The sequence below is a fragment of the Caulobacter vibrioides genome, from assembly GCF_002858865.1.
Taxonomy (GTDB): Bacteria; Pseudomonadota; Alphaproteobacteria; order Caulobacterales; family Caulobacteraceae; genus Caulobacter; species Caulobacter vibrioides.
In genome coordinates, this window is record NZ_PJRR01000004.1 from 115,344 (window position 1) to 225,805 (window position 110,462).

Genomic DNA, 110,462 nt, shown 5'->3' on the forward strand with positions numbered 1-110,462 from the left:
CTTTCAGCAGGTTGATCGACAGCGGACGGCCGTTCAGCAGGAACACCACGGTCGGTTTGCCCAGATCGAAGATCGCCTTGGCCAGATCGTTCTGCTGGCCCATCAGGTCCAGGCTGTCACGGTCGCCCAGGTGATGGTCGGCCCAGGCCTCGCGGCTGGTCTGCTCGTTGTCGCCCAGCACCATGACCACGATATCGGCCTTCTTGGCGACCTCGACGGCTTCCGCGATGAGTTTCGCGTTGACGGCCGGGTCGGTGAAGTTGACCGCGTCCTGGGCCCAGATGCGCTGCTCGGTGATCCGCACGGCCTCGGCGTAGTCGAGCGCGAAGCCCTGGGCCTTGGCCTCGGCGGTCAGGCCCTCGTGGATCGAGACCACGTGACGCGGGATGTCCGAATAGCCGCCGATCGGCGTGTCCTTGGCGTGGGTGCCCAGGAGCGCCATGCGCTTGAACTTCTTGCCGTCCAGGGGCAGCAGGCCCTTGTCGTTCTTCAAGAGGACCACGGACTTGCGGGCGGCTTCGCGGGCCAGGGCGACGGCGTCCGGCGTGGCGGTCTTGGCGTCGGCGGTCTTCTCGTCGCAGTAGGGGTTCTCGAAGAGACCGGCCTGGAACTTCATCTCCAGCACCCGGGCGACGGCGGCGTCGATCTCGAACTGCGGGATGCGGCCGGCCTTCACCAGTTCGGGCAGCAGGGCGTAGGCCTCGCCGTCGGGCAGCTCGACATCGACGCCGGCGCGCATGGCCATAACGGCCGTCTCGCCCAGGTCGCTGGTCAGCTTATGACGGGTGATCAGCTCCTTGATGGCGAAGTAGTCGCTCTGGATCGAGCCCTTGTAGCCCCACTCCTCGCGCAGGATCTTGGTCAGCAGCCAGCGGTTGGCGTGCGAGGGGACACCGTCGATCTCGTTGTACGACGGCATGACCGCCCGCACCGGCAGCTCGGTCACCGCGCGCTCGAACGGCGGGAAGAAGTTCTCGCGCAGGGTGCGCTCGGCGATCTGGGCCGGGCCGACATTGGTGCCGTTCTCGGGCTGGCCGTGGCCGGTCATGTGCTTGAGGGTGACGAACACCTTGTCCTTGGCCAGCGGCAGGGTCGTCCCCTGGAAGCCGCGGATGGAGGCCAGACCGATCTCGGCGCACAGGTGCGGGTCTTCGCCGTAGGTCTCCTCGATGCGGCCCCAGCGCGGATCGCGGGCCACGTCGACCACGGGGGCCAGCGCCAGGTTCGAGCCGCGGGCCCGCATTTCGCGGGCGGCGACCGCGAAGATCTTTTCGGTCAGCTCGGTGTCGAAGGTCGAGGCCAGGGCGATCGACTGTGGGAAGCTGGTCGCGTCGCGGGCCACATAGCCGTGCAGGGCCTCGTCGTGCATCAGCAGCGGGATGCCCAGGCGGGTCTTCTCCATCGCCCACTTCTGGGCGGCGTTGGTGTAGCGCGCGGTTTCGGCGGCGTTACGGTTGATCGCGCCATCGTCGGCGCCGGCGGCCGCGCCGATCACCGTCACCGGCTTGGCGCCCTTGCGGTCGGACGGACGCGAGATCTGGCCCAGGCCGTGCGGGAAGCTCTTGCTGGCCTGCTCGGCCGAGAAGTCGCCTTCCGGCGTCTGGATCTTGTTCTTGGTCAGCCAGATGCCGACCAGCTGGGCGGCCTTCTCTTCCAGGGTCATGCGCGACAGCAGGTCCTGGATGCGCGCGTCGACCGGCTGGGTCGGATCCTTGTAGAGCGGCTTGCCGCCCGACGTCTTGGGGGCTTGGCCGGCGGCTTGCGCCAGGCTGGGCAGGGCTGCGGCGGACAGGGCCGCGAGACTCGCGCCGAACAGGCGGCGGGTGAGGGTGGTGTTCATCCGGTCGTTTCCCCGAGGCTGAGCTTGATGCTAACGGCTCTCAATCGCCGTTGTTGGAAGCCACTATGGGGGCAGTTGTCTGACCACTCAAGCCAGAAATGGTACCGGTCTCATTTCTTGTCGTGGAAGCGCCCCCTCCGTCACGGCGCCACGCGCCGCGCCACCTCCCCCGTTTCACGGTTGAGGAGGAAGCGGGATCCTCCTGCCCCGCTTGCGGGGGAGGTGGCGCGCGGCGCAGCCGCGTGACGGAGGGGGCGTCCCTGCGTCCTTCGAGGCGCGCTCAGGCGCGCGCACCTCAGGATGAGGGATTCAGTAGCGGGTTTCCTCATCCTGAGGTGTGAGCCGAAGGCGAGCCTCGAAGGACGCACCGAGGCGCAGCCCTCACCCCTGCCAGCGGTCGATCACGCCCTCCAGCACCGTCAGCGGCGCCGGACCGACCAGAAGCGCCGTGTCGTGGAAGCGCTTGATGTCGAACTTGCTTCCCAGGCGCTGCTTGGTGCGTTCGCGCAGGGCCGCCCAGACCGTGTGGCCGACCTTGTACGAGCAGGCCTGGCCGGGGTTGGCGCAGTAGCGTTCGACCTCGCGCGACACCCGCACCTCGGGGTCGCCGCCCGTTTCGATCATGTAGGCGATGGCCTTTTCGCGGCTCCAGCCCTTGGCGTGGATGCCGGTGTCGACCACGCAGCGCGAGGCACGGAACAGGCGGGCCTGGTACATGCCCAGGAGGCCCAGATCATCGCCGTCGTCATAGATGCCCATCTCCATGGCCACCTGCTCGGCGTACAGCGCCCAGCCCTCGGTATTGGCCGAGAAGCCCATGTTCTGGCGCAGCTTGGGCAGGTTGCTTTCGGCCACCAGGGCCAGTTGGAAGTGGTGCCCCGGCGCACCTTCGTGGTGCATCAGCGTGGCTAGCGACCAACGCGGGCGCTCGGCCGTGTCGCGCAGGTTGATATAGACCGCGCCCGGACGCGAGCCGTCCAGGGCCGGGCGCTCGTAATAGGCGCCCGCCGAGCCCGCCTCGGTGTAGGCCGGCACGCGACGCACCACGACCGGGGTCTTGGGCATGACGCCGAACCACTGCGGCAAGAGCGGCTGAAGCTTGGCCATGCGCTCGGTGCAATAGGCCAGGAGCTCGGCGCGGCCCTCGTCGGTGTTGGCGAACACCTGGCCGGGCATAGTGTTCAGGCTGGCCATCCGCTGGCCCACCGTGCCCTGGGTCAGGCCGCGCTTCTTGAGGATCTCGTCCATCCGCGCCTGGATCTCGGCGCCTTCCTCCAGGCCTAGGCGATGGACCTCTTCGGGGGTCTTGTTGGTGGTCGTGTAGATCTTGAGCAGGGCGGCGTAGAAGGCGTCGCCGTCCTTGAGGCGGCCGATGCCGGCGTCGTGCACGGCCTTGGCGCGCATCGCCTGCAGGGCGGCGATCTGGCGGTCGAGGGCGGGGTGGATCTCGCCGGTCAGGATGGCGGCGGCCTGGGCGTCATAGTCGCCATAGGCCTTGGCGCGGCGGGCGGCCGAGGCGACCAGCACGTTCTTCTCGACCGGGAGGCTACGGAACTGCTGGAGCTGGGCGATGGCCTTGTCGACGATGAAGTCGGCCGGGATCACACCCTTGGCCGCGTCGGCGCCGGCGCGCTGCGTCTCCTGGTCCAGCACGGTGGCGAAGGCCTTCATGCGGGCCAGGTACGCATCGGCGTCGGCGGCCGAGGCGATCTTGTGCCGGCCGTCCAGGAAGCTTGGGGTCGAGATGTACGACCCGTAGAACTGGGTCAGGACGAAGGGGCGCGCGCCGTCGCCGAAGTCGAACCGCGAGGTTCCCTGGCGGGCCTCGTAGTTGAAGAGGGCGGTGTCGTAGTTGATCGCGTCGTCGCCGGAGAGCGCCTTGCGGTCGATCGTCTTCAGGCGGGCGATGCGCTCCGCTGGTTCGGCGCGGTCGCGCAGCCAGGCGGCGGTCGAGCGGTCCGAGAGCCGGCTCCGCGCATCGGCGTGCTTGCCGGTGTCGAGGCCAAGGCTTGTGGCCTGTTCAGGGCTTTGGCTCAGGTCCTCGTCAAAGAAGGCGTCGAACAGCGCATAGAGCTGCTCCTTCGGCGTCGCGGCCTGGGCGGCGGACGCGAGCCCGGCGGTCAGGGCGGTGGCGGCCGCTCCCATCAAGATCTGGCGACGGTCGGGCAGGGACATGGCGATCCTTAAAACTCAAGAAGCCGGGACGACCCGGCTCGTTGACCTATCGTTCCCTTGCGGTCCGTCCAGGGTCAAGGCGGCCGGGCCACGAAGCGCGGGTCAGTGGAACGGTGTCGCGTCGGGTCTCGCCGCGGGGCGCATGTCGTCCTCCATCCAGGCGGGCCAGACGCGGTCGATCCAGCCCGCCGCTTGATACTGCCGGCGCAGAATGCTCAGCCATTGGCGCAGCGGCTCGTTGGCCAGCGAAAGGCGGGCTGCAGGCCCCTCATCAGAGCGGAAGGTGAGGGCGACGCCGTCCGGACCGGACAGGATGTCCACCGAGTCGACGCGCCAGCTGGCGGCGGGCGTCGTGGCCTCGACGGCCGGTTGCGGCGAAAGCGACGCCTCGGCCGCCTGCTGGGCGAAGCCCTGCAGCAAGGCGTCGCCGGTCGAGTCCGGCTGCTCCAGACCGCCGGTCAGGCGCGGCACGAGCAGGTTGAGAAGGCGCTGGGTCAGCCACAGCACGATGGTCGCGCCATCGGCGGCTTCGCCACTGATACGCACGCGGTCCTCGACCGCGACATATTCGGTGGTCACGCGCTGGAGGTCGGGAATGTCCGTCATTGCGTCTCCGGCCAAGCCTGGACAGGCCTTGTAACCGCAGTCGATCGCACGCGACGTCCGGAAAGTAAAAAGGGCCCGCCTGGGAGGGGTGCGGGCCCTTTCAGAGTTAAGTCTTCAGAGGGATCAACTGGGCGTAAACTTGCCTGAAACGCCGCCGTCGCGCCCTTCCCCATATCGTCGCAGCGCGCGAACGCGTCGCAACATCGCGGCCGGTCCTACTTGCGCGGCGTCAGGACGTCGCCCAGGCGATCGGGGGCGCCGGCGATCCGCTCCAGGCGCGGATAGCGAAGCCCGCCGCGATAGTCGATCTTGACCATCCGGTAGCGCGAGCCGTCCTTGATCAGCAGCTCGACCAGCGGGTTTTCCGGCTTGGCGGCCGCCTTGACCGCCGCCTTCAGCTTGTCGCTGTCCAGTTGCTCGCCGTTGACCGCCACGACGGTCAGGCCCAGCGTCAGGCCGGCCTTGAACGCCGGGCCGCCCCACTGGACGTCGGAGATCACGCCGTCCGACCCGACGGACAGGCCCAGCGAATAGGGCAGGGCCGTGCCGCGCGAGCGAGTCTCGGCGGCCTTCATGAACTCGGTCGGGGTCTCGGTATAGACCAGCTTGTAGCCGCCGCGCTCCAGGCCATCGAGCGGCGCCTCTGGCTGGACCTCTTCGATGCGGGTCTTCAGGAACGTGGCCCAGTCATGGGCCACCACGCCGTTCAGGGCCGCCACCACGTCCTCGAACACATAGGTGCGCGGCACGTAGGAGCCGTTGTCGACGCCGAAGAAGGCCTTGGCGAAGTCGTCCAGCGACTTCTTGCCGCCGGTTTTCTCGCGGATCACCGTGTCGGCGTCGAGCCAGACCAGCATGCCTTCCGAATAGTAGTCCTCGCTGCGCTGCCAGGACTGCCACGACTGCGGGCGGCGGTTGGCGATGATCGGGTCGTTGGTGGTGTCCTGCACCGGACGCCAGTCGCGGCCGCGACGGTGGTCATAGGCTGCGGCCGTGGCGGCGATGGAGTCCATCGCCTGCTGCTTGGTCAGGAGGCCCGAGCGCGCGGCCAGCACATTGCCCCAGTACTGGGTCTGGCCCTCATAGACCCACATCAGGCTGTCGCGCATCGGCACGTTCAGGTTCGGCGTCCACAGGTCCGCGGCGCGGCGGAACTTGCCGTTCCACGAGTGGGCGAACTCGTGGCTCAGCAGGTCGCGGCCCACAAAGCTCTTGTCCCAATCGGTGAAGTACTTGGGCGTCACGCGGTTTTCGGAGCTGCGGTGGTGCTCCAGGCCGATGCCGCCCAGCTTGTCCGACAGGGCGACCAGGAAGTCGTAGTGGTCGTAGTGGTGCGAGCCGAACACCTTGTAGGCCTGCTGCACCAGATCCTTGTGGACCTGGATATGTTCGGGCTTGGCCTCCAGAAGGTCGGGGCTGTCGGCCACCAGGTTCAGGCGCACGGGGGCGGGGCCGGTCGGGTCCAGGTCGAACGACTTGAAGTACTTGCCTGCGAAGATCGGACTGTCGACCAGGGTCTCGACCGTGGTCGGCTTGAAGGTGGTGACCTGGCCCTCGACCTTGGCGGTCTCCAGGGCGGTGGCCAGCTTCCAGCCTTCCGGCAGCTTGACGCTGGCCTCAATCGGGATGCGGCGGGTGTAGTAGCCGGCCGGATAGAGGGCGAGTTGCAGCCACTGCAGGTTCAGCATTTCCGGCGTCACCTGGATGCGGCCGATGCGGCTCTCGACGGCGGTCAGGAACTGGTAGCTGACCTGGATTTCCGTGACATCAGCGGGGACATCGACGTGGAAGGCGTGGACGCTGATCACATCGCGCGTCCACGGAATGCGCTTGCCGTTCGCCGTCACCACCAGGCCCGCCAGCCTGTCGAGCTCGTTGCGCGGCGAGTGGCCGCCCGGCACCCACTGCGGATAGAGGAAGGTGAAGGCGCCGGCCTTGCTGACCGGAATGATCGTGGTGGCGGTCCAGATCTTGCGGTCGAGGTCGGTGGCGTCGACGGCCAGCTTCAGCGTGCCGGCGTAGGGGATGTCCTGCGGGGCCGGGATCGGCGCGGTCGGCGCGGCCGATTCCGGCATCGGCTGCGAGGGCGCCGGGCTCGGGACCTGGGCCAGGGCGGCCGTGGCGACCAGGGACAGGACGGAGACCGAGAAGAACAGCGCTTTCACGAAACACCCCAATGCGGCGCGCGGGCGTGCTCCCCGCGACGATAAGCCGGGATGTTTGTGGCGTTATCCGCGCCTTGTCGAGGGCGAGTTGGCCTCCGCATGCGGAATGTCGGGCGTTCGTTTCGGGGCTGAAACGAAGCGTCTTTGACGTAACTGAAATCCTCCCCCCAGCGGGGGAGGTGGCCCGGAGGGCCGGAGGGGGAAGAGGCAAGGTCGGCAGGACTTCCCCCTCCGTCGCCGCTCCGCGCCGACACCTCCCCCGCTGGGGGGAGGATTGAGGCTCGCCGGGCCCGGGATCGGTTAATCTGTGAGTAACCTGTGGGGGACTCGCGATATGGGCTGGAACGGCCGCCCACGTCCGGTTCTGGCGAGACGGCTCGCCAGATAAGGTGCCCGGTTCAAGTCCGCGAAGTTTCGCCCACCGCCATGCGTTTCGACGACCGCTTTCTCGAAGAACTGAAGTCCCGCCTTCGCCCGTCCGACGTCGTCGGCAAGACGGTGAAGCTGCGGCGGCAGGGGCGCGAGTATGCGGGGCTGTCGCCGTTCACCAAGGAAAAGAGCCCGTCGTTCTTCGTCAATGACGAGAAGGGCTTCTACCACTGCTTCTCCAGCGGCAAGCACGGCGACATCATCAGCTTCCTGCAGGAGACCGAGCGGCTGACCTTCGCCGAGGCCGTCGAGCGGCTGGCGGCCGAGGCGGGCATGAGCCTGCCCGAGGTCGACCCCCGTGCCGCCCGCGAGGAGCAGAAGCGCTCGTCGCTCGGCGACTGGATGGAGCTGGCGGCCGCCTGGTTCGAGAGCGAGCTGCGCCGCCCGGTCGGCCAGACGGCTCGCGCCTATCTGGAAAAGCGCGGCCTGCCCGAGAGCGAGTGGAGCCGCTTTCGCATCGGCTTTGCGCCCAATAACCGCACGGGCCTGAAGGACTATCTGATCGCCAAGGGCGCCAAGCCGGGCGATCTTGTGGACGCCGGCGTGCTGATCGCGCCCGAGGACGGCGGGGCGCCCTATGACCGGTTCCGCGACCGGATCATCTTCCCGATCGCCGACAGCCGGGGAAAGGTCGTCTCGTTCGGCGGCCGGGCGATGGATCCCGCCGCCCGCGCCAAGTATCTGAACGGCCCCGAGACCAGCCTCTTCCACAAGGGGCGGGTGCTGTATGGCCTGTTCGAGGCCCGCAAGATCCTGCACGCCGGCCAGAGCGGCGGTGAGCAGCCGCCGATGGTGGTGGTCGAGGGCTATATGGACGTCATCGCCTGTCAGCGCGCCGGCGTGCCGGCCGTGGCGGCCATGGGCACGGCCCTGACCGAGGAGCAGATGGAGGGGCTGTGGCGCCTGCATCCGACCCCGACCCTGTGCTTCGACGGCGACAAGGCCGGCAAGCGGGCCGCCGACCGCGCGATCGACCGCGCCCTGCCGCTCCTCAAGCCCGGCCGCTCGTTCCTGTTCTCCATGCCCGTGGGCGGCAAGGACCCGGACGATGTGCTGCGCGAGCAGGGGCCGGCGGCGCTGAAGGCCCAGATCTCTGACACCAAGCCCTTCGTCCAGGCCCTGTTCGAGCGTGAGAAAGAGGTCGAACCCTTCGACACGCCCGAGCAGCGCACCAACCTGAAGGTCCGTCTGCGCACCCTGGCGGCGACCATCGCCGACAAGGATCTGGCGCACGCCTACAAGGAAGAGCTGCTGGACCGGCTGGACGAGATGCGCGCCGCGCGCCGCGTCAAGGCCGACGCCAGCGACGCGGGCCGCGCCCTGTCGCGCCAGCGTTGGGACAACAGTCCGCGCCGGCCCTGGGGCAAGCCCCGCCTGGAGGGGGCCACCGCCGAAGGGCGTCAGGCCGCCGCCGCCCTGCACCAGGCCCCGCGCCCGTTCTCGGCCGCTCTGCTGATCGCCGCGATCCGCGACCCCAAGGTGGTCGACGACCGCATCGAGGTGCTGATGAACCAGGGCTTCGGCGACGAGCGCCTGGACGCCATCGCCCACGAGCTGGTCAACCTGCGGCTGGAGGCCGATCACGTCGAGACCGGCCTGCTCCGGGGGCGGCTGGCCTCGGCGGGCTATGACGAGGGCGTGCTGGCGGCCCTGGAGCGCGCGGCGGCGCACGTGAAGGCCCTCGATGTCGCCCAGAGCGCGGCCCAGAGCCCGCAAGAGGCGATCCGGGTGCTGTGGTCGCAGGCCTTTGACCTGTTGCTTAGGCTCACGGCTTTGGAGCGGGCCGTCGACGACGCCAAGACCGACCTCGCCGACGACAGCGACTTCCAGACCCTGCTGCGCCTCAAGACCGAGCGCGACGCGGTCAAGCGCCTGATCGAGAGCGGCGGCTGGACCGACCCGGCGCTGGTGTCCCAGGTGCTGCATTAGGCGCTTGGCCGCCTTCCGGGTTGCGTTTCAGTCCCCGGAGTTGTGAGCTGATCGTGTGTTCGCCGCGCTGAGTCCCCGAAAGGCCCGGCTCGCGTGATTCAAGAGCTACTGCGAGATCAGCGTGTCCGACCTCGAGAGACTGCAGCCCATTCTTGCGACGGCGCTCGACGCGGTCGTGGTCATGGACGTCGAGGGCGTCGTGGTCGACTGGACCTCGCGCGCCGAGGTTCTTCTGGGGTGGCGGCGGGAGGAGGTTCTCGGGCGCCGGCTCAGCGCCCTGATCCTGCCGTCGGACGCGGGCGAGGGGGGCGCCGAGGACGCCGCGCTGTTCTCGTCTTCCGGTCGCCCCTCGCTGTTCGACGTTCGCCGCGAATTGATGGCGCGTCGCCAAGACGGCGGCTCGATCGCGATCGAGCTGTCCATGGTCCGCTGGAGCGAGCCTGACGCGGCGCCTCTGGTCCTGGGCTTTATTCGCGACATCTCGCGCCGCTCCGAGGCGCTCAAGCGCCTGGTGGTCAGCGAGGCGCGCTTCCGCGCGGCGATCGACGCGGTTCAGGGCGTGCTTTGGACCAACAACGCCAGCGGCAAGATGGTCGGCGAGCAGCCCGCCTGGTCGGCCCTGACCGGTCAGACCCGGGAAGAGTACGAGGGCGTCGGCTGGACCAAGGTCGTGCATCCCGACGACGTCGAGCCGACGCTGAGCGCCTGGCTGGCGGCGGTCGCCGAGAAGCGGACCTTCGAGTTCGAGCACCGCGTGCGGCGGCATGACGGGGTCTGGCGCGATTGCCTCATTCGCGCCGTGCCGCTGATCGGCGACAACGGCGAGATCCGCGAGTGGGTCGGGGTTCACACCGACATCAGCGAGCAGAAGGCCGCCGCCGAGAAACTGCGCGAGAGCGAGGCGCTGTTCCGCACCCTGGCCGACGCCGCTCCCGCGCCGGTGTGGATGACCGAGCCCTGCGGCGGCATGGAGTTCGCCAACGCCGCGTTCGCCGAGCTGGCCAATGTCGATCGTGAGGCCCTGCTGGGCTACGGCTGGCTCAGCCTGCTGCATCCGGACGACATCGCCGGCCTTCTGGAGCGGCGCCAGGCCGCGCGGGCGGGCCCCGATCCCTACACCTTCGAGGCGCGGTTCAAGCGTCAGCCCGACGGCTGGCGCTGGATGCTGGCGCACGCCAAGCCGCGCATCGACGCGACCGGCGCGTTCCTCGGCTATGTCGGGATGGCCATGGATCTCAGCGAGATCAAGAACGCCCAGGCCCAGCAGAAACTGCTGATCAACGAGCTGAACCATCGGGTGAAGAACACCCTCGCGTCGATCCAGTCGATCGCCCGCCAGACCCTGCGCGCCGACGAGGTCTCGCCGCGCGCGCGTGACCAGTTCATCGACCGGCTGATGGCGATGTCGGCGGCGCACAACGTGCTGACCAACGAGCGGTGGTCGGGGGCGGTGATCGACGACATCCTGCGCGAGGCCCTGCGTCCCTTCTGCGACGACCGCGATCCCGAGCGCATCACCATCACAGGGCCGTCCGTGCGCGTTGAACCGGGCGCGGCCCTGGCGCTGGCGCTGGCGGCGCATGAACTGGGCACCAACGCGGCCAAGTACGGCGCTCTGTCCACGCCGCACGGACGGGTGACCGTGGCCTGGTCGCTGCGGGGCGAGAACCACGCGCTGGTCCACTGGCGTGAAAGCGGCGGTCCCGAGGTCCAGGCGCCGACCCGGCGTGGTTTCGGCGCGCGCCTGCTCGAACGCGGCTTGGCCACCGATCTCGGCGGCAAGCCGGAGTTGCTCTTTAAGCCGGAGGGCGTCGAGGCGCAGCTGCCGGTGCGCGTCGTCCGCGCCGATCCGAACGATCAGGGTCCGGAACAGGTCGTCTCGCCGCCATGATTATTTGAGCTCCTGCGTCGCGCCATCTTGACACCGGCGTCACCCAAAGCCACATGCCGACTCAAGGATTTGCCACGCAGCTGATTGACATCGCTCGGGCCGCCGGAGCGCGCGCCCTTATCGAAACAGGATGTCACCCTCGCCGCCGCCTCAGGTCCCCAGCGGTCGCTGACCCGTTCAGGGAAAAGCTCGCCGTGCTCATCGCCTGAACCTCCGCCGGTTTCCCGCGGAGCGCTTCTACATGGCGGACCAGAGCGCATGCGAGCCGTCTGACGGGAACGTGATCCTTGGGTAAGCGCTGATCAAGGCGCGGATCGGGCAGGCAAGCCGTTTCAACATGGATTTTCTCGACGCGGGCCTTGCGGGGGCGTCGCGTCGACTTCGGAGAGCTTGATGAGCAACAATTCCTCGGCCGAGACGGAAGCGCCCGAAACCACCGGCGGTGACGGCCCCCTGCTCGATCTGACCGACGCCGGCGTCAAGAAGTTCATCAAACAGGCGAAAGCCCGCGGCTACGTCACGATGGACGAGCTGAACAAGGTGCTGCCGTCCGAGGAAGTCAGCCCCGACGCCATCGAAGACACGCTGGCCATGCTCAGCGAGATGGGCGTCAACGTGGTTGAGGCCGAGGAAGACGCCGAGAACGCCGAGGGCGGCGAGGTCGCCACGCGCGACGAAAACACCACCGTCATCGCCAGCGACAAGCCGGCGGCCTATGACCGTACCGACGACCCGGTGCGGATGTATCTGCGCGAAATGGGCTCGGTGGAGCTTCTGTCGCGCGAAGGCGAAATCGCCATCGCCAAGCGCATCGAGGCCGGCCGCGACACGATGATCCGCGGCCTGTGCGAGTCGGCCCTGACCTTCGAAGCCATCATGGTGTGGCGCGAGGAACTGGGCACGGGCCGCATCCTGCTGCGCGAAGTCATCGACCTGGAAGGCACCTACGCCGCGATCAACGGCGTTGCCGCCCAGCCGGCCGCCGAGGACGACGAGGGTCCGGCCGAGCCGGTCGACGACGAGGCCGGCGAAGCCAAGGCCGAGGGCGCCGAAGGCGAGGACGAGGACGACTTCGACGACGGCGCGGGTCCGACCGTCAGCGCCATGGAAGGCGAGCTGCGCGAAGGCGTGATGGCCATTCTGGACGCCATCGCCAGCGAGTTCGAAGCCTTCCGCAAGCTGCAGGACAAGCTGGTCGGCAGCCGCCTGAAGGGCGAGGATCTCTCGGACGCCGACCGCAAGGCCTATGAAGGCCTGTCGGCGACGATCATCCAGCACCTGAAGACGCTGAAGCTGAACAACAACCGCATCGAGGCTCTGGTCGAGCAGCTCTATGCGATCAACAAGCGCCTGATCGGTCTGGAAGGCCGCCTGCTGCGCCTGGCCGACAGCTACGGCATCAGCCGGGGCGAGTTCCTCAAGGCCTATTTCGGCTCGGAGCTGAACCCGACCTGGTCCGAACAGGTCAAGGCGATGGGCGTGCGCTGGACCAAGTTCGTCGAGAACGACAGCCAGTCGGTCACCGACATCCGCAGCGAGATCGCCGCCCTGGCCACCGAAACCGGCGTGCCGATCGACGACTATCGCCGCATCGTCCAGACCGTTCAGAAGGGCGAGCGCGAGGCCCGTCAGGCCAAGAAGGAAATGGTCGAGGCCAACCTGCGCCTCGTGATCTCGATCGCCAAGAAGTACACCAACCGCGGCCTGCAGTTCCTGGACCTGATCCAGGAAGGCAATATCGGTCTGATGAAGGCCGTCGATAAGTTCGAATATCGCCGCGGTTACAAGTTCTCGACCTACGCCACCTGGTGGATCCGTCAGGCGATCACGCGCTCGATCGCCGACCAGGCCCGCACCATCCGCATCCCGGTGCACATGATCGAGACGATCAACAAGATCGTCCGCACCAGCCGCCAGATGCTGCACGAGATCGGCCGCGAGCCGACCCCGGAAGAACTGGCCGAAAAGCTGGCCATGCCGCTGGAAAAGGTCCGCAAGGTCCTCAAGATCGCCAAGGAGCCGATCAGCCTCGAAACCCCGATCGGCGACGAGGAAGACAGCCACCTGGGCGACTTCATCGAGGACAAGAACGCCATCCTACCGATCGACGCGGCCATCCAGAGCAACCTGCGCGAAACCACCACCCGCGTGCTGGCCTCGCTGACCCCGCGTGAAGAGCGCGTGCTGCGCATGCGCTTTGGCATCGGCATGAACACCGACCACACCCTGGAAGAAGTCGGCCAGCAGTTCTCGGTGACCCGCGAACGCATCCGTCAGATCGAGGCCAAAGCCCTGCGCAAGCTCAAGCACCCCTCGCGGTCGCGCAAGCTGCGCAGCTTCCTGGACTCGTAAGGGTCAGGCGACACAGACGAAGACGCCCCGGTCGAAAGGCCGGGGCGTTTTTGTTTGGGGGTTGCGACATTGGGAGGAGCGTGCGCCGTGCGCGCCGTCCTCGCCCTTCGACAAGCTCAGGGTGAGGACGATGATTGGCGCCGGCTGGTACAAAATCCTCATCCTGAGCTTGTCGAAGGACGAGGATTTCCACTCAGCCAGGAACCTCCCGTGTCATCCCGGCCGAAGCGAAGCGGAGAGCCGGGACCCAGGGGCGGCCCGCACGGCGTTTCGTCACCCCCTGGGTCCCGGATAGCCTCTGCGAGGCTTCCGGGATGACACGTGTGTCTATCTGCTCAGAGCGGTTGTTGAGGCGCCGCCCGTGCTGCGCCTAAGCCCCCGTCAGGGTCACATCCACCATGATCTCGCCCGAGATCGCCTCCAGCGCCGTCTGCACGGCCGAGGCGGAGAGAGCCACCGGCAGGCGCAGGCGGGCGTCCAGGTGGAACAGCGGCGCGCCGGAATAGGGCTCGACGCTGAGGCGGGTCTCGAAGGTCTCGATATTGGCATGCAGGCCGCTCAGCACGGCGGTGACCTGGGCCACGATGCCCGGGCGGTCCTGGCCGACCACGCTAAAGGCGACGGTCTCGCCCGCTGCGGGGGCGGCCTCCAGCGCCGGCGCGATCCGCACCTCCAGCCCCTGGGCGTCCACCTCGGCCACGGCGGCGCGCAGGGCGTCCACCGAGGCGGCGTCCAGCGCCACCAGCACCGAGCCGACATAGAGCCCGCCCAGTTGGCTGAGATGACTCTCCAGCCAGTTGCCGCCGGCCGACAGAACCGCCTTGGCCAGGGCCTCGGTGAGGCCGGGCCGGTCGCTGCCGACGACGCTGAGGATCAGGTTGGCCATGGAAGCTCCCTAAGAGGTTTTTCCGAGCCAGCCACGCGCCTTGGCCGGCGTCAATCCGGGGCGGACCCGTCCTCGGTCACGAGGCGCAGCAGACCCTGCAACGTCGGGGCCGCCTCGTCGCGTCGCCAGACAAGGCCCGTCTCCAGGATCGGGGGATCGACGAGGTCGACATAGCGAACCCCCGCGCGAGCCAGTTTCCGCAGCGAGGCGGGCGCCAGCGCCATGCCAAGGCCCGCCGAGACCAAGCTGATGATGGTCTGCATCTGGATGGCTTCCTGGACGATCCGGACGGGCTGGCCGCGCGCGGCCACATAGCCGGTGACAAGGTCGTGGAACGCCGGAGCCACGGTTCGGGGAAACAGCACCAGCGGAACGTCCGCCAGGGCGCCCAGGTCCAGCGGCCCTTCGGCGGCCCACGCCTCGGGCGTGACGGCCACCAGGGGCTCGGACACCAGCCGCCGATAGGCCAGGGCTGCGGGCAGGGACCGGTTCGGCGGCGGGATGATGATGCCCGCATGCCGCTCGCCGGCCAGCACCGCCGGCACCTGGACGTCGCTGGTGGCCTCGACCAGCTGGATCTCGACGCCCGGAAACGCCTCCGCGTAGCGCCGGACGAGGTCGGGCAGGACGCTGTAGTCGGCGGTGCTGACGAACGACAGCGACAAATAGCCGGTCTGGCCGTCGCGCAGCCGCCTTGCGGTGTCGGGCAGGGCGTCGACCGCCGCCAGCGCCTCACGCACATGCGGCAGCCACTGCCGGCCCAGCGCGGTCAGCTCGACATGCCGCTTGGTGCGGGCGAAGAGCGGCGCGCCCAGCGCCTTTTCCAGCGCCTGGATCGACTGGCTGAGCGGCGGCTGGGTGATGCCCAGGCGCTCGGCGGCCCGGCCGAAGTGCAGGGTCTCGGCCACGGTGGCGAAATGGCGGAACTGGCGGATGTCCATTGTTATAGGTTTAGCGACTTAATCGCCGCCGATTAATATATTTTTCGATCGATCCGACCTCGCGTAAAAGACCTTACGACCGACATTGGATTGACCCCATGCCTCCCTATCGCTCACGCACCACCACCCATGGCCGCAACATGGCCGGCGCCCGGGGCCTCTGGCGCGCCACCGGCATGAAGGACGAGGACTTCGGCAAGCCGATCATCGCCGTGGCCAACAGCTTCACCCAGTTCGTGCCGGGTCACGTGCACCTGAAGGACCTGGGCCAGCTGGTCGCCCGCGAGATCGAGGCGGCCGGGGGCGTGGCCAAGGAGTTCAACACCATCGCCGTCGACGACGGCATCGCCATGGGCCACGGCGGCATGCTGTACTCGCTGCCCAGCCGCGACCTGATCGCCGACAGCGTCGAGTACATGGTCAACGCCCACTGCGCCGACGCGATCGTCTGCATCTCCAACTGCGACAAGATCACCCCCGGCATGCTGATGGCCGCCATGCGCCTGAACATCCCGGTGGTCTTCGTCTCGGGCGGGCCGATGGAGGCCGGCAAGGTGACGGTGAAGGGCAAGATCCGGGCGCTGGACCTGGTGGACGCCATGGTCGTGGCCGCCGACGACAGCTATTCCGACGAAGAAGTGACCGCGATCGAGAAGGCCGCGTGCCCGACCTGCGGCTCATGCTCGGGCATGTTCACCGCCAACTCGATGAACTGCCTGACCGAAGCCCTGGGCCTGTCCTTGCCCGGCAACGGTTCGGTGCTGGCCACCCACGCCGACCGTGAGGCGCTGTTCAAGGAAGCCGGCCGTGTGGTCGTGGACCTCTGCCAGCGCTGGTACGAGCAGGAGGATCCGACCGCCCTGCCGCGCGGCATCGCCACCCGCGCCGCGTTCGAGAACGCCATGAGTCTCGACATCGCTATGGGCGGCTCGACCAACACCGTGCTGCACTTGCTGGCCGCCGCGCATGAGGGCGGCATCGACTTCAGCATGGCCGACATCGACCGTTTGTCGCGCCGCGTGCCGTGCCTCTCCAAGGTGGCCCCGGCCAAGAGCGACGTGCACATGGAGGACGTCCACCGCGCCGGCGGCGTCATGGCCATTCTGGGCGAGCTGGAGCGCGGCGGCCTGATCGACGCCAGCCAGCCGACCGTCCACGCTCCCACCATGGCCGAGGCCCTGGCCCGCTGGGACATCGGCCGCACCAACAGCCAGACCGCCCACGAGTTCTTCAAGGCCGCGCCGGGCGGCAAGCCGACCCAGGTCGCCTTCAGCCAGGCCGCCCGCTGGGAGGAGCTGGACCTGGATCGCGAAAACGGCGTCATCCGCTCGGTCGAGCACCCGTTCTCCAAGGACGGGGGCCTGGCGGTCCTGTTCGGCAATCTCGCGCCTGAGGGCTGCATCGTGAAGACGGCCGGGGTCGACGAGTCGATCCTGACCTTCCGGGGCTCGGCCCGCGTCTTTGAAAGCCAGGACTCGGCGGTCAGCGGCATCCTGGGCGGTCAGGTCAAGGCCGGCGAGGTGGTGGTCATCCGCTACGAAGGCCCCAAGGGCGGGCCGGGCATGCAGGAGATGCTGTACCCGACCACCTATCTGAAATCGAAGGGCCTGGGCGCGGCCTGCGCCCTGATCACCGACGGCCGCTTCTCGGGCGGCACCTCGGGCCTGTCGATCGGCCACGTCTCGCCCGAAGCCGGCGAGGGCGGCCTGATCGCCCTGGTGGAGACCGGCGACTCGATCCTGATCGACATCCCGACGCGCGGGATCACGCTGGAGGTCTCCGACGAGGTGCTGGCCGCCCGTCGTGAGGCGCAGCTGGCGCGCGGCAAGGACGCCTGGACGCCCAAGGATCGCCAGCGCGAGGTCAGCCCCGCCCTGCGCGCCTACGCCGCCATGACCACCAACGCCGCCCGCGGCGCGGTGCGCGACGTCAGCCAGATCGAGCGGGGGTAGGCGACACCCATAACCGTGTCATCCCGGATAGCCTCTGCGAGGCTTCCGGCCGGGATGACGACAGAAGATGAGTGGAGCCTAGAGCATTTTTCGAGCGAAGTGGTCCCGGTTCGCGTGAAGAAAAATGCGCCAAAACAAAAGACTAGAGCTCACGGCCTGGCGCAGTCAGGTCGTGAAACGCTCTAGCGTGAAAAAGGCCCCGGCGTTTCCGCCGGGGCCTTTCCATCTTCAGTCGCTAGATCCTAAGCCGCCAGATCCAGGCGGTCGGCGTTCATCACCTTGTTCCAGGCGCTGACGAAGTCGCAGACGAACTTCTCTTGCGAGTCCGCGCAGGCATAGACCTCGGCGAGGGCCCGCAGTTCGGCGTGGGAGCCGAAGATCAGGTCCGCGCGCGTCGCCGTCCAGCGCGGCTGGCTCGACTTGCGGTCATGGCCGGCGAAGGCGTTGGCCGCCGTCGGGCTCCAGGTCGTGTCCATGCTGAGCAGGTTGACGAAGAAGTCATTGCTCAGCACGCCGGGGCGGTTGGTGAACACCCCGTCCTTGGAGCCGCCGGCATTGGCGCCCAGCACGCGTAGGCCGCCGACCAGCACGGTCAGTTCCGGACCCGACAGGCCCAGGAGCTGGGCGCGGTCGACCAGGGCCTCTTCCGGAGCCATATAGTGCTTGCCCGGCCCGCGATAGTTGCGGAAGCCGTCCGAGCGGGGCTCCAGAGCGTCGAACGAGGCTGCGTCGGTCTGTTCGGCCGAGGCGTCCATGCGGCCCGGCGCGAACGGCACCGTGACGCTGGTGCCGGCGTCCTTGGCCGCCTTTTCGATGGCCGCCGCGCCGCCCAGCACGATCAGGTCGGCCAGCGAGACCTTCTTGCCGCCACCGGCCGAAGCGTTGAAGTCCTTCTGGACGCCCTCGAGGGCCGCCAGCACCTTGGCCAGGACCGGCGGGTTGTTGACCGCCCAGTCCTTCTGCGGCGCCAGACGGATCCGCGCGCCATTGGCGCCGCCGCGCTTGTCCGACTTGCGATAGGTCGAGGCCGAGGCCCAGGCGGTCGAGACGAGGTCCGACACCGACAGGCCGGTGGCCAGGATCTTGGCCTTCAGGGCCGCGATGTCCTTGTCGTCGGCCAGCGGGTGGTCGACGGCCGGGATCGGGTCCTGCCAGATCAGCTCTTCCTTCGGGACCAGCGGGCCGAGGTAACGGCCGATCGGGCCCATGTCGCGGTGGGTCAGCTTGAACCAGGCGCGGGCGAAGGCGTCGGCGAACTGGTCCGGGTTCTCGTAGAACCGGCGCGAGATCTTCTCGTAGGCCGGGTCAAAGCGCAGGGCCAGGTCCGACGTGAGCATGCGCGGAACGTGCTTCTTGTTCGGATCGAAGGCGTCCGGAATGTCGGCCGGGGCGTTCTTGGCCTGCCACTGCTTGGCGCCGGCGGGGCTTTGGGTCAGCTCCCACTCGTACTTGAACAGGTTGTCGAAGAAGTGGTTGCTCCAGCGCGTGGGCGTCTGGGTCCAGATCACTTCCGGGCCGCCGGTGATGGCGTCGGGGCCCTTGCCCGTGCCGTGCTTGCTCGCCCACCCGAAGCCTTGGGCCTCGATCGCGCCGCCTTCCGGCTCAACGCCCACGAGGGAGGCGTCGCCCGCGCCGTGGGCCTTGCCGAAGGTGTGGCCGCCGGCGATCAGGGCGACGGTCTCCTCGTCGTTCATCGCCATGCGGGCGAAGGTCTCGCGAATGTCGCGCGCCGAAGCCAGCGGGTCGGGGTTGCCGTTCGGGCCTTCGGGGTTGACGTAGATCAGGCCCATCTGGACCGCGCCCAGGGGCGAGTCCAGCTCACGCTCGCCGCTGTAGCGCTTGTCGTCCAGCCACGTGCTTTCGGGACCCCAGTACAGCTCTTCGGGCTCCCACTGGTCGGCGCGGCCGCCGGCGAAGCCGAAGGTCTTGAAGCCCATCGACTCCAGGGCGACGTTGCCGACCAGCACATAGAGGTCGGCCCACGACAGCTTGGCGCCGTACTTCTGCTTGATCGGCCACAGCAGGCGGCGGGCCTTGTCGAGATTGGTGTTGTCCGGCCAGCTGTTCAGGGGGGCGAAGCGCTGTTGCCCGCCGCCCGCGCCGCCGCGGCCGTCGGTGATGCGATAGGTGCCCGCGGCGTGCCAGGCCAGGCGAATGAACAGGCCGCCGTAGTGGCCGAAGTCAGCCGGCCACCACTCCTGGCTGTCGGTCATCAGGGCGTGCAGGTCGCTGACGACCGCGTCCAGGTCGAGGCTCTTGAACGCCTCGGCGTAATCGAACGCCTCGCCCATCGGATTGGAGCGCGGGGCGTGCTGGTTCAGGCCCTCCAGGCGCAGGCTCTGGGGCCACCAGTCCCGGTTGGCGGGACCACGACCGTGGCCCATGGGGCATTTGCCCGCGATATTGTCTTCGACCTTGGCGTCCATTGGCGTGTTCCTCCGCGCAGGTGTTTCCATCACCCCGACGCGCTTAGAAGCCGCTCTTTTTGGTCATTGGTAAAATTGATTGTTCTTATCGGATGGATAGAGGAAACCATTCTGTGGGCGGTGGAGGGCCGAGGGAGACGCCTCGCAATTGAAAAGCGTGTCATCCCGGAAGCCTCGCAGAGGCTATCCGGGACCCAGGGGGTGACGAAACGCCGTGTGGGCCGCCCCTGGGTCCCGGCTCTACGCGCTGCGCGCTCCGGCCGGGATGACACGAGGTGTGGATTCTGGAGTCGCGGCGTCACCCGTAATTCCGACACCGTAATTCCGGCGGCGAACCCAGGGAACCCCAGAGCGGTCCGGCCCCTCGCAGCTGCAGGCACCCGTCAAGTTCCAAAGGCTCTTGACGAGTTTGGGCTGAGATTCGACCGCGCGGCGCGCCAATGCGGAATGGTTCCGCAGGTCAGCACTGACCAGGAACTTGGCCTTGAAAAAAGTTCGCTAGAGCAAAACGTTGCTCGGCCTACGAAAATAGCGCCCGTTCACAGGTTGTTAATGCTTTTCTGGGGTGCAGGCATTGACGAGTCATTCACCAGCGTGGCCCCATATCAGGGCTGACGGGGCTCCTCAGCCACAAAATGTTGTGTGAGGCCCCGCCGGTAGCGAAACGCCCTCGCTTTGGAGGGCGCAGATTTGGGAGGTGCCGGCCGCCGCGATGAACTGAAATGAAGAGGGCTCGACCCTCTTTCGAGAGCCGAGCCCCTGAAGCCCGGCCGGAAGGCCAAACCTCTGTCTTCACACACCGAGTGTTGCACCCTTCCGGCCGCCCCTTCAACCCCGATGATAAGGGAACGGGCCGATGCGCATCCGCATCAACGTCCGCACCTATCGTCGCCGCCGATTTGGTCGGGAAGAGACGGTCCGCCGTCACACCCGCCGCTGGCCGCGTCGATAGGGCTGATCCGTCAAGGATCTAGAGGAACGCCGGCGAGCAATACCTCGTCGGCGTTCCCGGACCCCTTCCTAAGCATCGGCGCCTGGAACAGACAACCATGACAGAGACACCCCAATCGCGCTGGAAGACAGCGTGGTCATTCATGCTCAGCATCAAGCACCTCGCTGTGGAATCGCCTGATGTCCACAGCGCCCACTCACCTGCGATTTACCTGCTAGGCGGCTTCGTGCTCGAGCTCGGTTTCAAATCCTTCCTTTCAGGTCGCTCCGCCTCGTTCAAGTTCGATCACAAGCTCAAGGATCTGTACGGATCCTATCTCGAAGCTGGCGGTGAGGACGACCCAGGTTTGGCTGAGATGGTTGAAATGATGGCTGACCCGCACCAGCGCCACTTCTGGCGATACATGCCGGCCGAGGAACAGATGCTGGTCCCGACGCCCGGCGCGCTCGCCAATCACCTTGAGCCGTTTTTGATCAGCATCGCGAACCAAGTCTCAGGCGGGCCAGAGCTCTCAAAAGCGTGGCTTGATGCGGGCTAGCTGAAGCGTCGAAGAGCCCCGCCGGCGCGAGCCGGCGGGGCTTTCTGTTGGAGGACTCAAGTCCGCAAAGGGCGAGCACTTGGTACGATGATCGGCCCGGCCGGCGGCGGGCTAGTGTCGTGTTCGGTCACGACGCCAGAGCGCTCCCCACCGCCTAGCCCGACAGCACCTCGGCCAGGGCCTGGAACATCGGCTTGGGCTGGCCGGCGTCGTCGAGGGGCAAGGGGTGCTCCCAAGGGCGTTCCCCGTTCGCGCCGCGCAGCCAGGAGTCCCGGTCGCGCACGCCCCAGACCGTGAAGGCGAACCGCTGCGCGCGGGGCAGGTCCATATAGGCCTCCGCCAGCTCGCGGGCGAGGTCGGCCTGGCGGCTCAGCAGCTTCGGCAAGGGGGCGGCGCCCGGCTTGTCGCCGAAGGAGATGTCCAGTTCGGAGACATGGATCGGCAGGCCGAGGCTCGCCAGATCGCGCAGGGCGATCCGGCACATCCCCGGCGGGGTGAAGTCCAGACCCAGATGGCTCTGCGTCCCGATCCCGCCGATGGGCGCCCCGGCCTTCAAGAGCCGTTCGACCATCCGCAGGAAGGTCGCCCGCTTGGTCGGGTTGTTCTCGAGATTGTAGTCGTTGATGAACAGCACCGCGTCGGGGTCGGCCTCCTTGGCGTGGTGAAACGCCAGGATCATGTGCTCATCGACGCCCAGATTGTCGGTCCAGGCCGACCGTCGCAGATCGACGCCGTTGTCGTCGACCGCCTCATTGACGACGTCCCAGCTGGCCGCCAGCCCGCGATAGCGGCCCGCGACCGCCAGGATATAGTTGCGATAGGCGTCGGCGAACCGCTTGCCCTGGCCGTCCAGGGCGCGGAAGGCGGGCATCACCTGACTGTACCAGATCAGGGCGTGGCCATGCAGCCGCAGGCCGTGACGGCGGGCGAAGTCGGCGATGGCGTCGGGGCGGTCGAACCGGAAGCGCCCGTCGTCCTGGAGGATGTACTCCATCTTCATTTCCCACTCGGCCGTGATCTGGCTGTAGTGGCGGGTGAGCAGAGCGGCGAAGGCGGGATCGTCCAGCTGGTGGCGCTGCAGGCAGGCGCCGACCGGGGTCGAGGCGATCGACTTCAGGGGCGTGTCGACGATGGGTTGGCTCTGCACCTCACGCGCGCAGGCGCTCAGCGCCAGGGCGGAGGCGATCGCGCTGCGGCGGGTGAGCCGTGACACCTTACCGCCCGCCGACGGCGGCGCGGCGGATGCTGAGTTCGTCCATCTGGGCGGCTTCGAAGGCGTTCATCTTCTTGGCGGCCAGGATCTTGGCCTGCTCGGCGACGTGCTCGTATTTCTTGAGGTTCTCGAAGGCCTCGGACAGGGCGTCGCGGGCCCCGGCTTCTTCCTGCTGGCACTGCTCGATCTGGACCAGCATGTCGGCGCGGCGGCGCTTGTAGCCTTCGCGGTAGCCGATCATGTACCAGCCGGCCGAGGGGTCGCCCTCGGCGTTCTTGGCCTCGGCCTCGGCCTCGGCGTCCAGCAGGGTGACGCGCATCTCGGCGGCCATGCGCCGTTCGGTGATCTCGGCCAGACGCTTCTGCAGCGTCTCGACCTCGTGGTTGGAGATCCGGATCAGCGAGGCGGCCCACTTGGTCACGATCAGTACTCACTCTGCAGGATCTGGCCCAGCATCCCGAAAGAGTCATCGAGACTGGTTGCTTCTTCCTTATCCTGGCTGAGGAAAGCCTCGATCGCCGGGTTCAGGCGGATGGCGCGGTCGACCACGGGGTCGGCCCCGGCGCGATAGGCGCCGATGCGGATCAGTTCTTCCATGTTCGAATAGGCCGACATCACCTGGCGCGCGCCCTTGACGATGTCGCGCTCGTGGGGGTGCTGGCAGCCCGGCATGGTCCGGCTGATCGACTTCAGAACATTGATGGCCGGGAAGCGGCCGCGCTCGGCGATGGCCCGCTCCATGACGATGTGGCCGTCCAGGATACCGCGCGTGGCGTCGGCGATCGGCTCGTTATGGTCGTCACCGTCGACCAGCACCGTGAACAGGGCCGTGATCGGGGCGGCGGTGGTCCCGTCGGGCCGGATCGGGCCCGGTCCCGCGCGCTCCAGGAGCTTGGGCAGCTCGGTGAAGACGGTGGGGGTGTAGCCCTTGGTGGTCGGCGGCTCGCCGGCGGCCAGACCGATCTCGCGCTGGGCCATGGCGAAGCGGGTGACCGAGTCCATCAGGCACAGCACCTCTTGATCCTGGTCGCGCATGTACTCGCTGATCGCCAGGGTCATGTAGGCGGCCTGACGGCGGGTCAGGGCCGGTTCGTCCGAGGTGGCCACCACCACGACGGCGCGGCGCAGGCCTTCCTCGCCCAGGGTCTCCTCGACGAACTCGCGGACCTCGCGGCCCCGCTCGCCGATCAGGCCGACGACGACGGCGTCGCAGGTGGCTTCCTTGGCCAGCATCGACAGCAGCACCGACTTGCCGACGCCCGAGCCGGCGAAGATGCCCAGGCGCTGGCCCCGGCAGGTGGTGGTGAAGACGTTCATGGACCGCACGCCCAGATCCAGGCGCTCGCCCACCCGGCCCCGGGCGTGGGCCGGCGGCGGGGGCGTCTTCAGCGGATAGGGAACCTCGCCTTGCGGCAGCGGGCCCAGGCCGTCGATCGGCTCGCCGAAGGCGTTGATGATCCGGCCCAGCCACGCCTTGGTCGGGCGGACCACGGCGCCTTCGGGCACGATGCGGATCTCCGCGCCCGGACCCACGCCCTCGACGGGGCCGAAGGGCATGAGCAGGGCGCGGGTCTCGCGAAAGCCGACCACCTCGGCGGGCAGGGGTTTCTGACCGAAGCGTTCGATCTCGACCCGCGCGCCGACCGCCAGGCGGGTCAGGCCGCCGCGCACCTCGATCAGCAGCCCGTTCACCGCGGCCACCCGACCATAGATGGTCAGCGGATCGATACGTTCGACGGCGGCGATGAGGCTACGCAAGACGGCTCCCGAAACAGCAGGCGCCAGACTCGGCCAACGTGGTTAATCGGGAATGAACTCAGCGCTTCGGAGCCGCTTTGGTGGGTGCGACCAATTGGTGGCTGAAGAAGCGCACGACCTCGGTGTTGAACGTCTGGTGGAACGCCTTGCGGTCAAAGCCGGGCGCGCTGGCGCACAGCATCTGGGTCCCGCCGACCGGCGCGGTCTCGCAGGGGGTCAGAAAGTCGAAGTGCCGGGCGCCCTGCACGACGCGATAGTCGTGCGGACGCTTGAGGTTGCGGTGCACGAACTCGGCATAGGCGTCGCCGGGCAGGATCTCGTCATCGGCCGCCTTCCACAGCTGCACCGGCGCGGTGATCCCTTTCAGGCCGTCCTTGCCGAACGCAAAGCCCAGCGCCGGGGCGGCCGAAACCACGGCCTTGATGCGCGCATCGTGAACCCAGGGGGCGGTCAGCGCATCGGCGGGCAGGGGACGGCCGGCGGTCAGCTTGCAGGCGTAGTCGGTTGGATGGGCCTGGCAGTGGGCGGGAACGAGGCCCAGGTCCGGCTTGCCGCCGGCGGCCGCCAGCACCGTGAAGCCGCCCGACGAGAAGCCGAAGGCCCCGACCTTGGCCGGGTCCAGCTTGGCCTTCAGCGGCGAGGCCTCCAGCATCCAGCCGATCAGCGACGACAGGGCGGCCGGGCGGTCGGCCATGGCGGTGGCGCGGCTCTGGTCCTTGTAGTTGTCGCCGGGATGGGTGAGGGCGGCGACCACGAAGCCGGCTTCCGCCAGCGCCTGGGCGGTGTCGGCGTGACCGCCGAAGAAGCCGCCGTTGCCGTGCGACATGACGATCAGCGGCAGGGCCTCGCCGGCGACCGGCGCGCCGGCGGCGACCGTGTGGCCCCACGAGCCCAGCGGCATGAAGGCGGGCGTGGCCTTGGTCGGATACCAGATCCCGACCTCGACCGGCGGACCCTCGGCGCGAGGCTGGCGCAGCACCATGAAGCCGGCGTTGTCGGCGAGCGCGGGCGGGGCGAAAGCGGCGACGGCGAGGCTGGCGGCGGCGAAAAGAGCACGAAGCGACATGGCGGTCCGGGTGGTCCCTTTGAGATGAGCGATGAGGCTGCTTTGACGGCGCCTTCCGGCCGCCGCCAGCGCTCCTGCGCGAATGGGCGAATGGGTTCGCGGGCCGGCGAACGGGACTGAGCTTGCGATCGCCGCGAAAGAGTGTTCTCTAAATGTTCACGTTTTGGGTGATGCTTTCTATTGTATCTGATCGGATACAAAGCTATGATCGAGATCGTAGAAACTGTTGCGTTCAGGGCTTGGCGCGCCGGCTTGCGAGATCCGCAAGGGCGGCGGGCGATTTCCACTCGGCTGGCGCGTCTGGCTCAGGGGCTGTTTGGAGACTTTCGGACAGTCGGCGAGGGCGTTGGCGAACTGAGGATCCATGTCGGACCGGGCTATCGGCTCTATTTTGTCCGACGCGGCGATGTGTTGATCATTCTGCTGCACGGTGGCGACAAGGGTTCCCAAGCCAGGGACATCGAAAAAGCCAAGATGATCGCGAGAAGTCTTTGATCTCTGTGGAGATGGACGAGGAGCCCATGGTTGAACTGGTTCGCTTTGATCCTGTCGAAGAGATCGACAACGCCGAGGCGGTCGCCGTGTTTCTGGCCGACGCCTTCGATACGGGTGACGCCGACTATATCCAGCACATGCTGGGTCTGATCGCTCGCTCCAAGGGGATGGCCGAGGTCGCCGAGAAGGCCGGCTTGGGGCGCGAGAGCCTCTACAAGGCGCTGAAAGACGGCGCTTCGCCGCGTTTCGACACGATCTTGCGTGTGGTCCACGCCTTGGATCTGAAGTTGGCCCTGGTCAGCGCGGCCGAGGCCAATAGCGCCGAAGACGCGGACGACGAAGCCGCCGCCTGACCCTCTGGCGCCTGCGCCCAGCGACGCTCTATAGGACGCCCATGAGCGCAGACGCTTCCAAGCCGCCCCTGCTGGGCACGGCCCGCGAGTGGACGATCGACCTGTCGGTGGCGGTCGTGATCGGAATCCTGCTCGGCCTGATGGGACCCTTCGGCAGCTTCTTCAACGACGGGCCGGCGGTGCGCGTCGCCTACTGGGTCTGCAGTATCCTGTTTGGCACGGTGGTGTTCGGAACGCTCACACGCCTGGGGACCGCCGGGGCGCGGCGGCTGGGAACTCCGGACTGGGCGGTGCTTCCCCCCGTCATCCTGGTGGGGACGGTGCTTCTGGGCGCGCCTCTGCGCCTGTTCGCCATCGCCTTCTGGCCCGGCGTGGTCGAGGCGGTGCCGCTGACGGCGTGGTTTGGCCAGTGCCTGGCGATCTCGACGCCGCTGGTCGTGGGCGCCTACTTCCTGCGGGCGCGACAGGCCGGGCAGGCGTCCGCGCGCCCGGCGGTGATCCCATCCTTGGCGTCAACGCCGTCCGACGCGACGCCCAGCGCCGACACCAGCAACGTCCTCTATCTGCGGATGGAAGACCACTATGTCCGCATCCGCACCGAACAGGGCTCGCGTCTGGAGATGGGGCCGTTGGCCAGGGTCACTGCGATGCTGACCGGGATTGAGGGGCTGCAGACCCATCGCTCCTGGTGGGTGGCGCGGCGGGCGATTGCGGGCGTCGTGCGTGACGGTCGCAACCTGCGTCTGAGGCTGGTCGACGGCGAGACCGCCCCGGTCAGCCGCGCCTCGGTGGCCAAGCTGCGAGCGGCGGGCTGGCTGGCGGACGACGCGGAGTAAATTCCTCCGCGACCGGGTGTCGCGGCGGGGCGCGGCGCGCGGTGAAATCAGGTGTGAAAGGCTTGGAAAAATCTCGCGACAGAACGCCGCGATTTCGTCCGTGAGGCGAACCTGCCGCCAGGGTTCTTAACGCTGTAACGCCGTTCGAACCGCCTTCCAGGCCTCGATTTTCTCGATTTCTTGCGGCCAAATGGCACGCTGAAAACACCCGCCTGCGACGCCTGCGACCAATGTGTTCAGGGGCTCCGACGCGGCTTGCACCCGATTCGCAAATCAGATTAACCATTCCTCCGACGGGAAACATTCACCATTAACCAGTCTTAAATTAACTCTCCGGCAAAGTGGCCGAAGGGTTTCACCGGCGGACTCCCGCCAAAGACGTTCGAATACGCCAGTGTTGGCGTGGAGGGGCTCATGCGCGTACTGTTGATCGAGGATGACAGCGCGACTGCGCAGACCATCGAACTGATGCTGAAGTCTGAAGGCTTCAACGTCTATACGACGGATCTGGGTGAAGAAGGCGTCGATCTGGGCAAGATCTACGACTACGATCTTATCCTACTCGACCTCAATCTTCCGGACATGAGCGGCATCGATGTTCTGCGCACCCTGCGGGTCGCGAAGATCAACACGCCCATCATGATCCTGTCGGGCTCGTCGGAAATCGACACCAAGGTCAAGACCTTCGCCGGCGGCGCCGACGACTACATGACCAAGCCGTTCCACAAGGACGAAATGATCGCCCGCATCCACGCGGTGGTCCGTCGTTCGAAGGGTCACGCCCAGTCGGTCATCAAGACCGGCGACATCGTGGTCAACCTGGACGCCAAGACGGTGGAAGTGAACGGCAACCGCGTTCACCTGACCGGCAAGGAGTACCAGATGCTGGAGCTCCTCTCCCTGCGCAAGGGCACGACCCTGACCAAGGAAATGTTCCTGAACCACCTGTACGGCGGCATGGACGAGCCGGAACTGAAGATCATCGACGTCTTCATCTGCAAGCTGCGCAAGAAGCTGGCCGCTTCGGCGCACGGCAAGCACCACATTGAGACGGTCTGGGGCCGCGGCTATGTGCTGCGCGACCCGAACGAGCAGGTCAACGCCGCCTGAGTCGTTGGAATTCAGGCAGCGTATCTGTAGAACCCACCCAGAAACGCCCACCCAAAAGGTGGGCGTTTTCTATTTGAAACCATAAGGTTACGCTTCGCCTACCCGCGAACGGGAACCTTGGTCGTGACAAAAAGACAAAGGCGCGGAATAGTCCGTTCCGCCGAGCGCAAGGGCCGAGACGGTCCGGCGTAACGCTTGCTGGGGGGCTTCCCAGCCGTGTCATTTTGGCTTACGCGGCATCGACACCGACGGGGGACCGATGCAAGAATTCGATCCACGACGCAGCGCGACGCGCTGGGCGCCGCGGGTTTTCACAGCGGTCGCCGGTCTGGCCGCTCTGGGCCTGGGCTGGAAGCTGACTGCCGATGACGCCAGCGCCCCCCTCGCCAAGGCGCCGCTGGACCCCGCCGCTCTTGTCGCCTTGCAGCACATCGCCTTCGCCAGCGCCGAGGCTCAGCCCGGCTTTGAACGTCCCGAAAACATCGAGGTGAAGGTCCGCCCCGGCGAGACCCTGCAGGGCGCAGTGCTGCGCACCGGCGTCGCGCCCGAAGAGGCCCGCCAGGTCGTGGCGACGCTGCAAGGCGCCATCGACACCGTCAACATCAAGGCCGGCATGGCCTTCGAGGCCGCCGTCGCCCAGCGCCGCAGCCAGCGGGGGCCCGCGCGCCTGGTCGGTCTTTCGATGCGCACCAGCCCGTCCTCGACCCTGACCGTCTCGCGCACCTTCGACGGCGCCCTGCGCCTGCGCGAAATGGAAGAAGAGGTCCGCGACGAGCAGCAGGTGGCCTGCGGCGAGATGAACGGCTCGTTCTACGAGAGCGTGGCCAATGTCGGCGGCACCCCGGCGGTGATCAGCCAGGCGGCCAAACTGTTCTCGCACAAGATCGACTTCTCGCGCGACATCAAGGAAGGCGACCGCTTCTGCCTGATCTTCGACCGCAAGGTCACCGAGAGCGGCCGCACCATCGAGGCCGGCGACCTGGAATATGCCGAGGTCAAGGGCCAGAAGTTCTACGCCTTCGACCGCAAGGGTGAGAACGGCAACAGCCAGTTCTTCGACGAGACCGGCAAGAACATCAAAGGCTTCCTGCTGCGCACGCCGGTCGACGGCGCGCGGATCACCTCGAAGTTCGGCCTGCGCCGCCACCCGATCCTGGGCTACAACCGTGCTCACCAGGGCGTCGATTTCGGGGCCGGCACGGGCACACCGATCCTGGCCGCCGGCGATGGCGTCGTGCTGGAGGCGCGCCGCTGGGCCGGCTACGGCAATTGGCTGCGCATCCGCCATTCGGGCCAATGGGACACCGGCTATGCGCACATCTCGCGCTACGCCAAGGGCATCAAGCCGGGGACGCGGGTGCGTCAGGGCCAGGTCGTGGCCTATGTCGGCTCCACGGGCATGTCGTCGGGCCCGCACCTGCACTACGAGGTCTGGCTGAAGGGGCAGCGGGTCAATCCGATCGGCGCCAAGGTGCCGCAAGGCACCATCCTGGCGGGCGCGGAGCTGGCCTCGTTCCGCTCGCAAAAGGCCCGCATCGACCGGATGCTGGCTGAAGGCGGCGCGGCTGTCAGCAACGAGGACACCCCCAAGCTGGCCGCCGCCGACATCGAGAAGGCCAAGACCAGTCTGCGCTAGGGACTGGCTTAGTTGTGGGCGCGAAAACGCCGATATCGCAAAGCCCAAACAACGCGTCATCCCGGAAGCCTCGAAGAGGCTATCCGTCGGGAGGGCAAAAGAAGGGCTGTTACGGGTTCGGCTTTAATGGCGCCGCAGGAGGCGTCCTCGCCCTTCGACAAGCTCAGGGTGAGGACGACTGTCAGCGTCGGCGCGCACAAAATCCTCATCCTGAGCTTGTCGAAGGACGAGGATTTCCCTCCGCATGCGAGCCCGCCCTCAACGCGACTACAGCCAAAGAAAATGATCTCCGTTGATTGAGCACAGTCCCTAGGGTGGAGAAGCCAATAGCCGCCTGAACCACTCGACGCGGTAGCGTTTACAGAGCGATCAACCTGTGCGAGATTTCGAGCCTCAGAGGAGCAGGTGATGCGCGCTTTCGCCGAAGATCTCAGGGTCATTACGCACTTGGCGTGGGCGCTGCTTGTTGTCCTGGCGGTCCTGTTCTTCTTCACCCCGATCCTCGTGTTCGCCGGCGTCGCGTTGTTCGCAGTCTTGGGCGTCATGGGCGCCGCCGTCGCGCCTCTGTTGAAGCCACCCGCCTAAGGGCCTAGAACGCCGGCACAAAGATCATCCATCGCCGCTCCGCCTCGCGCAGGGCGGCGATGTCTTTTCCAGGCCGCGCCTTGCCCTCTTCCACCCACCTCTACAGCAACCGCCGCTTCGTCGTCGGCGTGGCTCTGTTCTGCTGCCTCTTATGGGGCAGCGCGTTTCCGGCGGTGAAGGCGGGCTATGCGCTGCTGCATGTGGCCAAGTCCGACACCGGCGCCCAGATGCTGTTCGCCGGCTGGCGGTTCTTCGCGGCGGGGCTGATCCTGCTGGTTCTGGCGGTGGCGAGCCGCAGGCCGATCGCCGTGCCCCGCGCCCAGATCGGACGCCTTATGGGTCTGGGCGTTTTCCAGACGACCTTGCAGTACGTGTTCTTCTATATCGGCCTGGCCCACGCCACGGGCGTGAAGTCGTCGATCATGAACGCCACCGGCGCGTTCTTCGGCGTGGTGCTGGCCCATTTCCTGTTCCCCAATGACAAGCTGACGCCGCGCAAGGTGATGGGCTGTCTGCTGGGTTTCGCCGGCGTGCTGGCGGTGAACCTGGGCGGGAAGGGGTTCGACTTTGAGTTCAGTCTGCTGGGCGAGGGCTTTGTGGTCGCCGCCGCCTTCGTGCTGGCCGCCGGCTCGATCTGGGGCCGGGCGATCTCCCAGACGATCGACCCGATGGTGATGACGGGCTGGCAGCTGGCCATCGGCGGCGGCGTGCTCTTGGCGATCGGCGCGGTGGCGGGCGGCCATCTGGAAGCGTTCGACGCCCGCTCGCTGGCGCTGCTGGCCTATATGGCCGGGCTGTCGGCGGCCGCCTTTGCGCTGTGGAGCCTGCTGCTCAAGCACAACCCCGTGGGCCTGCTGGCGGTGTTCAACTTCCTGATCCCGGTGTTCGGGGTGCTGCTGTCGGCGTTGTTCCTGCGCGAGCCGGTGCTGGCCTGGAAGAACGCCGCCGCCTTGGCGCTGGTATGCGGGGGGATCGTGCTGGTCACGGGACGGGCGCGAAGCCGCCAGGGCTAAGGTTCCCGTAGCGACAAACGCCGTGTCATCCCGGAAGCCTCGAAGAGGCTATCCGGGACCCAGGGGGTGACAAGACGCCGTGCGGACCGCCCCTGGGTCCCGGCTCTCCGCTACGCTACGGCCGGGATGACACAGGGATAGCTGTCGCTACTCCACGCCCGCCACAGCCAGCAGGGCCGCCAGGCCCACCTGCATGCCCTTCAGGCTCTCGTCCTTGGTGACGTCGATCCACTCATCGAGCGCATGCGCCCGGCCGCCGCGGAAGCCCGCGCCGATGGTCAGGGCGGGCACGCCAAGGCTCATGGGGATGTTGGAGTCGGTCGAGCTGGCCTGATAGGTCGGCTTGTAGCCCAGGGCCTTCACCGCGCCGGCCGTCAGGGCGACGATCTGAGTGCTGTGCGGCGTGGCGCCGGCCGGGCGCTCGCCGATCACCTTGGCCTGGTAGCTGACCGCGCCGTTCTTGGTGGAGCGGGCGGCGTTCTCGCCGGCCACGGCCTTGTCGAAGATGCCGATCAGCGTCTGGTCCAGCTTGGCCAGTTCGGCCGCGCTTTCCGAGCGCATGTCGAACTCCATGAACACGTCGTGTGGGATCGAGTTCACCGAGGTGCCGCCGCCCGTCACACTGGCCGAATAGGTGGTCTTGGGGGTCTTGGGCGGCTCGATCGCGTAGAGGTCGGTCACCGCCTTGGCCATCGCCGCCATCGGATTGACGATGCCGAACGCGCCATAGCTGTGGCCGCCGGGCCCCGTGAAGGTCACGCGATAGCGCTTGGAGCCGGTGCCCTGGTCGACGATCTGGTCGGGATCGCCGCCGTCCATCGAGAAGAAGGACGTGATCCGGCCCTTGTAGGGGCCCTTGTTGAACAGATAGCGCACGCCGCGCAGGTCGCCGGGGCCTTCCTCGCCGACATTGCCGACGAAGAGAATGTCGGCCTTGGTCTTGATCCCGGCCGCATCCATGGCCCGGACATAGGCCAAGAGGGTCGACAGCGCGCGGGTGTCGTCGCCGATGCCCGGCGCCATCAGCTTGGTCCCCTCACGGCGCACCTTCACGTCGGTGCCTTCGGGGAAGACGGTGTCCAGGTGCGCGGCGATGACCACGAACGGGCCCTTGCCCTTGGTGGCCGTGCCCGGACGCACGCCCATGACATTGCCCTCGGCGTCCATCTCGACATTGGTCAGGCCGTGGGCCTTCAGCATCTCCAGATACGCCTTGGCGCGCTGCTCTTCCTTGAAGGGCGGGGCGGGGATCTCGGTCAGGGTGATGATGTCGGCGACGGTGCGGTCGAAGTCGGCGTCCAGCTTGGCGACGGCCTTCTTGAAGCCGGGCGAGGCGACGATCTTGGCGACGGCCTTGTCGGCGTCAGCGGCCTTGGGCGCGGCCATGGCGGGCGCGGCGACGAGGACGGCGGCCAGCGCGAGCAGGGAGGCAGTGTGGCGGAGCATGCGGCGAATCCTTGAGCTTCGCGCGCACCCTAAACCGTCATGCCGAGCAAAGCGAAGCTGGGTCCGAGCTTTCAAAATCCTCGTCATCCCGGAAGCCTCGTAGAGGCTATCCGGGACCCAGGGGGTGAAGAAACGCCGTGCAAGCCGCCCCTGGGTCCCGGCTCTTCCCCCGGCTTTCGCCGGGGTGCGGCCGGGATGACGATTGGCTTTTTAGACCTTCAAGACCGCCTCGCCGCCCACCCAGGGATCGCTGATCGAGTCCGCGCCGGTCTCGATCCGTCCGGCCAGACGACGCAGCCAGGTCGGCTCGCCCTCGAGACGCGCGGTGAGGTCGTACCAGCCCTGCTGGGTGGCGAAGGTCCGGGCCACGGTGTCGACGCTCGTGAAGTCCACCTGCCAGGGCTCCTGGCCCAGGATCTCCACGCGCACTTTGCGTGGCGACGGGCGCACGTTGCTGATCGTTAGCAAGAGGCCTTCGGGCGACGGGCGGGCGGCGATCTCGACGCCGACATTCTCGCCGGCCAATCGACGGTGGAAGCCGTTCGGACCCAGAACCCACAGATCATAGGCCCCGGCCGGCCAGACATCGGTCAGGTGCTTTTGCGGTCCCACCGTGTAGCGGCGAGGGACCTGGTCCAGGCAAAGGCGGTCATAGACGTGCAGCACGCCCGCCGCCTGGCCAGCGTTGCTGAACGTCAGGGCGAGGGCGCCGTCGGCGTAGCGTCCGTCCACCGCCAGCGCGTAGGGCAGGGCGCGCGAGGGGCGAGGGCCCTTGGCCTGGGGCGGCGCGACCACCGAGGCCGGCGTCGGCGGCTTGGCGCGGCCCAGCCTGGCGGCGCGGCCCGCCGGTTCGCGCGTGGCGGGCAGGGCGGGGAAGGGGTTGGTGTTGGGCGTCTTGAAGTCGAAGCAGGTCGTCAGGTCGCCGCACACCGCCCGGCGCCAGGGCGAGATATTGGGCTCCATCACGCCGAAACGCTGCTCCAGGAACCGCAGCACCGAGGTGTGATCGAAGACCTGGCTGTTGACCCATCCGCCCCGGCTCCAGGGCGAGATCACGTACAGCGGCACGCGCGGACCCAGGCCATAGGGGCGGCCCATCAGGTCGTCGCGCTCGGACTTGGCCTCGGTGGGATTGCGCACCCGGTGGTGCTCGGCGGCAAGGTCCACCGTCGAGGCGCCGAGCAGCTGGCCCGAGGCGTCGTACGACGGCGGGGCGGGCGGCGGGACGTGGTCGAAGAAGCCGTCGTTCTCGTCGAACATCACCAGGAACACCGTCCGCGCCCAGACCTTGGGATCGGCGGTCAGGGCGTCGATGACGCGGGCGGTGTAGTCCGCGCCCTGGGCGGGGCTGGAGGGGTTCGGATGCTCGGAGTCGGCGGCCGGGGCGATGATCCACGAGACCTGCGGCAGGCGGCCGTTCACGACGTCCTCGCGCAGCTTGTCCAGGTGCCAGGTCGACAGGCCCAGCTGCTTCAGGCGCGGGTTCGAGCCCGGCAGGTCCTTGTAGGCGTCGCGATAGGCCTTGAACCCCGCCAGCGGGTTGTCGGTGAAGTTGTCGGCCATATCCTGGTAGATGCGCCAGGAGACGCCGGCCTGCAGCAGCCGCTCGGGATAGGTGGTCCAGGTGTAGGACTCCTTGGCCCCGCCCTTTTCGGCGAAGTTGTCGTGGCTGTTGGAGATCGACGGACCGCCGGCCTTCCCCAGGCCGTCATTGGTCCCGGTCCACAAGAACAGGCGGTTGGTGTTGGTGCCGGTCTGGGTCGAGCAGTGATAGGCGTCGCAGAGGGTGAAGGCGTCGGCCAGGGCGAACTGGAACGGGATGTCGGCGCGCTGGAAATAGCCCATCGACCAGGGCTTCTTGGCGTCGGGCCAGCGGTCCATGCGGCCCTGGTCCCAGGCGTCCTGGGCGTCGGTCCAGCTGTGCGGCGTGCCCTCGACGCGCATGTGGGCGAAGGTCTGGGCGCTGTTCAGCGGGAAGGGCGCGAGCAGCTTGTCCTTGCTCCAGGCCTGGACGAAGACCGAGCTTTCCTTGCGTCCCGCCGCGTCGCGCACCGGGATCGGGAACCGGTCGCCAAAGCCGCGCACGCCGTTCAGCGTTCCGAAATAGTGATCAAAGCTGCGGTTCTCCTGCATCAGGATCACCACGTGCTCGACGTCCTGGATCGTTCCGCTGCGCACATCGGCGTCGATCGCCGCCGCCCGCGCCAGCGCCGGCGGCAGGGCCAGGGCGCCGAGGGCGGCCAGCAGGCTGCGGCGGTCGAGATGGGGCATGGCGGGACTCCGGTGAACTGCGGCCGGAGGTAGCATGCGGTGTTTGGCGGGCGTGTGACAGGGGGCTATCGCCCGGATGTCTCCGCGGTGTTCTGCGCGGCGTCACGCGCCTCCAGCGCCTTGCGGATGGCGTCATGCGCCGCCTTGTCCAGGGGGTGACCCGTGATCAGGGCGGCGCCCGCCAGCGTCAGGAGCGCGGGCACGACGGCGAAGCTGACCGAGAGCACGCCCAGCGCCAGCGGCGTATTTGCAGCCCCCAGGTCAGCCTTGAAGCCAAAGAGGTCCAGCGCGCTGACGGCGGCGAACACCGCGATGGCCGAGCCGATCTTCACCACCCCGCTCAGCAGGCCGAACATCAGGCCGCTGCGATCCACGCCGCTCCTGAGGCGCTCCTCGTCGCCCAGGTCGGCCATCATGGCGCGCAGCAGGATGGGCCCTGCGCTGTAGGGCAGGCCGGCCAGGGTCATGGTCACGATCCCCCAGGCCAGCCCCTCTGGCGCGATCAGCACGGAGAGCTGCGCCACGGCATAGGCCGCCGAAGCGATGGCCAAGGCGCGATGCTTGCCGATCGCCTGTCCAAGCCGCCCCCAGAGGGGCGCGCCCAGCAGGGCGCCGGTGAAGTAGAGCAGCAGCAGCAGGCCGGCTTCGGAACGGTCCCAGCCGCGAATGGCGTCGAAATAGAAGAAGAACAGCGTGCCGGCGATGACCGGACCCGTCCCCAGAAGAATGTCCGACACGAGCAAGCGCAGGATCGACGGCCGACGGATCAGATCCCAATAGTGACGCCAGGTGGTGGACGTTATGTTCGGCGGCGACGGCGGCTCGTGCACGGCGAACAGCGCCAGGAGAGCGGCCACAGGCAGGCTCAGCACCACGAACCAGCCCATCGCCCGCACGCCCTGCCCGTAGTCGAGCCCGAAGCCGAGCTTCATCAGCGGCGGCATGGCCAGCACGATCAGCATGCCCACGACGGTGAAGCCGTGCCACCAGCTGAACACGCGCGCGCGCTGCCCATATTCCGGCGCCAGCCTGGCCGCCCAGGTGACATGCGCCATGGTCGCCATGGACTGGCCCAGGAACCCCAACACCAGCCAGAACAGGATGTAGTTTCCGTCGATGCCCGGCCGCGCCATGAACAGCATCCAGACCGAAACGACGGCGATGGGCAGACCGGCGACGAGCCAGGGCTTGAACCGGCCAAAGCGCGTGTTGGTCCTGTCGATCAGGAACCCGAGGGTCGGATCCAGCCACAGGTCGAACAGGCGAACGACCCCGAAGGCCAGTCCGATCGCCGTCAGGCCAACGCCCAGATCCGTGGCGTAGTAGTTGGGCAGATAGACGACGACGGGCATGAGCATCGCCGCCACCGGAACGCAGGGCAGCGCAAAGGCCACCAGGCGCCAGGTTCCTAAGGGCCCTTGGCCGCTGTTTGCGCGCTCAGCGCGGATCGCCGCCACTCCCCTCAGTCAAACACGATCACCGATCGCGCCAGCTCGCCGCGCTTGAGCTCGTCGAACGCCGAGTTGACGTCCTCCAGCTTGATGCGGCGCGAGATCAGTTCGTCCAGCTTCAGCTTGCCCGACATGTAGAAGTCCACCAGGCGCGGCATGTCGACCGGGAAGCGGTTGGAGCCCATATAGCTGCCCTGGATGCGGCGCTCGCCCAGGAAGTCGACGCCGTGCAGCTCGATCTTGGTGCCGACCGGGATCATGCCGATGACATTGGCCGTGCCGCCCCGGCGCAGCATCCTGAACGAGGCCTCCGCCGTGGCCTTCAGGCCGATGGCCTCGAAGCTGTGGTGGACGCCGCCGCCGGTCAGCTCGACCACGGCCTTGGCGATGTCGTCGACTTGCGAGGCGTCGACCACGTCGGTGGCGCCGAAGGTCTTGGCCAGCTCCAGCTTCCCGGCCAGGCGGTCGATGGCGATGATCCGGCCCGCGCCCGCGATGGCCGCGCCGTTGATGGTGGCCAAACCGACGCCGCCGCAGCCGATCACGGCCACGGTCTCGCCGGGCCGGACATTGGAGGTGTGCATCACCGCGCCCACGCCGGTCATCACCGAGCAGCCGATCAGGGCGGCGCGGTCGAACGGCATGTCCTTGCGGATGGCCACGCACGCGTGCTCGTGCACCAGCATCATCTCGGCGAAGGACGACAGGTTCAGGAACTGGGCCATCGGGCCGGCGGCGCCGTTCAGGTCTTCCTTGAACAGGCGCGGGCTGTCGCTCTTGCTGCGGCGCGTCTCGGGGCTGATGCAGAGGTTCATATGCCCGGTCAGGCAGACCTCGCAGTGGCCGCAATAGGGGTTGAGGCAGGTGATGACGTGGTCGCCGACCTTGACGGTGCGCACCTCGCTGCCGACCGCCTCGACGATCCCGGCGCTCTCGTGGCCCAGCACGGCGGGCAGGGCGTGGGTGTAGGAGCCCTCGACGAAGTGCAGGTCGGAATGGCAGACGCCGGCGGCCTTGGTGCGGATCAGCACCTCGCGCGGGCCGGGCTTGCCGATGGCCACGGTCTCGATCTCGAGGGGTTTGCCCACCTCGCGCAGAACAGCGGCCTTCATGCTCGTCTCCCTCTTGTTTGAGGGGAGACTAGCGTTCCGTTCGGGCCGAACGGAAGGGCTATTCGAACAAATGTTTGGGCGTGTGAGCCCTTAAGCGGCCAGCGCTTCGACCGGGCGCTCGGGCAGGATGCGGCTGACGGCCAGCAGGATGGTCATCGAGCCTTCGCCCGAGGTGATCACCGCCGACACCAGCGGCGAGTCCTCGCCGTCACCCAGGCTGGGCGGCGGGTTGATCTGGTCGGACTCGACGATGAAGCTGTCGCAGACCGCGTCGACCAGCATGCCGGCGACGTCGTTCTGGTTCTCGACCACGATGATGACCTGACGCTCACCGTCGATCGCCACGCCCTTGCCCAGGCGTTGCGACAGGTCGATGACCGGCATCACCTGGCCCCGCAGATTGATCACGCCGCGCACGAAGGGCGGCGCGTCGGGCAGGGGGGTCGGGGGGGTGACGCCGCGGATTTCGCGCACAGCGCTCACGGGCACGCAATAGGTCTGGGCGCCAACCTCGAACGACAGGACCTGAAGGGCCTGGCCTTGGGCGTACGACACGATGCTGGTCATGGCTGTCTCCGTGCGCGCGAAGGCCGCAGGAGACCTTCGATGGCTCCACCCTGTCGTAAAAAGATAAACAAACCGGTTCTGGTCAGGGTTGATGAATTCTGTTCAGCCGCCGTTCAGGCTGGAAATCCGATCGTCCCTTCAACGCTTGAAACGACGCATTGGGCGACGCGGCGGAGACCGAAGGAGGCCGGCATGGCCAGCAAGATGTTCAAGACGGTCGGACGCGTCGCCGCCGGCGTGGCCGCCCTGTCGATCGCCGCCGCCGCGACCACGGCCTCGGCGGACTCGCGCCATCATCGCCACAAGCGCGACAAGGGCGGCGACGTCGCCGCCGCCGCGATCACCGCCGGCGTCATCGGCCTGGTCATCGGCGCGGCCATCGCCGACGACGGCCATCGCGACGACCGCTACTATGACCGCCGCTACGCCCCGCCGCCGCCCCCGCCCCCGCCGCGCTACGGCCATGGGTACGGCTATGGCTACGATTACGACTATGCGCCGCGCCCCTACTACGGCGACCGCGAGTGCTGGACGACGCGGGAGTACAATCGTCGGAGCGGCTCGTACTACGAGCGGACCGTCTGCCGCTAACCTGGTCCACAAGATCAGATCGCCGTTGTGAGCCGGCGATCTGTGCGGTGTCGACCGCCCCGTCGACACCGACCCGGCCCCGAGGTCCCCCGACCTCGGGGCTTTTCTTGCTCAGGAGCGCGGCATGAAAAACAGGACTCGACTCGCGCGCGGAATGAGAACAAAAAAGGAACATAACTGCGAACCGACGGAGGGTCCGACATGTCGCCGCTCGCCAATTCCGCCTTTGCCAATCCCACTTTTGACAGCCCGTTCAACCCGGGTCTGAGACTGACCGAGGATCGCCTGGATATCGCCGAGGCCGTGCTGGCCGGCGCCTGGCGCACGCTGCGCGCGGCGGGGTTCGGCGAGGCCGAGGTCCAGGCGCTGTTCGACCAGATCGCCGATCGTCCCGAGGACTTGGCGCGGCGGCTTCGCAAAATGGCCAACGCCGGGAGCTGAGGCGACACATCCAAAGTGAAGATTGGGCCGTAGCGGTATTGATCCGACCGCTAGGCCCCTCTTTCCGGTGTGCCCTCATGGGACGCCAGGGCGGTCGGAACCGCCGCCCGTCCGCCTTCCGTCCCCAAGCGCGGCGGATGCGCCGCGGAGCCTCCCCTGACACCCCCGAGTTTCGGCGGGAGGCTCCGATGGCTCAGCCTGCGAGCGGGCCTTTAGTGCGCCGAGTGGTTATAGGGCGTCTGAGACGCGGAGGGCGGCGTCGGGGGCGCGGCCGGGGTCGGGGCGGCCGGCGCCTGCTGGGCCGGCTGCGGCGTCGGCGCGGGGCGGCGGAACTTCAGGCTGCGGCCCTGGAACTCAGCGCCCGGCTCCATGGCCAGTTGCTCGTGCGTGATGTCGCCGTCGACGCGGGCGGTGCCATAAAGGCGCACGCTCTGGGCGGTGACCGCGCCGATCACCATGCCGTGGATCTCCATGGCCTGGGCGACGACCGCGCCCTCGATGCGGGCGTTGGGGCCGACGATCAGCTTGCCGACCTTCACATCGCCCATCACGACACAGTCCAGATGCACCTCGATGTCGCCCACGACGTCGCCGCGGATCGTCAGGCCCTGAGCGATCAGCGAGGCGGGCTTGGGCCGGGCCGGGGCGGGCGCGGGCTGGGGCTGGGCGACTTGCGGCGTTGCGGCGCGCTGCGGCTCCAGCGGAGTCAGGGCCAGCTTCGCGGGAGTCTCTTTCTTCTTGGCGAACATCGGCGGCGACCTTGTCTCAAAATGGGCGTTTGGAAGACCCAGGCAGCAAGATCGGGGCCGTTTTCCGGCATTGTCCAGTCCGGGGCTCCATCCTGGGCTTAAGGGGCGGGCGCCGCTGGGCGCGTCGCCTTGATTTGATCCGCATAACGTTATGCGTTATAAGGGGGCGAGGATGATCCGGAGTTTCGCCGACCGCGAGACCGAGCGCATCTGGGGTGGCGGCCGCTCTCGACGCCTGCCCGCCGATATTCAGGCGGCGGCCTTGCGGAAGCTCCGCGTGCTCAACCGGGTGGTGCGCCTGGACCAGTTGCGGGCGCCGCCGGGTAATCGGCTCGAAGCGCTTCGGGGCGATCGCGCGGGCCAGCATTCGATCCGGATCAACGACCAATGGCGGATCTGCTTCCGCTGGCGCGACGAAGGAGCCGAGGATGTCGAGATCTGCGACTACCATTGAGATCGATCCGGCGGATTGGCTGCACAATCCCACGCCGGGCGACATCCTGCTGGAGGAGTTCCTCAAACCAGCTGGCATGAGCCAGACGGCTTTGGCGCGTGCGATCGGGGTGCCGCCGCGCCGGATCAACGAGATCGTGCTGGGCAAGCGCGCCGTGACCGCCGATACCGACCTTCGGCTCGCGCGCTACTGGGGCCTGTCGGAGGGCTTCTGGCTGCACCTGCAGATGGACTTCGACCTGATGGAGCAGCGCCGGAAGATGGGTGCGGCGCTGGAGAAGATCACGCCCAGGGCGGCTTAGCGACGCATCGCTCAGCGTTCGCGGCGACTAGAGGTTTTGTGGCCCGGCGACAGTTCGCCGGGACGCCCTGCTGTTCACCGATCAGGGCCTACCATTGACCGAGCCGGGGTGGACGAGCGTGCAGCGAACGGGTCAACCGACGCCATGACCAGCCCATCCCTCAGTCAACGCAACGTTGCGCCCGACGCAGTTCCTTTTATCCCCGCCTTGGTGATCGCAACGGCGCGTCGATAGCCCGATCCACAATTGCGGCCGGTCCCTCCAAGCTCTGGATAACCAAAAGAATGCTGAAGAAAATTTCCGCCGCTATCGGCCTGATTGCGATCATGGGCGGCCTTGCCCATAGCGCAAACGCCCAGACGACGCAGGTCGCAGACGCCGACAGCAAGACCGCCGCCATTGAACGCCTAGTCCAAAGCGAGATGGCGTCCCGCCGTATTCCGGGGCTCCAGCTGGCGATCGTGAAAAACGGCAAAGTCATCTTCAAGGGCGCCTACGGCCAGTCCGACCTCGAGACCGCCAAGCCTGTCACGGACCGCACGGTTTTCGGGATCAATTCGATCAGCAAGGCCTTCACCGGCGTTGCGGCTATGCAGCTTGTCGAGGCCGGAAAACTCGATCTCGACGCCTCGGTGACGCAATATCTCCAAGAGCTTCCGCCGGCGTGGAAACCGATCACGGTCCGCCAGATCCTGACGCACACGTCAGGCCTGCCCGAGATCATCGACGACAACACCCGGCTGATCGACGGCGCCGAGCCCGACGCCGCCTGGGCGAGGGTGCAGGAACTCCCCCTGAGATATGCGCCCGGCACGCAGTATGCCTACAACCAGACCGGCTATGCCCTGATGGGCAAGATCATCGAGAAGCTCTCGGGCAAGCGCTTCGTGGATGTCGTTGGCGAGGGGCAGTTCAAAGCGGCGGGCATGGCGCAAGCCCGCTTTGGAAACACGGCCGACACCGTGCCTGAGCTGGCCCGGCTCTACACCTATCTGACGCTGCAGATCACGGACATGAGGACCGTCGGCGTCGAGCGCAGCGAGACCCCGCTTGCGCGCCAGGAGGTGTGGCCGGCCTACATGCATCCCACCGCAGGCGTTCAGGCCACGGCCACAGACCTAGCCGCATGGGTTATCGCGCTACAGAAGCGCAAATTGGTCAGCGAAAAGGGCCTCCAGCAGCTCTGGACGCCGCAGCAACTGCCCGACGGCAGCTATCGCGGCTTCAACAAGACCATCAACGGCTATGGACTGGGCTGGCCGGTCATTCGCCGCGCGGAACACCCCGCCATCACGCCCACGGGCGGCAATCGCGCGGCCATCTTCATCTACCCCAAGGATGACCTTACGGTGATCGTCCTGACGAACCTGCTGGGCGCCTCGCCCCACAGTTTTGTCGACAAGATTGCGGCGCAATACATCCCCGATCTCGCCGTCGAAAACTGACGATAGCGTCTCGTCGCGAGGGCGCCGTCAGTCTGGCGCCCGGCGGCGGGACCCTTCAGGTTTCGGTTCCCGCCGCCAAAGCAAAACGCCCGCCTCTTGCGAGACGGGCGTTTGAAAATCGCGGTGGGAGGTTGCTCCCCCTTACGCCACCTTCACCCGCGCGGCGCTCTCCGGAAGATCCGTGCCGAACGCGCGCTGGAAGAACTCGGCCACCGTCGGGCGTTCCAGCTCGTCGCACTTGTTCAGGAAGGTCAGGCGGAAGGCCAGCGCCACGTCGTGATCGAAGATCTCGGCGTTCTGAGCCCAGGTGATCACCGTGCGCGGGCTCATGACCGTCGAGATGTCGCCGTTCATGAAGGCGTTGCGGGTCATGTCGGCGACGCGGACCATGGCCGAGATCGTGCGCTTGCCCTCGACGCTGTCAAAGCCGGGGTTCTTGGCCAGCACGATGGCGGCTTCGACGTCGTGCTCGAGATAGTTCAGCGTCGTGACGATCGACCAGCGGTCCATCTGGCCTTGGTTGATCTGCTGGGTGCCGTGATAGAGGCCCGTGGTGTCGCCCAGACCGATGGTGTTGGTCGTGGCGAACAGGCGGAAATACGGATTGGCGCGGATGACGCGGTTCTGGTCCAGCAGGGTCAGCTTGCCGCCGGCTTCCAGCACGCGCTGGATCACGAACATCACGTCGGGGCGGCCCGCGTCATATTCGTCGAACACCAGGGCGACGGGGCGCTGCAGGGTCCAGGGCAGGATGCCTTCGCGGAACTCGGTGATCTGCTTGCCGTCCTTCAGGACGATGGCGTCCTTGCCGACGAGGTCGATCCGGCTGACGTGGCTGTCGAGGTTCACGCGAACCAGCGGCCAGTTCAGGCGCGCGGCGATCTGCTCGATGTGGGTCGACTTGCCCGTGCCGTGATAGCCCTGGACCATCACGCGGCGATCATAGGCGAAGCCCGCGCAGATGGCCTTGGTCGTCTGCGGGTCGAAGCGATAGGCCGGGTCGATGTCCGGCACATGGCTGTCGCGGTGGCTGAAGGCCGGAACCTTCATGTCGCTGTCGACGCCGAACGCGTCGCGCAGCGTCACCCACTTATCGGGGACCAGGGTGATCAGCGGATCGGCGGCGGAGCTGGTTTCGGCGAACTCGGGCATGCTTCCGGCTTACCGCCTTGGACCCGCCCGTTTCAAATGGAAATCCGCTCAAAGCGGGGGTTGGCGTTCACTTTCCTGGCGAGGGCGGGCTTCCCCGCGGGGAAGGCGGAGAAGCCGAACAGAGTTGCGCCGGGCGTGATTCCAGCGTGATCGCCTTGCCAGATCCGAACGCCGCTCCAGATAAATATTGAGAGCGTCTTCGAGCGCACGCCCCCGCGCGGCGGCCGATGCGGTTTGAATGTCGTTCCGTACCCGTGACCGCCATCAGCCACGAAGGAGCGCGCTGCTTGTATCGTCTGGACGTTCGGAGACTCTTCGCCGCGGCCGGTCGCGAGATCGGGGTGGCCTCCGCCCTGCTGATCGTGGCGCTCGGGGCCTGGGGCTTTGTGGGGATCGCTGACGAGGTGGTCGAGGGCGAGGCCCATGCCCTGGACCTGGCGGTGTTGCAGGCCCTGCGTGTGGGGGGGCAGCCCAACGCGCTGGTCGGCCCCGAATGGCTGCATGTCGCCGCGGTCGACATCACCGCGCTCGGCTCAGTGGCGGTGCTGACCCTGCTGATCCTGGCGGCCTTCGCGTTGCTGGGGTCGCTGAAGCGCTGGACCGAGGCGTGGCTGCTGGCGCTGGGCGCGCTGAGCGGGGTGACCGTGAGCCAAGGCCTGAAGGCGGTGTTCGGCCGCGAGCGTCCCGACGAGGCCTATCGCGTGGTCGAGGCGGTCAACGCCAGCTTCCCGTCCGGCCACGCGATGCTTTCGGCGGTAGTGTTCCTGACCCTGGGCGTGCTGGCGGCGCGCTTTTCCGAGCGACGCCGGGTCAAGATCCTGGCGGTCAGCGCCGCCGTGGTGGTCAGCCTGCTGGTCGGCGCCAGCCGGATCTATCTGGGCGTCCACTGGGTCAGCGACGTGCTGGCCGGCTGGAGCGTGGGCGCGGCCTGGGCGATGCTGTGCTGGCTGGTGGCCTATCTGGTCGAGCGGCGGTTCAGGCCGTCTTCGGCTTCGGACGCCACCTGAGCTCCAGCATCGTCCAGACCGCGCCGGCGAAGTCGCCCAGCCCCACCGCCAGCCAGGCCTTGGGCAGCCAGTCCAGCAGAACGAACGCGCCGATGATCACCAGCGAGAGCACCCGCAGAACTACCGAGGCGCGCATATAGGTGCGTTGGCCGGTCCAGCCGGCGACGTGGTAGCCCATGGCGTAGGCGAGCAGCAGCAGGCCGCAGAACCGCACCCAGGGCAGGGCGGAGGCGTCGACGGGCGAATCCAGCAGGCCCAGAACGGCGGTCGGCTGGATGGCCAGGGCCAGTCCCGCCGTAGACAGCACACCGCCCCAGAACCAGATGCTCCACGGCTTGCCGAACGGCACCGGCGTCACCGGCGTCGGCGGTTCGGTGGGCGCGCGCCACGCCGGATCGCTGACTGTCATCGTGTAGGTCCCGCCCCCTGTTTCGGCGCGGGAGAATGGCCCATTCGCCTAGCGCGCGGCAAGGGATGGCTTGATCACCGCGTCCGAAGCCACTCCCTAAGCAGGGCCGGGCGGGCTAGAACACCCTCATGCTCACCGCCCTGCTTGGCCTCGCGCCGATCGTCATCGCCCTTTTGACCCTGTCGGCCATCTTCTCGGCCGCCGAGACGTCGATGACCGGCGCCAGCCGCGCGCGGATGCACCAGTTGGAGCGCGAGGGCGACCGGCCCGCCAAGCGGGTCAACAAGCTCTTGTCCGACCAGGAGACGATGATCGGGGCGGTGCTGCTGGGCAACAACCTGATCAACATCCTGGCCTCGGCCCTGGCGACCCAGGTGCTGACCACCCTGATCCCCGGCCCCTGGGGCGTGGCGGTGGCCACGGCGGCGATGACGGTTCTGATCCTGATCTTCGCCGAGGTGCTGCCCAAGACCCTGGCCATCGTCCGCTCGGACGACGTGGCGCGGGCCCTGTCGGCGCCGACCCTGTTCATCGTGCGGCTGTTTGGCCCCATCATCTACGCGATCCAGTGGATCGTGCGCCGCACGCTGCGGGTGTTCGGCGTCAAGCTGGACATGGCCGTCGACGTGCTGGCGGCCCACGAGGAGATCCGCGGCGCGGTCGACTACCACCACTCTGAAGGTCTGGTTGAGACCGACGACCGCCGCATGCTGGGCGGGGTGCTGGACCTGTCGGACATGGACGTCTCGGAGATCATGGTCCACCGCAAGTCGATGGTGCTGCTGGATGCGGGCCTTCCCGCCCGCGAGCTGGTCGACGCGGTGCTGGAGGCCCAGCACACCCGCATTCCGCTCTATCGCGACCAGCCCGACAACATCGTCGGCGTGCTGCACGCCCGCGATCTGCTGAAGGCCCTGGCCGAATGCCCGACGGGCGTCGAAGGCCTCGACATCGCCGCCATCCTGCGCGAGCCGTGGTTCATCCCCGACGCCACCAACCTGAAGGACCAGCTGAACGCCTTCCTCAAGCGCAAGAACCATTTCGCCCTGGTCGTCGACGAGTACGGCGCGCTGCAGGGCCTGGTGACCCTCGAAGACATCCTTGAGGAGATCGTCGGCGAGATCGAGGACGAGCATGACACCACCCTGGATGGGGTGCGCCGCCAGGCCGACGGCTCGGTCAATGTCGACGGCCATGTCACGGTGCGCGACCTCAACCGCGCCATGGACTGGCGGCTGCCCGAGGGTGAGGCGGTCACCATCGCCGGCCTTGTGATCCACGAGGCTCAGATGATCCCCGAGCCGGGCCAGACCTTCATCTTCTACCGGCACCGTTTCCAGGTGCTGCGCCGGCAGCGCAACCAGATCACCGCGCTGCGGATCAGCGCGCGACTGGACGACGACAGCGACGCTTAGCGTCCATCGGCTCACCTCTGGCGCAACCGAGCGCCGGGCGGTGCGCCGAGCGCCCTCAAGAATCCGCGGCCGGTTCTGCGCAAGCGGCGGTTCGGAGGTCTATCCGCCGCCGGCCTTTGGAAAGAGGACTTGCGGTCGAGCTATCCGGCGGGGTCGAGCTGACCTATGATGTTTCCGGCCTCATCCGCCACATGGCGTCGCCTTTGCGCGCCTTGGAGCTCTGATCCATGAAGACACTCTCGTCCCTGAAGGTTTTGGTCGTCGAAGACGAGGCCTTGGTCTCGATGCTGGTCGAGGACATGTTGAGCGATCTGGGCTGCACCATCGTTGGCCCCGCCGCCGAGATCGAAGAGGCGCTGCGCCTGGCCGGCGCGGCCGAGATCGACGCGGCCCTGCTGGACGTGAACCTGGGCGGCCGTCCGATCTTCCCGGTCGCCGACGCCCTGAAGGCCCGCGGCGTGCCGTTCGCCTTCGCCAGCGGCTATGGCGAGGCGGGTCTGACCGAGGATCACAGAGGGTCCACCGTGCTGCAGAAGCCTTTCCGCGAGGCTGATCTGCGCCGCGTTCTCGAAGGGCTGGTCGCGCAGATCGCCTGACGAGCCGGTCTCTTCGCCAAGGGAGCGGGGAGGGCTCTTGCCGCCTTGTTGGGCGTCTCGCGCCGCGCCTCCGCCGGCGCGCTCCGTCATCGGGCGTCGAAGAGGCGCCTCGGAATTGGGCAGCGCGGCTAACCTGTTGGGCAATACGGTCTGACGGTCCGAAGGGCAGGCGCCGGCGTCGGACCGCAAAAAGGGTCGAAACGCACCGAGCGAGCGGGTGTTTTCGGATAGCGTCGGCATGTGAGATGGAAGATTTTGCCCCTTTCGCCGGGTGTCGCTCTAGGTCACCTGGGTCAAGGTCGGCAAGAATCTTCTATTCTCGACGGAAAAGCGCCAGATACGTGACTTTTTGGTAACGCAGCGCCTTCAACCCGTCCGAATTTGGCCATGATCGCTTCTAGCGCGGCCGAAAGGCTTTAACGTCAGTTTTGAGGAATGGCCCTCTTTGCTCCCGCGCGCGGCTGGCGTGACGGGCGCGCGTACTTTTGAGGACAACAAAAACATGGCGTTGAAAACCAAGGTTCTCCTGGCGACGACGATGCTGGGAAGCCTCACGGCTTTCGCTCCGGCCCTCGCCCTGGCGCAGACTGCGCCGGCGGCCCCGGCTCAGGAAGCGGCGACCGTTGAGGAAGTCGTGGTCACCGGCTCGCGTATCCGCCGCGACCCGACCAACTCCCCGACCCCGCTGATCCAGGTCAGCCGCGACGACGTCGTGTCGACCGGTCAAGCCAGCGTTATCGACGTCCTGGCCGACATCCCCGCTCTGTCGGGTTCGCTGGTGCCGGAAGACACCACTGGCGCGGGCCTGAACGACGGTGGTCTGTCGCTGCTGAACCTGCGCGACCTGGGCACCGGCCGCACGCTGACCCTGGTTGACGGCCGTCGCCACGTCGGCTCGAACGGCGCTGGCCTGTCGGTCGACGTTGACACCATTCCGCGCCTGCTGATCCAGAACGTTGAAGTCATCACCGGCTCGAACTCGGCCCTCTACGGCGCCGACGCCGTCTCGGGCGTGGTCAACTTCGTTCTGCGCAAGAACTTCGACGGTCTGGAAGTCGACGGCACCGTCGCCCAGATCAACCAGGACGGCCAGCTGAACCGCCGTCTGTCGGCCCTGGCCGGCCGCAACTTCTTCGATGGCCGTCTGAACGTCTATGCGTCGGCCGAGTACGAGAAGAACGACGAAGTCCGCGACAGCCAGGTCGACTGGCGCAAGAAGGCCTGGGTCCTGCTGAACCGCGACAGCGACGTCGCCAACAACCAGCCCGACGGCGTTCTGGACAACATCCTGATCAGCGACGCGCGCACGCTGTCGATCGGTCCGGTGGGCGGCATCACCGTCCTGGCTAACTCCCTGCGTCCGTCGGACCTGAACGATCCGGATATCCCGTTCCAAAGCTGCTCTGCGGCGATCGCCCCGATGAGCGCGAACTGCTTCGCGATCGAGCCGGGCAACTCGTTCATCTACGATCAGGCGGGCGCCGCCCGTAACCCGTCGTTCGGCACCTACCGCGACGAGAACGGCTTCCAGCGCGTCACCAACATCGGCGGCGACGGCCTGAACCCGAACACCGACTTCAGCCAGGGCAGCCGTCTGCCGCGCTCGGTGAACTACCGCTTCCAGGGCGGCGTCAACTTCGACGTCACCGAAGACCTGCAGTTCTTCACCGAAGCCAAGTACGTCAAGGAAGAGACCTTCGACGAAGGTCAGCAGACCTTCTTCGACATCGGCATCCTGCCGGTCGCGGCCGGCGTGAACCCCTCGTGGTTCTCGAACAGCTCGTTCAACATCGGCCTGGACAACGCCTATCTGCCGACCAACGTGCGTAACGCCATCCTGGCCAACACGCGCACGCCGATCACGGCCTTCAATACGACGACCGGCGCGATCACGACGACCCCGACCATCTCGGACGTCCGTGCGCGTCACAGCCTGTTCGGCCCGGCGCGCAGCCAGCTGAACGAAAAGGAACTGAAGCGCTTCGTCGCCGGCTTCCGCGGCAGCAAGGACGACTTCGGCTTCATCCACAAGTTGTCGTTAGAGCTGGGCTACACCTACGGCGAGCTGAAGAACAAGAACTTCGAGCGGGGCGTGGATGCGCCGCGCTACAAGTTCGCCGCCGACGCCGTCGTGGACACCGCCGGCATCGTCAACGGCAAGCCGGGCGAGATCGTCTGCCGCGTCCAGGTCCTGGACAAGCAAGGCGCCACCATCCGCGACGACGCCCGTTCGAGCCGTGACGGCCGGACGGTGAACTACGCCAAGGGCACCAAGGCCTACGAAGAGATCACCAACTGTAAGCCGTTCCGCGTGTTCGGCCCGGGTGGCATGACTCAAGACGCCGCGAACTATCTGCTGGCCGAGATCAACGTCCAGGAAAAGAACGTCCAGCAAGACGCCCTCGGCTTCGTGTCGGGCGAACTGTGGGACTTCTGGGGCGCTGGCCGTATCGGTCTGGCCGTGGGCGCCGAATGGCGTCGTGAAGAAACCGAAGCGATCGGCCGTTCGTCCTCGACCGGCGACCGTATCCTGTTCATGAACACGGGTCCGGACTTCCCGACCTCGTCGTACGAGACCAAGGAATACTTCGGCGAATTCCGTCTGCCGCTGCTGCGTGACCTGCCGTTCGCCAAGAGCGTGGAAATCGGCGCCGCTTACCGGAACTCGGAATACACCACGATCGGCAAGACCGAGACGTACAACTTCAACCTGCTGTGGCGCCCGATCCAGGACGTCATGTTCCGGGCCACCTCGGGTAAGTCGGTGCGTGCGCCGACCCTGGGTGAGACCTTCCGTCCGCCGACCCAGACCTTCGCCACGATCACCGATCCGTGCGACGCTCGCGTCCTGATCAACCTGACCGACGCCAAGATCAAGGCGAATCGTGAGAAGAACTGCGCCGCCCTGGGCATCCCGGCCGGCACGAACATCATCTACACGAGCTCTGTGGCCGGTAAGAACGCGGGCAACCCGTTCCTGAAACCCGAAGAATCGTACTCGGTCACCGCGTCGCTGATCATCACGCCGCGCTTCTGGCCGAAGTCGACCTTCGTGTTCGACTACTATGATATCGAGATCAAGGACGTGATCGCCGCGGTCACCGCGCAAACGGCGGCCAACCAGTGCGTCAACGGTGACGTGCTGAACGCCGGCATCTGCTCGACGATTACGCGGATCGGCGGTACCGCCTCGGGCACCACGCCGGCCTACGGCATGATCGACTTCATCCAAGGCTCGGTGAACTACGCCCGGTCGACCAACCGCGGCATCGACTTCCAGTTCCTGTACCGCACCGATGTCCAAGACATCATCGGCAAGGACTGGGGTCGTCTGAACTATCGTCTGGCCGGCAACTACCTGTTCGAACAGCACGACTTCACCAACATCTCGAACCCGAACGAGCACGTCGACTTCGAGACGGGCCTTGGCCTGCCCCGCGTTCGTTTCTCGTCGCGCCTCAGCTGGGAAGTGAACGACAAGCTGGCGGTCACCTGGAACGCCGACTGGCAAGCCTCGCAGTGGTTGAGCAACGGCACGCGTCCGTTCGATATCGACGACGCCAAGATCGACCCGGATAACCGCGACCTCCGTTACTACAGCACGCGTCCGTTCGTGCAGCACGACTTCACCGTGACTTACGCGCCGCGTGAGCACCTGGTGCTGCGTGGCGGCGTGGTCAACGCGTTCGACCGTGAGCCGGATCGTTGGCTGGGCAACTCGACGAGCGACAACTTCGACCTCTTCGGTCGTCGTTTCTTCCTCGGCTTCAACTACAAGATGTAAGCCGAGACCTTCGGGTCAAAGCGGAAAGGGGCGGTCTTCGGACCGCCCCTTTTTCTTTGCCGATAGGGCGCGAAAAAGCCGCCGCCGACGGGCGGCGGCGGCATGTTCGAGGCGTTAGCGGGGCTCAGTCCAGGTCGCGCGGGCCGAACGAGCGCGGCAGCAGGTCCCAGAACGCCACCCGCTCGGTGGGCTTGCCACCCTGCACCGAGATGATCTCGCAGGTCTCGCCGGCGAATTCGGCGATGCGCTGGCGGCACCCGCCGCAGGGCTGGACCACAGCGTCCGAGCCGGCGGCGATCAGCACCTTGTCGATGCGGCGCGCGCCGGCGGCCGTGATCATCGCTCCGATCGCCGTCTGTTCGGCGCAGGTGCCCTGCGGATAGGCGGCGTTCTCGACATTGACGCCGTAGTGGACCGCCCCGGTCTCGTCGATGACCGCCGCCGCCACCGTGAACTTCGAATAGCGGGCGTAGGCTCGCGACAGCAGCGGCGGCAGCGCGGCGGCGATCTCGTCCTCAACAGCTTTAGAAACGGTGTCGGCGTTCATCGGTGTTCCTGCCCTCCGGCAAGATCGCGCCGGGGTCAGAGCGTGACGCCGAAAGTGGGAACCGGTTTCGGCGCGAGTCACGCTCTAAGTGTTTGATTTAGAGCCTCGTTATCGCGTCAAAACGATTCCGTTTTTGACGCGCGAGGCTCTAGAGGCAATCAGCCACCACGTCGCCGCGCAAGCAGAAAGTAAGTCTGAACTTACCTTTTGCGCGATCTTATGCGTCTCCGGGCGCCGATGCGTGGATCGACAGCGCGTGCACCGGCCCCGCCAGTTCTTCGGCCAGGGCGTGCATCACCATTCGCTGGCGCATCACCCGCGTCTTGCCCGCGAAGGCCTGCGACTCGATCCGCAGGTTGAAGTGGCTTTCGCCCGCGCCCGTGTGGCCCGCATGGCCATGATGCCGGTCGCTGTCATCGACCAGTTCTAGGGCGGACGGTGAAAAAGCCGCTTCCAACTTGCGGCGGATGGTCTCGGCGACGGCGCCCATCATACGTCTCTTGCTTGTCAATCCTTGAACGCAAATAGCGCGGCCTTACTCTAGACGCCATGAACCGGCCGTTCGAGTACCGTCCCAAATTTTACGACATCCGGGTCCGGCCCCCCAAGGAGGGCGAGGAGGATCCGGCGCACGATGTCCTGGGCCTCAAGCCCGGCGAGAAGCGCTGCGACCATCCCGACTGTCGCCTGGCCGGATCGGCCAAGGCGCCGAAGTCGCGCGACATGCCGGGCGACCACTACTGGTTCTGTCAGCGGCACGCGGCCGAGTACAACAAGAACTGGAACTTCTACGCCGGCATGAGCGAGGCCCAGATCCGGGCCGAGCAGGAGAGCGAGCGGATGACCGGCGGTCGTCCGACCTGGAGCTTCAAGGCCGACGCCAATTCGCGCGAGGCCGCCGCCATGGCCGCCCGCGACGCGCGCCACTTCGCCGACCCCTTCGGCGTCTTCCGCGCCCAGCAGCGCCGGGCCGAGGCCGAGCGTTCGGCGGCCGAGCGCCGTCTAGGCAAGCTGGAGCGCCAGGCCCTGGCCGACCTCGACCTTGAGGCCACGGCCGACAGCGCCGCGATCCGGGCGCGCTACAAGGAACTGCTCAAGCGCTGCCACCCCGACGCCAACGGCGGCGACCGCAGCGCCGAGCACAAGCTGCAGCGCGTGATCAAGGCCTATAAGCAGCTGCAGAAGTCGGGGATGGTGTAGCCACCCCGTGTCATCCCGGGCGGCAAAGCCGACCCGGGACCCAGGGGGTGACAAGGCGCTGTGCGGACCGCCACTGGGTCCCGGCTCTACAGCCCGCTGCGCGGTCTTCCGGCCGGGATGACACCGCGTCTTGGATTGTCGGGTTGAGAGGGTTCCCTCGAAACCCGACAGGCTCCTAGACCGCGCCTTCCTCAACCAGGAACGCCTTCAGCGCCGCGCGATCGACGTCCTTGGCGACGAACGCATCGCCGATGCCGCGCGCCAGCACGAAGGTCAGCTTGCCGCCTTCGGCCTTCTTGTCCTGGCCGCAGTGAGCGATCAGGGCGTCGGCGCTGAAGGGCTCGGGGCGCACATCGGCCAGCGTGGTCGGCAGGCCGGCGGCCTTGATGGCCGCCTGCGCGCGCACCGCGTCCTGGCTGGGGCAGAGGCCGAGCCTAGCCGAGAAGCGGAACGCCTGGGCCATGCCCACCCCGACGGCCTCACCGTGCTTGAGAGCGTCGCCAAAGCCCATCTCGGCCTCGATGGCGTGACCGAAGGTATGGCCGAGATTCAAGAGCGCGCGGCGTCCGGCTTCCTTTTCGTCCTCGGCGACGATCTCGGCCTTCATCTCGACGCTGCGGCCGACGGCGCGCACCAGGGCGTCGATGTCGCGATCCAGCACCGCCTGGACGTTGGTCTCCAGCCATTCGAAGAAGGAAAAGTCGCCCAGGAGCCCGTACTTGATGATCTCGGCATAGCCGCAGGCCAGCTCGCGGGCGGGCAGGGTGGCCAGCACATCGAGGTCGGCCAGAACCAGGCGCGGCTGGTGGAAGGCCCCGATCAGGTTCTTGCCGCGCGGGGTGTCGATGGCGGTCTTGCCGCCCACCGAGCTGTCGACCTGGGCCAGCAGGGTGGTCGGGACCTGCACGAAGTCGATGCCGCGCTTGTAGATCGCCGCCGCAAAGCCGGCGAGGTCGCCCACGACGCCGCCGCCCAGGGCCACGATCTGGTCGCCGCGCTCCAGGTTCAGGGCCAGCAGGCGGTCCGACAGATCGGCCAGGCCCTCAAAGCTCTTGCTCTCCTCGCCGGGCGCGATGGTGATGACGTCCACGGTGATCCCGGCGCCTTGCAGCGCGGCGGAGAGACGCTGGCCGTGATGGGCGCCGACATGGGCGTCGGTGACGACGGCGACGCGCTTGCGCTTGCCCAGCACGGCGGCGACACGCTCGCCGGCCTGATCCAGCAGGCCAGGCCCGATGACGACGTCATAGGCGCGCTCGCCCAGGCCCACGGGGACGGTGCGGATCATGCGAACTCCTTAAGCGTGGGCCTGACGCAGCGCCGTCAGAATGGCCTCGACCGCCACCATGTGCGGGGTGTCGCCGGTCTCGACATGGACTTGCGCCTCGGCATAGGCCGGATAGCGGGCTTCGGCGAGCTCGGTCAGCACCTTCACCGGGTCCTTGCCGCGCACCAGCGGGCGGTTGTCCTTGCGCGAGACGCGGCGGGCCAGGAGCTCGACATCGGCCTTCAGCCAGACCGAGACGGCCTTCTCGTTGATCAGGGCGCGGGTCTCGGCGTTGACGAACGCGCCGCCGCCGGTGGCCAGCACGTGCGGCGGCTCGTCCAGCAGCCGGGCGATCACCCGGCGTTCGCCGTCGCGAAAGGCCGGCTCACCCAGCTCGGCGAAGATCTCGGAGATCGAGCGTCCGGCGGCGGCCTCGACCTCATTGTCGGCGTCGCGGAACGGCAGGCCCAGCACATGGGCCAGCCGCCGCCCGACGCTGGACTTGCCCACGCCCATCAGGCCCACCAGCACGATGGTCTTGGCGCGCAGCGGCGCCAGGTCGTCGGAGACGATGGGCGCGACCTCTGGGGCGGCCTCTGGGGCGGTGTCGGGCGTTTGATCGGTCTCGGTCATGATGCGGTCGCGGGTTTACACGAGGCTAGGCCAAAGCGCCAAGTTTGCGAGCGCCGAAGTTTGCGAGAGCCCTGTCATGCGTCATAACCGGTCCATGCCTCATTCGATGCGTCTTCCGTCCCTGATCGCCCTGACCGCCGCCCTGCTGGCGCCCACCCTGGCCGCCGCCCAGGAAGAGGTGAGGGTCAAGAGCCTGGCCGCGCCGGACTATTTCTCGAGCGCCTTGGCCGATACCGGTCTGCCGACGGATCTTTGGAAGGACACCGCGCCGGACATCCTGCGCGAGACGCTGCCCCGGATCGGCGGTCCGCGCGGCCTGTCGCCGGCCTTCGCCGATCTGGCGCGGCGGATGCTGTCGACCGGCGCCAACGCCCCCGCGCGCATCGGCGAGGATGTCGAGATGGGCGCCCAGCGGGCTCTGGCCCTGATCGCGCTGGGCGAGGCCCGCGCCGTGGACGGCCTGCTGGATCGCACCCCGGGCGCGGCCGGCAGCTCGGCCCTGTCGATGGCCGCAGCCGAGGCGGCGTTGATCACCGGCGCCGATGACAAGGCCTGCGCCGTGCAGGACGCCCTGACCGTGGATCGCGGCGGCGCCTACTGGCTGCGCCTGCGCGCCTTCTGCCAGCTGAGGGCCGGACAGGAGGACGCCGCCCAGCTGACCTTCCAACTGGCTCAGCAGCAGACCAAGGACGCCGACTACGCCCGGCTGATGGGCGCGGCGCTGGCGGGGACCGCGCCCGGCGCGGCCTCGCTGAAGAACGGCGTCAACTACGCCCTGTCGCGCCGCCTGAACCTGGACACCCAGTCGGCCGCCGCCGTGGCGTCCGCCGCGCCGGCCCTGAAGCCGCTGACCCGCCCGGCGGCGGGCGATCTCGCCGGCGTTGCGCCGGGCGCGGACCTGACCGCCGCCGAGGCTGCGGCCCTGGCGTTCCTGCGTCAGGCCAAGACGCTGGCGGCCTTCGTCGACGCGGCGCAGGCCTCGGCCGGTCCCATCGCGGCGCTGGCCGCGGCGGGCGGCCCGCTGCAGGACCCGGTGCTGATGGCCCGCGCGGCCGTGGCGGCGGGCGATCTGGCCAGCGCCCAGACGATCCGGGCGCGGCTGGTGCAGGACAGCATCCCCGGCGCCGGCGGCGCGGACCTGGCCCTTCTGGACGCCCTGATCACGGCGGCTTCCGGCAAGACCGACAATCAGGTGCTGGGCGCCCTGGTGGCGCGTGGGGCCAGCGGCGGCGCTCGCTCGCCCGCCCAGGCCGCCGCCCTGCTGCTGGCCAGCCTGGGCGGAACCCTGGACGCCGACGCGCGGGGGCAGGTCTATGGTTTCGACGCGGGCAAGTCGGCGGCCCCGCCGGCTCGCCTGCAACTGCTGGACGACGCGGGCGCGGCCAAGCGTTCGGGCGAGGCGGGGCTTCTGGCCCTGTCGATCGCCGCCGACGCCGGGCTCGCCGGACCCGCGCCGGTCGACCGGGCTCGGATCGCGCGGGCCCTGCACCAGGCGGGCCTGGACGCCGACGCCCGCGCCATCGTCGTCGAGGGCCTCCTGGGCCTGGCCTACGCCAAATGAGCCAGGGCGAGGCCTGGGCCGACGCCTTTCTCGAAATGATGGCGGTCGAGCGCGCCGCCGCTCGCAACACCCTGACCGCCTATGGCAAGGACCTGGAGGACGCGCGCGGCTTTCTCAGTCGCTCGGGCCATGACCTGCACGATGCGGACGCCGAGACGATCGAGGCCTATTTCCAGGACCTGGGCGCGCGGGGCCTGTCGCCCGCCACCGCCGCCCGTCGCCGCTCGGCCGTGCGGCAGTTCTATCGCTTCGTGCTGGGCGAGGGTTGGCGCACCGACGATCCGTCCCGCCGTGTCGCCGCGCCCAAGGCCGGCCGCCCCTTGCCCAAGGTGCTGGAGCGCGACGAGATCGAACGACTGCTGGCCGCCGCGTCCGCCAAGGACAGCGCCCAGGGCCTGCGTCTGGCCTGCATGATCGAGCTGATCTACGCCTCGGGCCTGCGGATCTCCGAACTGCTGGCCCTGCCGCTGTTGGCCCTGGCGCGCGATCCGGCCTATCTGATCGTCAAGGGCAAGGGCGGCAAGGAACGGCTGGCGCCCCTGAACGACGCGGCCCGGGCGGCGGTGAAGGCTTATCTGGTCGAGCGTCCGGCGTTCCTGCCCAAGGGGCAAAAGGACAGTCCGTGGCTGTTTCCCTCGCGCGGCGCGACGGGACGCCTGACCCCGCGCCGGGTGGGGCAACTTCTCGAGGACGCCGCCATCGCCGCCGGCATCGATCGCCAGAAGGTCAGCCCCCACGTCCTGCGCCACGCCTTCGCCACCCACTTGCTGGAGGGGGGCGCGGACCTCCGCGTGATCCAGACCCTGCTGGGCCACGCCGACATCGCCACCACCCAGATCTACACCCACGTGGCCGGTGAGCACCTGGCCCACATCGTCCAGACCAAGCACCCGCTGGGGCGCAGGAAGGGGTAGGGGGCCGGCATTGACGCGCCACGGGGCCATCGCCTAGGAAATCCCCCACGAAATCTACGGGTTTGCCTCGCGGCCGCCCGCGCCTCGAAAGGCCTCCCATGTCCGAAGAAACCCGCGACTCCAACGGAACCCTGCTGGCCGACGGCGACACCGTCACCCTGATCAAGGACCTCAAGGTCAAGGGCTCGGGCGGCGTGACGCTGAAGCGCGGCACGGTGGTCAAGAAGATCCGCCTGACCGGTGACCCCGACGAGATCGAGGCCAATGTCGACAAGGTCCGGGGTCTCGTGCTGCGCACCGAGTTCGTCAAGAAGGCCTAACTTAACCTTGGCCTGCTAGGTCTGGCCTCCAGACAGGCGGAGAACCGCCGATGGAGGCTGGAAGGCCGATGGTGACGGTGACCGGGCGGGCGGGCGCTATGGCGCTGATGGCCTATGCCAAGAACGCGAAGGGCGAGCCGGCGATCATGCTGGCCAAGCCGGCGCCCGCGGCCGCAACAGCGGCTCCCAACTCGCCCGAGGCCCGCAAGGCCGCCGAGGCCGCCGAAGCGCTGGCCAAGCTCAAGAAAGACATGCGGCTGGGCAAGAAAAACGCCATCGGCGACGCCAAGGGCCGCGCCAAGGCCCGGCTGCAGCAGGTGGTCGAGCGGTTGAAGCTGCTGAAGAAGATCTACGCCGACGACCCCAAGGCCATGGCCAAGGCCCTGGCCGCCGCGGCCAAGGAGCTGAAGGCGGCCGTCAAGGACTATGGCAAGGCCGCCAAGGAGGCCGGCGAGCTCTACGCTCAGGACTTCGCCAACCTGCCCGACGCCGCGACCGACCCCGAAGGCGCGGCCGCCGCGCGCAGCAAGGTCGAGGACGAGGCCAAGATGGAGGCCGCGGGCGACCAGGACTTCATCAAGATGACCCGCGAGATCAGCCGCTCGCTGCGGGACGAACTGCAGACCGCCAAGACCAAGGGCATCCTGACCCAGCCGGGCAAGTTCGAGCGCTCCGACGAGGTCAAGGAGGCCGAGGATGAGCTCAAGGACCTCGACAAGATGACCGAGGACCTGGATCAGCAGGTCCGCCAGGACATGCCGCCGGGCAGCCTGATGACGCTGGCGGCCTGATCTACTTCGGCTCGATCACCGCATAGCGCCCGCCGGGGGGCGTCGAGGATCAGGATCCGGTCGAAGAACAATCGGTTGCCTGTCATGCCGCCCATGCCGGTGCGCGCCCTCAGTTTTTCTTGCCTGTCGCTCAACAAGCCTTTGCGCGCATCGCCCTTTATGAACGTCGCTTTGGGGCCCATCTTCGGAGCGCCGGCGACAAGGTGCGCCCGCCCCCGACAAGGAGCATCCCATGAAGACGCGTGAACTCGGTGACGGCCTCAAGGTCTCGGCCATCGGCCTCGGCTGCATGGGCATGGGCCAGGTCTACGGCACGGCGCTGGACAAGGCCGACGCCTTCAAGCTGATGGCGCGGGCGGTCGAGCTGGGCGTGACCTTCTTCGACACCGCCGAGGTCTACGGCCCCTTCGCCAACGAGGAACTGGTGGGCGAGGGTCTGAAGCCCTTCCGCGACCGGGTGGTGATCGCCACCAAGTTCGGCTTCGATATCGGCCCTGAGGACCTGGGCCAGGGCATGGCGCGCGTGCGCGGTGTCAACAGCCGGCCCGAGCATATCCGCAGCGTCGCCGAGGCCTCGCTGAAGCGCCTGGGGATCGAGACGATCGATCTCTTCTACCAGCACCGCGTCGATCCCAGCGTGCCGATCGAGGACGTGGCCGGAACGGTCAAGGACCTGATCGCCGAGGGCAAGGTCAAGCATTTCGGCCTCTCTGAAGCCGGCGCCGCCACGATCCGCAAGGCCCACGCCGTCCAGCCGGTGGCCGCCCTGCAGAGCGAGTATTCACTGTGGTTCCGTGAGCTGGAGGCCGAGATCCTGCCGACGCTCCGTGAGCTGAAGATCGGTCTGGTGCCCTACAGCCCGCTGGGGCGCGGCTTCCTGGCCGGCGCGGTCAAGGCCGAGACGATGGGCGAGGGCGACTTCCGCAAGGGGCTGCCGCGCTTCCAGGGCGAGGCCTTGCAGAAGAACCTCTCGCTGGTCGAGGCGCTGTCGGCCATCGCCGCCGACAAGGGCGTCACCCCCGCCCAGCTGGCCCTGGCCTGGATCCTCCACCAGGGCCACGACATCGCCCCGATCCCCGGCACGACCAAGATCCATCGTCTGGAAGAGAATGTCGCCGCGGTCGACGTGACCTTCTCGGCCGACGAGCTGGCGCGCATCGCCGCCGCCGTGCCGGAAACCGAGATCGAGGGCGAGCGCTACAGCAAGACCGGCATGGCGATGGTGGGGCGGTAAGGGCCTTTCAGACAACCCGACCTCCCCGACGAGCCTTGAAGGACGGGCTGAGACTGAAAGCTCGTCCAGCCCGGGCGAAGGGACGTCGCCGTTCGCCACCCTGAACAGCCGATCTTGATGTTCGCGCCGTCGTGCGCGCTAGGCCCAGCCAGGCGGTGCGCCGCCTGGCGGCGGGCTGCCGATCGCGCCGCCGGACCTTGAGTCGGCCCTCAAAACCCCCCCGACAAACCGTCCCAAACGACGGATCGCCCTGGCCCGCGCAGGCCGAACGTCGCGCGGCGCGGCGAGGAATGACGCTGCGTCACTTGGCCTCAGCTGATCGGCGCTCCGCCTTGAAAAGCGCAATAGAGGCCGTGTTTTCGGCCTAAATCAGCCGATTTTGCGGCGTCTTGCCCCGAGTTTCACGCTTAACAAGTGGTTAACGGGGCGGCTTAGAATGTTTCATTTACCACTCAATAATCAATTCGGGGCCGAAATACTTGAAATAATATCGCGGAGGAGCCGTTAACTATGAAGATGCTCTACGTATCTGCAGCTATAGTGCCGCTACTATTTGTCGCACCTTCTCACGTTTTGGCCCAAACCGCAGCCACGAAAACGGCGGAGGCCCCGGGCAAACCGGCGGCGAATGCGCCGGCCAGCCGTGAAGAAGTGTTCTCCACCGGCGTGGCCAAGGGCCGTGATCGCCTGGACAGCGCCACCTCGACCAGCGCGCTGCGCGAAAGGGACATCGAGGTCTCCGGCGGGCGTTCGCTGGGCGACCTGCTGCGCAACCTGCCGGGCATCCGGACCGAGTCGTCCACCGGCGACGGCAGCTCGGCCTACACGATCCGCGGCCTGCCCCTGGCGTCCGGCGGCTCGAAGTACATGCAGCTGCAGGAAGACGGCCTGCCGGTCCTGGAATTCGGCGACTTCTTCAACGGCGCCGTCGACATCTATATTCGCGCCGATCTCAATCTGGCTGCGGTCGAATCCATCCGCGGCGGCTCGTCCTCGACCTTTGCGTCGAACTCGCCGGCCGGCGTGATCAACCTGATTTCCAAGACCGGGGATGTGAAGGGCGGCACGGTCCTGCTGACCACCGGGCTAGACTACGACACCAACCGCGTGGACTTCTCCTACGGCGCGCCCATCAACGACAACTGGCGCTTCCACGTCGGCGGCTTCTACCGGGTGGGCGAAGGACCTCGGAAGGTCGGCTTCGACGCCTTCAAGGGCGGCCAGCTGAAGTTCAATGTCACCCGGCAGTTTGAAAACGGCTACGTCCGACTCTCAGGCAAGTATCTGGACGACCGCTCGCCACACTACCTGCCCGGCCCGATCCGCATCACCGGTACCAATGACGATCCGGTCTTCAGCAGCTTCAACACCTACGATGTCCGGCACGACTCGATGAACGCCGGCAATCTGGGCAAGCTCATTACGCTCGACGCCGACAACAAGCCGGTTCAAATGCCGCTGAGCCAAGGCATGAACGCCTTGGTCAAGTCGATCGGCCTGGAGTCGCAGTTCGAGGTCCAGGGCTGGACGATCACCCAGCGCGGCCGCTACTCGGACATCGAGGGCGGGACGCTCCGCAACCTGGTCGCCAACATCTTTTCCGGCGCCGCCATGCCCGCCTCGCTGGGCGCCGGCACGGGAACCTTCAGCTACGCCACGGGCCCGAGCGCCGGTCAGGTCATCACCAATCTCGGCGCGCTCAACGGCAACGGCCTGGTCGTCGGGAGCTCGCTGAACCGCATCGAGTCGCGCTCGCTGAACAACTTCATCAATGATCTGCGCGCCACGCGGGCCTTTGATGTCGGCAAGGGTGAGCTGACGGTGACGGGCGGCGTCTACAAGTCGATCCAGGACTACACCAGCGACTGGCTCTACAGTAACCACCTCCAGGATGTGGCGGCCGACGGCAATTCGTCGCTGATCAACTACACCAACGCCGCCGGCGTGCCGCAGACCCAGAACGGCTATCTGGGCTTCAACCGGTCCGGCCCCACCGCGTTCTTCCGCCGCAGCTATGACCTCCGCTACAACATCACCGCGCCCTACGGTTCGCTGAACTATCGTATCGGCAAGATGGCGATCGGGGGCAGCCTGCGCTATGACGGCGGTCGGGTGCGCGGCGATCTCTACGGCGCGGATTTGGGCGGCGGCCGCATCGGCATCAAGTCGGTCGACTTCAACGGCGACGGCGTCATCTCCGTCGCGGAATCGAAGACCGCCTTCACGCCCTTCGACAGCCCGGCGCCCGTTCACTACAACTACGGCTATGTCAGCTATTCGGTCGGCGTGAACTACCGCGTCGCCGAGCCGTTCGCGGTCTTCGCCCGCTACAGCCGCGGGGCGCGGGCCGGGGCCGACAAGCTGCTGTTCTCGACCAAGGTCAGCACCGCCGACGGCCGCCTGCTCAACAAGTCCGACGGCTATGACATCGTCAAACAGTTCGAAGCCGGGTTCAAATACCGCGCGCCGAACTTCACGGTGAACGTCACCGCCTTCAGCGCCGACACCGAAGACACCAACGTCCAGGCCGGCGCCATCACCACCGACCGGACCTACAAGGCCTATGGCGTGGAGGCCGAAGGCACCTATCGCCACGGTCCGTTCAGCGTGCGGGGCGGCGTCACCTATACCGACGCCGAACTCGTCAATGACAAGCTGAACGCCGCGGTCGCCGGCAAGGTCCCGCGCCGCCAGCCCGATTTCATCTACCAGGCCACGCCCCAGCTTGATCTGGGCCAGGTGACGATCGGCGCCAACATCATCGGCACGACCGAAAGCTGGGTGCAGGACAACAACCTGATGAAGATGCCCGGCTACACGCTGGTCGGCGCCTTCGCCCAGTATCGCGTGACCGACAAGCTCCAGCTGATGCTGAACGCCGAGAACCTGTTCGACAAGGTCGCGATCATCGAGATCACCACCCCGTCGGTCCCGGCCAACGGCATCGGTCTTGGCCGCGCCGCCAACGGCCGCACGGTCTCGATGTCGGCCCGCATGCACTTCTGATCTAAGTCTGGCGTCCGGCGCCCCCCCCCGGCGCCGGCGACCCTTGCGAGCCCGTCCGGCTTGGAGCGTCCCTCCAGGCTTGGCGGGCTCGATCCGTTAAGAGCTGAGCGCAGAGCGCGGCGGTGCTTGATCCGCGCCGCCACCTCGGCCCACACTCGCCCCCATGGACGAAAACCCGCTCCGCACTCTGGATTCCTTCGAGCTCCTGAAGCTGGGCAAGGCGTCGGTGACGGTGGGGAGCCTCACGACGGGGCTGTTGATCGTACTGGTGGCGCTGTTCGCCGCGCGGCTGACCTCGGCGGGGCTGCGGCGTCTGCGCCAGAGGGCGGGGGGCAACGCCGCCTCGCTCTATGTCGTCGAGAAGGTCGCCGGTTACAGCCTGGTGGTGGTCGGCGTCATGGCGGGCCTCTCGACCATGGGTCTGGACCTGACCTCGCTGACGGTGTTCGCCGGCGCGCTGGGCGTGGGGGTCGGTCTTGGCCTGCAGGGGGTGATCAAGGACTTCGCTTCGGGCGTCAGCTTGGTGTTCGAGCGGCTGGTGGCGGTGGGCGACTTTGTCGAGCTGCCGAATGGCGGGCGCGGCGTGGTGCACGAGATCGGCCCGCGCGCCACGCGCATCCGCACCAATGACAGCACCGACATCATCGTGCCCAACTCGGTGCTGGTGAACGATCAGGTGATCAACTGGACCCTGCGCGGCACCAACCGCCGCCTGCGCGTGCCGTTCGTCACCGCCTTCGGGACCGACAAGGAAAAGGTGCGCGAGGCGGTGCTGAAGGCCGCCAAGGCCGCGCCCTTCACCTCGCCCGACGACGCCACCCGCCGCGCCCAGGTGTGGCTGGTCGGCTATGGCGAGAGCAGCTTGAAGTTCGAGCTGGTGGTCTGGCCCACCGTCGAGGCCGTGCGGCGTCCGGCGGCGATCTTCGCGGCCTATACCTGGCTGATCGACGATGCGCTGCGCGAGGCGGGCATCGAGATTCCCTATCCGCAGCGCGACATCCGCCTGCGCGGCCTGTTCGGCGAGGAAGGCGAGGAGGCCATGGCCAGTCTGCGCCTGGAGCCGGCCGCGCGCCGGCGCAAGGCGTCGAAGGCCGCCCGGATCGGCTCCAGCAACGACGCCGCCGCCGACCTGGAACGCGAGGATCCCGAGGAAGCGCCGAAGGTCCCGCCGCCGCCTGAACGACGATAAGCTTGACGCGCTTTTTGCGTCGCCGCATGGTTCTCGCAATTGCGAAATGATCCCCTCGTGAAGGGGACGAAGCGGGGAGTGACCGGCATGAAGACGCCGCGCGGCTTTTTCAAACCCTTGGCCATCGGCGCGCCGACGCCCTATCGCGAGCTGCCCGCCCGCGTGGAGCGGATGATCCACTTCGTGCCGCCGCACCTGGAAAAGGTGCGCGCCAAGCTGCCCGAGATCGCCCCCACCGTCGACGTCATCCTGGCCAATCTGGAAGACGCCATCCCCGCCGACGCCAAGGGCGCGGCCCTGGCGGGCCTGGTGGCCATGTCGCGCGAGGTGGATTTCAAGGCCCTGGGCGTCGGCTTCTGGACGCGGATCAACTGCCTCAACTCGCCCTGGCACCTGGATGAGATCGCCACCATCGTCGAGAAGGCCGGCGACAAGATCGACGTGATCATGGTGCCCAAGGTCGAGGGGCCGTGGGACATCTTCTACATGGACCAGCTCTTGGCCTCGCTGGAGGCCAAGCACGGCGTCACCCGGCCGATCCTGCTGCACGCCATCCTCGAAACGGCCGAGGGCGTGATGAACGTCGAGGCCATCGCCGCGGCCAGCCCGCGCATGCAGGGGATCAGCCTGGGGCCGGCGGACCTGGCCGCCAGCCGCGCCATGAAGACGACCCGCGTGGGCGGGGGACATCCGGGCTATCGGGTGATCGAAGATCCGCATGCGGACGGTTCTGCGAGGGTCAGCGTTCAGCAGGACCTCTGGCACTACACCTTCGCCAAGATGGTCGACGCCTGCGCGGCCCACGGCATCAAGCCGTTCTACGGCCCGTTCGGGGCCATCGACGATCCGGTCGCCTGCGAGCAGCAGTTCCGCAACGCCTTCCTGATGGGCTGCGCCGGCGCCTGGAGCCTGCACCCCAGCCAGATCGAGATCGCCAAGCGCGTGTTCAGCCCGGACCCCGCCGAGGTCGCCTTCGCCCGGAAGATCCTGGAGGCCATGCCGGATGGCACGGGCGTGGCCATGATCGACGGCAAGATGCAGGACGACGCGACCTGGAAACAGGCCAAGGTGATGGTCGATTGCGCGCGGCAGATCGCGGGCAAGGACGCGGAGTATGCGGCGCTTTATGGGTTTTAAGCGCTGAACGACTCTCCTCCCCCTCTGGGGGAGGGGGACCGCCGAACGGCGGTGGAGGGGCCGGCCGAGCCGGCTACCTCCCTGTCAGATCAGGATGCGGTTCGCCTGCAGGCCACAGGATGTAGCCTTGCCGCCCGCAGGCCCCTCCACCCGCGTTCGCGGGTCCCCCTCCCCCGATGGGGGAGGAGAGGGCGTCTTCGACTAGTTCCCCGCCACCGTCGTCACCACCTTGGCCCCCGCCGTCAGCAGCTTGTGGATCGGGCATTTCTCGGCGATCTGGAACAGGCGCTCGCGCTGTTCGTCGGTGAGGTCGCCCTCCAGGGTGATGATCCGCTCGAAGCGCTCGTGGGGCGTCGTCTCCTTGTCGAACGACGAGAACACCTCGACGTGCAGGCCGCTGATGTCCCAGCCCTTCTGGTTGGCGTAGAGGCGTAGGGTCATGGTGGTGCAGGCCGCCAGGCCCGCCGCGACCAGCTCATGCGGATCGGGACCCAAATCGAGCCCGCCCTGCGCCGCCGACAGGTCCGCGACGATCGTCGCCGGACCCGCCGTCACGAAGGTCTGCAAGCCGCCATGGCCGCTGTCGGTGGCGGTGGCGAACGGGCGGGTGGGGGTGTCGGTCATCGGCGGATCCTTGAATGGAGCGCTGAAGCTGGCGCTTCGGCCCCCGCCGTTCAAGGCCGCGCTTGTGTGACCGGCGTCAGGGTGAAGTCTGGCGCGTGGTCGGGACCCAGGGTGATCGAGGCGATGGGGATCACGGGCCGGTCGCCGACGAGGCCGATCTCGAACCGCTCCAGCAGACTGGCCAGCACGATCTGCGCCTCGGCCAGGGCGAAGCTGGCTCCGATACAGACGCGCGGTCCGGCCCCGAACGGCAGGAAGGCTTCGATCCCCCAGGGATGGGGCTGGTCGATGAAGCGGTCAGGAACGAAGGCGGTGGGCGCGTCCCACAGCTTGCGATGGCGGTGGATCAGCCAGGGGCTGATGGTGATCATGCAGCCCGCCGCCACGGCGTGGCCGGCGATCTCGTCCTGCGCCAGGGCCTGGCGGCCGACCAGGGGCGCCGAGGGGTAGAGCCGCAGCGTCTCGAACAGCACCGACCGCATCAAGGGCCAGGCCTTCAGGTCGTCGAGCGTGCGGATGTCGGCGGCCGGGGTGATCCGGGCCTCGGTGCGAACCTTGGCCTGCACGTCCGGCGCCTGCGCCAACAGATAGGCGGCCCAGAACAGGAGCCTGGAGGTCGTCTCGAAACCGGCTCCCAGCATCGAGCCGCACTGATCGCGGACTTCCTTGTCGGGAAGGGGGGCGCCGTCCTCGTCGCGGAGCGATAGGAGCCGATCCAGCAGATCGCGCGGCGGATCATGCGGGTGGCTTCGACGCTCGGCGATCAGCCGCTCGACGATCGCGAACCATTGCCGGCCTTGTCGGCGTCGCGATCCGTCCAACCAGGTCATGTCATCGGCGCCCCGGCTGATGAAGTCGGTCAGGTTGAAGTGGGCAGGGCCTTCCATATAGCGGCGGGCGATCTCGGCGAGGTGCGCGCCTTCGCCGTCAGCGCGGCGCGAGAAAAGCGCCCGCAGCACCGCGTCCAGCGTGGCATGATGGAAGGCTTGCGACAGGTCGGCGCGGTCCCGGCCGGCGAGGCTGTCGGCCAGCGCGTCGCCGGCGCCGATGAAATGCGGCAGCAGATCGTTGATCGCCGCCGGGCTGAACGCGGGCGCCAGGCTCTTGCGTTGCCGCTTCCAGGTGTCGCCCTCGACCAGTAGCACGCCCTCGCCGACGAGAGGCTTCAGGGTGCGACCAGCCTTCACGGGCCGGATGTAGTTGGGCGAGGTCAGGATGCGGCGGGCGGCGGCGGGATCGCTCACCACCAGGCCCGGCTGGCCCAGGAACACATACGGCGTGAAGAGGTTGTCGAAGTCCTCCTCGCACCAGGCGCCGACCATGTTGCGGCTCATCTCCCAGGCGATGCGCAACTCGCCAAACAGAGCATAGCCGAGCGGGTGGGGATGAACCTTGGGCGCGGGCGGGATCAGGGAATTCGACGCGGAGACGGCGTCGCGTGTTTGGGCGGCGAGGACGTCAGCGTCCATGGTGCGGCCTTCCGGATTTCAGGAGTCCCCAGTGGGCTCCATCCGGAACGGCACCCTAGGCGGGTTCAGGTTGCGATGCAATAATTCATCGCGCGCTGAATTACGCTGCGGCGACCTGTTGCGCGAAGACGTCGAACACCCGCTGGGCGCCGCGCCAGACCTCTACGAAGTCGCAGCGGTGGTGCATGTCCAGAAGCTCGGAGGCCCGCAGACGCGCGGCGGCGTCGTCGGCGCACGGGGTCACGTCGAAGCGAGGAACCGAACCGTCGGACTCGACACAGAAGAAGGTGAACACCTGCATGGGAACTGTCCGCTCTCACCAGGCGGGGCCGCGCACGTTCGATGGCGGGGGCCGCAGGGCGCAGGTCGGCTTCCGCAACCTGCTACAGAACAACATAGGACTCTATGTCGCGATTCACCAGACTCAGAGAGTCTCGAATCGAGACTCACCTGGGGATCAACCCTGTGGATAAAACGAGGCGACATCGGGGCGGTTCCGCGTCGGAATCTCGCCTCTTTCCCTTCGGGGATTTGGCCACTAGGTTCGCACCCCTTCATCAACGGCGACGATAAGAGTCCATGGCCGCCCACTATCTCGATTTCGAACGCCCCATCGCCGACCTGGAAAGCAAGATCGAAGAGCTGAGCCGGCTCTCCGAAACCGCTGGTCCCGGCGCGTTCGACACCGAGATCCAGGCCCTCCGCGACCGCGCTCAAGAGCTGCGCAAGGAGGCCTACGCCAATCTGGACGCCTGGCAGAAGACCATGGTCGCCCGCCATCCGCAGCGGCCGCACCTGCGCGACTATGTGGCCGGCCTGATCGACGAGTTCGTCGAGCTGCGCGGCGACCGCAAGTTCGCCGACGACCAGGCCATCGTCGGCGGCCTTGGCCGGTTCCGCGGCCAGCCGGTCGTGGTCATGGGCCACGAGAAGGGCCACGACACCACCACGCGCCTGAAGCACAATTTCGGCATGGCTCGCCCCGAGGGCTACCGCAAGGCCGTGCGCCTGATGGACATGGCCGAGCGCTTCAACCTGCCGGTCATCACCTTTGTCGACACGGCCGGCGCCTATCCGGGCCTGGGCGCTGAAGAGCGCGGCCAGGCCGAGGCCATCGCCCGTTCGACCGAGCGCTGCCTGACCCTGGGCGTGCCGATGGTCGCCACCATCGTCGGCGAGGGCGGCAGCGGCGGCGCGATCGCCCTGGCCGGCGCCAACCGCGTGCTGATCCTGGAGCACTCGATCTATTCGGTGATCTCGCCGGAAGGCGCGGCCTCGATCCTGTGGCGCGACGGCGCCCGGGCCAAGGACGCGGCCACCCAGATGCGCATCACCGCCCAGGATCTGATCAAGCTGGGCATCGTCGATCGCATCGTCGAAGAGCCCGCCGGCGGGGCCCACTCCGACACCGAAGCGGCGATCCAGGCGGTGGGCGACGCGGTCGAGGACGAGCTGAAGGCCATGGCCGCTATGAGCCCGGCTGAGCTGAAGAAGCAGCGCTCGGACCGCTTCTACGCCATCGGCCGCGCAGGCCTGCAATAGTCGGACAAGGACCAACCCATGCTGCTTCGGACGATGATGATCGCCGCCGCCCTGCTGTGCTTAGCGCCCGTCGCAGCCCAGGCGCAGGCCGAGGACGGCGTCCGGTTCAGTCCCGACTATGATCGGTGTCGGGAAAAGCCGGAGAACGACAACACCCCCGGGATCCTTCGGTGCGGCGACGCCGAGCTCAAGTTTCAGGACGCCCGCCTGAACAAGGCCTACAGGGCGGACATGGCTGACCTGGCCGACGCGCCGGACGCCAAGGCCGCGCTGCTCAAGGCCCAGCGGGCCTGGATCGCCTTCCGCGACGCCGACTGCGCGACGGTCCAGGCGTTGAGCGGCGGCACCATCCGTCCGATCTATGTGCAGAGCTGCTATCTGAAGCACACGGCGCGCCGGGCCCAGGCGCTGGAAGAACTGCTCCAGCCCTGATTCAGATCGTTGGAGCCCTTTTTATCCGATCTGATTGGTTCAATCAGATCGGAAAGGGCTCTAGGCCTTCGCCAGCGACGCGGTTCTGAACTTCAGCGAGCACCGCGTACAACTCGGCCACCGCGAGCGGCTTGGCCAGGACCCCGTCCGCGCCTGCGGCTCGATAGCGGCGGACGTCGTCCTCGAAAACATTGGCCGTCAGCATGACGATCGGCGTGCGGTCCTTGCCGATACCCAGGGCGCGGATCGCCTCGACGGCGGACGGACCATCCATTCGCGGCATGTTGGCGTCCATCAGGATGAGGTCGAACGGCGTCGATCGCGCCGCCTCCACTGCAGCGGCGCCGTCTTCGACAACGGTTGGCGTAATGCCGACCTGCTCCAGCAGCAAACGCAGGACGCGCTGGTTGGCGGGATTGTCCTCGGCCGCCAGAATCCGCAGCGGCAGGTCGGTCAGCGCATCGACCGGCGCAGGCTCGGCCTGGGCGTCGACGGCCTCGGCCACGAAGCTGAACCAGAACTGCGAACCCCGCTCGGGCGCCGGCTGATAGCCAATGTCGCCGCCCATGGCGCGCAGGTTCGCCGCGCAGATCGCCAGGCCAAGCCCCGCGCCGCCAGCTTCGCGTCCCAGCGCGGCTTGCTGGAAGGGGTCGAAGATCCGATCGATGTCCTCCGCCGGCACGCCCGCGCCGCTGTCCTCGACCACAATGCGGAAGGTCGGTGCAGCGCTCGGCGTCGTTTCAACGCGGACCAGGATCTTGCCGCCGGCGGGTGTGAACTTGATGGCGTTGGAGACGAGGTTGGTCAGGGTTTGCTCGATCTTGCCGCTGTCCGCCGAAATCCAGCAGGGGTCAGGGCAGGCCGAGAGGTCAAGCTGAAGATCAAGCTGCGCGGCGCCGGCCGCAGCGCGCCAGACACCGGTTACCTCGCGCGCCAGATCGGCGAGGTTGAAGGGGGTGGGGACCAGCGGCGTGGCGCCGCTTTCGATGCGGGCGAAATCCAGAACCGAGCTCAACAGGCGCAGGAGCATGCCGCCGGCCTGGCGCACACCGTCGACATGCTCGCGCTGTGTCGCGTCCAGAGGGCTTCGGGCAAGGACCTCCGCCAGCCCGAGCACCGCGTTCAGCGGCGTGCGAACCTCATGGCTGGCGACCGCCAGGAGATGGGTCTTGGCCCGGCTGGCCGCCTCGGCGGCTGCGAGGCTTTCCTCAAGCCGCGCGCGGGCCTCCTGCGCGGCCCGCTCGGCCCTGCGCCGCTCGAAGGCCCGCCCCAGCACCGCGCCGACCTGGTCGAGAAAGGCGAGCGTCTCCGCGTCGGGGCCTCGTCCATGGTCGTGAAAGAACTCGACGACCGCAGCGATCTCGTCGCCGACCAGAATGGGAAAGCCGACGCCCTGATTGAGGCCTAGGGCGCTTGCGGCGCGCCGGCGCTCGGCCGGGCAACTGGCGAGGCTCTCGATGGAGCAGGCGCCGCGCAGCCGCATCACTTGGCCGAGCACGCCGCCGCCGATCTGGGCGCGGCGCGGCGTGGTCGCCCGCCGAAGCGCTACGATGTCCATATCGGGCGGGGCCAGCCACAACGCCGTGGGTTGCAGCCAGTCCATCGCCGCGGCGTCGGTCTCGACCAGTTGGACGTGTCCGACGGGCCAGCCCGTCTGGCTTCCGATCGCCCTGAGCGCGGCGCGCAGGACGGTGTCGAGATCGTCGCTGCGATTGGCCTCAAGCGCCAGGTCCGCCAAGAGCCGCATCCGCTCGCCTTGCCGGTAGAGGCGATGGGTCGCCGCCTCGGCGATCGCTTCAGCCTCGCGACGCGCCAGCAGTTCGCGGCTCAGCCGGCGTTCGAGACGGGCGATGCGCGCTTCGCGGTCCGAGGCGGCTTCGACCTGCGCGGGCGAAAACGGGATGACGGCGCTAGTCATTCGCCGCCGCCTCTAGCGACGGCCAACCGATGTGAAAGACACAGGCGCTGTCGCCCTTTTCCACGCAGGCGGCGTGTTCAAAGGTGATGACCTCGTGAAACTGTCGCGCGGCGCCCTCGGTGAAGCCCTGCGCCAGGGCGCACATGCGCCGCTGTGACGTGTAGGCCATGGCGACGCCGCCGGCGTCGATCGCTCGCAGCTTCAGATGGGGACACGCCGCGCCCGCGTAGAGCTTGTGCACCTCGGCATGGATGATGTCGTTGACGCCCGCCAGGAAGCTGCGCGAGCTCACATGACCTTCGAAGAACACGGGATAGGCGCGCGCCAGGTGCGGCATCGCTTCCTGCCCGAACCAGCGCAGGAGCTCGCCGCGCGACAGCGACAGTCGGGCGCTGGCCGTCTCGACCAGGGTTTCCCACTCCTCGTCGTCGTAGCTGCCCAGCGAGGTGTAGGCGCCGGACACGCCGGCTTCGTCGAGGATGTCGTCCCAGGCGTCCGCTCCATGAGTGGCCGAGACAACCTCCTGCAACAGGTTGAAGATCACACCCTTCATGGCGCCGCCCGTCCCGTTCGCGACCGTCCAAGAGCCTTGGCCGTCCGCGCTCCCTGATTTTCTTATTGGCGACGCCCGCCCGACGAGGCGTGCACGACGCTCGTCGAACAGCGTCTTTCTTAACTTAAGTGTTTTCGGTACGCGATCGTTTGCACGGATCTGGAGGCGCGGCCTTCGGTCGCAAGACCCAGGGTTCCATCGTCGCGACCATGAAAGCGCGCATTGAGTCGCAAGCGCTCAACTCGGCGTCAGGAGGCTTCAAGAGTTGGGCCGTCAGGATTTTCCGCGGGTGGCGAAGCGCGTTACAGTGCCCGCCAAGGAGCCTTCACGATGAACCCACGTCTCGTCAGCGCCTGGATGGCGGCCGCTTTGCTGGGTTTGGTCGCGTCCGACGCGTCGGCGCAGGCGGCCAAACCAGCGGCGTCGCCCAAAGCCGGCGCCGCGACCCGGTCGATGACGGCCCTCGATCGGTGCCTGGCCACGCCAGAGGGGCAGTCGACCTATGGCATGATCGCTTGTATCGGCGCGGAGATCGGTGTGCAGGACGCTCGCCTCAATCGCGCCTATCAGGCGGCGCTGATGCGGCTGGACCGCCCGCGCCAGAAGGCCGCCCTGCAGAAGGGCCAGCGCGCCTGGATCGCCTTCCGCGACGCTGATTGCGCCGCCTATGTCGATGAGGACTGGGGCTCGCTGGCCAGGGTCGAGGCCAACCAGTGCGTGCTGGATCGCACCCGCCAGAGGGCCGAGGAACTGGAACGCTTCCGCACCGCCTATTAGGCGCTTGCCTGACGTAGCGGGCGCCGCCGCATAGTCTCTGAAAACCGGAGGGAGAAGGCGGCCATGGCCATCAAGACGCGTTTCACCGAGCTGTTCGGCGTCGAGCACCCGATCGCTCAAGGCGGCATGCAATGGGTCGGCAAGGCCGAGCTGGTCAGCGCCGTCGCCAACGCCGGGGCGCTGGGCTTTCTCACCGCCCTGACCCAGCCCACGCCCGAGGCGCTGTCCAAGGAAATCGCCCGCACCCGCGAGATGACCGACAAGCCGTTCGGCGTGAACCTGACCATCCTGCCCGCCATGACCCCGCCGCCCTACGCCGAGTATCGCGCGGCGATCATCGAGAGCGGGATCAAGATCGTCGAGACCGCCGGCTACAAGCCCCAGGAGCATGTCGATCACTTCAAGGCCAACGGCGTGAAGGTGATCCACAAATGCACCGCCGTCCGCCACGCGCTGAGCGCTGAGCGCATGGGCGTCGACGCCATCTCGATCGACGGTTTTGAGTGCGCCGGCCATCCGGGCGAGGACGACATCCCCGGCCTGATCCTGATCGCCGCCGCCGCCGACAAGGTGAAGATCCCGATGCTGGCCTCGGGCGGCATCGCCGACGCGCGCGGCCTGGTGGCGGCTTTGGCGCTGGGCGCCGACGGGGTCAACATGGGCACCCGCTTCTGCGTCACCCAGGAGGCCCCGATCCCGATGGCCTTCAAGGAGCAGATGGTCGCCAATGACGAGCGCCAGACCGATCTGATCTTCCGCACCCTGCACAACACCGCCCGCGTCATGCGCAACGCCGTCAGCCAGGAGGTGGTGCAGATCGAGCGGGCCGGCGGCGCCAAGTTCGAGGACGTGGCCCATCTGGTGGCCGGCACGCGGGGTCGCGACGCCCTGGCGCAGGGCGACACCGACGGCGGCATCTGGAGCGCCGGCATGGTCCAGGGCCTGATCCACGACATCCCGACCGTGAAGGATCTGGTCGACCGCATGGTCGCCGAGGCCGAGGAGCTGATCCGGGGCCGTCTGGCCAGGATGCTGGGCTGAGGCTGATGCGGGCGGGCCGGGCTGTCAGCCGCCGCCCTTGGCGGTGCGCCGCGCCATCTCACCCCAACCACGAAAACGCTGGAGCCTTCCCGCCCGCCCGATAAATGTCCTACAAATCCGGCGACGTTGCGGGAGGGGCAGGGGTGAGCATCGCTTCGAGACATCCGGGCGCGGTCGCCGAGCCGCAAGGCCCGGCGGCCCAGGAGGCGTCCGCAAACGCGCGCCTGGGCTGGGTTGACCAGCTGCGGGGCCTGGTCATGGTCATCATGGCGCTGGACCATGTGCGGGACTTCGTCCATCGCGGCGCCATGTCGGCGCTGCCGACCGACCTGGCGACGACCACGCCGCTGCTGTTCGCCACCCGCTGGATCACCCATGTCTGCGCGCCGGCCTTCGCCCTGACGGCGGGCGTCGGGGCCTTCCTGTGGTGGAGCCGGGGGCGCAGCCGGGCCCAGCTCTCCGGGTTCCTAGTCTCACGCGGCCTGTGGCTGATGCTCCTCGAGCTCGTCGTCATGCGCCTGGCCTATTACTTCTCCGTGTCGCTGCAGAGCCCGGTTCTGCTGCTGGTGCTGTGGGCGCTGGGGCTGTCGATGATCGCGCTGGCCGCCCTGGTCTGGCTGCCGAGGGCTTGGCTGGCCCCGCTGGCGGTCGCGATCCTGCTGCTGCACCCGCTGCTGGACATCGCCCCGTTCGGCGCCGGCATGAGCTTTCTCCACGAGGTCGGGATCGTTCAGCTGTTCGGCGCGACGGTGGTGAGTCCGTATCCGCTGATCCCTTGGGCGGCGATCATGCTGCTGGGCTTTGCGATGGGGCCGGCGATCCAGGCGGGGCGGCTCAGCGCCCGGACGTTCGCGGGCCTGGGCCTCGCCGCTCTGGCCGGCTTCGTGGCGCTGCGCCTGGCCAACCTGTACGGCGATCCCGCGCCGTGGAGCCCGCAGGCCTCGCCGGTCTACAGCCTGATGGCCTTCGTCAATGTCACCAAGTATCCGGCCTCGCTGGATTTCACCCTGTTGACCCTGGGCCTGATTTTCCTGCTGGCGGCGCTCCTGGTCCGGACGCCCGGCCGGCCCTCCGCCGTCCGAGGCGCGCTGGAGGTCCTGGGGCGCGTACCGCTGTTCTACTATCTGCTGCACTTCTTCCTGGCCCACCTGATCGCCACCGGACTGGCGCTGGCGACCTACGGGGCGCAGGCCTTGAGCTTTGTCTTCACGCCCTATCCCTCGCTGGGCGGGCCGAAGGAGGCTTTCCCCGCCGACTTCGGGCACGGCCTGCTGACCGTCTATGTCGTCTGGCTGATCGTGGTCGCCGTCTGCTATCCGGCCTGCCTGTGGTTCGCCAAGGTCAAGGCGCGTCGCCGGGCGTTGTGGTTGAGCTACCTGTAGGCCGGGGCTGGGGCGGATCGTCGCAGAGCCCGAATTTGGCCAAGCTTCCAAGGCGACCTTAACCGCCGTCCCGTACACTTGGGGCATCGGTGAAGAGGACCCATGGCCCGTCCGCTCCTGGATGACAGCATCGACCTGATCGCCTCGACCGGACGCCAGGCGCGCCCGGCGCGACTGGGCATGGCTGTGCTGGTGGCGGGGTTCCTGGGGTTCAACGTCAGCGCCGCGATCGCGATCGTCTGGTTCGCCGCGGCGATGGTCGCCGAGGTCTATGGCCTTGGCGTCACCCGGCTGTCGCGACGCCTGAACCTGTCGCCCGTGCTGCGGCGCCTGGGCTATGTGACCGTCGTGATCGTCATGGTCGGGGTCTGGACGGCCCTGACCCTCGTGCTGTGGACCTCGGGCAACCCGGCCCTGCAGTGGGCCGCCATCTGCCTGGCGGCCGGCCAGCTGATCCACGCCCAGTCGGTGACCTTCCGCGCCCCCGTGCTGTTCGCGATCGACGTCGGCATGCCCTCGACCTCGCTGATCGTCATGCCGATCCTCACCGGCGGCTTCGCCCCGGTCCAGATCGCCACCATGATGACCGCCGTGGCGCTGATGCTGCTCTATACGTTCACCAGCGCGACCGCGAACAACCGCCGCATCGCCGCGCTGGAGGCCGCCGAGGCCCAGGCCCTCAAGGCCAGCGAGGCCAAGTCCGCCTTCCTGGCCATGATCAGCCACGAGATCCGCACCCCGATGAACGGCGTGCTGGCCATGACCGACGCCCTGTCGCGCGCCGACCTCGGCCCCGACCAGGCCCGCCAGACCGCGCTGCTCAAGCGCTCGGGCGAGGACCTGATGACCCTGCTCAACGACGTGCTCGACATCTCGCGCATCGAGGCCGGCAAGCTGGAGATCGAGCGCCAGCCCTTCGACCTGCCCGAGCTGCTCGGCGACCTGCGCGCCCTGTGGACGCCGGCCGCGACCGACAAGGGCCTGGACCTGGTGCTGACCATCGCCCCCGGTCTGGACGCCTACCGGCTGGGCGATCCCACCCGCCTGCGGCAGATCCTCGGCAACCTCATCTCCAACGCGGTCAAGTTCACCCGGTCGGGCGGCGTGGCCCTCAGCGCCCGCCCCGGCGAGGCCCCGGGCGCGGTGGTCTTCGACGTCGCCGACACCGGCATCGGCATGACGCCCGAGCAGCAGGGGCGGCTCTTCCAGTCCTTCTCCCAGGCCGACGCCTCGATCGCCCGCCGCTTCGGCGGCAGCGGTCTTGGCCTGTCGATCTGCAGCCAGCTGGCGACGCTGATGGACGGCGCGATCACGGTCGACAGCGATCTCGGCTCCGGTTCGACCTTCCGCCTGACCCTGCCGCTGCCCGTCACCGAGCGCCCCGCCGCGCCCGCCCCGGCGGAGCCCGCCGCCGACACCGCCGAGACCCCGGCGACCCCCGACAGCCTGGCTGGCTTGACGGTGCTGGTCGCCGACGACCATCCGGTCAACCAGGCCGTGGCCCGCGCCATCCTCGAGGCCGTCGGCGCCCGCGTCGCCGTCGCCGACAACGGCGAGGCCGCCCTGGCCAGCCTGAAGTCCGCCCCGGCCGACCTCGTGCTGATGGACCTGCACATGCCCGGCCTCGGCGGCCGCGAGACCGTCCGCCGCATCCGCCGCGGCGAGGGCGGCGACCCGGCCGTGCCGATCATCGCCCTGACCGGCGAGGCCCTGGGCGAGGATCCCGCCGCCTGGCGCGCCGAAGGCTTCGACGCTGTGCAGCAGAAACCGGTGGTCGCCCGCGACCTCCTGGCCGCCGCCGCCCGGCTGACGGCGCGGACCGCCTGACGGCGCGAGCTTCTGCAAATCCTCCCCCCAGCGGGGGAGGTGTCCGCGCAGCGGACGGTGGGGGAAGTCCTGCTGAGCTTGCCCCTTCCCCCTCCGTCGTCACTTCGGGCCGACACCTCCCCCGCTGGGGGGAGGATTGGGGGCGTCCTATCCTTCCGCCCCCCTCTGGGGGCGGACGACCGCGTAGCGGTCAGGTGGGGGCCTGCGGCGGTAGCGGGCCCTTTCCCCACTCGCCCCCTCCGCGCTGACGCGCTCCTCCCCTAGAGGGGGAAGAAGGTTTCGCGCACGCACGCCGCCGCCGGCGGTGACGAGGCCATCGTCCTGCTCTCGCCCGCCTGCGCGTCGTTCGACCCGTTCAGTGACGTCGAAGCGCGCGGTGAAGCGTTCCACACGGCGGTGAACGGCTTGAGCGCGAGCGGCGGCAAGGCAGCGGTGGCCTAGGGGCTTTCTGTTAGGGCGCTTTTGGTCAAGGGATCAGGTTCGCTTGGCCCGGCTCGCGCCGCAGGCGACGTAGCCGCCGGGCCGTCCCGCCGGAAGCGAATTCACATTCGTTTACACGTTAACTGACTTAGTCCGTTATATGACTTGGTCTTGTGCGAGCGCGCAGGAGAAGGCGAGCCTGCTCAGAGGTATGTTGAAGTCGGTGTCCGCGCCTCTACTCGAAATAGTCTTGGCGTCGGATCAAATTTAATCAGACTAAGCTGCTGGCCTACAAGGTTAGATGCCTTGTGTTCAAGTGCTTGAATTTCCTGGGGGGAACATGGCGTCAACTAAAACTAAGCTGGCAGCGGTGGTCGCGGCGATATTGGCTGTCAGTGCTGCGGGGGCGGCCATGGCGGAGCCGGCCGCTGCTTCCTGGCTCGACAACACCGAAAAGCTCCGCGTCGAGAAGACCGGCGGCGGCAAGCTTGGGAAAGCCAACTACGCCTTGGGCGAGTTTACGGGCGTCGGAGGGCTGACCGTTGTGCGGACCTCGGGGTTTAGTGTCCTCGAAGGCGCCTACAGCAGCGTCAAAAAGAAATACGATAACAGGTTCACCGTCTTGCTGCCCGGGCAGACCGAGCACGTCGATGTGACCTGCACGGGCGGGCAGGCGCGGGCCGGTCTGACGTGGGTTGCGTTCAAGCGATCAAAACTCGCCTATCACTGCGACTATGTCGGCGGCGGCGTGCCGGCGGGAACAGCTTTCGACCTGGCTCTGTCCGAACCCGGCTTCATGAAATCCCTGGAGCAGCCGCAGCGCGCCGGTGAGTTCATCCTTGGTGATATCGTCCTGAAGGCCGAAACGCGTCAGGTCGACACCAAGTTGATCTCGAGCCCGACCGTCCTTGGCTACGTGTTCAGCCGAGGGGGCGTGGACGTGTGCGCTATCAGTTTTGCCGGCTGGAAAAAGACGATTTACCTGCCAAAGGCGGGCGACCCCAACCGGACGGCCTGCGCCCTGCTGGCCCTCTCGCTCAATTTCTTCAACGACCTTGGCAACCTCTAGGCGGCGTGAAGTCTTATCGCCCAACAGTGTGACCTTACGAATGTAAGGGTGCGCCTACCATTTATCTGGACGTCAAACCTCAGATTGATGTGGATCTTAGGATTCCTCGCGATGAGGTTTTCGGGTGAGTATACATGCTAAAGTCGAATGACTATGCGCTTGTTCATCGTGCAGCGAAGGTTTCGATAGTATCGCGCCTTGGGCTAACCTTGGTCGTTGCAGCGTGCGTGGCGTTGAGCGGTTGCAACCCGACGGGTGCAAAGTCGCAAGCGCCAAGTCCCGGGAAAGAGGCGGAGGGCGCGGCCTCTGTGGCGCAAACCCCAAATCCTGGGAAACCCCCGACGGGTGGCGTTTGGGTCGAAGGCCCGAACAGTGATGACGAAACAATGATTTGGGAGGACGGCCTTGGCCAATATCTCTCGTTTGTGTGCTTTGATGAGCACTTCACTGTTGAAGCCCTTTTTTCAAAGACGGTAACGGGTAAGTCAAAATTAGGGCGGCTTTATTTGGGCGATGGCAGCAATGATGGCCACGCCAAAGTCTATTCTGACAAGGCAGAAGTAAAGGGATACAACAACAGCTTTTACTTCTTTGTTCCTTTCACCGCAGCGTTCCTCGAAGATCTGGAAGCGACCAAGAAGATGACGGTCGAGGTCGGTGGATCGCGTATCACGCCCAACCCTCCCCCGGAAAATGTTCTCAAGGCATTCATCGCCGGGTGCGGCAACTGGCAATTGTCTGACGAAGTGTCGGCGCCAGAAAACTTGCCCTTTCCAGCGATTGAGACGGCTAACAGCCCTGAGGTGGCGATGTCCGCCGTCGCCTCGGGCGCGCCCGTCTCTGCGTGGCGCTTTCGGGATAGCTTGATCGGGGGGGGGTACGGTCCGGAAATGGTCGCGCTCCCCGCCGGTAAGTTCATCATGGGGGCTCCCAAGACGGATCGGAAGGCGGCGCTTGATGAAATCCAACTTCCGGTTCGCATTGGATACCCGTTTGCCGTTGGCCAGTATCCGGTCACGGTGCATGAGTATCTTGCCTGCGCTGCCGCCGGGGGTTGCAGGCTCCCGGAATGGAAGGAAGCCAAGGCTGTGGTTGGCCCCCTGCTCGATCCCAATGCTAAGGTTGATCCCTTCGCCCCGAACAATCCCTATGAGCGTCTGGGGCTATTGGTTAGCGCCCCCGCCAGCCCCGTGGTCGGCATAAGCTGGGAAGACGCCAAGGCTTATGCCGCCTGGCTGAGCCGCAAGACTGGGCAGCGCTATCGCCTGCTTACAGAGGCGGAATGGGAATATGCGGCGCGTGCCGGCTCCACGACGACCTACCCATGGGGCGATAAGATAGGCGTCAATAACGCCAACTGCGGCCATTGTGGCAGCCTATGGGATGACGAGTCGATGTCACCTGTCGGTAGTTTTGCGCCCAATGCCTTTGGTCTCTACGACATGATAGGCAATGTAGAAGAGTGGGTCGAAGACTGTTATGCGCCGAGGTCACCCGCTCACCCCTCCGACGGCTCTGCCTATGTTGACAGCGAGTGCCGCGGTCACGTCACCCGCGGTGGAGCTTTTTACGATGGGATTGGTCAACTCCGCTCTGCAAGTCGTAGCATGAACGTTAGTGACAGAGAGAATGGCCTTGGATTTCGGATAGCGCGAACGCTTCCACATTAGTGACTAAGGTCCGAGGATAGGGACGCGCAAGACTAGGTCGGATCAAGCGCGACTCTGCGACCAGCGCTGCATCGACCCGACAGGATCTTTGAAGTGCGGTGACAGTGCACCAAATCACCGCCCCCTCCACCGGCGTTCGCCGGTCCCCTGATGGGCAAGGAGACGGCGTCTCGACTGGCCCACGGGCGTGGCTATTGCAGCTTCCGCGCCGCGCTGGACCCCACGGCGCGCGCCAGATGTTCCGGCAGGTCCATGGCCTCGTGCAGCAGGCGCACGATGGTGACGCGCTCGTCGTCGAACCGATAGACGATGACATGCGACGGCTTGGTCACGCGCTGGCCGCCGGTAAGTCGGCGTGCGGCGATGCGTAGGGCGTAAAGCTTTAGATCCCCGACCTCCGCCGAGGCGGATGTCGGGCGTTTTGGGGCTGAACGCAGATCTGCAAAGGCTGACCCGATGAGCCTTTGATAGCGCGCGGCGGCCTGAGGCCCGTGCCGTTGTCGGCTTTCCCAGAGCAGGTGATCAATGTCGCGCCGCGCAGGGCGCGTGATCTCCAACCGCCTCATGCAGGCGGTTGGCGACCCAAGGTGTCGAGCCAGGCGTGGATGTCCTCAACGACCTCGAATTGGCCGGCGGCCAGCTCGTCCAGGCCTTCCTGGATCAGGGCGCGATAGCGCACGATGCGCGCCGCCTCGTCGGCGTCGGGCGCCGGGCCGGGGGGCTGGTCGAGGGCGATCTTTCGCGCGGTCATCGACCGAAGGGTAGAACAAAACGGGGGTTTCTCAAAGCGGCGTTGGGTCGCGGCGAGCCCCCTCCACCGGCGTTCGCCGGTCCCCCTCCCCCGGTGGGGGAGGAGAGGGGCTTGGCGGCTGTGACGCCCCCTCCGGCCCTCTGGGCCACCTCCCCCGCGTTGCGGGGGAGGAGCGTCCGGCCCCTACAGCCGGCTCTTCCTGAACGCCTCGGCCTGTTCGGCCCGCAGTTCGGCGCGCACGCGTTTGGGCATGGCCTTGTCCACCGCCTCGCCGGGGGCGGTGAGCACCTCGTTGGCGAATTCCAGGTCCATCAGCTTCATGCGCTTGATCTCGTCGCGCAGGCGGGCGGCGGTTTCGAATTCCAGGTTGGCGGCGGCCTCGCGCATCTTGGCCTCCAGGTCCTTGAGCGCGGCCTTGAAGTTGTCGCCGCTGAACGGGCGGTCGTCGGTCTCGGACATGCCCATGGGCACCAGCACGCGGTCGCCGCGCTCGTAGGGGCTGTTGAGGATGTCCTTGATGTCGCGCTTGACGCTCTCGGGCGTGATGCCGTGTTCGAGGTTGTAGGCGTGCTGTTTCTCGCGGCGGCGGGCGGTCTCGGCCATGGCCCGCTCCATGCTGCCGGTGACGCGGTCGGCATAGAGGATGACCTTGCCGTCGACGTTCCGCGCGGCGCGGCCGATCGTCTGGATCAGGCTGGTCTCCGAGCGCAGGAAGCCTTCCTTGTCGGCGTCGAGAATGGCCACCAGGCCGCATTCGGGGATGTCGAGGCCCTCGCGCAGCAGGTTGATGCCGACCAGCACGTCGAAGTGGCCCAGACGCAGGTCGCGGATGATCTCGATGCGCTCAATGGTGTCGACGTCGCTGTGCATGTAGCGGACGCGGATGCCCTGTTCGGTCAGGTATTCGGTCAGGTCCTCGGCCATCTTCTTGGTGAGGACCGTGACCAGGGTGCGGTAGCCCTGCTTGATGGTCTGGCGGATCTCGTCGACCACGTCGTCGACTTGGCTGGCGCCGTCCTTGGACACGGGCCGCACCTCAACCGGCGGGTCGATCAGGCCGGTGGGGCGGATGACCTGCTCGGCGAAGACCCCGCCGGCCCGCTCCAGCTCCCAGTTGGCCGGGGTGGCGGAGACGTGCACCGACTGGGGCCGCATGGCGTCCCACTCCTCGAACTTGAGGGGGCGGTTGTCGAGGGCCGAGGGCAGGCGGAAGCCATACTCGGCCAGGGTCCATTTGCGGTTGCGGTCGCCCTTGTACATGGCGCCGATCTGCGGAACCGTCTGGTGGCTCTCGTCGGTGAAGAGGAGGGCGTTGTCGGGGATGTATTCGAAGAAGGTCGGCGGCGGCTCGCCGGTCTTACGGCCCGACAGATAGCGGCTGTAGTTCTCGATGCCGGCGCACGAGCCGGTGGTCTCGATCATCTCCAGGTCAAAGGTCGTGCGCTGCTCCAGGCGCTGGGCTTCCAGCAGCTTGCCGTTGGCGGTCAGCCACTCCAGGCGCTCCTTCAGCTCGGCGCGGATGGCGATGATCGCCTGGCGCAGGGTGGGGCGCGGGGTGACGTGGTGGCTGTTGGCGTAGACCTTGATCATCTCCAGGTCAGCCGTCTTCTTGCCGGTCAGGGTGTCGAACTCGCTGAGCGCCTCGACCTCGTCGCCGAACATGGTCACGCGCCAGGCGCGGTCCTCGTAGTGGGCGGGGAAGATCTCGATGGTGTCGCCCCGGCGGCGGAACGTACCGCGCTCGAAGGCCTGGTCGTTGCGCTTGTACTGCTGGGCCACCAGGTCGGCGATCAGCTGCTTTTCATCGACCCGCTGGCCGACCTCCAGGGTGAAGGTCATGGCGGTGTAGGTCTCAACCGAGCCGATGCCATAAATGCACGACACCGAGGCCACGACGATGACGTCGTCGCGCTCCAGGATCGCCCGGGTGGCCGAGTGGCGCATCCGGTCGATCTGCTCGTTAATCGAGGAGTCCTTCTCGATATAGGTGTCGGTCCGGGGCACGTAGGCTTCCGGCTGGTAGTAGTCGTAGTAGCTGACGAAGTACTCGACCGCGTTCTCCGGGAAGAACGACTTCATCTCGCTGTAGAGCTGGGCGGCCAGGGTCTTATTCGGGGCCAGGATCAGGGCCGGGCGCTGGGTGCGCGCGATGACCTGGGCCATGGTGAAGGTCTTGCCCGAGCCGGTGACGCCCAGCAGCACCTGGTCCTGGTCGCCGTTCTCCAGGCCCTCGACCAGTTCGGCGATGGCGGTCGGCTGGTCGCCGGCGGGCTGGTAGTCGCTGACCAGCTTGAAGGTCTTGCCGCCCTCGGACTTGCTGGGGCGCGCCGGGCGGTGCGGGGTCCACAGCGCCGGGATCGCTCCGCCCGGAACCGTGTCCAGCACGAAGGGCGTCGAGACGTCAGAGACGCCGGAGGTGTCGCGAGAAGGCATGGCGTCAAGTTAGGAGCGCGCGGGGGTTAAGGCTAGGGGGCCTGCTGACGGAGACTGGCAGCAGGCTGGCGGTAGCAGACCCTGCGCGCACCCCTCACGCCGCCATGTTAGCGATGTGCTGGCGGTTGATGCGGATGACGCCCAGCTGCTCCAGCGACAGCAGAAGCCGCCACAGCTGCGACAGCTCCAGGCCCAGCGACCGGCGCATGGCCGGGCTTTCCAGGGCCTTGAGGTTGATGGCGAGGCCCGCGCTGAGGCCGCTGCGCTCGCCGTCGTCGTCCTCCACAGGCCCCATGCGCTCGACGATGCCGCGGGCGACCAGGGCCTTGAGGCGGCGGCGGACGGTCTCGCTGGAGACGTTCAAGGCGGCGGCCACGCCCTCGATCGACACCGGGTGACGCTCGTCGCCGGCCTCGGGATCGTTCAGGTCGGCGCGGCGGCTGGCGGGCAGGTGCTGCAGATTGGCGGCGGCGATCGTGTGGACGATCAGGAACTCCAACGGATCCAGGTCCAGCGTCCGCTGACGGGCGTCGATCCAGTTGAGGACGAAGGTCGTGGTCGTGCGGCGGACGGCGCGGGCGACATCGCTGGGGATCAACATGCGGGGCGTCTCCGAAAAGGGTTGGGAAGGGGGCGAGCGTCTCACCAGGGGATGGGCTGGCCGTCGTGGGCGAAGAAGCCGCCGCTGTCGGCCGGCTCCAGGCGCGAGAGCACCTTGAGCAGGCGCTGGGCGGCGTCGTCGGGGGTGAACAGGGTCTTGGGCGACCGGGCGAACGGGGCGCTGAGATCGGTGGCGACCGTGCCGGGGTGCAGCACCACGCAGACGGCCAGCGGGCGCTCGCGTTGCAGCTCCAGCGCCTGGCAGCGGATCATCATGTTCAGCGCCGCCTTGCTGGCGCGATAGGCGTGCCAGCCGCCCAGCCGGTTGTCGCCGATGCTGCCGACCCGCGCCGACAGGGCGGCGAAGACGCTCGGCTCGTCCTTGGGCAGCAGCGGGGTCAGGTGCTTGGCGACCAGGCTGGGAATGACGGCGTTGACCGCGAACAGGCGCTGCATCGCCTCGGCGCTGACCGCGCGCATGCTCTTTTCGGGCGTCAGGTCGGTGTCGTGCAGCAGGCCGGTGGCGATCAGCAGCAGGCCGAGCGTTCCCCGCTCGCGCAGCTGGCGGGCGAGGTCGGCGAGCGCGGTATCGTCCAGCAGGTCCAGGGCCAGGAACGGGGTGCGAGGGTCCTCGGGCCAGTCGTCCGGACGGGCGCGGCCGACGCTGATGACGGCGCTCCAGCCGGGCTCGGCGGCCAGACGGGCCACAAAGGCGCGGCCAAGGCCGCCGCTGGCCCCGACAACAACGGCGAGGCGACCGCTCATCAGGGCATGCTCGCCAGCAGCGCGCCGACCAGCAGGGCGCCGCAGGCCACGACGGTCAGCGGCAGGCGCAGTTTGCGGTACCAGTCGGGCAGGGCGCCGGCGGTCATGTCCCAGGCGCCTTGGGCCGCGAGCGCCAGGGCCAGGCCCAGCAGGCCTGTAGAGACCAGGGCGGGCGAGCCGGCCCCGGCCACCAGGGCCGCGACCGCGAAGCCGACGATCGGCGGGGCCATGGCGATCACCAGGGTGGCGATGTCCGCCCGCGCGCCCAGCGCGGCGTGGGCGGCGCGGACGCCGCCGAGAAAGGCCAGGATCGCGCCCGCATAGGCGGCCTGGGCGATCCAGGCCGTCTCGGCCGGCAATACGCCCGCCAGGAACAGGAGCGGCGGCGCCACGAAGGGGATCAGGCCCAGCCCGCCCAGCGCGGCCATGGCCCGGACGACGCCAGAGCCGACGCCAGAGCCGACGCCAGAGCTGGCGCCGGCGCGTGTCGCGCTGTCGCTGCGGGGCTCGAGGATATGGAATGCGCCGTCCATAGGGCGTCTCCCTCGGTCAAATCGATCGAGGGTTATTTAGTGTATCAGTTGGTATAAAGAAAGGGCGGGGAACCGCTTAAGGGTTCGCTGCGACGTTTAGCGCCAATCGGCCGCAGCCAGGACCGGTTCGGGCGGCTCGTCATAGCCCCACACCGGCGGCGAGACGGCGAAGGCGCGCAGGAACGCCCCGCAGGTGGTGGCGATCAGCTTTTCCAGGTTCATGGCGCGCAGGTGAGCGCCCTCCAGCTGGTCCTGGTGCAGACAGGCCAGCAGCAGCGGCGAGACCAGCTGCAACGCCGCCATGCGCGGATCGACATCGGCCCGCATCTCGCCGCGCGCGATGTGCAGGTGCAGGCGCGCTTCAAACGCTTGCAGCGTCGGCTCGACGATGTGCTCCAGGGCGGGGCGGCCGTAGTTCGGGTCCAGCAGGCCCTCGGCCAGGCTCAGCGCGAAGACGTCGCCCAGCCGCACCGACTTCTCGGCCCGCAGCGCATTGACCAGGCTGCGCGCATAGGCGTGGATCGAGGCCTCGAAGGGCAGGTCGCTGAGGCGCTGGGCGTCGAGGCCGGGACGGCCGCGTCGCAGGCACTCTTCCAGCACCGCGTCGATCACCGCGCGGCGGTCGCCGAAATAGTGGCGCAGGGTCGGCGGCGACACCTCGGCGGCGGCGGCCAGGTCGCGAAAGCTCGCGCGCTCGCCCCCACGCGCCATGAGGTGGAGCGTCATCTTCTCCAACAAGTCGCGGCGCTTGGCCTCGTGGTCGAGATCCTTGGCGCCCTTGGTCCTGGACAAGGTGGTCATCCCCTCTTCGCGTACAAGATACTGTCGCCGCTGAGGTCGCGCAAACCTTGGCCCCCTCGAAGCGGTGGAGTGGGGGGCGGTCAGTTGAACAGGCCGAGGACCCAGCTCTGCTGGCTGTTGGCGATCGACAGCGCCTGGCTGGCGAGGCTGGCTGAGGCTTCCAGGGCCTGGAGGCGGGCGGACTCCCGCGCGAGGTCCGCATCGACCAGATTGCCGACGCCTGTCGCCAAGGTGTCGCTCATCAGGCGGTTCTGGGCGATCAGGCCGGCGAAGCTTTCCTGGCGGCCGCCAAAATAGATACCGGCCGCACGCGTCTTGTTGAGCGCCTGCTCCACGGACTCGAAGATTCCGCCGACATTGGTCCAGTCGATGGTGTCCAGGTCCAAGGCCTCGGCCGTCAGCGGCTGCGAGGTGACCAGCTCACTCCCGCCGTTGGGGTCGGAGGTGAAGTCGTAGCCGGTGGCCGACGAGGTGGTGACGTCCGGCACAGTGAAGCTGGTGGTGTTGGTCGTTGGCCGCGCGCTGGCTAGGGGCTGAAGGGCGATCGCGTCCACCGCCCAGGCCGTGCCGGCCAGGCTTCCCGCCTCGTTGAAGCGGAACTCGATATCGTGGCCGCTGGCGGGGTTGTAGTCGAAGCTGAGGATCGAGCGGCCGGACACCGCCGTGCCCGCGGCCACCGGCGCGCCGCCGCCAACAAAGCCCTGACCCGTGGCCGCGCGGCGCGCGCCGCCTTGCCAGATCTCCAGAACGTCCGGCACCCCATAAGCGTCCAGATAGAGGTCGATCCGACCGGGCGTTGCGCCGCCGTCGCGGAGAAAGGTCTGGGCGGCCACGCCCGAGGCGTTGACGAAGGCTCCGCCCAGGCTCGCCGGCGTCGCCGCCGTTGTCACCGGGTTGTAGGTGGTCTGGCTATAGGTCACCGAGCCGGTTGTGAGCTTGTCGGCCAGCGGCCGCTTGCCGTCGAACACCGCTTGCATGGCGACGCGATTGACCTGATCGACAAGCATCTTCACGTCGGCGACCAGGGCGAGCTTCGAGGGCTCGTCGAGGGACGGGTCGCGCAAGGCTAGAGCCTTCTCACGCGCCGTCGCCAGAAAATCGTGGATCTGCTCCACCCCGGCCGCGGCGACGTCCAACATCGACGCGCCGCGCGCCAGGCTGTCATTGACGACCTGGAAGCTGCGGGCTTCCGTCGCCATACGCCGCGAGATGCTCCAGGTCGCGCCGTTGTCGCGTGGCGAGTCGATGCGTCGCCCGGTCGAGACGCGGTTCCCCGCGCTCGACAGCCGCGCGTCCGCTTCGGACAAAGCCGCAGCGCCGCGTAAGGCGTTCAGACTGACGCCGCCCCCGACCAATTCGCAATTCCCCCGTTGAGGCCCGCGATCCCCCGGCCTCCAAAGTTGTTTTTGAGATGGGCGAGGTTTACGCCGACTTAAAGTCGTATCAGCGTTCGTCGAACTTTGGCGTGGACGCCGCCGGTCAAGGTTCCAGGCCGTTCGGCCGGACGCGAGAGCTCCGAGGCTTGATCGCGGACGCGGCGTTCCTTGAGCGCCGCGTCCGCGTCCGGCGTGTCAGGTCGCCGCCGGCCGTTTCCGGGCCCGGTAGGCCTCGACGGGCAAGCCGCCGACGCCCCAGTTTTCCAGCGCCACCTCCTCAATGACGACGAAGGTGGTGTTGGGGTCCTTGCCCAGCACCTCGGCCAGCAAGGTTGTGACGCCGTCGATCAGGTGGGCCTTCTGCTCGCGCGTGACGCCCTCGCGGGTCACCTGGATGTTCACATAGGGCATGGTCTCAGCCTTTCTCGATGATCTGGAAGACCTTGGCGATGATCCGCCAGCGGCCGTCCTCGCGGACCAGGGTCAAAAGATCGACGAAGTCGCGCGCGCCGAGCGTGCAGCGCACCCGCGCGGCGGCGGCGTTGTCGCCGGCGAAGGCGATCTCGTCGATGATGTCCCGGCGCGGATCGGCCGAGGCCGCCGGCGGGGTGCGCCCGCGCACCACCTCGAAATAGGTGGGCATGTCGCGATAGAGCGGCGGGGTCTCGTCGGCGGTCGCGTAGATCGCGCGGGGGTGAAAGACCTCCGCCAGCAGATCCACGTCGCAGGTATAGAGCGCGTCGAAGTACTTTCGGAGGACGTCCTGGACGCCGGCGAAGTCGCTCATGCGGCGTCTCCGGCGGGCGACAGGCCTTCCTCGATCAGCGCTTCGCGAACCGCCGATCGGGCCTGGACCTGTTCGACGAAGCGGGCCGCATAGGGCCAGGCCGCCAGCGATACGCCGATGAACCGGGTCCAATTGAGGACCACGAACAGATAGGCGTCGGCGACGGTGAAGCCCTCGCCCAGCAGATAGGTCCGGCCATCGGCCAGCTGGCGCTCCACGTCATCGAGACGGCGCGCCAGATGGGCCTCGGCCTGGGCCTTGTCTTCCGTGTTCATCGGGCGGCCGGAGAACCAGGGTGCGAAGGCCTTGTGCAGCTCCGAGGAGATAAAGGCCAACCACTCCTGCAGGCGGACGCGCTCCAGTCCGCCGGCCGGCGGCGCCAGGCCCCGCTCGGGCGCGAGGTCGGCCAGATACTGCAGGATGGCCGGGTTCTCGGTGATCACCACGCCGGGGCTGATCGCCAGCGCCGGGACATAGCCCTTGGGGTTGATGCGCTTGTAGTCGGCGCCGGTGGCGGTGGTTCCCTTGGCCGTGTCGACGGGGACCGCCGCGAACGGCAGGCCCAGTTCGATCAGGGTGATGCGGGCGGCCAGCGAACAGGCGCCGGGCTTGAAGTAGAGGTGCATGGCGACGTCTCCAGTTTGAGTGCCGCCGCGCACCTATGGGCACAGGTCACCATTGCCAACCTGGTTTCTTCTGGTTACCAGCTTTTGGCGTTTCCTGGCGGTAACCGAGCGTTGGCCATGGTGTTGAAAGTCCGGAAGAACCGCAGCGCGCCGCCGCCGGAGCCCTGTGCGCTGACCGAGTGCATGGCGGTCATCGCCGGGGCCTGGGCGCCGAACGTGATCTGGCATCTGCGCGCCGGTCCGAGGCGGTTCAGCGAGCTGCGGACCGATATCCCGCCGGTGTCGGCCAAGGTGCTGTCCCAGCGCTTGAAGGAGCTGGAAGCCAAGGGCGTGCTCTCGCGAACGATCCAGCCCACCTCGCCGCCGTCTGTGGAATACGCCCTGACGCCGCTGGGCCAGGGGCTGGTCCCGGCCCTGGAGGCGATCGTGACGGTCGGCCATCAGCTCAAGGCGGCGCGCATGGCCCCGGCGCGCGACCAGGTCTGCCCCGTTTAGCGGGTTCCGTCTGAACGGGGCCGGCTCTAGGCGAGGGCGCAGGGCGTCTGCGTCAATTGGCAGCATCCCCATAAGTGTGGACGAACAGCGTTCCCATTTCCCAGTATGGCGCGCTACCAAGGGGTGGCGGGCGATTTGGGGGCGGCGATCAAGATCATGGCGGTTCCGGAGCTGGACCAGGAAGCTGCACGGATCCGGGCTCTGCTGGAGCTGGGCATTCTCGACACGCCGCCCGAGCAGGAATTCGACGACATCGTCCAGGCCGCGCGCGACGCCTGCCAGACGCCGATCGCTGTCCTGTCGCTCATCGACAGTGATCGCCAGTGGTTCAAGGCGCGGGTGGGGATCGAGGCCTGCGAGACCGAGCGGGACGCCTCGTTCTGCGCCCATGCCGTCGCGGCGTCCAAGACCCTGTCGATCCCTGACGCCCGCCTCGACGCGCGCTTCAAGGACAACAGGCTGGTCAACGGGCCTGAACAGATCCGCAGCTATCTGGGCGCGCCGATCATGACGCGCGAGGGGGTGGCCATCGGCGCGGTCGCCGTGATCGACCAGCGCCCCAGAGACTGGTCGTCCGGCGACACCCAGGCCCTGGAGCGCCTGGCGCGGATCGCCGCCCGGCTGATCGAGATGCGCGCGCGTTGCGAACTGGCCGACGCCCAGGGCCAGCAGTTGCTGAACCTGGCGGCCGAGGGCGTGCAGTTCCGGACGATCTTCGCTGCGATGCGTGAAGGCGTGGTGCTGCAGGACCGCAGCAGCATCATCCTGCGCCATAACCCCGCCGCCGCCGCGCTGCTGGGCCTGACCCACGACCAGTTGCTGGGCAAGAGCTCGGTCGACGACGACTGGCGGATCGTCGACGCCGCCGGAGCGCCGCTTCCGGTCGAGGCCCAGCCGTCGATGGTGTGCCTGGCCACGGGGGAGCCGGTCCTGAACTTTGTGCTGGGCGTGCATCTTCGGGACGGCGCGCTGCGCTGGCTCAGCGTCAATTCGCTGCCGATCTTCGACAAGATCAGCGAGCCGCCCAACCTGACCGTCACCTCGTTCATCGACGTGACCGAACTGCGTGAACGCGAGACCGAGCTGCGCGACGCGCTGGAGCTGGCCGAGCGCGCCAGTCAGGTCAAATCCCAGTTCGTGGCCAATGTCAGCCACGAGATCCGCACGCCGCTGAACGGGGTCATCGCCCTGGCTTCGGCTCTGGGCCAGAGCGACTTGACCGATCGCCAGCGCGAGATGGTCGAGATCATCGTCGAGTCCGGGGCGACCCTGGAGTCGATCCTCAGCGCCCTGCTGGACCTGGCCAAGATCGAGGCCGAGCGCATGGAGCTGGAGGTCGTGACCTTCGGGATCGAGGATCTGGTGCGGTCCTCGACCGACCTCTTCAAGATCAAGGCCGACAACAAGGGGTTGGGGTTCAGCGTCTCGGTGACGGCGCCGCCCGGCGGGCGCTATCGCGGCGACGCCCAGAAGATCCGCCAGATCCTGTGGAACCTGCTGGCCAACGCCATCAAGTTCACCGACGCGGGCGAGATCGCTGTCAGTGTCACGGTCGAGGGGGCGGACCCGGCGGCGCAGACCCTGTTGATCGAGGTGCGCGACACGGGCGTAGGCCTGTCGCCCGAGATGGAACACATGCTGTTCGAACCGTTCATCCAGGGCGACGCCTCGGTGACGCGCCGGTTCGGCGGAACGGGGCTTGGCCTGACCATCTGCCGCGCCCTGGCGCGCATGATGGGTGGCGATATCGAAGCGCTGGCCGGGGCGGAGCGCGGCAGCGTGTTCCGCGTGCACGTGCCGGTCTCGACCGCCGAGCCCGAGGCCTCGGTGGCGGTCGAGAGCGAGGCGGATCTGGCCACGGCCATGACGATCCTGCTGGTCGAGGACAATCCCAACAACCGCCGGGTGGTCGAACTGCTGCTGGAGCCGACCGGCGCGGAGCTGGTGATGGCCGAGAACGGCGCCGAGGCGCTGACCCTTCTGGCCACGCAGCGCTTCGACCTGATCCTGATGGACATGCAGATGCCGGTGATGGACGGCCTGACCGCCACCCGGGAGGTCCGCTGTCTGGAAGCGCGCGAAGGGCAGGGGCGTACCCCCACGCCGATCGTGATGATGACCGCCAACGCCTCGCGCGAGCATCGCGACGCCGCGCTCGCTGCCGGGGCGGACGGGTTCATCACCAAGCCGGTGACGCCGGCGACCCTCTATGCGGGCATCAACACCGCGCTGACGGCGGCGGCCTGAGCGGCCTCAGCGCGGATCCAGGCCGTTCAGATAGGCCTTCAGGTCGGCGCGCTGGTCGTCGTCGAACTTGACCTGCGGCATCCGGGGATGGGTCTGGGGCGAGCCCTCCTCAGGCGGCGAGGCGGGCGACAGCATGCCTTCGGACAGCACCTGGTCCAGGCGGCCCGGCGGATAGCGCAGATAGAGCTTGGCGAAGGCCGGGGCGCCGGGCAGGGGGCTCTTGAGGTCGCTGACCGCGTGGCAACCGCCGCAGTGGCGCTGGGCCAGCTTCTGACCATTGACCGCCGAGGCCTGGGCGACGGCGGCGGTCCCCGCGGCGAGAAGCCCGCCCGCGAGCAGAACGGCGACGGCGAGGGGGTGGATCGTGCGCGGCATGGGCAAGGCTCCTGATCCCCGAAGCCTAGCTCAATCCCGGCGCCGGGGTATTGGGTACGAACACCTATGAGCGCGGCGCGCGCGAAGATCGTTCCTTCGGCGTTGACGTACGTCAGTACTGTGTGACATACAGTGTGTATCGCACACCATGTGCCACACACTATGCGTCGTACACCCTATGCCGACCGATACGGACATCTTTGAATCGCTCCGCCAGGAGCTGCGGCGGGGAACCCTGATCCTCGCCGTCCTCGCCCAGCTGCGGGAGGAGCGCTACGGCTACAGCCTGCGTCAGGCGCTTTCGGGCGTGGGCGTGGAGATCGACGAAGGCGCGCTCTATCCGATGCTGCGCCGGCTGGAGGCCCAAGGGCTGCTGGCCAGCGAGTGGCGCGAGGAAGACAAGCGCAAGAAGCGTTTCTATCAGCTGTCGAGCGAGGGGAGGGCCGTGCTGGCCCGCCTCGCCGACGAATGGCGCGCGATCAACGCCGCCCTGGAGCCGTTGCTGTGACCGCGGCTACTCTTACCAAAGGACCCCATGACATGAGCGATCTGGTCGATCGTTATCTGGGCGCTGTCGCCGCCCTGCTGCCCAAGGACTCGCGCCAGGACATCGTCGCCGAGCTGCGCGACCTGATCGTCAACCGCGTCGAGGACCTCGAAGCCCAGCGCTGCCGCCCGCTGGACAAGCGCGAGATCGAGGAACTGCTGCGCGAGATCGGTCATCCGATCGCCGTCGCCGGCCGTTATGGGCCGCATACGGCGCTGATCGGGCCTGAGCTCTATCCGTTCTGGCTGTTCAGTGTGAAAGTGCTGGTGATTGTGGCGGCGATCGCGGCGGCGATCCCGGCCGGCGTGGCCCTGCTGACGGCGCATGGCGACGCGCGTCTGGTGATGCGGACCGTCACGGACTTCATCCCGACCGCGCTGTGCCTGATCGGCGCGGCGACCCTGATCGGCGCCGCCATCGAGCGCGGCTGGATCAACACCGACGGGTTCAGGAACTGGAAGGTCAATGACCTGCCCAGGGTCTCCAAGTCCAAGAAACGGCTCTTCGAGAGCCGGTTCGAAGGTCTCTTCGAGGCGGCGGTCACCCTGCTGTTCATCGGCTGGTGGACCGGGCTGGTGGACTTCCCCAACGATAACGTGATCACCACGCGCGGCGGCGAGATCGTTCTGAGCTTTTCGCCGATCTTCCAGACGCTCTACTGGCCGATCCTGGTCATGGCGGTGGTGCAGGTGATGTCGAGCCTGATCCTGATGGTCAAGCCGGGCTGGGTGCGGGCGCGGGCGGGCTTCGAGATCGTGACCGGGCTGATCGGCCTGGCCATCGCCGCGGCCCTCTGGCCGGCCATGCCGCTGGTGACCCTGGTCGCGCCGGAGGCCACGGTGGCGGGCTTGGCCAACCTGCAAAAGACGGTGGACCTCAGCCTGCAGGTCGCTCTGTGGGTCGCCGTGGCGATCATGCTGCTGAAGCTGGTCATCGACGGCTGGCGCCTGATCAGGGGGCGCTGATCCAGGACGTGCGGGGGCTCGCCAGAGTCCCCGCGCGGCCCTGCGGCGTTAACCTTGTGTCGTTGCCGAGTAACGATAAGCGCTGGTCCAGATTCCGCCAGGATCGGTTGAGCACAGGCGCGGCAAGGCTTTCGGGGCGGCAAAAAAACGCCGATCGGACTTGTCCAGCTTTTTGCGAGGATTCAAGGCGTTAACGATTAGACTGCGCGACGCATGCGCGCAGAGGCCATGTTGCGGCGCGTCAAGTGCTTGCGAGTCGGTCATGGATACGTCATAAGCCGCTACAAGCAGGATCTTGGCCACAGCGTGATACGGCCAGTCCTCCGCTTCGGAAGAGTCTCCGCCAGTGATTTTCGCGGGGTTTCCGGGGCGCTTTTGTCGGGGAGCCGGAGGCTCTCGCCGCGCAGGACACGAGTTTTGTATATCAAGTCGCAGACGCGCGCGGACGCGCGCGGGCTGGTCGGCGCCGTATTGGTGGGATCCATCACGGGTCTCGCCCTGGGCGGCGTTTACCTTCTGGGTGGCCTGGCCCAATCGGCCTCCACCCACGCCCGCGTCGCCCGATTGGCGGAAGGCGCTTCGGGGGACTTCTCCGAGGCGGCGATGCTCAGCGCTTCTACGCGTATGGACCCCGGCGCGCTCGCCGTGGCCAAGCGTCATGACCCCTATCTCTTCGCCGCCGTCGATCAGCGTGATCGTCAGTCGGCGATGCTGGCCGCCCGTCTGGAAGGCGCCGGTTCGGCCCTGCTGCCGGGCCAGAGCGGCCGCACCGGCCCGCTGATGCTGCGCGCCAGCTTCGGCACGATGTTCAATGGCGCCGGCGCGGGTCCCTTCCAGCTGGGCAACGCCCTGCAGAGCTCGCGTGAGCTGGAATGCCTGGCCCAGGCCATCTATTACGAAGCCCGTGGCGAGACCCCCAGCGGCCAGGCGGCCGTGGCCCAGGTCGTTCTGAACCGCGTGCGTCACCCGGCCTTCCCGAAGTCGATCTGCGGCGTCGTGTTCCAGGGCGCCTATAACCGCACCGGCTGCCAGTTCAGCTTCGCCTGCGACGGCTCGATGCGCCGCGTCCGCGACACCGGCGCCTGGAGCCGCGCGCGCAAGGTCGCCACCCGCGTCGTGGCGGGCACGATGGAGAGCCCGGTCGGTTCGGCCACCCACTTCCACACGGTGCATGTGTCGCCGGGCTGGGGCCCGCGCCTGCAGCGCGTGACCCAGGTGGGCATGCACATCTTCTATCGCTTCGGTCGCCGCAGCGGGGGTTCGATCCAATCCCCGACCGTCGACGACATCGCTCCGTCCGAGATCGCCAGCCTGACGGCCGACGGTCACGGCCCGGTGGCCTATGCCAGCCTGGCGCGTCCGGAGCCCGCCAATAGCGCGCCGGGCGTCGGCGGGCCCATCGGTCCGGTCAGCGAACCGGCCTCCGCGCCGACGCTGACGCCGGCCAAGGCCAGCGCGCCGACCCATGACAAGCCGGCGCTGGAAGGCCTGAAGGCTACAGTAGGGGCCGCGAGCGGAGCTGCTTCCTGAGGCTGCCCGGCATGTGGCTGGCGGCGAAGCGCATCTGCTTGGCCCGCTTGCCCACCAGATAGTGCAGGGCCTTGCCGTGGGCGGCCTCCCAGACCACCTGGGCGGCGTCCTCGACGGGATAGACCTCCAGCCCGCCGGCCTTCAGCGACTCCGACATCGATTTGTTGGAGCCGTCCGAGGCCGCGTTCAGGATCGGCGTCTCGACGAACCACGGCATGACGCAGGCGACGCTGACACCATAGGCGGCGTACTCGACGTCCAGCGCCTCTGACAGGCCCCGCACCGCGAACTTGGTGGCCGAATAGACCGCCAGCTTCGGCGAGCCGTAGAGGCCCGCGCACGAGGCCACATTGATCAGCCGCCCGCCGGCCGCCTTGAGCAGCGGCAGGCCCGCGCGGGCGCCGTTGATCACGCCCTTGAGATTGATGTCGATCTGGATGTCGCAGTCGGCGTCCGACATCTCGTTCAGCATGCCAAAGCGCGCGACGCCGGCGTTGTTCAGCAGCACGTTCGCCTGGCCGCCCGTCTCGCGGCCGAACTCGCCGATGGCGTTCTCCCAGGCCTCGCGGTCGCGCACGTCCAGGGGATGGATCGAGCCGTTCTCCGGGCCGATGGCCAGCAGGGCGGCTTTCAGCCCCACCTTGTCGATGTCCGACAGGCCGACGAACCAGCCCTCCTGGGCGAACCGCTTGGCGCAGGCCAGGCCGATGCCGCTGGCCGCGCCCGTTATGAAGATGCTCTTGCGCCCGTTCGCCGGCATGGACCCCTCCCGTATCATTGTTATCAATGATCAGATGCCGAACGGGCGGAGGGGTCAAGGTGTCTTGAAGCGGCCCATCGGCTCCCCCGCGATCGCGAGGGAGCGTCTGGCTTGGACAGATCAGTCCGTCTGATCGTCGATCTCGGCCGCCGGGCCGTTCTTCTTGATCGACTCGATGGCGTTCTTGGCCGAGGCCTTGGAGGTGTAGCCCTCGGTCCAGAAGATGGTCTCGCTGTTGTAGACGAAATAGGCGACGAACTCGCCGGCCTTGTTCTTCTTGATCAGAAACTTATGGGCCATGGCGCTTCTCCATTGATGATTTGATACTTCGTCAGCCCCACCCGACGGATCGAGCGTCGCCTTGTCGAGGCGCGCCTGTCAATCGCGGCCCTGTTAATCGCGGCCTTGTCACGCGCGGGTCCGGCCGCCGATGATGCGGGCTCCCCGTTCGCAGAGTCCCCGCCCATGTCGCACGACCGCCTCGACCAGCTTTCGATGGACCTCTTGGGCAAGTCCTACGGCGAGCTCAACGACGTCCAGAAGCGGGTCATCGATCTGATCCTGGCCGAGCAGCCCTCCGACCCGCGCACGGTCTTCGACGAGGGCACCTTCTGGACGCGCCTGGCCGACAAGGTCGCGGCCATCGGCGGCTCCTGGAACTTCATCGGCGGCTTTGGCCTGGCGCTGCTGCTGTGGATCGGGGTGAACCTGGCGCTCAAGCCGCTGAACCTGGCGTTCGACCCCTATCCGTTCATCTTCCTGAACCTGCTGCTCTCGACCGTGGCGGCCATCCAGGCGCCGGTGATCATGATGAGCCAGAACCGCCAGGCGGCGAAGGACCGCCTGACCGCCGAGCACGACTATGCGGTCAACCTGCGGGCCGAGCTGGAGATCATGCGGGTGATCGACAAGGTCGACGCCCTGCGCAGCGACGAACTGATGGTCCTGTGCCGCGAACACGCCGAGCGCCTGGCGCAGCTGCAGGACGAGGTGGCGACGCTGCGGGTGGAGCGGGGCGGGTGAGCCTGACGATCGCCACCGTCCAGTTCGCCGTCTGCGCCGATATCGACGCCAACGCGGCGGTGATCGAGCGGCTGATGCGGCAGGCCCGGGCAAGTGGTGCGGATGTCGTCCATGTCCCCGAAGCGGCTCTGTCCGGCTATGCGGGCGTCGACTTTGCGAGTTTTGAGGGGTTCGACTGGCCGCGTCTGGAGGCGGCGACCCGTCGGGTCATGGCGCTGGCCGGCGAGCTTGGGCTCTGGACGATCCTCGGCTCGGCCCATCCGTTGTCCGAAGGGCGCAAGCCGCACAACTGCGCCTATGTCATCGACGCCTCGGGCGCGCTGGTCGACCGCTACGACAAGCGGTTCTGCGCCGGCGATGCGGAGGGCCTGGCCGGGGATCTGGCCCACTACACGCCGGGCGATCACTTCGCCGTCTTCGAGATCAGGGGCGTGCGCTGTGGCGTGCTGATCTGCCATGACTATCGCTATCCCGAGCTCTATCGCGCCTATCACCGGCGGGGCGTGCGGCTGATGTTCCACGGCTTCCACGCGGGTGGGCTCTCGGTCGAACGGTTCTCGGCGATGGAGGCCGACGTCGGAAGCCATCACCTGACCGGCGGAACGACGCTGCCGGCCATCACCATGCCGGCGGGCATGATCGCCAGCGCCTCGAACAACAATATGTGGATCAGCTGTCCGAACGCGTCGGCGCCGAAAAGCTGCTGGCCGTCGTTTTGTGTGAGGCCGGATGGTGTGATCACCGGGGCGCTTGAGCCCGAGACCGAAGGGGTTCTGCTGTCGGTGATCGACCCCGACGCTGCGATCTACGACAGCACCGTCGCCTGGCGGGGCCGCGCGATCGACGGGGTGCTGCATTCGGGGGAGATCACCGACGATCCGAGATCGCGGGACCGGAGAGGGCTCTGACCATGACCATCCTGGCGATCGAGCATGTGCAACTGGCCATGCCGGCGGGGGAGGAAGAGAAGGCGCGGGCCTTCTACCGTGACCTCCTGGGGATCGCTGAAAAGCAGAAGCCGCCGCATCTGGCCAAGCGGGGCGGGTGCTGGTTCGAGGACGGCCCGGTGAAGATCCATCTCGGCGTCGAGGCCGAGTTCCGCCCGGCGCGGAAGGCGCATCCGGCGTTGGTGGTCGACGACGTGCGCGCCCTTGCCGAGCGGCTGAAGGCGGCCGGTGTGCGGGTTGTCGAGGACGAGCCGCTGGAGGGATGGGATCGTGTCTATGCCGACGACCCGTTCGGCAACCGCATCGAGTTGATGACGCCGAAGGGGTGATCCTTGTTCCCGATCGGAAACGGGGCTTGTAGCGATCGCTACATGCGTTACCGTGTAGCGATCGCTACAGGCTCTGTGAGCCGCTCAGGGAGAACGCCATGTCCTCGACCGCCCCGTCCCCCGCCCAGGTCGTCCGCGCCTTCATGAAGGCCATGGAGCGGCTCGACTATGACGCCGCCGTCCAGCATCTGGCGCCGGCCTGCGAGTATACGAACCCGCCGCCGATCGGCACGGTCCATGGTCCGGCCGGGGTGCGCGCGGTGTTGGAGCCTTTCTTCGCGCCGACCCTGGAGAACGAGTTCCGGATCCTGCGCGAAGCCGTCGATGGCGGGCTGGTCTTCCACGAGCGCCTGGATCGGCACCGCCTGAAGGACGGTTGGGTCGAGCTGCCGGTGACCGGTGTCTATGAGGTCGTCGACGGCAAGATCGCCTATTGGCGGGACTATTTCGACGCCCAGACCATTCTGAGCCAGTGGCCGCGCGGGTAGGGACGTTCAAAAGAGGGCGTTGCGCCCCCTCCGTCGCGACGCGTACCGCCTCGCGCCACCTCCCCCGTTTCACGGGTGAGGAGGACACCGAACCCTCCTGCCCCGCTTGCGGGGGAGGTGGCGCGCGGCGCAGCCGCGTGACGGAGGGGGCGTTTCTCCCCGCTAGCCCGCCCGCGCCCGCCGCAGCGCCTGAGGCGGCTGTCCGAACGCCCTGATAAAGGCCCGCCGCATCCGTTCGGGATCGCCGAAACCCGTCTCCAGGGCCACGTCCTCGACCTGCAGCGGCTGGCTGTCGAGCAGGGCGCGGGCGGCTTCGACGCGCAGGCGTTCGATGGCCTTGGCCGGGGTGACGCCGGTTTCCTGGGCGAACAGGCGGGCGAAGTTGCGCGGGCTCATGGCGGCGCGGTCGGCCAACTGTTCGACGGTCAAGGGCTCGGACAGGTTCTGGCGCGCCCAGGAGAGCAGGGCGTCGAAGCGGCCGGGGCGCAGGTCAATGAGCGCCGAGTGCTGTGACTGGCCGCCCGGGCGGTGGTGATAGACCACCAGTTGCTGGGCTGTGCGGCGGGCCACGGCCTCGCCCTCGTCGGCGCCGATCAGGGCCAGGGACAGGTCGATGCCGGCGGTGATGCCCGCCGAACTCCACACCGCCCCGTCCTGGATCCAGATGCGGTCGGGCTCGAGCCGCACATGCGGATAGCGGCGCTGGAAGTCCTTGGTCCGGCTCCAGTGGGTGGTGGCGCGCTTGCCGTCCAAGAGGCCCGCCTCGGCCAGGACATAGGTTCCCGAGCAGACGCTGGCCACGCGGCGCGCCGAGCGACCGGCCTGGCGGACGAAGGCCAGGGTCTCGGGGCAGGTGGCCGGAACCTTCACCGCGTCGCCGCCGGCGATCAGCAGGGTGTCCAGCGGCGGCGCCTCGGCCAGGGCCTTGGTCTGCACGACCATGCCCGAGGTGCTGGGGACCAGACCCCCGCGCAGCGACAGAAAGTGCAGGCTGTAGGCGCCGGGCGCCAGCCGGCCGGCGATCTCGAACGCCGCGATCGGGCCGGTGGCGTCCAGCAACTGGAAGCCGGGATAGACGAAAAAGCCGATCGCGCGGGACATGGCGGACGCCTTGGCTGAAATTGCGGGAACTATGTCATTTCCGCCAGCGCCTCGTCGAGTCATCTTCGCGCTAGACTGTGACGGAGACCATCGCATGAGCCAGACCCTGCAGATCGTGATCGCCCTGTTCCCGGGCGTCACGCACCTGGACTTCACCGGCCCGCATCAGGTGCTGTGCCGGCTGCCGGGCGCCAAGGTCACCGTGGCCAGCCTCGCGGGCGGCGAGATCGAGGCCGACGGCCTGGTGTTCGCCCGCCTGCCCAAGCTGTCGGACATCGAGGCCTGCGACGTACTGATCGTGCCCGGCGGCTTTGGCACGACCCAGGCGATGGGCGATCCTGAGTTTATTGCAGAGATCCGGCGCCTGGCCGACGGCGCGCGCTATGTCTGCTCGGTGTGCACCGGCTCGCTGGTGCTGGCGGCGGCGGGGCTCTTGAAGGGCAAGCGCGCCGCCTGCCACTGGGCCTGGCGCGACCAGCTGGCGCTGTTCGGCGCCGTTCCCGACGCCGCGCGCGTGGCGCGGGACGGCCGCTACATCACCGGCGGCGGGGTGACGGCGGGCATCGACTTCGCCTTGACCCTGATCGCCGAACTGGCCGGCGAGGCGGTGGCCCAGGGCATCCAGCTGGCCGTCGAATACGCGCCGGCGCCGCCGTTCAACGCCGGACGGCCGGAGACCGCGCCGGCTGAGGTGCTGGAGCGGATCACGGCGATCTACGGCAAGGGCATGGAGGAGCGCGTGGCGGCGGCGAAGGCGGCGGCGGGGGTGTTGTAGGTTCCCTCTCCCAGAGGGAGAGGGAGGGGCCCGCACCGCAGGCGTGGGAGGGTGAGGGGTTACGCGGTCTGACGGCGTGCCGGCGCTCCGTCGGACGCCGTACCCCCTCACCCCAACCCTCTCCCCATGGGAGAGGGAGTCACCCCACCTGCACCCCCGTCATCGAGATCGCCGCAAACACATCGTCGGTGAAAAAGCTGACCGGCTCGCCCGGCGTCTGGGCGCCCAACACGTAGAGTAGCGGCAAATAGTGCTCGGCGCTGTTGATCGAGGCCTCGGCGTCGGGGCCGAGGGTGCGCCAGTCGATCAGCGGGTCATGGTCGCCGGCCAGGATCAGGCGCTTGGCGGCCTCGTTGAAGCGCTCGGCCCAGGGCAGGGTCTCGGGGCGGCGGAAGTCGATGGCGCGCAGGTTGTGGACGATGTCGCCGCTGCCGATGATCAGCACGCCCTCGTCGCGCAGCGGGGCCAGGCGCCGGCCGGCCTCGTAGTGCCAGCGGTCGCTGCGGTCGCGATCGAGGCTCAGCTGCACGACGGGAATGTCCGCCTGTGGATACATCGGGGCCAGCACGCCCCAGGCGCCATGGTCGAGCCCGCGCGTCGGGTGCTGGACCACCGTGTCAGGCGCCAGCAGATCGGCCACCCGTGCGGCCAGGGCCGGGGCGCCCGGCGCGGGATAGCGCACATCGAACAGGGCCTGCGGGAAGCCGAAGAAGTCGTGGATCGTCTCAGGCGCGGCCGAGGCGCTGACGGCTGCGGCGCCGCGTGTCTCCCAATGGGCGCTGACCATCAGGATGGCCTTGGGGCGGGGAAGCTCACGCCCCAGCCGCGTCCAGTCGCGGCGCCAGGCGTTGTCCTCGATGGCGTTCATCGGCGAGCCGTGGCCGACGAAGAGAGCGGGCAAGCGGGGCATGGCGATGCTGCCTTTTAGAAACAACTGCAGTTGCAGATAGTGTCCGCGACGCCATAGCGCAAGACGAGGTTCGGCTGACGGCTTCCGCCTCCGGACGGGCTTTGCTATGCGGCCATGGTGACCGCCGCGCCGCCCCAGATTCCCTCCGACGGGACCCCCGTTGCGACCGAGCCGACCGCTCAGTCGGTCAGCCATGTTTCGGGCAAGGAAAACGTGCGCGGCGGGGCGCTGGATTTCCTGCGCTTTCTCGCCTCGCTGCTGATCGTCGTCTACCACTATGGCGCCGAGAGCCCGATGCGGATCGAGCGCTTCGCCCAGGTGTTCTCGCGCGGCTTTCTGGCCACCGACTTCTTTCTCATCTTGTCGGGCTATGTGCTCGGCCGGGCCTATGGCGCCTCGACCCTGAGCGGACGGCTCAGCACGCCGCAGTTCTGGGTGCGCCGCGCCGCGCGGGTGTGGCCCGGGCACCTGGCGGTGCTGGCCATGCTGGCGGTGCTGGTCGTGGTGCTGAACGCCATCGGCACCGACGCCCACAAGCCCAGCCGCTTCGCCTGGGACCAGCTGGTTCCGCAGGCCTTCCTCGTCCACGCCTGGGGCTTCCCCAGCGACGGCTGGAACCTGCCCAGCTGGAGCCTGTCGGCGCTGATCGTCTGCTACGCCCTGTTCCCCAGCTTCTGGCGCGCGGTCAGCAAGATCCGCCACGCCTGGCTGTTGCCACTGCTGGGCGTGGTGATCCTGGCCGCGTTCGAGGTGCTGGCCGAGACGGTGTTCGACCAGGGGCTGGCGGACCTGCGGTTCCAGTTCGGCGTGGTCCGGGCCCTGCCGCTGTTCATCCTGGGCGTCTGTCTGGCGCGCACCGTCGACATGCGCTGGCCCTCGGAAGGCGCGGCCCACGCCCTGCTGTGGGGCGGCGTCGCCCTGCTGGTCATAACCCAGCCGCTGGATCGCTACGCCTTGCCTGATCCGCTGCTGTTCGACGCGCCCTCGCTCCTGGCCATCGCCATGATCGTGCTGGGCGCCGGGCGCCTGCCGGTCAAGCGCCCCCAGCGGTGGATCGAGGAGGGCGCCAAGCTGTCGTTCGCCCTGTTCATCACCCACATCTTCGTCGGGGTGATCTATTGGAGCGCGGTGCACAAGCTGATCGACACCGTGCCGATCGGCATCGGCTGGCAGTGGCTGATGTGGCTGGCCGGCTTCCCCCTGGCCTACGGCGGGGCGTGGCTGTTTCACCGCTATATCGACCAGCCCCTGCAGGACCGCATCCAGCCGTTGTTGCGGCGGTAGGGGGCTCCTGGTGTCATCCCGGCCGGAGCGCGGCGCGCGTAGAGCCGGGACCCAGGGGCGGCTTGCACGGAGTTCCTTCACCCCCTGGGTCCCGGGTCGGCTGCGCCGCCCGGGATGACACGCTTTTTTGGGGACAGCGCCCAGCCATCCACCGCTACACTTGCCGCGTAACAGCGTTATCGATCGCCGTTGGAGGCGCCCATGCTGGCCGTGATGCTCGCCCTTTCCCTGCAGACGGCGACCCCGCCAGGGCCGCTCGCCGGAGACTGGGTCGTGGACCTGTCGGCCACGCCGTCGGAGCCCTATTACAAGGGCATGAGCCTGACGCTCGAGGCCGACGGTACGGTGACCGGCAGCTTCTATGACAGCGAGATCCTGGCCGGTCGCTGGAAGGCGGCCGGCGGTCGCATCTGCGCCAGCTTCCGCACCACCGATGGCGCGGGGCCCTATCACACCAGCGTCTGCCAGGGCGCGAGCGGCCTGGAGGGCCAGACCTGGGCCGAGCACCGCAACTTCGTCTTCCTCTGGCGCGCCAAGCCGGCGACGGCCGAGGATCGCAAGGCCAAGTGGTGGTGAGATCGCGACGCCCCCTCCGTCTCGTCGCGTATCCGCGCCGAGCCACCTCCCCCGCAAGCGGGGCAGGAGGGGAGCGGGGTCCTCCTCACCCGTGCAACGGGGGAGGTGTCGCGCGGCAAGGCCGCGTGACGGAGGGGGCGCTTTCCAGCCGCGCGCCCATTCGATAAGTCACCTGCCCATGACCAGACTGATCCCCCTGCAAGGCGTCGAGAACTTCCGTGACTTCGGCGACTACGCCGCAGGCGAAGGGCGGTTGAAGAAGGGCGTGCTGTTTCGCGCCGCGCACCAGGCCGAGGCGACCGACGAGGACCTCGCGCACCTGGCCTCGCTGGGCATCGCCACCCTGGTGGACCTGCGCCGCCCCAATGAGCGCGAGCGTTCGCCGTCGCGCCGTTGGGACGGCTTTTCGGCCCAGGTGATCGACAATGATCTCGGCATGACCGGCGAGGATCCCTGGCACACCTTCCTCAAGGAGTCGGATCTGTCGTTGGAGTCGATCCACGACTACATGGACGAGTACTACCGCCGCGCGCCGTTCAAGGAACGGCACCTGGATCTGTTCAGCCGCTACTTCCAGGCGGTGGCGAAAGGGCAGGGCGCGGTGCTGATCCACTGCGCGGCGGGCAAGGACCGCACCGGCATCCTGGCGGCTCTGACCCACCATATCGCCGGCGTCTCGGACGACGACGTCATCGACGACTACCTCCTGACCAACGACCCGACCCGTTTCGAGCGGCGCGGCCACATCTTCCTGAACAATATCTATGAGCTGACCGGCAAGCGGCCCACCGAGGCGGCGATGCGGGCGGCCATGGGCGTGGAGGCCCGGTACCTGGCGGCGGCCTTCGCGGCGATCAAGGATCAGTACGGCTCGCTGGACGGCTATCTGGAAGGCGCCGTGGGCCTGGACGCAGCGACGCGCGAGGCGGTGGCGGGGCATATTCTGCTTTAGGGTCCGACCTCCCCTAAACTCCGACCTCCCCGGCCTTCGCCGGGGAGGTCGGTTGAAAGGCGCCCCCAATCGGTAAGGTGACAAACACCCGTTTAACCGCCAACCTCGCCTGACGGTCCCGCCAGAGGGCCGCGCTTGGGGGTTTGGGGTATGAGCGAGTTGGCGGGAACGCCTCCGGGCTTGAGCGATGTCGCCGGCGCGGAGGGGCGGGAAGACGTCCTGGTTCCGCCGCCGACCGGCAAGCTCTCCAAGGGGGCGCTGAGCTGGATCCTGCACCAGGGCACGCGCGACCCCTATGTGATCCTCGTCACCATCTATGTGTTCGCGCCCTATTTCTCGCGGGTGCTGATCGGTGACCCGGTCAAGGGTCAGGCGACCGTCGCCGACATCTCCACCACCTATGGCCTGCTGACCGCGCTGCTGGCGCCGATCCTGGGGGCCTCGATCGAGCGCTATGGCCCGCGCAAGCCGCTGATGGCCCTGGGCCTGGCGATCATGGTCCCGCTGTTGTTCGGCCTCTGGTGGGCTACGCCCGGAGGGCTGCCGGTGGGGCTGATCGGGGTGTTCCTGATCATTCTGGGCGTCGTCTACAATTGCGGCGACGTGCTGCAGAACTCGCTGCTGTCGCGCGCCGCCGAGAAGGGCCAGGAGCCTGTGCTGTCGGGCCTGGGCTATGCGACCGCCAACGGTCTGTCGGTGGCGCTGCTGATCTTCGTCATGTGGGCCTTCGTGCTGCCGGGCCAGGTGTCGTGGTCGTTCGTACCGGCCGGCCCGTTGTTTGGCCTCAGCCAGGCCGACCATGAGCCCAGCCGGATCGTCGGGCCGCTGGCCGCGATGGTCATGCTGCTGGGCGCGATCCCGTTCTTCCTGTGGACGCGCGATGCGCCGCGCACCGGCTTGCCGTTCGCCGCCGCGCTGAAGGAAGGCTTCAAGCTGCTCATCGACACCTTCGGCAACCTCAAGGGCCATGCCGACGTCGCCAAGTTCCTGGGCGCACGGATGCTGTATTGCGACGGCATGACCGCGCTGCTGATCTTCGGCGGCCTGTTCGCGGCGGGGCTGATGCAGTGGGGCGAGCTGGAGATGCTGGCCTACGGGATCTCGCTGTCGATCTTCGGGGTGCTGGGCGGCCTGATCGCGCCGTGGCTGGACCGGGTGCTGGGCCCGCGCCGCGCCATCCAGCTGGAGGTCGGGATGTGTATTCTGATCCTGATCGCCATGCTGGGCATGACCCGCGAGCAGATCCTTTATGTCTGGCCGTGGGACGCCAGCCAGGGCGTGCTGTGGAACGGACCGATTTTCCGCACCCTGCCGGAGGTGATCTATCTGGGCCTTGGCCTGCTGATCGCCGTCTTCGTCACCGCCCAGTACGCCTCGAGCCGCACCCTGCTGGTGCGCCTGGCCCCGCCCGACCGGATGGCGGCGTTCTTTGGCCTGTTCTCGCTGTCGGGCACGGCGACCATGTGGGTCGGCTCGCTGCTGGTCGCCTTCGCCACCAAGGTCTTCGCCAGCCAGGTGGCGGGCTTCATCCCGATCGCTGTCCTGCTGGCGCTGGGACTGTTGGGGCTGTTCACGGTGAAGGGCGGGGGACGGGAGGGGTGAGGGGGCCAATCCTCCCCCTAGCGGGGGAGGTGTCGGCGAAGCCGACGGAGGGGGAAGTTGGGCGCGCTCAGAGTGTCTTCCCCCTCCGGCCTTCGGCCTCCTCCCCCCTGGGGGGAGGATCTGGGTCCTCGTCACCGCCACCCACCCCCAAATCGCCCGAGGGGCCTCGCACTGGCCTCCGCTCGTCGACCCCGCTATCACCACGCCATGCGGCACGTCGCTCTCCTCACCGCCCCATGGCGCGAGCCGGTCTGGGCGTTGGCGCCCTTCCGGGACGAGCCTTACGCCTGTGCGCTGGTCACCGGCGGGGCGGGGCGGTGGTCGTATCTGTTGCGCGCGCCCGACGCGACGCTGAGCCTGTCGGACAAGGACCCAGCCGATCCCTTCACGGCCCTCGCCGGGCTGGTCGGCCCGCGCCTGCCCACCCATCCCGAAGGCCCGCCGTTCCAGGGCGGCGTCGTGGGCCTGGGCGCCTATGAGCTGGGCGACCGGGTCGAGGACCTGGGGCTTTCGCGCACCGACTGGCCGGACCTGACCTGCGCCCGCTACGCCGCCTTGCTGGCCTTCGACCATCACGCGCGTCAGGTGATCGCCGTGGGGCGCGGCGAGTCTGAGGCCGAGGCGGACGCGCGCGCCGCCGACGCCCTGGCCTGGCTGGACGTTCCTGCGCCCGCGCGCGCCGAACCCGCCGGCCCGCTCTGCGCCGACCTCGCCGCCAGCGACCCCGCCACCTATGAGACCGCCGTGGCGCAGGTGGTCGCGCGGATCGTCGGGGGCGAGATCTTCCAGGCCAATATCGCCCGCGCCTGGACGGGGCGGCTGGCGGCGGGCGTTGACCCGTTCGACCTGTTCGTGCGCCTGCGCGCGCAGAGCCCCGCGCCGTTCTCGGCCTATTGGCGGCTGCCCGGCCGGGCGCTGGTCTCCAACTCGCCCGAGCGGTTCCTGAAACTGGATCCCAGCGGCGCGATCCAGACCCAGCCGATCAAGGGCACGCGCCCCCGCGGCCGCGATCCTGTCGAGGACCGCGCCCTGGCCGCCGAGCTGCTGGCCAGCGACAAGGACCGGGCCGAGAACCTGATGATCGTCGACCTGATGCGCAACGACCTGGCGCGGGTGTCGCCGGCCGGCAGCGTCCGCGCGCCGGAGCTGTTCAAGGTCGAGAGCTTCGCCAATGTGCATCACCTGGTCTCGACCGTCACCGCGCGGCTGGCCGATGGGCGCGGCGTCGCCGACCTGCTGCGGGCCAGCTTCCCGCCGGGCTCGATCACCGGCGCGCCCAAGGTGCAGGCCATGAAGGTGATCGCCGAGCTCGAGCCGCCGCGCGGGCCCTATTGCGGCAGCCTGTTCTGGGCCGGGGTCGACGGGGCGTTCGACTCCAGCGTGCTGATCCGCACCGTCGGCCTTGTGCAGGACGGCGAGGGCTGGCGACTGGAGGCCCGGGCGGGGGCGGGGATCGTCGCCGACAGCGATCCGCGTGGCGAGCGCCTGGAGACCGAGGCCAAGATCGCGGCCCTGAAGACGGCGCTGACCCAATGACGAGACCTGACGCTGTTCCCCTGAACGATCGCGGCTTGCTGCTGGGCGATGGCCTGTTCGAGACGATGCTGGCGCAGGACGGGGCGGTGGCGCACCTGCCGGCCCATCTTGACCGGATGGCCGCCGGCTGCGCCGTCCTGGGCCTGCCGTTCGATCGCGAGGCGGCCCAGCGTCTGGTCCTCGCCGCCGCGCCGGCGCAGGGACGCTTTGCGATCCGCCTGACCCTCACCGCCGGCTCGGGCGGTCGCGGGCTTGATCGGCCCGAGGCGCCGGCCGTCCGGCTGTTCGCCACGGCCGCGCCCTCGACGCCGGTGACGACGCCGGCGACGCTGATCGTGGCGGCCACGCGCCGCAATGAGGGCTCGCCGGCCTCACGGCTCAAGACGCTCGCCTATCTCGACAATGTCCTGGCCCGGGCCGAGGCGCGGGCCGCCGGGGCCGATGACGCGCTGATGCTGAACAATCGCGGCGAGATCGCCTGCGCGGCGGCGGCGAACCTTTTCTGGCTGGCGGGCGGGCGCCTGTTCACGCCGCGTCTGGACTGCGGGGTCCTGGCGGGGACCACCCGCGCGCGACTGCTGGCCCGCGAAGCGGTGGAAGAGGTCGCCGTGGGCGTCGAAGCGCTGGAGGCCGCCGAGGCGGTGGTGCTGACCAACAGCCTGATCGGCGTGCGGCCCGTGTCGCGTCTGGGGGAGCGGGCGCTGCCCGAGCATCCCCTGGCGGCGCGGCTGAACGCGCGTCTGGACGCCTAGAGCCTGTCTGGTTTAGATGGAACCATCCAAACCAGATAAACAGGCTCTAAAATCAAACACTTAGAGCCCTTTCAAACGCTTTAGATGACTCCATCTAAAGCTAAAGGGCTCTAGAGCATTTTCCGATCTGTTTGGATCGGAGAAATGCTCTAGGCCTTTGTATTAACGCATTTTCTGACGACGAACCGGATCCACTTCGTCGGAAAATGCTCTAGCTGCTCGTCGACCAGAGGATCGTCTCGGCCTTTCGGGGGCGCAGATAAAAGGTGCGCTGGAAGGTGATGCTGGCCGGCATCACCAGCTTGATCGGCGAGGTGTAGACATAGCTCGCCCGCGCCAGGATCACGCTCCTGCTGGCCGGAAGCACCCCCACCGGCACGTTGGTGAGCACCGCGCCCTGGGCCGGGCAGTTGGTCATCGTGCCCGAGGCCCGCGACCAGGCCACGGTGTCCCGGCCGGTCGCGTCCGAGGTGACGCTGGCGACGCACATCCTCAGCGTGGCGGTCGGGAAGGGCGCCATGATGATGCCGCCGATGGTGAAGACGTCGGCCATCTTGGTTGGCCCGGTCTGGTTGCTCTGGGCCACCAGGTCGCCGATCTGCGAGGCGATGTTCGACAGCCGGCGCTGGGCCATCATCGCCTGGGTCACCTCGGCGAGGCCGCAGTACATCACGATCATCACCGGCGCGATCAGCGCGAACTCGACGGCCGACACGCCGCGCCGGTCGCGCCAGAAGCTGGAAAGGGGGCGGCGGCGGCTCATTGCTCGTACGGCTCGTTGGTGAACGAGGTGGCGGCGTAGATGATGCGGTTGCCGTTGGAGCTTTGCAGGCCCGTGTTCAGCATCGGGGTCACCAGCGGCCAGGTGTAATAGGCGCGGACCACAACGATCGAGCCGGAGGCGCCGGGGTTCCAGTTCATGGTGGTCGGCACGGTGGTGTTGGTCGCCGAGGTCTGGCCGGTCGCGTAGTCGGTGAAGGTGCGCACGTCGAGGCGCAGCGCGCTCGAGCACTTGGACCCCAGCCAGCTCATGCGGTTGCAGACGGCGGTCTTGAACGAGTTGGCGTTCCCGCCGGTGGTCTGAACCTCGCCGGTGCGGATGGTGCGGCCGGCGTCGATGACCGCGTTCTCGAGCGTAATCGAAACCAGAAACACCAGGCCCAGCTCGATGATGGCGAACAGCAGCATCAGGAACGGGATGGCGACCAGGGCGAACTCGACGGCCGTCGCGCCCTCGTCGGCGCGCGCGAAGCGGCCGGCCGAACGCGCCAGCCGGAGACGTGCGCGGGCGATGAGGGAGCGTGAAGCCATGCAGCGAGCAATCCTGCTTTCACCGGCACGCTAGCCGAACGTTCCTAACCACAGGTTAGTACGCGCGCGTACGTGAGGCGTGCGGGCGGGGGGCTACGGGACGCCCTGGCCTTGACCCAGGCGCGTGCACTGGGCGGCGCAGGCGTAGTTGCTGGCCGTGGCGCCGCGATAGACGATGACGCCGCCGCCGCCGTTCTCGGAGACCACCACCTGGCGGTCGGCGAGCGGGCGGCCATTGGCGCCGAAGGCCAGCAGGCTGGTCACGCCGGGCCGCTTGCCCAGAACGACGAGGGTGCGGTCGTTGACGACGCTGACGTCGGCGATGCTGGGGTCGCCGACCACGATGTCCCGAACCGAACCGGCGAGGCTGACATACGAGGCCTGACCGGCCGAGACCGGCAGGTCGACCGACACGGCGGCGCCCGACGTCTTCGCGGAAACCGGCTCGATCGGCAGGGTCTGAGCCCCCGCAGCGGCGCCGCAAAGGGTCGCGACGGCGGCGATGGCGAGTGAAAGGCGACGCATGAGGTTTCCGATTCTGGATCCGGGCGAGCGCCAGCATCACTTTCTTTGGTCAACAAAAGACTAAAATCCACAGGCTTGCGGCCAAGCGTCGCTTGAGAAAGTCCTTGAATCAAAAGGGCTTGGCAGCGATCGCGGATTGCATGGTTAAGAACAAATAACGGTAAATACAAATAAACCAAAAGAAAATCTCTGAAAACTATTCGCTGTTTACTGGCCATTAAGTGCAGTCGGCGAAATTGATCGTGTTTTCGGGGGTGAGCAAGTCGAACGGCTTGAGAGCCTCAAATCAACTAGCTCTGGTTTAGGAGACCAAGTCATGACCAAGTTCGTCACGCGCTTCCTGAAGGATGAATCCGGCGCCACGGCCATCGAATATGGCCTGATCGTCGCCCTGATCGCCGTTGTCATCGTGACCGCCGTCACGACCCTCGGCACCAACCTGCGCACCGCCTTCACGAAGGCCGGCGCCGCGGTTTCGACGGCGGCTGGCACCTAAGCCACTCGCGTCACGCTCGAAAAGAAGAGGGTCGAGGCTTCCGCCTCGGCCCTTTTCTTTATTTTCGGCCCGTCTTTACTTGCTGCTCCGCCTGCCAGACGTCGCGCGAAGAAACCATTGCTTCACGGGTGCGCCCCAGAATGAAGCGGTAAGCAACCAAGGTCTCTTCGCTCCATGCAGGCTCTTCAGATCCCGCTGCTGCTGATCTTTCCGGCCCTGGCCATTGTCGGGGCGCTGAAGGACCTGACCAGCTACACGATCCCCAACTGGATCTCGCTGGCCCTGATCGCGGCCTTTGTTCCGGCCGCCCTGGTCAGCGGCGCGCCGCTGTCGCAGATCGGGCTTTGCCTGGCCGTGGGCCTCGGCGCCCTGGTGCTGGGCATGGGCATGTTCGCCGCCGGCTGGATCGGCGGGGGCGACGGCAAGCTGTTCGCGGTGTGCGCCCTCTGGCTGGGCTGGCCGGCGGCCTTGACGTTCATGCTGTACACCGGCCTGGCGGGCGGCGTCCTGACCTTCGCCATTCTGGGGCTGCGCTCGGGCTGGTTGGCGCCGGCCGTGGCGGGCGGTCCGGCCTGGCTGCGCAAATTGGGGACGACCGGCGGTGATCTGCCCTATGGCGTCGCCATCGCCGTCGGCGCCCTGGCGGCCTTTCCGCAAGGGGCTCTGGCCCTCGGAATCCTGGGTTGAGCCGCGCTCAAAGCTGACTCCTAGCGCGACAGCCTGTCGCGTGATCGATCCACGTCCCGAGCAAAACTTTTAGCAGGCGTTAACCATGCGGCGGCCACCATGGGGCGTGGCCAGAAAGGCTGACTGACGAATCGTGCGCGCTCGCCGGACCGGCGGCCGTTCGGCTCACCCTAGAGTTCCAGCCTGCTCATGAGCCCCGTTCGCCTATTGATCGTCCTGATCGCCGCGGTGTCGGCCATCGGCCTGGCCGTGGTGTTGCAGCGCGCCCTGGGCGGCGCGCCGGCCAAACCGACGGGCCTGGTCGAGGCGCCGGGCGGCCCCGCCGCGCCGGGCAAGCCCATGACCCAGGTCCTGGTCGCCAAGCGCGACCTGCCCGTAGGCACGCGCCTGGTGGCGACCGATGTGGGCTGGCAGGCCTGGCCCAGCGATTCGATCAACGCGGCCTTCATCACCAACGGTTCCGCGCCCGTCACGCCGGACGGCAAGGTCGAGGCGGCCAAGGCGGCCGTCGCCGCCACCGCCGACCAGATGATCGGCGGCGATCCGGCCAAGATCGTCGAGGGCGCGATCGTCCGCGACCCGATCCTGATCGGCGAGCCCATCACGCCCCGCAAGATCGTGCGCGGCGGGGAGGGCGGTTACCTCTCGGTCGTGCTGACCCCCGGCAAGCGCGCCATGTCGGTGCCCGTGACCTCCGACACCGCCGTCGGCGGCTT

104 protein-coding genes and 13 pseudogenes (2 of these 117 cut by a window edge) are annotated in these 110,462 nt (G+C 67.7%); 62 read left to right on the forward strand and 55 right to left on the reverse strand.

The annotated features are described in order from the left end of the window. From CVUC_RS00935 to CVUC_RS00950, 4 genes and pseudogenes are all read right to left on the reverse strand, one after another. Window positions 1-1,840 carry the 5' portion of a glycoside hydrolase family 3 N-terminal domain-containing protein gene (locus CVUC_RS00935; RefSeq protein WP_096034198.1) on the reverse strand. The gene continues 581 nt to the left of window position 1, outside the view, so the window shows 1,840 of its 2,421 coding nt (coding positions 1-1,840); it begins with the start codon at window positions 1,838-1,840; its stop codon lies beyond the left edge, outside the window. A gap of 381 nt (window positions 1,841-2,221) precedes the next feature. Next, window positions 2,222-4,015, reverse strand: coding sequence for a DUF885 domain-containing protein (locus tag CVUC_RS00940; RefSeq protein WP_096034197.1), 1,794 nt, complete (start codon window positions 4,013-4,015; stop codon window positions 2,222-2,224). Window positions 4,016-4,117: 102 nt separating this feature from the next. Next, window positions 4,118-4,748: pseudogene (locus CVUC_RS00945) on the reverse strand (hypothetical protein). An 88-nt stretch (window positions 4,749-4,836) separates the two neighbouring features. Further along, window positions 4,837-6,798: a M61 family metallopeptidase gene (locus CVUC_RS00950; RefSeq protein ID WP_096034195.1), complete on the reverse strand. Its 1,962-nt coding sequence runs from the start codon at window positions 6,796-6,798 to the stop codon at window positions 4,837-4,839. A 414-nt stretch (window positions 6,799-7,212) separates the two neighbouring features. Between CVUC_RS00950 and dnaG the strand changes: the two genes are divergently transcribed. The 5 genes and pseudogenes from dnaG to CVUC_RS20135 all read left to right on the forward strand — a co-directional run. Next, window positions 7,213-9,144 (forward strand): DNA primase, encoded by a 1,932-nt coding sequence (gene dnaG, locus CVUC_RS00960; RefSeq protein ID WP_096034193.1) that lies wholly within the window; start codon window positions 7,213-7,215, stop codon window positions 9,142-9,144. A gap of 121 nt (window positions 9,145-9,265) precedes the next feature. Next, window positions 9,266-11,035 (forward strand): PAS domain S-box protein, encoded by a 1,770-nt coding sequence (locus tag CVUC_RS00965; protein ID WP_096034192.1) that lies wholly within the window; start codon window positions 9,266-9,268, stop codon window positions 11,033-11,035. Between the two features lie 393 nt (window positions 11,036-11,428). Further along, window positions 11,429-13,387 (forward strand): RNA polymerase sigma factor RpoD, encoded by a 1,959-nt coding sequence (gene rpoD / locus CVUC_RS00970; RefSeq protein WP_010920883.1) that lies wholly within the window; start codon window positions 11,429-11,431, stop codon window positions 13,385-13,387. A gap of 69 nt (window positions 13,388-13,456) precedes the next feature. Further along, window positions 13,457-13,579 (forward strand): annotated as a pseudogene (locus tag CVUC_RS20725) (hypothetical protein); the annotation flags it as partial. Then, window positions 13,557-13,679: pseudogene (locus CVUC_RS20135) on the forward strand (hypothetical protein); the annotation flags it as partial. The pseudogenes CVUC_RS20725 and CVUC_RS20135, both read left to right, overlap by 23 nt. A gap of 78 nt (window positions 13,680-13,757) precedes the next feature. Here the strand turns inward: CVUC_RS20135 and CVUC_RS00980 are convergent. Together CVUC_RS00980 and ilvR are read right to left on the reverse strand one after the other, a co-directional pair. Continuing rightward, on the reverse strand, window positions 13,758-14,273 hold the full coding sequence (locus tag CVUC_RS00980) for a glycine cleavage system protein R (RefSeq protein ID WP_096034191.1): 516 nt from the start codon (window positions 14,271-14,273) through the stop codon (window positions 13,758-13,760). Between the two features lie 50 nt (window positions 14,274-14,323). Then, window positions 14,324-15,214, reverse strand: a complete 891-nt coding sequence (gene ilvR / locus CVUC_RS00985; protein WP_096034190.1) for a LysR-type transcriptional regulator IlvR — start codon at window positions 15,212-15,214, stop codon at window positions 14,324-14,326. A 98-nt stretch (window positions 15,215-15,312) separates the two neighbouring features. Between ilvR and ilvD the strand changes: the two genes are divergently transcribed. Further along, window positions 15,313-17,166, forward strand: coding sequence for a dihydroxy-acid dehydratase (ilvD, locus tag CVUC_RS00990; RefSeq protein WP_096034189.1), 1,854 nt, complete (start codon window positions 15,313-15,315; stop codon window positions 17,164-17,166). Window positions 17,167-17,408: 242 nt separating this feature from the next. On the opposite strand, the gene katG is transcribed toward ilvD, so the two are convergent. Beyond that, window positions 17,409-19,625 (reverse strand): catalase/peroxidase HPI, encoded by a 2,217-nt coding sequence (gene katG / locus CVUC_RS00995; RefSeq protein ID WP_164468209.1) that lies wholly within the window; start codon window positions 19,623-19,625, stop codon window positions 17,409-17,411. Between the two features lie 1,061 nt (window positions 19,626-20,686). Here katG and CVUC_RS01000 point away from each other — a divergent pair. Next, a complete protein-coding gene (locus CVUC_RS01000; RefSeq protein WP_096034187.1) occupies window positions 20,687-21,082 on the forward strand; it encodes a hypothetical protein in 396 nt (131 codons plus the stop codon). Window positions 21,083-21,236: 154 nt separating this feature from the next. Here the strand turns inward: CVUC_RS01000 and CVUC_RS01005 are convergent, their stop codons facing one another. Genes CVUC_RS01005 through CVUC_RS01020 form a run of 4 tightly spaced genes read right to left on the reverse strand, consistent with a single transcriptional unit; the run spans window position 21,237 to window position 25,119 of the window. Then, window positions 21,237-22,295: an endo-1,4-beta-xylanase gene (locus CVUC_RS01005; protein ID WP_096034186.1), complete on the reverse strand. Its 1,059-nt coding sequence runs from the start codon at window positions 22,293-22,295 to the stop codon at window positions 21,237-21,239. Between the two features lies 1 nt (window position 22,296). Next, window positions 22,297-22,716, reverse strand: a complete 420-nt coding sequence (gene fliJ / locus CVUC_RS01010; RefSeq protein WP_096034185.1) for a flagella biosynthesis chaperone FliJ — start codon at window positions 22,714-22,716, stop codon at window positions 22,297-22,299. Window positions 22,717-22,718: 2 nt separating this feature from the next. Next, window positions 22,719-24,053: a flagellar protein export ATPase FliI gene (fliI, locus tag CVUC_RS01015; protein WP_096034184.1), complete on the reverse strand. Its 1,335-nt coding sequence runs from the start codon at window positions 24,051-24,053 to the stop codon at window positions 22,719-22,721. Between the two features lie 58 nt (window positions 24,054-24,111). Beyond that, a complete protein-coding gene (locus tag CVUC_RS01020; RefSeq protein ID WP_096034183.1) occupies window positions 24,112-25,119 on the reverse strand; it encodes an alpha/beta hydrolase family protein in 1,008 nt (335 codons plus the stop codon). Window positions 25,120-25,323: 204 nt separating this feature from the next. Between CVUC_RS01020 and CVUC_RS01025 the strand changes: the two genes are divergently transcribed. The 8 genes and pseudogenes from CVUC_RS01025 (at window position 25,324) to CVUC_RS01050 (ending at window position 31,147) form a co-directional block, all read left to right on the forward strand. Then, the gene (locus tag CVUC_RS01025; protein ID WP_096034182.1) at window positions 25,324-25,614 is read left to right on the forward strand and encodes a type II toxin-antitoxin system RelE/ParE family toxin; all 291 of its coding nucleotides are present in this window, start codon (window positions 25,324-25,326) and stop codon (window positions 25,612-25,614) included. A 26-nt stretch (window positions 25,615-25,640) separates the two neighbouring features. Further along, entirely contained in the window at window positions 25,641-25,967 is a 327-nt protein-coding gene (gene higA / locus CVUC_RS01030) for a type II toxin-antitoxin system antitoxin HigA (RefSeq protein ID WP_096034815.1), read from the forward strand. 41 nt (window positions 25,968-26,008) lie between these two features. After that, window positions 26,009-26,803, forward strand: coding sequence for a LytTR family DNA-binding domain-containing protein (locus tag CVUC_RS01035; protein WP_096034181.1), 795 nt, complete (start codon window positions 26,009-26,011; stop codon window positions 26,801-26,803). Between the two features lie 414 nt (window positions 26,804-27,217). Continuing rightward, on the forward strand, window positions 27,218-27,913 hold the full coding sequence (gene ctrA, locus CVUC_RS01040) for a response regulator transcription factor CtrA (RefSeq protein ID WP_010920871.1): 696 nt from the start codon (window positions 27,218-27,220) through the stop codon (window positions 27,911-27,913). 259 nt (window positions 27,914-28,172) lie between these two features. Further along, window positions 28,173-29,549: a M23 family metallopeptidase gene (locus CVUC_RS01045; protein ID WP_096034180.1), complete on the forward strand. Its 1,377-nt coding sequence runs from the start codon at window positions 28,173-28,175 to the stop codon at window positions 29,547-29,549. Window positions 29,550-29,696: 147 nt separating this feature from the next. After that, window positions 29,697-29,786: pseudogene (locus CVUC_RS20140) on the forward strand (hypothetical protein); the annotation flags it as partial. 171 nt (window positions 29,787-29,957) lie between these two features. Further along, the gene (locus tag CVUC_RS19775) at window positions 29,958-30,134 is read left to right on the forward strand and encodes a hypothetical protein (protein ID WP_164468208.1); all 177 of its coding nucleotides are present in this window, start codon (window positions 29,958-29,960) and stop codon (window positions 30,132-30,134) included. Between the two features lie 80 nt (window positions 30,135-30,214). Then, window positions 30,215-31,147, forward strand: coding sequence for a DMT family transporter (locus CVUC_RS01050; RefSeq protein ID WP_096034179.1), 933 nt, complete (start codon window positions 30,215-30,217; stop codon window positions 31,145-31,147). 51 nt (window positions 31,148-31,198) lie between these two features. On the opposite strand, the pseudogene CVUC_RS20145 reads toward CVUC_RS01050, so the two are convergent. The 6 genes and pseudogenes from CVUC_RS20145 to CVUC_RS01080 all read right to left on the reverse strand — a co-directional run. Then, window positions 31,199-31,282 (reverse strand): annotated as a pseudogene (locus CVUC_RS20145) (hypothetical protein); the annotation flags it as partial. A gap of 12 nt (window positions 31,283-31,294) precedes the next feature. After that, window positions 31,295-32,593 carry a M20/M25/M40 family metallo-hydrolase gene (locus tag CVUC_RS01055; RefSeq protein WP_164468207.1) on the reverse strand — a complete coding sequence of 433 codons (1,299 nt, stop codon included), beginning with the start codon at window positions 32,591-32,593 and terminating at the stop codon, window positions 31,295-31,297. Between the two features lie 210 nt (window positions 32,594-32,803). Further along, window positions 32,804-34,864, reverse strand: coding sequence for a phosphocholine-specific phospholipase C (locus CVUC_RS01060; RefSeq protein WP_096034178.1), 2,061 nt, complete (start codon window positions 34,862-34,864; stop codon window positions 32,804-32,806). A gap of 65 nt (window positions 34,865-34,929) precedes the next feature. Then, window positions 34,930-36,321 carry an MFS transporter gene (locus CVUC_RS01065; RefSeq protein ID WP_096034177.1) on the reverse strand — a complete coding sequence of 464 codons (1,392 nt, stop codon included), beginning with the start codon at window positions 36,319-36,321 and terminating at the stop codon, window positions 34,930-34,932. Between the two features lie 5 nt (window positions 36,322-36,326). Beyond that, on the reverse strand, window positions 36,327-37,427 hold the full coding sequence (locus tag CVUC_RS01070; RefSeq protein ID WP_096034176.1) for a Zn-dependent alcohol dehydrogenase: 1,101 nt from the start codon (window positions 37,425-37,427) through the stop codon (window positions 36,327-36,329). Window positions 37,428-37,517: 90 nt separating this feature from the next. Then, window positions 37,518-37,994, reverse strand: coding sequence for a chemotaxis protein CheW (locus tag CVUC_RS01080; RefSeq protein ID WP_010920861.1), 477 nt, complete (start codon window positions 37,992-37,994; stop codon window positions 37,518-37,520). 192 nt (window positions 37,995-38,186) lie between these two features. Between CVUC_RS01080 and CVUC_RS19780 the strand changes: the two genes are divergently transcribed. Both CVUC_RS19780 and CVUC_RS01090 read left to right on the forward strand, forming a co-directional pair. Continuing rightward, window positions 38,187-38,585 (forward strand): hypothetical protein, encoded by a 399-nt coding sequence (locus tag CVUC_RS19780; RefSeq protein ID WP_164468206.1) that lies wholly within the window; start codon window positions 38,187-38,189, stop codon window positions 38,583-38,585. A gap of 201 nt (window positions 38,586-38,786) precedes the next feature. Next, on the forward strand, window positions 38,787-39,026 hold the full coding sequence (locus CVUC_RS01090) for a hypothetical protein (RefSeq protein WP_012640636.1): 240 nt from the start codon (window positions 38,787-38,789) through the stop codon (window positions 39,024-39,026). Window positions 39,027-39,238: 212 nt separating this feature from the next. On the opposite strand, the gene CVUC_RS01095 is transcribed toward CVUC_RS01090, so the two are convergent. Next, on the reverse strand, window positions 39,239-39,775 hold the full coding sequence (locus CVUC_RS01095; RefSeq protein WP_096034174.1) for a bactofilin family protein: 537 nt from the start codon (window positions 39,773-39,775) through the stop codon (window positions 39,239-39,241). Window positions 39,776-39,947: 172 nt separating this feature from the next. Between CVUC_RS01095 and CVUC_RS01100 the strand changes: the two genes are divergently transcribed. The 3 genes from CVUC_RS01100 to CVUC_RS01110 all read left to right on the forward strand — a co-directional run bounded on the left by CVUC_RS01100 (window position 39,948) and on the right by CVUC_RS01110 (window position 41,975). Next, the gene (locus CVUC_RS01100) at window positions 39,948-40,229 is read left to right on the forward strand and encodes a type II toxin-antitoxin system RelE/ParE family toxin (protein WP_096034173.1); all 282 of its coding nucleotides are present in this window, start codon (window positions 39,948-39,950) and stop codon (window positions 40,227-40,229) included. Then, complete coding sequence (locus CVUC_RS01105; protein ID WP_096034172.1) at window positions 40,204-40,530, forward strand: HigA family addiction module antitoxin; 327 nt, start codon at window positions 40,204-40,206, stop codon at window positions 40,528-40,530. Before CVUC_RS01100 ends, CVUC_RS01105 begins: the two co-directional genes overlap by 26 nt. A gap of 284 nt (window positions 40,531-40,814) precedes the next feature. Continuing rightward, window positions 40,815-41,975, forward strand: a complete 1,161-nt coding sequence (locus CVUC_RS01110) for a serine hydrolase domain-containing protein (protein WP_096034171.1) — start codon at window positions 40,815-40,817, stop codon at window positions 41,973-41,975. Window positions 41,976-42,116: 141 nt separating this feature from the next. Here CVUC_RS01110 and cobS read toward each other — a convergent pair whose 3' ends face one another. Both cobS and CVUC_RS01120 read right to left on the reverse strand, forming a co-directional pair. Beyond that, window positions 42,117-43,127 carry a cobaltochelatase subunit CobS gene (gene cobS, locus CVUC_RS01115; protein WP_096034170.1) on the reverse strand — a complete coding sequence of 337 codons (1,011 nt, stop codon included), beginning with the start codon at window positions 43,125-43,127 and terminating at the stop codon, window positions 42,117-42,119. 32 nt (window positions 43,128-43,159) lie between these two features. After that, window positions 43,160-43,336 (reverse strand): hypothetical protein, encoded by a 177-nt coding sequence (locus CVUC_RS01120; RefSeq protein ID WP_096034169.1) that lies wholly within the window; start codon window positions 43,334-43,336, stop codon window positions 43,160-43,162. A gap of 78 nt (window positions 43,337-43,414) precedes the next feature. Here CVUC_RS01120 and CVUC_RS01125 point away from each other — a divergent pair, with 78 nt between their 5' ends. Further along, the gene (locus CVUC_RS01125) at window positions 43,415-44,134 is read left to right on the forward strand and encodes a phosphatase PAP2 family protein (protein WP_164468205.1); all 720 of its coding nucleotides are present in this window, start codon (window positions 43,415-43,417) and stop codon (window positions 44,132-44,134) included. Here the strand turns inward: CVUC_RS01125 and CVUC_RS01130 are convergent. Next, window positions 44,103-44,543, reverse strand: a complete 441-nt coding sequence (locus tag CVUC_RS01130; protein ID WP_010920854.1) for a hypothetical protein — start codon at window positions 44,541-44,543, stop codon at window positions 44,103-44,105. The genes CVUC_RS01125 and CVUC_RS01130 overlap by 32 nt on opposite strands. Window positions 44,544-44,671: 128 nt before the next feature. On the opposite strand from CVUC_RS01130, the gene CVUC_RS01135 reads away from it, so the two are divergent. The 3 genes from CVUC_RS01135 (at window position 44,672) to CVUC_RS01155 (ending at window position 50,338) form a co-directional block, all read left to right on the forward strand. Further along, complete coding sequence (locus tag CVUC_RS01135; RefSeq protein WP_096034167.1) at window positions 44,672-45,958, forward strand: HlyC/CorC family transporter; 1,287 nt, start codon at window positions 44,672-44,674, stop codon at window positions 45,956-45,958. Between the two features lie 227 nt (window positions 45,959-46,185). Further along, window positions 46,186-46,554, forward strand: coding sequence for a response regulator (locus CVUC_RS01145; RefSeq protein WP_096034165.1), 369 nt, complete (start codon window positions 46,186-46,188; stop codon window positions 46,552-46,554). Window positions 46,555-47,056: 502 nt separating this feature from the next. Further along, complete coding sequence (locus CVUC_RS01155; RefSeq protein ID WP_101685773.1) at window positions 47,057-50,338, forward strand: TonB-dependent receptor domain-containing protein; 3,282 nt, start codon at window positions 47,057-47,059, stop codon at window positions 50,336-50,338. A gap of 124 nt (window positions 50,339-50,462) precedes the next feature. Here the strand turns inward: CVUC_RS01155 and cdd are convergent, their stop codons facing one another. Together cdd and CVUC_RS01165 are read right to left on the reverse strand one after the other, a co-directional pair. Further along, complete coding sequence (gene cdd, locus CVUC_RS01160) at window positions 50,463-50,885, reverse strand: cytidine deaminase (RefSeq protein ID WP_096034163.1); 423 nt, start codon at window positions 50,883-50,885, stop codon at window positions 50,463-50,465. A gap of 217 nt (window positions 50,886-51,102) precedes the next feature. Continuing rightward, window positions 51,103-51,378, reverse strand: a complete 276-nt coding sequence (locus CVUC_RS01165) for a BolA family protein (protein WP_010920847.1) — start codon at window positions 51,376-51,378, stop codon at window positions 51,103-51,105. Between the two features lie 56 nt (window positions 51,379-51,434). On the opposite strand from CVUC_RS01165, the gene CVUC_RS01170 reads away from it, so the two are divergent. Further along, window positions 51,435-52,085: a J domain-containing protein gene (locus tag CVUC_RS01170; protein WP_010920846.1), complete on the forward strand. Its 651-nt coding sequence runs from the start codon at window positions 51,435-51,437 to the stop codon at window positions 52,083-52,085. Window positions 52,086-52,260: 175 nt separating this feature from the next. Here CVUC_RS01170 and aroB read toward each other — a convergent pair whose 3' ends face one another. Both aroB and CVUC_RS01180 read right to left on the reverse strand, forming a co-directional pair. Further along, window positions 52,261-53,373 (reverse strand): 3-dehydroquinate synthase, encoded by a 1,113-nt coding sequence (gene aroB / locus CVUC_RS01175; RefSeq protein WP_096034162.1) that lies wholly within the window; start codon window positions 53,371-53,373, stop codon window positions 52,261-52,263. Window positions 53,374-53,382: 9 nt separating this feature from the next. Next, entirely contained in the window at window positions 53,383-53,985 is a 603-nt protein-coding gene (locus CVUC_RS01180; protein WP_096034161.1) for a shikimate kinase, read from the reverse strand. Between the two features lie 76 nt (window positions 53,986-54,061). On the opposite strand from CVUC_RS01180, the gene CVUC_RS01185 reads away from it, so the two are divergent. From CVUC_RS01185 to CVUC_RS01200, 4 genes are all read left to right on the forward strand, one after another. Next, on the forward strand, window positions 54,062-55,546 hold the full coding sequence (locus CVUC_RS01185; RefSeq protein ID WP_164468204.1) for a hypothetical protein: 1,485 nt from the start codon (window positions 54,062-54,064) through the stop codon (window positions 55,544-55,546). Beyond that, on the forward strand, window positions 55,543-56,460 hold the full coding sequence (locus CVUC_RS01190) for a site-specific tyrosine recombinase XerD (RefSeq protein WP_096034159.1): 918 nt from the start codon (window positions 55,543-55,545) through the stop codon (window positions 56,458-56,460). The genes CVUC_RS01185 and CVUC_RS01190 overlap by 4 nt, the downstream gene beginning before the upstream one ends. Before the next feature lie 98 nt (window positions 56,461-56,558). After that, window positions 56,559-56,780, forward strand: a complete 222-nt coding sequence (locus CVUC_RS01195; protein ID WP_004621989.1) for an alkylphosphonate utilization protein — start codon at window positions 56,559-56,561, stop codon at window positions 56,778-56,780. Window positions 56,781-56,830: 50 nt separating this feature from the next. Continuing rightward, on the forward strand, window positions 56,831-57,571 hold the full coding sequence (locus CVUC_RS01200) for a hypothetical protein (RefSeq protein ID WP_096034158.1): 741 nt from the start codon (window positions 56,831-56,833) through the stop codon (window positions 57,569-57,571). 1 nt (window position 57,572) lies between these two features. Here the strand turns inward: CVUC_RS01200 and CVUC_RS20730 are convergent. Continuing rightward, a pseudogene (locus tag CVUC_RS20730) lies at window positions 57,573-57,675 on the reverse strand (hypothetical protein); the annotation flags it as partial. 128 nt (window positions 57,676-57,803) lie between these two features. Between CVUC_RS20730 and CVUC_RS01205 the strand changes: the two are divergent. From CVUC_RS01205 to CVUC_RS01220, 4 genes are all read left to right on the forward strand, one after another. After that, complete coding sequence (locus tag CVUC_RS01205; RefSeq protein WP_096034157.1) at window positions 57,804-58,805, forward strand: aldo/keto reductase; 1,002 nt, start codon at window positions 57,804-57,806, stop codon at window positions 58,803-58,805. Between the two features lie 510 nt (window positions 58,806-59,315). After that, complete coding sequence (locus CVUC_RS01210) at window positions 59,316-61,811, forward strand: TonB-dependent receptor domain-containing protein (protein ID WP_096034156.1); 2,496 nt, start codon at window positions 59,316-59,318, stop codon at window positions 61,809-61,811. A gap of 163 nt (window positions 61,812-61,974) precedes the next feature. Next, window positions 61,975-63,000 carry a mechanosensitive ion channel family protein gene (locus tag CVUC_RS01215; RefSeq protein ID WP_096034155.1) on the forward strand — a complete coding sequence of 342 codons (1,026 nt, stop codon included), beginning with the start codon at window positions 61,975-61,977 and terminating at the stop codon, window positions 62,998-63,000. Between the two features lie 78 nt (window positions 63,001-63,078). Next, complete coding sequence (locus CVUC_RS01220) at window positions 63,079-64,137, forward strand: HpcH/HpaI aldolase/citrate lyase family protein (RefSeq protein ID WP_096034154.1); 1,059 nt, start codon at window positions 63,079-63,081, stop codon at window positions 64,135-64,137. Here CVUC_RS01220 and CVUC_RS20155 read toward each other — a convergent pair. The 4 genes and pseudogenes from CVUC_RS20155 to CVUC_RS01240 form a co-directional block, all read right to left on the reverse strand. Continuing rightward, a pseudogene (locus tag CVUC_RS20155) lies at window positions 64,138-64,203 on the reverse strand (hypothetical protein); the annotation flags it as partial. Between the two features lie 135 nt (window positions 64,204-64,338). Further along, window positions 64,339-64,761 (reverse strand): OsmC family protein, encoded by a 423-nt coding sequence (locus tag CVUC_RS01230; RefSeq protein WP_024265892.1) that lies wholly within the window; start codon window positions 64,759-64,761, stop codon window positions 64,339-64,341. 50 nt (window positions 64,762-64,811) lie between these two features. Beyond that, window positions 64,812-66,230, reverse strand: a complete 1,419-nt coding sequence (locus CVUC_RS01235) for a cytochrome P450 (protein WP_096034153.1) — start codon at window positions 66,228-66,230, stop codon at window positions 64,812-64,814. 100 nt (window positions 66,231-66,330) lie between these two features. Further along, window positions 66,331-66,531 (reverse strand): hypothetical protein, encoded by a 201-nt coding sequence (locus CVUC_RS01240; RefSeq protein ID WP_096034152.1) that lies wholly within the window; start codon window positions 66,529-66,531, stop codon window positions 66,331-66,333. Between the two features lie 278 nt (window positions 66,532-66,809). Here CVUC_RS01240 and CVUC_RS01245 point away from each other — a divergent pair, with 278 nt between their 5' ends. Beyond that, window positions 66,810-67,772 (forward strand): acetyl-CoA carboxylase carboxyltransferase subunit alpha, encoded by a 963-nt coding sequence (locus CVUC_RS01245; protein ID WP_010920832.1) that lies wholly within the window; start codon window positions 66,810-66,812, stop codon window positions 67,770-67,772. 18 nt (window positions 67,773-67,790) lie between these two features. Beyond that, window positions 67,791-68,204, forward strand: a complete 414-nt coding sequence (locus CVUC_RS01250; protein WP_096034151.1) for a lysozyme inhibitor LprI family protein — start codon at window positions 67,791-67,793, stop codon at window positions 68,202-68,204. 43 nt (window positions 68,205-68,247) lie between these two features. Here the strand turns inward: CVUC_RS01250 and CVUC_RS01255 are convergent, their stop codons facing one another. Further along, a complete protein-coding gene (locus tag CVUC_RS01255; protein ID WP_096034150.1) occupies window positions 68,248-70,122 on the reverse strand; it encodes a hybrid sensor histidine kinase/response regulator in 1,875 nt (624 codons plus the stop codon). Next, complete coding sequence (locus CVUC_RS01260) at window positions 70,115-70,675, reverse strand: heme NO-binding domain-containing protein (protein ID WP_096034149.1); 561 nt, start codon at window positions 70,673-70,675, stop codon at window positions 70,115-70,117. Before CVUC_RS01260 ends, CVUC_RS01255 begins: the two co-directional genes overlap by 8 nt. 330 nt (window positions 70,676-71,005) lie before the next feature. On the opposite strand from CVUC_RS01260, the gene CVUC_RS01265 reads away from it, so the two are divergent. From CVUC_RS01265 to CVUC_RS01300, 7 genes and pseudogenes are all read left to right on the forward strand, one after another. Further along, complete coding sequence (locus CVUC_RS01265) at window positions 71,006-71,452, forward strand: lysozyme inhibitor LprI family protein (RefSeq protein ID WP_096034148.1); 447 nt, start codon at window positions 71,006-71,008, stop codon at window positions 71,450-71,452. Between the two features lie 63 nt (window positions 71,453-71,515). Next, window positions 71,516-72,493: an NAD(P)H-dependent flavin oxidoreductase gene (locus tag CVUC_RS01270; protein ID WP_096034147.1), complete on the forward strand. Its 978-nt coding sequence runs from the start codon at window positions 71,516-71,518 to the stop codon at window positions 72,491-72,493. A gap of 143 nt (window positions 72,494-72,636) precedes the next feature. Further along, window positions 72,637-73,875 carry a DUF1624 domain-containing protein gene (locus CVUC_RS01275; RefSeq protein ID WP_164468202.1) on the forward strand — a complete coding sequence of 413 codons (1,239 nt, stop codon included), beginning with the start codon at window positions 72,637-72,639 and terminating at the stop codon, window positions 73,873-73,875. A 102-nt stretch (window positions 73,876-73,977) separates the two neighbouring features. Next, window positions 73,978-75,702, forward strand: a complete 1,725-nt coding sequence (locus tag CVUC_RS01280; protein WP_096034145.1) for an ATP-binding protein — start codon at window positions 73,978-73,980, stop codon at window positions 75,700-75,702. Window positions 75,703-75,993: 291 nt separating this feature from the next. Next, window positions 75,994-76,143, forward strand: a pseudogene (gene murD / locus CVUC_RS01290) (UDP-N-acetylmuramoyl-L-alanine--D-glutamate ligase); the annotation flags it as partial. A 295-nt stretch (window positions 76,144-76,438) separates the two neighbouring features. Beyond that, window positions 76,439-77,191 carry a hypothetical protein gene (locus CVUC_RS01295; protein ID WP_164512756.1) on the forward strand — a complete coding sequence of 251 codons (753 nt, stop codon included), beginning with the start codon at window positions 76,439-76,441 and terminating at the stop codon, window positions 77,189-77,191. Window positions 77,192-77,499: 308 nt separating this feature from the next. Next, on the forward strand, window positions 77,500-78,861 hold the full coding sequence (locus CVUC_RS01300) for a formylglycine-generating enzyme family protein (protein WP_233279791.1): 1,362 nt from the start codon (window positions 77,500-77,502) through the stop codon (window positions 78,859-78,861). A gap of 191 nt (window positions 78,862-79,052) precedes the next feature. Here CVUC_RS01300 and CVUC_RS01305 read toward each other — a convergent pair whose 3' ends face one another. Both CVUC_RS01305 and CVUC_RS01310 read right to left on the reverse strand, forming a co-directional pair. Beyond that, window positions 79,053-79,427 carry a type II toxin-antitoxin system RelE/ParE family toxin gene (locus CVUC_RS01305; RefSeq protein WP_096034142.1) on the reverse strand — a complete coding sequence of 125 codons (375 nt, stop codon included), beginning with the start codon at window positions 79,425-79,427 and terminating at the stop codon, window positions 79,053-79,055. Beyond that, entirely contained in the window at window positions 79,424-79,612 is a 189-nt protein-coding gene (locus CVUC_RS01310; protein ID WP_096034141.1) for a hypothetical protein, read from the reverse strand. Before CVUC_RS01310 ends, CVUC_RS01305 begins: the two co-directional genes overlap by 4 nt. Window positions 79,613-79,670: 58 nt before the next feature. Between CVUC_RS01310 and CVUC_RS20160 the strand changes: the two are divergent. After that, window positions 79,671-79,736: pseudogene (locus CVUC_RS20160) on the forward strand (hypothetical protein); the annotation flags it as partial. A gap of 59 nt (window positions 79,737-79,795) precedes the next feature. Here CVUC_RS20160 and uvrB read toward each other — a convergent pair. The 9 genes from uvrB to CVUC_RS01355 all read right to left on the reverse strand — a co-directional run bounded on the left by uvrB (window position 79,796) and on the right by CVUC_RS01355 (window position 87,533). Beyond that, window positions 79,796-82,045: an excinuclease ABC subunit UvrB gene (gene uvrB, locus CVUC_RS01315; RefSeq protein WP_096034140.1), complete on the reverse strand. Its 2,250-nt coding sequence runs from the start codon at window positions 82,043-82,045 to the stop codon at window positions 79,796-79,798. A gap of 94 nt (window positions 82,046-82,139) precedes the next feature. Beyond that, a complete protein-coding gene (locus CVUC_RS01320; RefSeq protein WP_096034139.1) occupies window positions 82,140-82,691 on the reverse strand; it encodes a DeoR family transcriptional regulator in 552 nt (183 codons plus the stop codon). Then, a complete protein-coding gene (locus CVUC_RS01325) occupies window positions 82,688-83,410 on the reverse strand; it encodes an SDR family NAD(P)-dependent oxidoreductase (protein WP_096034138.1) in 723 nt (240 codons plus the stop codon). Before CVUC_RS01325 ends, CVUC_RS01320 begins: the two co-directional genes overlap by 4 nt. Further along, window positions 83,410-83,943: a DUF3429 domain-containing protein gene (locus CVUC_RS01330; protein ID WP_096034137.1), complete on the reverse strand. Its 534-nt coding sequence runs from the start codon at window positions 83,941-83,943 to the stop codon at window positions 83,410-83,412. The genes CVUC_RS01325 and CVUC_RS01330 overlap by 1 nt, the downstream gene beginning before the upstream one ends. 96 nt (window positions 83,944-84,039) lie before the next feature. After that, window positions 84,040-84,744, reverse strand: a complete 705-nt coding sequence (locus CVUC_RS01335; RefSeq protein ID WP_096034136.1) for a TetR/AcrR family transcriptional regulator — start codon at window positions 84,742-84,744, stop codon at window positions 84,040-84,042. A gap of 80 nt (window positions 84,745-84,824) precedes the next feature. Continuing rightward, window positions 84,825-86,099, reverse strand: a complete 1,275-nt coding sequence (locus CVUC_RS01340; RefSeq protein WP_010920813.1) for a flagellin — start codon at window positions 86,097-86,099, stop codon at window positions 84,825-84,827. A gap of 216 nt (window positions 86,100-86,315) precedes the next feature. Then, complete coding sequence (locus CVUC_RS01345; RefSeq protein ID WP_096034135.1) at window positions 86,316-86,531, reverse strand: tautomerase family protein; 216 nt, start codon at window positions 86,529-86,531, stop codon at window positions 86,316-86,318. A gap of 4 nt (window positions 86,532-86,535) precedes the next feature. Further along, a complete protein-coding gene (locus tag CVUC_RS01350; RefSeq protein WP_010920811.1) occupies window positions 86,536-86,907 on the reverse strand; it encodes a nuclear transport factor 2 family protein in 372 nt (123 codons plus the stop codon). After that, the gene (locus CVUC_RS01355; protein WP_096034134.1) at window positions 86,904-87,533 is read right to left on the reverse strand and encodes a glutathione S-transferase C-terminal domain-containing protein; all 630 of its coding nucleotides are present in this window, start codon (window positions 87,531-87,533) and stop codon (window positions 86,904-86,906) included. The genes CVUC_RS01350 and CVUC_RS01355 overlap by 4 nt, the downstream gene beginning before the upstream one ends. Window positions 87,534-87,644: 111 nt before the next feature. Here CVUC_RS01355 and CVUC_RS01360 point away from each other — a divergent pair. Beyond that, a pseudogene (locus CVUC_RS01360) lies at window positions 87,645-88,042 on the forward strand (winged helix-turn-helix transcriptional regulator). 142 nt (window positions 88,043-88,184) lie between these two features. Then, window positions 88,185-90,275, forward strand: coding sequence for a hybrid sensor histidine kinase/response regulator (locus tag CVUC_RS01365; RefSeq protein WP_164468285.1), 2,091 nt, complete (start codon window positions 88,185-88,187; stop codon window positions 90,273-90,275). Between the two features lie 6 nt (window positions 90,276-90,281). Here the strand turns inward: CVUC_RS01365 and CVUC_RS01370 are convergent, their stop codons facing one another. Then, the gene (locus CVUC_RS01370) at window positions 90,282-90,656 is read right to left on the reverse strand and encodes a c-type cytochrome (RefSeq protein ID WP_096034131.1); all 375 of its coding nucleotides are present in this window, start codon (window positions 90,654-90,656) and stop codon (window positions 90,282-90,284) included. 172 nt (window positions 90,657-90,828) lie between these two features. Between CVUC_RS01370 and CVUC_RS01375 the strand changes: the two genes are divergently transcribed. Beyond that, window positions 90,829-91,158 (forward strand): PadR family transcriptional regulator, encoded by a 330-nt coding sequence (locus tag CVUC_RS01375; protein ID WP_164468201.1) that lies wholly within the window; start codon window positions 90,829-90,831, stop codon window positions 91,156-91,158. Beyond that, entirely contained in the window at window positions 91,119-92,162 is a 1,044-nt protein-coding gene (locus CVUC_RS01380) for a hypothetical protein (RefSeq protein ID WP_233279790.1), read from the forward strand. Before CVUC_RS01375 ends, CVUC_RS01380 begins: the two co-directional genes overlap by 40 nt. 48 nt (window positions 92,163-92,210) lie before the next feature. On the opposite strand, the gene CVUC_RS19785 is transcribed toward CVUC_RS01380, so the two are convergent. Beyond that, complete coding sequence (locus CVUC_RS19785) at window positions 92,211-92,465, reverse strand: hypothetical protein (protein ID WP_164468200.1); 255 nt, start codon at window positions 92,463-92,465, stop codon at window positions 92,211-92,213. A 114-nt stretch (window positions 92,466-92,579) separates the two neighbouring features. Between CVUC_RS19785 and CVUC_RS01385 the strand changes: the two genes are divergently transcribed. Further along, the gene (locus CVUC_RS01385; RefSeq protein ID WP_012640622.1) at window positions 92,580-93,692 is read left to right on the forward strand and encodes a cell wall hydrolase; all 1,113 of its coding nucleotides are present in this window, start codon (window positions 92,580-92,582) and stop codon (window positions 93,690-93,692) included. Here the strand turns inward: CVUC_RS01385 and CVUC_RS01390 are convergent. Then, entirely contained in the window at window positions 93,658-94,479 is an 822-nt protein-coding gene (locus tag CVUC_RS01390; RefSeq protein WP_164468199.1) for an SDR family oxidoreductase, read from the reverse strand. The two genes, CVUC_RS01385 and CVUC_RS01390, sit on opposite strands and share 35 nt — an antisense overlap. Before the next feature lie 93 nt (window positions 94,480-94,572). Then, window positions 94,573-94,752 carry a YegP family protein gene (locus CVUC_RS01395; protein ID WP_096034126.1) on the reverse strand — a complete coding sequence of 60 codons (180 nt, stop codon included), beginning with the start codon at window positions 94,750-94,752 and terminating at the stop codon, window positions 94,573-94,575. A 165-nt stretch (window positions 94,753-94,917) separates the two neighbouring features. Between CVUC_RS01395 and CVUC_RS01400 the strand changes: the two genes are divergently transcribed. The 4 genes from CVUC_RS01400 (at window position 94,918) to CVUC_RS01415 (ending at window position 97,239) form a co-directional block, all read left to right on the forward strand. Beyond that, window positions 94,918-95,475 carry a DUF1003 domain-containing protein gene (locus CVUC_RS01400; RefSeq protein WP_096034125.1) on the forward strand — a complete coding sequence of 186 codons (558 nt, stop codon included), beginning with the start codon at window positions 94,918-94,920 and terminating at the stop codon, window positions 95,473-95,475. Further along, a complete protein-coding gene (locus tag CVUC_RS01405) occupies window positions 95,472-96,383 on the forward strand; it encodes a carbon-nitrogen hydrolase family protein (protein ID WP_096034124.1) in 912 nt (303 codons plus the stop codon). The genes CVUC_RS01400 and CVUC_RS01405 overlap by 4 nt, the downstream gene beginning before the upstream one ends. A 2-nt stretch (window positions 96,384-96,385) precedes the next feature. Beyond that, window positions 96,386-96,751: a VOC family protein gene (locus CVUC_RS01410; RefSeq protein ID WP_096034123.1), complete on the forward strand. Its 366-nt coding sequence runs from the start codon at window positions 96,386-96,388 to the stop codon at window positions 96,749-96,751. Between the two features lie 98 nt (window positions 96,752-96,849). After that, window positions 96,850-97,239 carry a limonene-1,2-epoxide hydrolase gene (locus tag CVUC_RS01415; protein ID WP_096034122.1) on the forward strand — a complete coding sequence of 130 codons (390 nt, stop codon included), beginning with the start codon at window positions 96,850-96,852 and terminating at the stop codon, window positions 97,237-97,239. A gap of 162 nt (window positions 97,240-97,401) precedes the next feature. On the opposite strand, the gene CVUC_RS01420 is transcribed toward CVUC_RS01415, so the two are convergent. Next, window positions 97,402-98,340 carry a GlxA family transcriptional regulator gene (locus CVUC_RS01420; RefSeq protein WP_096034121.1) on the reverse strand — a complete coding sequence of 313 codons (939 nt, stop codon included), beginning with the start codon at window positions 98,338-98,340 and terminating at the stop codon, window positions 97,402-97,404. Between the two features lie 94 nt (window positions 98,341-98,434). Between CVUC_RS01420 and CVUC_RS01425 the strand changes: the two genes are divergently transcribed. Then, window positions 98,435-99,115, forward strand: coding sequence for a DJ-1/PfpI family protein (locus tag CVUC_RS01425; RefSeq protein WP_164468198.1), 681 nt, complete (start codon window positions 98,435-98,437; stop codon window positions 99,113-99,115). Here the strand turns inward: CVUC_RS01425 and CVUC_RS20165 are convergent. Both CVUC_RS20165 and ygiD read right to left on the reverse strand, forming a co-directional pair. Then, window positions 99,113-99,226 (reverse strand): annotated as a pseudogene (locus CVUC_RS20165) (hypothetical protein); the annotation flags it as partial. The gene CVUC_RS01425 and the pseudogene CVUC_RS20165 overlap by 3 nt on opposite strands. Before the next feature lie 28 nt (window positions 99,227-99,254). Beyond that, entirely contained in the window at window positions 99,255-100,025 is a 771-nt protein-coding gene (gene ygiD / locus CVUC_RS01430) for a 4,5-DOPA dioxygenase extradiol (protein WP_096034119.1), read from the reverse strand. Window positions 100,026-100,142: 117 nt separating this feature from the next. Here ygiD and CVUC_RS01435 point away from each other — a divergent pair, with 117 nt between their 5' ends. Next, window positions 100,143-101,309, forward strand: a complete 1,167-nt coding sequence (locus tag CVUC_RS01435) for an acyltransferase family protein (RefSeq protein ID WP_164468284.1) — start codon at window positions 100,143-100,145, stop codon at window positions 101,307-101,309. Between the two features lie 189 nt (window positions 101,310-101,498). After that, on the forward strand, window positions 101,499-101,885 hold the full coding sequence (locus CVUC_RS01440) for a hypothetical protein (RefSeq protein WP_096034117.1): 387 nt from the start codon (window positions 101,499-101,501) through the stop codon (window positions 101,883-101,885). A 22-nt stretch (window positions 101,886-101,907) separates the two neighbouring features. Here CVUC_RS01440 and CVUC_RS20735 read toward each other — a convergent pair. After that, window positions 101,908-102,031: pseudogene (locus CVUC_RS20735) on the reverse strand (hypothetical protein); the annotation flags it as partial. A 32-nt stretch (window positions 102,032-102,063) separates the two neighbouring features. On the opposite strand from CVUC_RS20735, the gene CVUC_RS01445 reads away from it, so the two are divergent. Together CVUC_RS01445 and CVUC_RS01450 are read left to right on the forward strand one after the other, a co-directional pair. After that, the gene (locus CVUC_RS01445; protein ID WP_096034116.1) at window positions 102,064-102,837 is read left to right on the forward strand and encodes a tyrosine-protein phosphatase; all 774 of its coding nucleotides are present in this window, start codon (window positions 102,064-102,066) and stop codon (window positions 102,835-102,837) included. Between the two features lie 135 nt (window positions 102,838-102,972). Continuing rightward, window positions 102,973-104,439, forward strand: a complete 1,467-nt coding sequence (locus CVUC_RS01450) for an MFS transporter (protein ID WP_096034115.1) — start codon at window positions 102,973-102,975, stop codon at window positions 104,437-104,439. Here CVUC_RS01450 and CVUC_RS20175 read toward each other — a convergent pair. Continuing rightward, window positions 104,423-104,553: pseudogene (locus CVUC_RS20175) on the reverse strand (hypothetical protein); the annotation flags it as partial. The gene CVUC_RS01450 and the pseudogene CVUC_RS20175 overlap by 17 nt on opposite strands. Before the next feature lie 93 nt (window positions 104,554-104,646). On the opposite strand from CVUC_RS20175, the gene pabB reads away from it, so the two are divergent. Beyond that, a complete protein-coding gene (gene pabB / locus CVUC_RS01455) occupies window positions 104,647-105,975 on the forward strand; it encodes an aminodeoxychorismate synthase, component I (RefSeq protein ID WP_096034114.1) in 1,329 nt (442 codons plus the stop codon). After that, window positions 105,972-106,727: an aminotransferase class IV gene (locus CVUC_RS01460; RefSeq protein ID WP_096034113.1), complete on the forward strand. Its 756-nt coding sequence runs from the start codon at window positions 105,972-105,974 to the stop codon at window positions 106,725-106,727. The genes pabB and CVUC_RS01460 overlap by 4 nt, the downstream gene beginning before the upstream one ends. Before the next feature lie 211 nt (window positions 106,728-106,938). Here CVUC_RS01460 and CVUC_RS01465 read toward each other — a convergent pair whose 3' ends face one another. The 3 genes from CVUC_RS01465 to CVUC_RS01475 form a co-directional block, all read right to left on the reverse strand. Next, window positions 106,939-107,490: a TadE/TadG family type IV pilus assembly protein gene (locus CVUC_RS01465; protein ID WP_096034112.1), complete on the reverse strand. Its 552-nt coding sequence runs from the start codon at window positions 107,488-107,490 to the stop codon at window positions 106,939-106,941. Then, window positions 107,487-108,038 carry a TadE/TadG family type IV pilus assembly protein gene (locus tag CVUC_RS01470; protein ID WP_096034111.1) on the reverse strand — a complete coding sequence of 184 codons (552 nt, stop codon included), beginning with the start codon at window positions 108,036-108,038 and terminating at the stop codon, window positions 107,487-107,489. Before CVUC_RS01470 ends, CVUC_RS01465 begins: the two co-directional genes overlap by 4 nt. Before the next feature lie 93 nt (window positions 108,039-108,131). Further along, on the reverse strand, window positions 108,132-108,563 hold the full coding sequence (locus CVUC_RS01475) for a pilus assembly protein N-terminal domain-containing protein (protein WP_012640620.1): 432 nt from the start codon (window positions 108,561-108,563) through the stop codon (window positions 108,132-108,134). Window positions 108,564-108,879: 316 nt separating this feature from the next. On the opposite strand from CVUC_RS01475, the gene CVUC_RS01480 reads away from it, so the two are divergent. From CVUC_RS01480 to cpaB, 3 genes are all read left to right on the forward strand, one after another. Next, entirely contained in the window at window positions 108,880-109,059 is a 180-nt protein-coding gene (locus tag CVUC_RS01480; RefSeq protein ID WP_010920785.1) for a Flp family type IVb pilin, read from the forward strand. Window positions 109,060-109,233: 174 nt separating this feature from the next. Continuing rightward, entirely contained in the window at window positions 109,234-109,746 is a 513-nt protein-coding gene (locus CVUC_RS01485; protein ID WP_010920784.1) for an A24 family peptidase, read from the forward strand. Window positions 109,747-109,935: 189 nt separating this feature from the next. Further along, a protein-coding gene (gene cpaB, locus CVUC_RS01490) for a Flp pilus assembly protein CpaB (RefSeq protein WP_096034110.1) crosses the window boundary here: on the forward strand, window positions 109,936-110,462 show its 5' portion. It continues 367 nt past the right edge of the window; only the first 527 of its 894 coding nucleotides appear in the window; it begins with the start codon at window positions 109,936-109,938; its stop codon lies off the right edge, out of view.

Excerpts from the sequence above, each read along its gene's own strand:
- CVUC_RS00940 (WP_096034197.1), bottom strand. The coding sequence starts at position 4,015 with ATGTCCCTGCCCGACCGTCGCCAGATCTTGATGGGAGCGGCCGCCACC.
- dnaG (WP_096034193.1), top strand. The coding sequence starts at position 7,213 with ATGCGTTTCGACGACCGCTTTCTCGAAGAACTGAAGTCCCGCCTTCGC.
- rpoD (WP_010920883.1), top strand. The coding sequence starts at position 11,429 with ATGAGCAACAATTCCTCGGCCGAGACGGAAGCGCCCGAAACCACCGGC.
- CVUC_RS00980 (WP_096034191.1), bottom strand. The coding sequence starts at position 14,273 with ATGGCCAACCTGATCCTCAGCGTCGTCGGCAGCGACCGGCCCGGCCTC.
- ilvR (WP_096034190.1), bottom strand. The coding sequence starts at position 15,214 with ATGGACATCCGCCAGTTCCGCCATTTCGCCACCGTGGCCGAGACCCTG.
- ilvD (WP_096034189.1), top strand. The coding sequence starts at position 15,313 with ATGCCTCCCTATCGCTCACGCACCACCACCCATGGCCGCAACATGGCC.
- CVUC_RS01000 (WP_096034187.1), top strand. The coding sequence starts at position 20,687 with ATGCTCAGCATCAAGCACCTCGCTGTGGAATCGCCTGATGTCCACAGC.
- CVUC_RS01020 (WP_096034183.1), bottom strand. The coding sequence starts at position 25,119 with ATGTCGCTTCGTGCTCTTTTCGCCGCCGCCAGCCTCGCCGTCGCCGCT.
- CVUC_RS01025 (WP_096034182.1), top strand. The coding sequence starts at position 25,324 with ATGATCGAGATCGTAGAAACTGTTGCGTTCAGGGCTTGGCGCGCCGGC.
- higA (WP_096034815.1), top strand. The coding sequence starts at position 25,641 with ATGGTTGAACTGGTTCGCTTTGATCCTGTCGAAGAGATCGACAACGCC.
- CVUC_RS01035 (WP_096034181.1), top strand. The coding sequence starts at position 26,009 with ATGAGCGCAGACGCTTCCAAGCCGCCCCTGCTGGGCACGGCCCGCGAG.
- ctrA (WP_010920871.1), top strand. The coding sequence starts at position 27,218 with ATGCGCGTACTGTTGATCGAGGATGACAGCGCGACTGCGCAGACCATC.
- CVUC_RS01045 (WP_096034180.1), top strand. The coding sequence starts at position 28,173 with ATGCAAGAATTCGATCCACGACGCAGCGCGACGCGCTGGGCGCCGCGG.
- CVUC_RS19775 (WP_164468208.1), top strand. The coding sequence starts at position 29,958 with ATGCGCGCTTTCGCCGAAGATCTCAGGGTCATTACGCACTTGGCGTGG.
- CVUC_RS01055 (WP_164468207.1), bottom strand. The coding sequence starts at position 32,593 with ATGCTCCGCCACACTGCCTCCCTGCTCGCGCTGGCCGCCGTCCTCGTC.
- CVUC_RS01060 (WP_096034178.1), bottom strand. The coding sequence starts at position 34,864 with ATGCCCCATCTCGACCGCCGCAGCCTGCTGGCCGCCCTCGGCGCCCTG.
- CVUC_RS01070 (WP_096034176.1), bottom strand. The coding sequence starts at position 37,427 with ATGAAGGCCGCTGTTCTGCGCGAGGTGGGCAAACCCCTCGAGATCGAG.
- CVUC_RS01080 (WP_010920861.1), bottom strand. The coding sequence starts at position 37,994 with ATGACCAGCATCGTGTCGTACGCCCAAGGCCAGGCCCTTCAGGTCCTG.
- CVUC_RS19780 (WP_164468206.1), top strand. The coding sequence starts at position 38,187 with ATGGCCAGCAAGATGTTCAAGACGGTCGGACGCGTCGCCGCCGGCGTG.
- CVUC_RS01090 (WP_012640636.1), top strand. The coding sequence starts at position 38,787 with ATGTCGCCGCTCGCCAATTCCGCCTTTGCCAATCCCACTTTTGACAGC.
- CVUC_RS01095 (WP_096034174.1), bottom strand. The coding sequence starts at position 39,775 with ATGTTCGCCAAGAAGAAAGAGACTCCCGCGAAGCTGGCCCTGACTCCG.
- CVUC_RS01100 (WP_096034173.1), top strand. The coding sequence starts at position 39,948 with ATGATCCGGAGTTTCGCCGACCGCGAGACCGAGCGCATCTGGGGTGGC.
- CVUC_RS01105 (WP_096034172.1), top strand. The coding sequence starts at position 40,204 with ATGTCGAGATCTGCGACTACCATTGAGATCGATCCGGCGGATTGGCTG.
- CVUC_RS01110 (WP_096034171.1), top strand. The coding sequence starts at position 40,815 with ATGCTGAAGAAAATTTCCGCCGCTATCGGCCTGATTGCGATCATGGGC.
- cobS (WP_096034170.1), bottom strand. The coding sequence starts at position 43,127 with ATGCCCGAGTTCGCCGAAACCAGCTCCGCCGCCGATCCGCTGATCACC.
- CVUC_RS01130 (WP_010920854.1), bottom strand. The coding sequence starts at position 44,543 with ATGACAGTCAGCGATCCGGCGTGGCGCGCGCCCACCGAACCGCCGACG.
- CVUC_RS01135 (WP_096034167.1), top strand. The coding sequence starts at position 44,672 with ATGCTCACCGCCCTGCTTGGCCTCGCGCCGATCGTCATCGCCCTTTTG.
- CVUC_RS01145 (WP_096034165.1), top strand. The coding sequence starts at position 46,186 with ATGAAGACACTCTCGTCCCTGAAGGTTTTGGTCGTCGAAGACGAGGCC.
- CVUC_RS01155 (WP_101685773.1), top strand. The coding sequence starts at position 47,057 with ATGGCGTTGAAAACCAAGGTTCTCCTGGCGACGACGATGCTGGGAAGC.
- cdd (WP_096034163.1), bottom strand. The coding sequence starts at position 50,885 with ATGAACGCCGACACCGTTTCTAAAGCTGTTGAGGACGAGATCGCCGCC.
- CVUC_RS01165 (WP_010920847.1), bottom strand. The coding sequence starts at position 51,378 with ATGATGGGCGCCGTCGCCGAGACCATCCGCCGCAAGTTGGAAGCGGCT.
- CVUC_RS01170 (WP_010920846.1), top strand. The coding sequence starts at position 51,435 with ATGAACCGGCCGTTCGAGTACCGTCCCAAATTTTACGACATCCGGGTC.
- aroB (WP_096034162.1), bottom strand. The coding sequence starts at position 53,373 with ATGATCCGCACCGTCCCCGTGGGCCTGGGCGAGCGCGCCTATGACGTC.
- CVUC_RS01180 (WP_096034161.1), bottom strand. The coding sequence starts at position 53,985 with ATGACCGAGACCGATCAAACGCCCGACACCGCCCCAGAGGCCGCCCCA.
- CVUC_RS01185 (WP_164468204.1), top strand. The coding sequence starts at position 54,062 with ATGCGTCATAACCGGTCCATGCCTCATTCGATGCGTCTTCCGTCCCTG.
- CVUC_RS01190 (WP_096034159.1), top strand. The coding sequence starts at position 55,543 with ATGAGCCAGGGCGAGGCCTGGGCCGACGCCTTTCTCGAAATGATGGCG.
- CVUC_RS01195 (WP_004621989.1), top strand. The coding sequence starts at position 56,559 with ATGTCCGAAGAAACCCGCGACTCCAACGGAACCCTGCTGGCCGACGGC.
- CVUC_RS01200 (WP_096034158.1), top strand. The coding sequence starts at position 56,831 with ATGGAGGCTGGAAGGCCGATGGTGACGGTGACCGGGCGGGCGGGCGCT.
- CVUC_RS01205 (WP_096034157.1), top strand. The coding sequence starts at position 57,804 with ATGAAGACGCGTGAACTCGGTGACGGCCTCAAGGTCTCGGCCATCGGC.
- CVUC_RS01210 (WP_096034156.1), top strand. The coding sequence starts at position 59,316 with ATGAAGATGCTCTACGTATCTGCAGCTATAGTGCCGCTACTATTTGTC.
- CVUC_RS01215 (WP_096034155.1), top strand. The coding sequence starts at position 61,975 with ATGGACGAAAACCCGCTCCGCACTCTGGATTCCTTCGAGCTCCTGAAG.
- CVUC_RS01230 (WP_024265892.1), bottom strand. The coding sequence starts at position 64,761 with ATGACCGACACCCCCACCCGCCCGTTCGCCACCGCCACCGACAGCGGC.
- CVUC_RS01235 (WP_096034153.1), bottom strand. The coding sequence starts at position 66,230 with ATGGACGCTGACGTCCTCGCCGCCCAAACACGCGACGCCGTCTCCGCG.
- CVUC_RS01240 (WP_096034152.1), bottom strand. The coding sequence starts at position 66,531 with ATGCAGGTGTTCACCTTCTTCTGTGTCGAGTCCGACGGTTCGGTTCCT.
- CVUC_RS01245 (WP_010920832.1), top strand. The coding sequence starts at position 66,810 with ATGGCCGCCCACTATCTCGATTTCGAACGCCCCATCGCCGACCTGGAA.
- CVUC_RS01250 (WP_096034151.1), top strand. The coding sequence starts at position 67,791 with ATGCTGCTTCGGACGATGATGATCGCCGCCGCCCTGCTGTGCTTAGCG.
- CVUC_RS01255 (WP_096034150.1), bottom strand. The coding sequence starts at position 70,122 with ATGACTAGCGCCGTCATCCCGTTTTCGCCCGCGCAGGTCGAAGCCGCC.
- CVUC_RS01260 (WP_096034149.1), bottom strand. The coding sequence starts at position 70,675 with ATGAAGGGTGTGATCTTCAACCTGTTGCAGGAGGTTGTCTCGGCCACT.
- CVUC_RS01265 (WP_096034148.1), top strand. The coding sequence starts at position 71,006 with ATGAACCCACGTCTCGTCAGCGCCTGGATGGCGGCCGCTTTGCTGGGT.
- CVUC_RS01270 (WP_096034147.1), top strand. The coding sequence starts at position 71,516 with ATGGCCATCAAGACGCGTTTCACCGAGCTGTTCGGCGTCGAGCACCCG.
- CVUC_RS01280 (WP_096034145.1), top strand. The coding sequence starts at position 73,978 with ATGGCCCGTCCGCTCCTGGATGACAGCATCGACCTGATCGCCTCGACC.
- CVUC_RS01305 (WP_096034142.1), bottom strand. The coding sequence starts at position 79,427 with ATGAGGCGGTTGGAGATCACGCGCCCTGCGCGGCGCGACATTGATCAC.
- CVUC_RS01310 (WP_096034141.1), bottom strand. The coding sequence starts at position 79,612 with ATGACCGCGCGAAAGATCGCCCTCGACCAGCCCCCCGGCCCGGCGCCC.
- uvrB (WP_096034140.1), bottom strand. The coding sequence starts at position 82,045 with ATGCCTTCTCGCGACACCTCCGGCGTCTCTGACGTCTCGACGCCCTTC.
- CVUC_RS01325 (WP_096034138.1), bottom strand. The coding sequence starts at position 83,410 with ATGAGCGGTCGCCTCGCCGTTGTTGTCGGGGCCAGCGGCGGCCTTGGC.
- CVUC_RS01330 (WP_096034137.1), bottom strand. The coding sequence starts at position 83,943 with ATGGACGGCGCATTCCATATCCTCGAGCCCCGCAGCGACAGCGCGACA.
- CVUC_RS01335 (WP_096034136.1), bottom strand. The coding sequence starts at position 84,744 with ATGACCACCTTGTCCAGGACCAAGGGCGCCAAGGATCTCGACCACGAG.
- CVUC_RS01345 (WP_096034135.1), bottom strand. The coding sequence starts at position 86,531 with ATGCCCTATGTGAACATCCAGGTGACCCGCGAGGGCGTCACGCGCGAG.
- CVUC_RS01350 (WP_010920811.1), bottom strand. The coding sequence starts at position 86,907 with ATGAGCGACTTCGCCGGCGTCCAGGACGTCCTCCGAAAGTACTTCGAC.
- CVUC_RS01355 (WP_096034134.1), bottom strand. The coding sequence starts at position 87,533 with ATGCACCTCTACTTCAAGCCCGGCGCCTGTTCGCTGGCCGCCCGCATC.
- CVUC_RS01365 (WP_164468285.1), top strand. The coding sequence starts at position 88,185 with ATGGCGGTTCCGGAGCTGGACCAGGAAGCTGCACGGATCCGGGCTCTG.
- CVUC_RS01375 (WP_164468201.1), top strand. The coding sequence starts at position 90,829 with ATGCCGACCGATACGGACATCTTTGAATCGCTCCGCCAGGAGCTGCGG.
- CVUC_RS01380 (WP_233279790.1), top strand. The coding sequence starts at position 91,119 with ATGGCGCGCGATCAACGCCGCCCTGGAGCCGTTGCTGTGACCGCGGCT.
- CVUC_RS01395 (WP_096034126.1), bottom strand. The coding sequence starts at position 94,752 with ATGGCCCATAAGTTTCTGATCAAGAAGAACAAGGCCGGCGAGTTCGTC.
- CVUC_RS01400 (WP_096034125.1), top strand. The coding sequence starts at position 94,918 with ATGTCGCACGACCGCCTCGACCAGCTTTCGATGGACCTCTTGGGCAAG.
- CVUC_RS01410 (WP_096034123.1), top strand. The coding sequence starts at position 96,386 with ATGACCATCCTGGCGATCGAGCATGTGCAACTGGCCATGCCGGCGGGG.
- CVUC_RS01415 (WP_096034122.1), top strand. The coding sequence starts at position 96,850 with ATGTCCTCGACCGCCCCGTCCCCCGCCCAGGTCGTCCGCGCCTTCATG.
- CVUC_RS01420 (WP_096034121.1), bottom strand. The coding sequence starts at position 98,340 with ATGTCCCGCGCGATCGGCTTTTTCGTCTATCCCGGCTTCCAGTTGCTG.
- CVUC_RS01425 (WP_164468198.1), top strand. The coding sequence starts at position 98,435 with ATGAGCCAGACCCTGCAGATCGTGATCGCCCTGTTCCCGGGCGTCACG.
- ygiD (WP_096034119.1), bottom strand. The coding sequence starts at position 100,025 with ATGCCCCGCTTGCCCGCTCTCTTCGTCGGCCACGGCTCGCCGATGAAC.
- CVUC_RS01445 (WP_096034116.1), top strand. The coding sequence starts at position 102,064 with ATGACCAGACTGATCCCCCTGCAAGGCGTCGAGAACTTCCGTGACTTC.
- pabB (WP_096034114.1), top strand. The coding sequence starts at position 104,647 with ATGCGGCACGTCGCTCTCCTCACCGCCCCATGGCGCGAGCCGGTCTGG.
- CVUC_RS01460 (WP_096034113.1), top strand. The coding sequence starts at position 105,972 with ATGACGAGACCTGACGCTGTTCCCCTGAACGATCGCGGCTTGCTGCTG.
- CVUC_RS01465 (WP_096034112.1), bottom strand. The coding sequence starts at position 107,490 with ATGAGCCGCCGCCGCCCCCTTTCCAGCTTCTGGCGCGACCGGCGCGGC.
- CVUC_RS01470 (WP_096034111.1), bottom strand. The coding sequence starts at position 108,038 with ATGGCTTCACGCTCCCTCATCGCCCGCGCACGTCTCCGGCTGGCGCGT.
- CVUC_RS01475 (WP_012640620.1), bottom strand. The coding sequence starts at position 108,563 with ATGCGTCGCCTTTCACTCGCCATCGCCGCCGTCGCGACCCTTTGCGGC.
- CVUC_RS01480 (WP_010920785.1), top strand. The coding sequence starts at position 108,880 with ATGACCAAGTTCGTCACGCGCTTCCTGAAGGATGAATCCGGCGCCACG.
- CVUC_RS01485 (WP_010920784.1), top strand. The coding sequence starts at position 109,234 with ATGCAGGCTCTTCAGATCCCGCTGCTGCTGATCTTTCCGGCCCTGGCC.